This window comes from Clostridium tunisiense TJ (assembly GCF_000300195.1).
Lineage (GTDB): Bacteria > Bacillota > Clostridia > Clostridiales > Clostridiaceae > Clostridium_J > Clostridium_J tunisiense.
Window position 1 is genome coordinate 230,687 of record NZ_AMQH01000002.1, and the last position, 115,343, is coordinate 346,029.

Sequence of the window (115,343 nt, forward strand, 5' to 3'; positions counted from 1 at the left end):
AAACATATCTAAACTCATTGCTAAATTCATTTTTTCACCAACCTTATTAATCAAACTATAACTTGCTAAAGATAACTACAATATTCCTACGAGACTATTGTTGATACCCCTTCTACACTACTTTAGTGACTTTTGAGAAGGATAATTCCCCCATATTCCTAAGGTGAGACTCAAATCTCCCTCTAAAGCCGCTCTACAAACTGAACTTATTCTTTTTTAAAACAACTTTGTGTTTGTTATTTAATAAAGAAGAACAAGTAACACTTGTTCTTCTAGTATGATTTATTTCACTCCGTCAACCACATCTAAAAATGTAAACTTACCATTTTTAACCTGCTTAATAACAGCATTTTTAATTGCATTTCTATTCTCATCGAAATTAACAACCCCAGCTGCCCCTTGAAAATCCTTTAAGTTAGCTAAGGTATCTCTTAACTTAACAGAATCAGCGCTTCCATTTTTCTCTAGGGCTTTAATAAGTACTAAATATGCATCATATCCAAGAGCTGTAACTGCTGCTGGCTCTTTGTTGTACTCTTTCTTGTATTCTGTTAAAAACTTTTCGGATTCTTTAGTAATAGGTTTTTCAGTTGCAAAGAAAGTAGCGAATACTGCACCTTCCACTGCTTTATCACCTATTTCTATAAATTGTGGTGTTTCCCAAGTATCTCCTCCAATAATTGGACAAGTTATACCTAGTTGTCTTGCTTGTTTAATCACTAATGCTGATTCTGTAAAATTTCCTGGTGCAAAAATTGCATCTGGATTTTTAGACTTCACGTTTGTCAACTGAGCTGTAAAGTCTTGGTCTCCTGTATTATAATTAGCAACTTCAATTATTGATTTATCATCGCCTGTTAACTTTTTAAAGGAATCAGTAAAAAACTTAGCAAGTCCTATAGAGTAATCACTTCCCACCTCTTGAACTATTGCAACTTTTTTCGCTTTTAACTTATTATAGGCATAATTTGCCATAACTGTTCCTTGGTATGGATCTATAAAACAAACTCTAAAGTAATATTCATTTCCTTGAGTAACTAAAGGATTTGTACATGAGGTTCCCACAGTTGGAACTTTAGCTTTTTTTACTATATCTCCTGCTGCCATGGATAAAGAACTTCCCCAGCTACCAACTATAGCTGTAACTTTTTCTTTCTCAACTAGTTTTGCAGCAGCATTGGCTGCTTCAACTTTATCAGATTTGTTATCAACCACTACCAACTCTACTTTCTTACCTAAAACTTCGGGATAAAGCTTGTTAGCTAATTTTATTCCTTCTAATTCTAGGGCTCCCCCTCCAGCATTGGCTCCAGTTAATGGCTCAAAAACACCAATTCTTATAACATTATCCTTAGAATCAGAACCTGATTTTTCACTACCAGTATTTTTTCCACATCCAGCAAACACAGACGTCATTAAAAACAATGAACTAAGTAAAATCGCAATTTTCTTTTTCATGATTCCCTCCTTCAATTACTAAAAAAATATTACTAACTTGCTAACTTTACCTAAGTAGTTAGTATACTTATATTTATTTTGAAGAAGTATAAATTATTCTATTTTTCGCATGAATTAATAATAATTTATGAACAACTTATCAATAAGGTATTTACCCTTCAGTTGATTTATTCTACTTAACCCTAGGATTTGTAAACCATTTATTAACAAACCCCATTTTTCCCTCTTCATTTCTTGACTTTTTCTAATAGTATTTTCTTTTTTTCCTCATACTCATCCTTTGTCAATATATGATCTCTCATTAATTCCTCTAATATAGAAACTTTTCTAGTAAATTCTTCCTCATCGTGCTTTATTTCTGTACTTTCTGCTATGGCTTCAGAGAAGTTTTCATTTACATTTTTACTTTTTATGAAAGTTAACTGTTTTTGGGGTATTTGGTTAACCAGTACTTCATAAGCTTCTTTTGTGAAAAATCCACAGTAAGGACTGTTATCTATAACTAGTTCTAATATGGTTGTCAGTCCATCCACTTTAATATGTTGTGGTAAGGTGCTTTTATTAAAGGTTAAAGTATTATCCTCCAGCCCAGTTCCTTCAGCCTTCATATTAGAAGCTATTAAATCCTCTTTCTCTAAATCTTCCTTTTTACAAAAACAAGTAATTTGTTCTAGCTCAAAGTTAAAACACCCTATACCTTGATGGTGTTTATCTGCTAAATAAAACTTGTCTTCAGCAATCCAGAAATAAAAATCTATTATCCCAACCTTTTCAAATATATAAATTAGCATATTATTATCTACACTATCTAAGTTTTTAGTGAACCTAAAATCATTGATTTTATTTTTAATTTTATCTATGGCTTCTTCTGTTTCCTCTGAATTTTTTCTCTCCAAGTTCTCTACATAATCCTTATATTTTCCTTCATCAAATTGAGTATAAGCACTTTTAATTATGTGTGCATATCTTCTTTCTATCTCTTTATCAATTTCTGGTATGCCCTTTAAGTATTTTACTTTCATTGCTGTGGGTGGAATATGACAATGGTGTTTATAGTCCTTTTCCATATTCCTTTCCCTCATCTTTATAATATTTATCACAATTACAGCACTAACAAATACAAAAAAAATACATATTAATAAATATTCCAAAGCTTACTCCTCCTAACTAATAATTTATACTTAAGTATATTAATGCTATATTTATTTAATTCTAAGTAATCTTTAGTTTATTTTAAATTACTATATTCTTTGTTTTGTATTGTGATAGCTTTGTTATAGAATCTTTAACCATAGATAAAATTTCTTAACTTTAGTTAAAACAAAAAATTAAAAGAAGAGCAGATAAAATCTGCTCTTCTTTAATTTAAAACTATTATATTCCCTTTGCTCTTAACTTTTCAAGCATATCAGCTGTCATTTTAGCTAAATCATACTCAGCTTTAAAGCCCCACTCTTCTTTTGCAGCAGTTGGATCTATTGAATCTGGCCAAGTATTTGCAATTCCTTGTCTTACTGGATCTGGGTTGTAGCTAATTTCAAACTCTGGAATATGCTTTTTAATTTCAGCAGCAATTTGCTCTGGCTCAAAGCTCATAGCAGTGATGTTGAATGCATTTCTATGTTTTAATTTGCTTGGATCAGCTTCCATTAAGTCAATAATTGCTTGGATAGCATCTGGCATATACATCATATCCATGTATGTTCCTTTATCAATGTAAGAAGTATATTTACCATTCTTTAATGCTTCGTAGTAAATATCTACTGCATAGTCAGTAGTTCCACCTCCTGGAGGTGCTACATAAGATATAAGTCCTGGGAATCTTACGCCTCTTGTGTCTACACCAAATTTAGTGTAGTAGTAATCACATAATAATTCTCCAGAAACCTTTGTTACTCCATACATAGTTTTTGGTCTTTGAATTGTATCTTGTGGAGTATTGTTTTTTGGAGTATCTGGTCCAAAAGCACCTATTGAACTTGGAGTAAAGAACTTACAGTTTAACTCTCTTGCTGCTTCTAAAGCATTAACAAGTCCTCCCATGTTAATATCCCAAGCAAGTTGTGGTTTTGCTTCTGCAACAGCAGATAAAAGTGCTGCAAGGTGAATTATTGTATCTACATTGTGCTTTCTAGCTACTTCTAAGAAAGCTTTTGCATCAGTAACATCAAGTATTTCAAATACTCCACCCTCAACGATTGGGTTACCTTCTGGTTTTCTAATATCAGAAGCTACAACGTTATCAACACCGTAAACTTCTCTTAATTTAGTAACTAACTCTGTACCGATTTGTCCTAAACAACCTGTAACTAATATTTTTTTCATATTATTATCCTCCGTTAAAAACTATTAATAATAAGAGTTTTTGTGATTTTTAACTATATACTTTTATATTTAGATTAAATAAGTCTTTTTATATTATCTTAAACTTATTTTATTATTCCCATTTCTTGACCAACTTTTTTGTAAATAGCAATAGCATCATCTAACATTTCTTTAGTGTGAGCTGCTGATGGCATATTTCTAACTCTTGCTGTTCCCATTGGTACTGTTGGGAATACTATAGCTTTCGCATAAACTCCCTCTTCATATAATCTCTTACTGAATTCTTGAGCTTTTGCAGCCTCTCCAATAATACAAGGAGTTATTGGAGTTTCGCTATCTCCTATATCAAAGCCTAATTCCTTTAAGCCCTTCTTTAAGTAGTTTCCATTTTCCCAAAGTTTATCATGAAGCTCAGTGCTTTCAGTTAATATATTTATAGCTTCGATACAAGCTCCTGCTGCTCCTGGAGTTAAAGATGTTGAGAATAGGAATGGTCTACCTCTAACTTTTAACCAGTCAATTAAATCTTGTGTACCAGCTACGTATCCACCAACTACACCAATAGCTTTAGATAATGTTCCAATTTGGAAATCTATTTTGTCTGATAATCCGAAGTGATGAACTGTTCCAGCACCTTTTCCAAGTACACCTGAACCGTGGGCATCATCAACATAGGTGATTAAGTCAAACTCTTCAGCAATCTCTACTATTTCTGGAAGCTTCGCAATGTCTCCATCCATAGAGAAAACCCCATCAGTGATTACCATTACTTTTTCATATAAACCTGACTCCTTAGCTTCTTTAGCCTTAGCTCTTAAATCTTCCATATCTGAATGCTCAACTCTTATGATTTTAGCACCTGATAATCTACATCCATCTATTATTGAAGCATGGTTTAGTGCATCTGAAAGTATTGCATCTTTTTTGCCCATAACAGCTGAAATTGCAGCCATGTTACAGTTAAAACCTGATTGGAAAGCTATAGCAGCTTCTGTATGTTTAAATGCAGCTAACTTTTTCTCTAATTCAATGTGGATGTCTAAAGTTCCATTGATTGTTCTAACAGCACCTGCTCCTGCACCATATTTTTCAGTAGCTTTTACAGAAGCTTCTACCATTCTTGGATGGTTTGCTAATCCTAAATAGTTATTAGAAGAAAGGTTTATAAGAGTTTTTCCTCCAATATTAATTTTAGGACCGTTTGCACCTGTAATTACATTAATTTCATTATAAAGCCCTTTACTTTTAAGGTCTTCTAGATTTACTTTAAGGTATTTTTCTAATGATTTACTTCCCATTGTTAGTACCTCCAAAATTTTTAATAATTTATATGTTTATTTTTAAAATAATTTAAAATTTAAGAAAACTTATTGTGTAATTCTTTACACAATAGTAAATATTCTGCACATTTTGTAAAAATCCTCTTTAATATTGAAAAAATATTTTCTTTTTAAGAATACTATGAGAATTCACCCTATGTTAAGCCTTCTTAATTTTTTCTTTGAAATAAATACACTATTATCTTTATTTATTTCCTTTTTACTAATATTTTATTATACCTATATTGAATATAATTTGAAAGAAGATTTTGTATTTTAACAACATTATTAATGTAAATTTTACAAATCAAAAATTTCCTTACCTTTAAAAGCTTTAGTTTTTAAATAACTTTTCCAAAACAAGAATAAAAACCTGTTTGCCTACTTTATTTCATTACGTAATGCTTACTTATCTCAATTATATATGATGCTATTTTATCTTCTTCTTTCTATAGCCAAGTTTATAAAAGAACAAATGAGTGTTTCCACACGCCCTCTTAAATGCTAGCGGCTACTTACACCTTCTTACATACATTCTGAAACCCTGCAATTACAAGACATTTCAGGCACTTTTTTTAGGCAAAAAAAGTTGAAATTCCTATAAAATAAAAAAGGCCCACTTATAGTATATCTTTGTTAACTATAAGTAAGCCTTTTGAAGTAATTTTAATACTAAGCTATATTTTTACATTTCAATAAATTCGGAGTAAACTCCCCTGTACTTCTCGGGTAGCATTTTTGCTATGCCACACATAATTTCTGTCATAGCTCTATCACTATATTGGTTTTTGTCTTCATCCTCTAATTTCTTAGGCACTGTCATAGGTTCTCCAAAATTTATAGTTATGTCTGCGTAGTTAAAGTTTTCTTCTGCCATATCTTCATCATTAATTGGGAGAAATTTTTCTGTACCACACATTCCTATAGGCACTATAGTTGCCTTTGACATCTTAGCAATAAGTAAAAGTCCTTTTTTTCCTTCAATCATTGCCCCAGTTCTACTTCTAGTGCCTTCTGGAAACATCATAATGTTCTTTCCAGCCTTGAGCACCTCTATTATCTTAGAAATTGCTTCCTTGTCTGCACTGTTAGGTTTTATTTGAATAGTTTTAACAAACTTAAAACCATTTCTAGTAAACTCATTGGCAGTAAGCTTTACTCCTGCTATAAACACAGGGTCCTTCTCTTTCAATACTTCATTTAATATAATTCCATCAGAGTTGCTTAAATGATTGCAAATAAATATAATTGGACCTTCTAGATCTCTTACTTTTTCATATCCATTTATTTTTATATTTGCATATTTTTTAATACTGCTTTTTACATATCTATGTATTAGTTTACTTGATATATTGTCTGGTAATTTGCTCATTAGCTTTAGTAATAGTACTTTATCCATAAAAAATCCCCTCTCCAATAATTAACTAACATTTATCTGCTTTAACGACTTACTTATTATTTAAAAAGTTTATCATAATACTCCTTGATATAGGGAGAATTTATATTTTTTTCAATATGATCCTTATCTTCTTTATGCTTATTATAGTAACTTATAAGTGCATTTCTAATTAATATATTTTTTCCTCTCCATCCGCAGGAGTGTTTCCCATACTTTTCCTTGAAATCAGTATTGTTTAAAAAAATTAAATCTCTAACCTCTGCCTTCTTCATATAATCCCTAGGAGCAAACTCCTCTATGGTTGAGTTTAAAGCCTCACTATTATATGGGCATACCATTTGACATGTATCACAGCCAAAAATCCTCCCCTTTAATTTATCAAACCACTGCTCTTCTATGTGCTTTTTTTGGGTGATATAGGATAGGCATAAATTACAATTCCCACCGTGTTCCTTTTCTGTGATAGCTTTGGTTGGACAGGCTCTTATGCACAGGTTGCACTGTCCACACTTATTTTCTAGTGGTTTATCCTCTTCTAACTCTAAACTAGTTATTATCTCAGCTAAAAAAACATAAGACCCATAATCTACAGTAATTAAATTGTTATTTTTACCTATGAAGCCAACTCCACTCAAGTAAGCAATATATCTTTCCGGTAGTGGGTTGCTATCTACAAAACCTATAGCTTTCCCATCTAAACCTTCAATAAACTTGCAAATTTTATCTAGATAACTTCTAACTACTTTGTGATAATCAAGTCCATAAGTATACTTTGAAAAGCCACCTTCAGTGTTATTATCTAAATCATACTTATAAGGGAAGGCTATAGAAATAATAGTTTTCCCTTCCTCCATTAAAAGAAATGGATTGATTCTTTTTTCTATTTCCTGCTCCTCAAATTCATTTATAACACCACTATGTTCCCTTTGAAGAAAACTAGATTCTAACTCCTGAAATACTCTGCACCTAGTAAAGCCTACTGTTGTTAGCCCTAATTCTCTACAATACTGAATTATTTGCTTCTTATTATCCATGATTTTCATCATTATTATCCCTTATATACCTTGCTGCGGACTTACCAGCAACTTTCCCCTGTTGAATTACATTTTCTATTACATCATATCCTTTTATCACTGTTCCACAAGCAAAGAATCCTTCTAAAGAAGTTTCCATTTCCTCATTAATCACTAATTCGCTATTTTCATCATGAACTTTCATTCCTACCTTAATTCCTAATATAACTTCAGGATAAAGATTTATTGATAAAACTAAGGTGTCACAGGTTATGTATTGCTCAGTACCCTCTAAAAAATTTCTATGCTTATCAACTTCTACAACCTTTACACCCTCAACTCGTCCTTCTCCAAATACTTCTACCACTCTATGCTTAAATAATACGGGAATATCAAAGTCTATTAAGTATTGTTTGGATTCCTCTCTTACAGCATGAACCCTTGAACTACTTTCTATTATGCCCTTAACCTTTGCACCTTCTAGCACTAAGCTTCTAGCTGCTAAAATTGCTGTATCCCCAGATCCTAATATTAAATATTCTCTTCCTGGCATAACACCTTTTTTATTTATATACTTTAACACAGCTACAGCTGTTGTTATTCCTGCACTTCTATGACCTAAAATATTTTTATACCCCATAGGTTTTTCTCGACATCCAGTTGCCAGTATAATAGATTTTACTTTAACTTCAAGGACTCCATCATAGCTATTCACTGCTACAAGAGTTTTATTTTTATTTAGATTTAATACCGTAGTGTCATTCTTCATTACAATGTTTAAGTCTAATACCATATCTATTAATCTTTGTATTAACTCGCTAGTAGTTAAGTTTTCTCTCATATTATCTAAATAAAAACCACTGTGTATGCAGTTGCTTAAAGCACCACCTGGTTCAGACTCTCTATCTAAAATTAAGATTTTTTCAACTCCATTTTTTTTGGCTTCAATAGCAGCAATAAGTCCGCTAGGACCTGCTCCAATTATCACTAAGTCATAGTGCTCCATATACTCCTCCATAACTTAAATATTGATTTAAGTTCTAATATTTATAACACTTATAGGCTCATAAGGTGTACCTTTGTTTCCTTCACCTTCAAAGCTCCTTAAGTGAATCAACATAGGTTTATATAGAAGTTAAATCTTAACTTCCCTTTCCTATATATCAAATTCCTATATTATATAATAATACCATATTGAATGGATTATTCAATTTTATATTTACAGGATTTTTTAACTTTTACACTCATCTGTTTATTTAATAAAAAAACTACAATAAAGCTGAATACCACAACTATAGCCATGAGAATATTTGCTACTTTGTTGTTTCCTCCTTCTACCGCAAAATAAATAGCAATTGGTATGGTTTGAGTTTTTCCAGGAATATTTCCAGCTACCATCAAAGTAGCTCCAAACTCCCCTAAAGCTCTAGTAAAAGTTAATATAGTTCCACTAACAATACCCTGTAAGGAAAGAGGCAATATTATTCTAAAAAAAATTACTCTATCACTGGCTCCTAAGTTTTTAGCGCTATCTATATAACTTTTATCAACTTTCAAAAAAGCTGCCTTCACATTCTGATACATTAGAGGCAAGGCTACAATAACTGCCCCTATAGCCGCAGCTTCCCAAGTAAAAATTAGTGTTGTTCCAAATATATTATCAATAATTTTACCTATAAACCCTCTCTTGCCTAAAATAAGTAGTAACCCATAGCCTACTACAGTTGGAGGAAGGCTCATAGGCATTAAAATTATAGTCTCACAGATTGACTTTCCTTTAAAATTCTTAAAACTAAATATTCTAGCTAAAATAACACCCAATATTAAAACAATAAAGGTTGAAGTTAAAGCTACCTTTAAAGAAATTATTATTGGACTTAGTATCATAACTTCCCCCTTCTTTCTTCCACTGAAAATTACTAGCTTTCCTTTTGCTTTACAATGACAAGAGTAAACCTTATAAACTGTATAAGTTATTCCCTTGGTACTTTAAATCCATACTTTTCAAATATTTCTATAGCCTCACTGGACTTTAGAAATTCCATAAAACTTTTCCCTAATTCCTTATTATTTGAACTTTCAATAATTCCTGCTGGATAGGTAATTTTGCCACAAGTCTCTTCTTTAAATACAGTAACAATAGAGGATTTCCTTAGATTTAAAGCATCTGATTTATATACTATCCCTCCAACTACTTCCCCACTTTCAACATAACTTAATACCTGTTTAACATCTTTTGCATAAACTATATTTCCTTTAAAATCATCTAAAATATTGTAATAATTTAATGCTTTTTCCCCATACTGACCTACAGGTACAGAATTTACTTCTCCTAAACTTATCTTTCCATCAATATTCTTAATGCTTTCTATTGAATTTATATTAGCTTTATATTCATTATTTACTATAAAAACTAGTTGATTTTCTAAAAGCTCTACTTTGCTATTTTCCTGAATTCTTTCCTTATCCTCAAGAGCCTTAAACTGCTGTTCTCCTGCAGATATAAATATGTCTACCGGAGCTCCTTGTTCTATTTGCTTTTGCAAAGTTCCAGAACCTCCAAAATTAAAAGTTATATTAGCTCTATTTTCTTTTTCAAAAATTAACTTTAACTCTTCCATAGGCTCCTTTAAGCTTGCAGCAGCTGATATGGTGAGATTTTGTGTTGCTTGTCCATTCACTACCCTTGCACTACATCCAAATAAAAAAGCTGAAATAATTACAAATCCTATAGTCCAAATTATCTTTTTCATAACCCCTCCTACAACTTATAAATTTAGTAATATTATACATTATTTTCCATAAAATTCAAAGCTAATCTCCATACTTTTGTAATCGAAGATATTAAATGGTAATTGTGGAAATAAAATTTTCAATAAAAATTTCTTTCGAAGATAATACTATAATCACAATAAAATTAAAGAGGTGATTTCAATGAGAATAAAAGATGGAGTAATTCCTACAGTTGTTGGAACAGTCGTTACTGCCGGTGCTGCTGCTCTAAGAGCAAAAGATATGAGATCTATGAAAATGAATAAAAATACCCTTGTACCTATGGCTGAAACTGCCCTACTTGGTTTTGGATTAGCTCATGTTGTATTAGGTGCTATAGACTTAATGCAAAACGACTAATTTAATATGTAATCTTCAATAAACTTAATAGGCTATGGATAATTATATTCATAGCCTATTAAAAGCTTCTCTTAACTTATATAAGGGAGCAACGCATATACTAATAATTTTTTTAAACACTAATAAAGAATAAGCCTGTAAGCATTTGTGCTTACAGGCTTATTCTTTTTTTAACTTATTTTATTAACTTTTTACTTTACACTTTGGAAGCTCCTCTCCATCTAATACCTTACTTAATTTTCTTAAGAAGTATCCTGATAATATAGGGATTGCTCCTATTAACAGTAAGTATCCTCTTATGACAAAAGCTCCTTTAAATAGAGAAAGAACTAAAAGCAATATTATGGAGCTAATAATTCTACCTCCATTTAATACTATATCCTTATTAATCATGTATTCTATTCTTAAATCTTCTTCGTGAATTTTATTTATCACATTAAAACTTGATGAAGACAACTGTATTAGGAAAAACGGTAAAAGGAAAGAATCCACTACCATAAATATAAGTAGGGTTGCATAACTCACCTTATATACTATTGTAGTCACAGCTAAAAAGGATCCTATAGTTCCAACATATATAGCTAATCGTCTTCTAGGTGGTTTTATAATCTTTTGAACTAACACATAAGCTCCTGAAGATGCTAATGCTCCAATAAAGGTTAATTTTCCTAGGGATAATTCACTACCTGTGGTTTCTATTATTAAAATATTTACTAAGAACCCAATTATCACATCTCTAAACCCCCATAGGGTAGTAGACTTTCTAATAATACTCCAATCACTGCAATTTTTCGAAAAAATTTTTTTAAAGTTTACTTTACTTCCGTAATTGTTGCACTTTAGGAACAAGCTGATAATTAGCAAAACTATAAAAATTGATAGAGTAATTGTAAAAACTATACTATAGCCCTTATTTCCAATAAATCTAGTTATTATATATCCAGAAGTAATTGGTGCAATAGCCGCTGCTACACCTGCACAGCTGCCATTAAACCCATTAAAGGTATCTCTATTGGTAACACAAGTAAAGTCAAAGCTTAAAGTATTGAAGGCTAACCAATAAAAGCCAACTGCAAAGCCATATACCATTCCTAGTATATAAATGTATATTCCACCTCTGTTTCCTAAAATTAATATTAAACTATAAAAAATAGCATATAAAATCAATCCTAATCTTAGAGACCATATACCATTTTTCTTTTTTGCAATTATTCCACCAACCATAAAAGTAATAGGAGTGGTGATGTAATGTATCATATTATAAATTACTATTACAATAAAACTATTGGTTTGCTTCCAGAAAAATATGTTTACAAAAATTCCCGATAATCCTGCTGCAAAGGTAAATAATGCACTCATGAAAAGTAATATTTTAGCTTCCTTACACATAAAGTCCTCCTTATAAGCATTTAATACCTAGTTATTATGTGCTAACTTCCTTAAGGTATATTAGTAGTAATTTTTAACATTATATCTCTATCCATTTAATTCTTGGTATGAAAATTTAATTAATGTTCATTCTAAATTAGAAGGGAGTTGTTAATATGGGTAATAAACATGCGGTAACTAGAAAACAAATGGCCAGCTTAGGACTTAAGAAAACTCCTCAAGGAGATTATGACTATATTGACCCCTCTGAAAAAAACAAATCAAAATATAAAAGCATAAAAAAGGAGCCTCAAGCTTAGCCTTGGCTCCTTTTACATTTAAAGCATACTTATTTGAAACAATAAGCTTACTAAATAAGGGTCGATTTAATAATAAAAATGATCTTACATATTTGCATTTAAATTTTTATTTGTATTCTTGTTTTTAGCATTTTTTTCTTTTGCCTCTGGATTAAGCTCGTAATCAATTGCTTCTAGATTGTCATCCCATAGGTATTTTTTAGTTTCACTAACTATAACACCACTTAATGCAATTAGAGAAATAAGGTTTGGAATTGCCATTAGTCCATTTGCTAAATCTGACATATTCCATATTAAATCTAAACTAAATACACTTCCTACAAATACCATTCCTACATACAATACTCTATATGGAGCTATAGCTTTCTTGCCAAATAAATACTCTACTGCCTTTTCAGCATAATATGACCATCCAAGTATAGTTGAGAACACGAAGGTTAAAAGTCCAATTGTTAATACTATTGGTCCCACAACAGGTATCATTGCAAAGGCAGCCTTTGTAAGTTCTCCCCCTGCAAGGCCTTGATTCCAAACTCCTGTATTAACAAGTACAAGACCAGTCATTGCACAAACCACCACTGTATCCCAGAAGGTCCCAGTAGCAGACACTAAGGCTTGCTTTACAGGGTTTCTACTTTGAGCTGCTGCTGCAACAATTGGTGCACTACCAAGACCTGATTCGTTAGAGAACAAGCCTCTTGCAATACCATATCTCATAGCTGCCATAATACCAGCACCAGCAAGTCCACCACCTACAGCCTTAGCTGAAAATGCACTCTTAACTATTAAAGCTAAACTAGCTGGTATAGAACTAAAAGTTAATCCTAATATGATTAAACATCCAGCTACATAAAATAATGCCATAAATGGTACAAGAATATCACAAACTCTTGCTATACTCTTAATACCTCCGATTACAACTACAGCAGTAAGAATAGCCATTACTATCCCTGATATCCAAGTTGGTATGCTGAAAGTGCTAGCTAACATTGTAGATATGGAGTTAGCTTGTACAGCTGAACCAATCCCTAAAGCAGCTAAACTTGTAAAGGTTGCAAATAAAATACCTAACCATTTCTTACCCATGGCTCTTTCCATAACATACATAGGTCCGCCAGCCATGGTTCCATCCTCTGTCTTAACTCTATATTTAACTGATAAAAGTGCTTCCGCATACTTTGTAGAAATACCAAATACCCCTGTAAGCCAAGTCCAAAGCACCGCACCTGGCCCACCTAAAGATATTGCTGTTGCAACACCTACTATATTACCTGTTCCTATGGTGGCTGCAAGAGCTGTACAAAGAGCACTAAACTGACTTACATCACCCTCAGCAAAGTCATCCTTTGTTATAGAAAGCTTTATAGCCTTTCCTATATATCTTTGAATGAATCTTAGCCTAAAGGTTAAAAATAAATGCGTTCCAAATAAAAGAATAATTAATGGATAACCCCAAATAAATGATGCAGCTTTACTAATAGATTCAGCAAACATAATTACTTCCCCCTTATTATTAATTGTAAACATATTATATCAAATTTTTAAACATATTTAACAATTGTGAAAATTCTCTCAATATTATTTTTCGCCATATTTCGACACCGATTAATTGATTCTACTTTTCCCTTTCAATTCATGTTTTTTCCCATAATTCAGCATAAAATTATTTCAATTTATGGCTCTACTAAAGAATTTATTAAATTATTTGAGTGATTACTAAACTAATTAAACTAGTTTGTAATTTTCCTCAATAATCTTATTCTTTTTAGTAAATAAATCTATGAGAATTAAAAATATTGCCCCTTATATTTATGAATATTTTGTTAAAAAATACACAACTTCTTTTTAATTATTTTCTCTTTTCTTTATAATATTCTTAATATTTTGTTAACGTTTTTAAATATGTATGTTTGTGTTATAATCCCCCAAAATTCCATAAAATTTCTTAACTAAGACCTATGTTATTCAGTCCTTAAACTTTTAATGGCCTTAAAGTAGTTTCGTATAACCTAAAACTAAACCTTCATTACTTATAAAAAAATGAAAAGGTGCTCCCTCTAGAAGCACCCATATCTTTAGATTCAATTTTAATTAAGTTCCTTATCTATTTCCTCAAGGTTATCATCCCATAAATATTTTTTAGTTTCATTAACTATAACTCCACTTAATGCAAGTAAGCATATAAGGTTTGGAATTGCCATCAATCCATTTGCTAAGTCTGATAGATTCCATACCAAGTCTAAACTAAATACACTCCCTACAAATACCATAATTACATACACAACTCTATATGGGATTATAGCTTTTTTACCGAATAAATACTCTATAGCCTTTTCAGCATAATAGGACCATCCAAGTATAGTAGAAAATACAAAGGTTAAAAGTCCTACTGTTAATACTATTGGTCCTACCACTGGTATTATTGCAAAAGCTGCTTTTGTTAGCTCTCCACCATTTAACCCTTGATTCCAAACTCCTGTATTTACAAGTACAAGACCAGTCATGGCACAAACTACTACTGTATCCCAGAAAGTTCCTGTGGAAGATACAAGGGCTTGCTTAACTGGATTTCTTGTTTGTGCTGCTGCTGCAACTATTGGAGCACTACCAAGTCCTGATTCATTTGAAAACAAACCTCTTGCAATACCATATCTCATAGCCATCATAATTCCAGCACCAGCAGCTCCACCACCTACAGCCTTAGCTGAGAAAGCACTCTTGAAGATTAATGCTATGCTTGAAGGTATGGAACTAAAGGTTAATCCTAATATAATTAAGCAACCTAAAACATAAAATAAAGCCATAAATGGTACAAGAATATCACATACTCTTGCTATACTTTTAATTCCACCTATTACAACTACTGCAGTAAGAATTGCTATCACAGCTCCTGATACCCAAGTTGGAATGCTAAAAGTGCTTTGTAGCATAGTGGAAATAGAATTTGCCTGAACTGCACAGCCTATTCCGAAAGCTGCTATACTTGTAAAGGTTGCAAATAAAACAGCTAGCCACTTTTTACCCATAGCTTTTTCCATTACATACATTGGTCCTCCTGCCATGGTACCATCTTCAGTTTTAACTCTATATTTTACTGATAATAGCGCTTCTGAATACTTTGTTGCAATTCCAAAAACCCCTGTAAGCCAAGTCCAAAGCACTGCTCCTGGTCCCCCTAGGGATACTGCTGTAGCAACTCCTACAATATTACCTGTTCCTATAGTTGCTGCAAGTGCTGTACAAAGAGCACTAAATTGACTTACATCTCCCTCAGCAAAGTCGTCCTTCGTCACAGAAAGCTTAATTGCTTTCCCAATGTATTTTTGCATAAATCTTAGTCTAAAAGTTAAGAATAAATGAGTCCCAAATAAAAGAATAATTAAGGGATACCCCCAAAGAAATGTAGCGGCTTTGCTTACGAATTCGGCAAACATTATATAAAATCCCCCTAAAAATTAATTGTTGTTACATAATATTCATAATTGTTAATTGTTATGCTTAATTTCAAGATTATTTGCAAGTTTCTAACTTTCTTCTTTCATTTAAATTGGATTTTATACCCTTAATTAAATTTAAAAATTACTATTGTAGTGTTATGTAACTTATGTTAATATGTATTTAAACCTTTAATCAGATTCAGAGAGACTGTAAGGAGAAAAATATAGTGAATTATTACCCTTAGTGGGTGCTATATTAGACTTCTTACCTTGGTAAGAAGTCTTTTTTATTTCTTTAAGTCTTATGATTTAATAGGTTACTTTTAATTTAGTCCTGCGAGGCTAAAAAGGGAGCTAGCGCTCCCCCAAATAATATTTTTAAGGGGGATTTAAAATGGAAAATAGTTTATCAACAAAAAATGAATTAATAGAGGAAAACTCAGTTATTGACGTTCAAGACAAGGTGCCTCTAAAGAAAGCAATACCACTAAGTTTACAACACTTGTTTGCAATGTTCGGTGCCTCTGTACTTGTACCAATTCTATTTAATATAGACCCTGCAACGGTATTATTCTTTAATGGTATTGGAACCTTACTTTATGCAGTAATCACAAAAGGAAAGATACCTGCATTCCTTGGTTCAAGCTTTGCGTTTATAGCACCGGTACTATTACTTCAACAGCAAGGCTATAGCTTCCAACACATACAAGGTGGTTTCGTAGTTTCAGGTTTAGTTTTTTCCGCTGTAGCTATAACTGTAGGTTTTACAGGCATAGGTTGGATAAAGAAACTTTTCCCACCAGCAGCTATGGGAGCCATTGTTACAATAATAGGTCTTGAGCTTGCACCAGTTGCAGCAGATATGGCTGGCTTTCCAGTAGGACTTTCAAACTCACCTGAGCTTAATATGACTTGGGTAATAGTTTCAATGATAACACTTGGAACATTAGTTTTAGGTTCAGTAGTTTTCAAAGGATTTCTTAAGATAATACCAATTTTAATAGCAGTTGTAGTTGGATATGTCTCAGCTTACTTCATGGGATTAATAGACTTCACTTCAGTAAAAGAAGCAAGTCTAATAGCAGCTCCAACCATGGCTTTTGCAAAATTTGACCTAACTGCAATATTAACCATCTTCCCAGCAACTTTCGTAGTTATTGCAGAGCATATAGGACATCTTGCAGTTACTAGTAGCGTAGTTGGAAAAGATTTAACCTCAGATCCTGGTCTTCATAGATCCTTACTTGGGGATGGATTATCCACCATGATTTCAGGATTACTAGGTTCAGTACCAACCACTACTTATGGTGAAAATGTTGGTGTTATGGCCATAACAAAGGTTTATAGTGTATATGTAATTTGTGGTGCAGGACTACTATCAATAGTTCTAGGTTTCTCAGGAACTTTAGCTTCACTAATTAGAACTATCCCAACCCCTGTAATAGGTGGAATATCTCTTCTACTCTTCGGAACAATCGCAACTTCAGGTCTTAGAACCTTTATAGAGGAAAAAGTGGACTACTCTAAATCAAGAAATCTTATGTTAACCTCTGTAATTCTTATCATAGGCCTAAGTGGAATAAAGCTTCACTTTGGAGTAATTGAAGTTGGTGGAATGGGGCTTGCAACTTTAGTAGCAATAGCTTTAAACTCAGCCTTCATGATATTTGATAAGTTAAACCTAATGAATGAAAAATAGTCTAACAAAACAATAATTCTGTGGATAATTACACCATTAAATATATTAAAAAATAGGTTAGAAAGTTTAAGTAACTTTCTAACCTATTTTTATTTTATTCTATGTCTATTTAAAACCTAATCTTGTAATTTCTTACTAACTCTTATTATTAGGTTCCTATTTCTAATATCTCTTCAAACACTACTCTATCTTTATTATTAATCTTCCAATCTAAATGAAAATGACCAAAATACCATTTATTATAACTAGTTTTGCTTTTTACCTCAGATAAAAAAGTATTTAATTTATCTTCACTAGGAGTAAACCCTAAAGCATCTCCAATGGCATATAAATTATCCACATCCGTAGTATGAGTCAATATGTAATCCACAATATAATCACATTTTTCTAAGTTCTTTAGTCCATTGTTCATTTCTTCTGTGGATGGAATCTCTTCCTTCCACCAACTAACCTTATCTACCCGTCTGTCCTTATCAATGGACTTGCCACCACCAAAGGTAAAATATTTCTTATTATTTATGGTAAAGACCTCACCTCTCATAAGATGAAGCACTTTATCTTTAATTTTATGTACTTTACCTCCATTCCATTGTTCCGTAGGTAAAGCATTTAGCATATCAAAGTTCTCATGATTCCCATCTATTATCAAAGTAGTAAAAGGCTTTTTGTTCAGTTTATTTAAGGCCTTAGCTTCTTTCAAACCTCCATCCCATAAAAGACCAAAATCTCCTAAAATAATTAAATAATCATCTTCATCTAAGTGATTTATCTTTAAAATTCTTTCTATACCTAAAAGCCCATGAATATCTCCCGTAATATAAACCTTGCTATTACCATCCCCTGCTCTATTAAAAACCTGAGTAGAAAAAGCTGATCTGTTATTTAAACTCACAAAGTAAATAAGAACTGGTATGATAATAAATAACACTTTTTTCTTTAGACTCAATGTGAACTCCTCCACCAATATATTTTTATAACTGGTGTTAGTTTACCCCACGAGGCCCATAATATTCCTAAACAACCCTCAATTACCTTAACCTTGCCAGTAAGAGGATTTTTAAAATTTCTCTTGTCAAAACAAATGTTTTATGATAATATATATTTTGTCGGTAAGACAAAACTAAATATAGGGGTATAGCTCAATTGGTAGAGTAGCGGTCTCCAAAACCGTTGGTTACGGGTTCAAGTCCTGTTGCCCCTGCCAAAGTTGATTATTCAACGCATAAGAAGGTTTTAGCATGAATTGCTAAAACTTTTTTATTTTAGTTAACACAATAAACCGTTGGTCATCATTTTGACTAACGGTGTTTTATTTTCAGCCAAACCGTAACCCTTAACGAATTAACAGTTATTTTTATTCTACACTGTTTTATTATTTAAATCAATTCATATCCACATAACTAATATTTTTATTGACATTGTTAACACTATGAAATAATAACTACAAAAAGATAATGACAAGTAGCCGACCAAAACTAACTTGTCATTCCCTATGATATTCTTTATATCTTAAATACTTCAAATTATAACTTCAATCTTCAATGCTATGAACTCTTTCTTATAAGTAATTTCACTTGATACCTAATTTGCATTTCTTACCATTATAGTAAACATCTTGAGCATCCTCATGCATTTTTTATGATTAGATATTATCAAAGCCTTACGAACATTTTTATATTAATAAAGATACATATTAAAAGTTGTATATTTATCATAATCTACACCTTTTAATATCACAGTAAATTATGTGTATATCGTAGTTAATAATTATCTTCAATCGAATTAATGAAACTTTCACCAATGCTTGTACTTATTATTTCAGCTTATAATTTTTAAAGGCTGAATACTGTAGCGTTTTTACTTCTTTATTCTGTCATTAATATTAGTTTCCTTTTCGAATTAAATCTAGTATAGTATCCCCATTAATTCTAAAGCTATATCTAGCTTGTAACTCAACAGTTAGTTGATTGTTATACTTTGTTACTAACCCACCAGCTACTAAATAAGTTCTTTTTTTGCTAATTATTAAATTTTCAACATAGTTTTTTAACTTATATAGGTAATTAAATTCTTGTTCATTTAGGTTTTTATATACCTGTCCTATCAATATCTCTATATTGCTATATCTTTCATCTTGAAATGTCATATGAACTTGTCCATATTTGTCTAAACTTATTGTTGAAATTTCACCATATACACCTATCTGTGCCCCAATATCACTTTCTGATACTGAGTACCTTCTACTCATTCTCCCTCTATTACCAACACCTTCTGCATCTGAACCAGAAACTATCCTTCCTCCTCTAATAACTTTCTTTTCATCATCTGAACCTACAATCTCTTTTTTCTTTCTAGGTCCGTTAATTTTTCTCTTTTTTTTCTCAATTGGTGTATTTAAGTCCTTATGTAGATTTCTAACATAATCATTTATTTGACCTTCAGTATAAATGCCATTAATTGATGTTCCAGTTGGTCTACCTCCACTTGAGTTTTCATTTTTGTATATACAATTATCTATGTGTTCTTCATTAGTTGCTCTAAAAAAAATTGTCTTTCCTCCATCATTTGGATTATGTACCATATACAATGGTGCTGCACACCCATCACCAGGACAAAAAAGTTTTCCAACCAATTTTTTTGCTTGGCTTTCTCTCATATCCTCAATGTTTATAATGCTAGTGCCTGAATCATCAACTAATTTTGCTTGTGTATACTTCATTAGCATCCCACCCTTTTTTTCAAAATATTCTTTTATTTTTACTTTACCACATTGCTTCCTAATTATCAAATATATGTTAATCATAGTTAATTATATTAATTATATTTGGTATATTTTAACACATTTTAAATATAAAAAAACAACTAATTAACTTAAAATATTTAATAAAAAACACACTTTATCAAAAGTGTGTCAATTAGATATTCTCAATTTAATCGTTATAACCTAATGCAAATAAATCTTCAATAGAACAAGCTAAACTGACTTCATTATTATAAAAATCTAATGAATTATTTACTTTAATATCATCACTTAAAGTTACTTCAACAATCCTAAGAAGAAATTCAACTTCTCTGTCTCTTTATACTTTAAGCCTATCATAATAATTTCTAACAAACTCAGTTAATTTTATAATATCATTTAAGTTGTAATTTCCTAAATCAGATTTCTTTTTTAAATAAATTAAGAAATTATCTCTTCCCGAAGCAATCTCTATATTACTAGTAAAATACTCACTATTTTTTTCACTCCATAACGTAGGTTCTTTTAACTCTGAATTTTGCAATACATAAGTAACGCTATCTAGCGCTCCTTGAATTAGTGTCAAATTTAAATTATTTACATTAGACCTAATTTCCTCAAATGGTACTGTAAGAGCCATTAAGCTATATTTTTTACTTCTAAAATTCATTAGAATTTTTAGAAAAACTCATATGTTCATCCCTAAATTATTCATATTCACTATAGATGTTGTTAAATCATTCTAAATTAGATTTCATACAACTTCTCTTCAAGTTCCATTTGATTAATACTACCGATAGTGTATTCCCTTAAAAAATTTATATTTGCATTTATTTTATAAATTAGAGCAATTCTATCATTACATATCAATTCCATATGAAACTTATTATCAAGAACATATGCTTTAATTTTTTCAGATTTTTTATTTAGAAATCTAAATTTACTCGTTTCATTCTTGATAAACTTTGCATGTAATCTATGGTTACCATCTATGATTAGAAAGTCCCTATACTCTTGTGGTAAATCAATCCTATTTTTCAAATCATTATAGGGCTCAAACTTGATAATACAAATAGGTTCGTTATTTTTCTCTGCAGTAGACAAATAGTCCTTTTTAATATTTCTTAAAACGTTTCCTGTCATTACTCTGTGTAAATCACTTATATAAAACTCTTCTATCTGTATATTATATTTTTTAACTATGTCGCTAATTTTTTCAACATTCCATAATATTCTATAAAATGCTGTAAAAATAAAATTTTCTGGGTCATCATAAATTTTATATGTGTAAACAAAATCATATAAGAACTTGTTAATATCTAAAACTAATTCACCTTTTATACTATTACAAATATCCATATATCTTCCAAGTATTTCAGATAACTTGTAGTATCTATTTTTTATTTTTCCGCCACTTAACTTCACAAAACTATAGAAACCTTCAGGTCTTAATAAGTTATTCATAAATTGAATATCGTTACTATCAATTTTTTTGCTTCCCATTTTCTATCCCCCCCATATATAATTATGCTAGTGATATCTAAAAATACATTGTTTATTACAACAATTAAAATGTTAGTAACTTGTTTTTTGTTAAACATTACCCGAGTATATGTACCCCATCTCAGTAACTTTACTAAATCCTTGCTCTTGTTTTCAATTATCCCCCCTCTTTCATTATTAAAATAAAAAAGAGCCTTACATTTAAGACTCTTACTCTGTTTCATATCTTTCTATATACTTGTAAAGTGTCGTTCTACTTTTTAACCCTAGTAACTTTGTAAATTGTGTTGCATTAATTTTTTCTTCTTTCCATTGTTTAAATAGCTTCTCAAAGTCCTTTGGTAATTCTGCTTTGGGTCTCCCTCTATACTTTCCTTGTTCTTTGGCTATAGCAATTCCTTCTGCCTGCCTTATTCTTATCTTATTTCTTTCTTCTTCTGCAATAGCTGATAGTACCTCAACTAGTATATTATTAATCATATCAAACACCCATTGATTATCTTTAGGCAAATCCATTAATGTGGTAGGAATATTAAGTATCTTAATTCTAATCTTATTATTTTTAAAATACTCTAATTCCTCCTTAATCATATCTTTGTTCCTGCCTAATCTATCAAGTTCTTTTATTATTAATGTGTCTCCTTCTCTTAATATGCTCTTTAATTTTTGATAACTTTCTCTTTCAAAGTTTTTTCCACTCTGCTTATCAATATATATATTTTCTTGTTTTAACTCCTTACAATAATCCATTAAGGCTTTTATTTGTCTACTCTCATTCTGCTCTTTTGTACTTACTCTTACATATCCAAAAACCATTATAAACACCTCATTAAGTTTACTATGGTTTTATTATAAGTGTTCATTTTGGATGTGTAAAATAACATGAACACTTTTCTCCCGTATTTATCCTGTTTTTACTGCTGTTTTATCGTAATCTCTTCTTTTTGGCAATGCACTCAATAGGGTGTACCCTAAATGTACATAATTATTCTTCTTTTACTCTTTATATAATACCTTTTAAGGATAATATTATATTATGGTTAAATAAAATAACAATAGATGTCGTAGCATGTAACAGATTATGCGAAGTAACCAACATTTCAATGCTATAAATACAACTTTTACTGTGCTTTCTACTTATTTATAAATTTTTAACTTATAAACTATGGAGTATGTTATTTAAGTTGAGTATTAATATTAGTATACTTATCCTTAAATTCTTTTATTGCATTTGCACAGTTATCAAAGTGGCTTAAGTTTGATATAATAAACTCTGACTCAAGTTTATTTTTATTATTTTTTCCTAATTCAATTATATTGCTTATATCATACTTTATATCTTTCAGTGATTTTATCATCAAATTATGATGTTCTTTGATTTGTGATGGCACTCTGAAGCTGTCCATTTGTTTGTACACTTCATCAAGCTTAGCACTATCTTCCTCAAATGTTTCTACTAATTTTAATTCGCTTACTGTTTGTGTTTTGCCACCCATCTTTGATGCCACAAGAAATAAACTTAACCTAGCACCAGTTTGCTCAATTTGTTTATTTGCATTGTCATAAATAGATTTTATCTCATTATTACTAATTTCCTTTTTATTTTGATTTTCAATTATAGGTTTTATTTTAGGATATACTACAAAAACTGAAATTGGTACTAAAATAAAAACCAAAATAATTGGAATAAATATTTTATATAATCCTTTACCTCTATTAATCCTATTTTTCGTCTCATTATCTTTTTTCAAAGTTTGTCCACATTTTGGACAAAAGTTATCATTCTCGATTAATTGTGTACCACAATTTTTACAGAACATACCCATATACTCCCTTCATACAAATATTATCTTATAAAATTCTCATGATTTTTTTAACTTCCAGCACCTAGTTTGCTTACTTTATAATTTATACTTTTATAATATTCAAAAATCCTAATTATAATTTTCTAGTCTATCAATCATCATGCCCTTTTTTTGCTTCAACACCATGCTTTGAATATTTTACATCTATAATATATTATTTCATAAATTCATTTAAGATTTAATAGTTTCTTTAACTCTAATACATTATTATCAAATGAGTCCTTCTCTTTTCCATCTCTATATCCAGCAAATTCAAGTCCGTATGCGTACATTACCTCAGTCATCTTATCTAATATTTCACGCTCTTCTGTTGTAGCTTTATTTTTATATTTTTTAACAAATTCTACAAATTTATCCATGTCATCTTGACTTACTTTTTGAAGATTATTTTTTTTGTGTTCTACAAAAAAGTTAGACCATTGGATTGAACCATTATATACTTCCTTGCTTACATTATTAGGTGGTCTATGCATTACGTAATTATACGTAAAACATCCTAATGGAATGACAACAACTAAAATTATTAGTGAAACTATTATCTTTTTAGAAAATATAAATTTATTTGAATGAGTTAAAGTTTTTTTCTCCCCTAAGTTTGCACCACATCTGTTGCAGAATAAAGAGTCATCTTGTATTTCGTATCCACATTGTTTACAGAACATTTTCTCCCTCACTACTCCACCTTTACTTATTTTCCTTTTATTAATCTAGTACCCATGTAGGTTGTAATTGACAAAGTGCTGATTCCAATTGCTCTTGAAAACATAGCAAACCCTTTAAATACCTTCCCCATGTCTTGATAATACGCTTCTGCAACACTTGTTCCAGATTGAGAACGCAAGGTAATCATGTCACTTGCTGATGTAGTGATATCACTTGCTGACATAAAAAATAAACCACATGCTATAATTCCTAATACAATAACTAAAACACCAACGATTATACTCGTATTATTATTTTTTCTAATAAAGTTAGAATTTGCATTGCTAACTAATGTATTTCCACAATTTCTGCAATACAAACTATCTACGGTTACCTCTGACTTGCACTTGTCACATATCATTTTTAATCCTCCCACAAAATTAGAATATACTTCCATATTTATTTTACATTACTATTACCTTAAGGACAATATATTACTTTTAGTTTATTATTACTTACTTCTTAAATTGCTATATTTTAACTGGGTGATTGTATTGAATTTAAATAAAAAAATGTTAGGAAAACGAATTAAGAACGCTAGAGAAATAAAAAAACTTACACAAGAAAAGTTGGCTGAAATAATTGGAGTTTCAACTGTGTATATAAGCCATTTAGAAATTGGCTCTAAAACACCAAGTTTAGAAACATTAATAAAAATAAGCAATGTACTTGAAGTCTCCATAGACTACCTTTTAGCAAATAATTTAAATACTTCTGTTGATTATCTAAAAGGAGATTTAGCAAAAATCTTAAATTCTTGTTCTGCTAAAGATATCAGCCTTATTCTAGCTGTAGCAAAAGCAATTATAGAGCATAATAAAGATAATTAAAAGGTGGTATTACTCTCTAAGTTAATCCACCTTTGCTTAAATAATTTTCAAATCATATTAAGATACTAATTGAAAATCATTTCCAATCTCTTCATTATTAGCTTTAGTATTATTTTGCTTGTTCTGAAATTCAATAATATTCTCTACTTCTCTATCCTGTAACTTGCTAAATATCTCTTCTTTTAGAATAATATATCCGTATCCATTACTTGTAATAGATAGCTTTTGCTTTAATTGTTTATTGAGCCTTATCTTAATCAAATCATATGTCTCTAAGATTTCTTGCAATGTTTTTTTTAAATTAATGAAATTGCTTGATTTAGCCCCCTCCATAAAACTTAATAATTCTTTCTCAGTAACATATGCCTTATGCTCTAACAAACTCATAATAATATTAGCTAATTGAGTTGAAAATTTAGATGCTTTTTTTGATATTCGTTGACCTTTTAACTGTGGAAACACTCTATCTGCACGACCCTTTCCAAAAGTTCTATATATCAACTCCCATGACCACCCTGTCATTGTCATGTTACATTCTTTAAACTGCGTTGCATAATACTCAGCATAATCCAATATCTCTTTGCTATATTGTGGTATTTCATAATATGAAATGTGATTTTTATACCCTTCTGCAAGCTCTTTTGATTTTTTAAGCATTTCTTCCGGAATATCACTATCATTTAATTTATATATCAAACCTAAAAAAGCAAAAAGATTTATTCTATCACCAATCCGTCTATGATGGTTTCTTCCTAATTGATTTGCTATATTACGTATACTTGTAAAAAACATAGAATCCCCAGTATAACTATACTCTATAGCAATTTCATTGAACTTAATTAAAATTGGCAGATAATTTTTTATTCTTTTAAATAAATTTGGATACTCCTTTTCCATTAATCCACTTTGTAAATAGTCTATATTGTTTTGAAGTTCTTTTGCACAGTCATTTTTACAGTCTTCATTTTTAATAAAATCTATTCCATAAACTTCGCAAATAAATTTAATGGCTTCACTAAAATTACAGCCTTGTAAACTCATAACTACATCAATTATACTACCATTATCAAAATTGCAATTTGTACTGTGACATTTGTATAACCAGTGTCCATTCTCTTCATTTGTGTATATCGATGCCGAAGGTTTATGGTCTTCATGGAATATACAATTACAGTTTACACCTCCATAACCCAAAAATTCTATTAAATCAATTTGCTTTATGAGATTATACAACTCTTCTCTACTCTTAACTATGATATTTGAGGATTTTATGTCTACAATATTCAATAGTATAAAAGACTCTTTTTCTTTCTCAACTACCTTTTCTATATTCTTGAATATTGTGGACACTTTTCTCTCACTTTCATCGCTAAAAAGTATATTTCTTAATCCAATAATATCTTTATTCTTTATAACCTCTATATTATCTCCATTATGAATAACTGCCTTAGTAGTGCTTTTTGAGAACCTTAGAGCATTTTCACTAATACAACTCTCCTCTTTACATTCCGGTAGTACACCAAGAATATCACTAATATCATATTTGATATTATTCTCTTCAATGATGCTACATATATATTTATTTTGCTTATCCTTTAGCCAATATAAATTTGGAACTCTCATTGTATGCTCTAACGTTTTAACAGCTTTATCACTTTCAAAATAATTTATTAGCCTTAATTGAGTAATTAAGAAATCTTTTAGCGATGCACCCTCTTGTACTAGCCAGTAAACGTGGTATCCATTTCTTGTATCTACTACAAAAGATGGCTTATACATAAATTTTTTTATCTTCTCCATCATAGCTATCTTTAACTCTCGTACTTTTGATAATTCAAAATACTTGCCATTTTTGTCCTTGCCACAATCCAAATCAATATAGACCGCTGTTACTTTGCTAATCTCACACCCCTTTGTTCCACCTTGATTTACAACAAAATGAATGTCATTCCCCTTTTCGTTGAAAGTTCGTAATGTTTCTTCCATTTCTTCATAAGTGCCATTCAAGTTCTTGGGGTACCCCCCCAAGACTCTAAAGTTAATCTTTTCAGTACCATGTATTCTTTCAAAAAATATTCTATTTTCCATTTATATTTCTCCTTCAATTTGAAAAATTCCATAATCACCTTTGGCATACTTTTAAATTCTCCCACCTCTTTTCCATTTGCATTTTAAAGGCAATATGTATATCCTTGCTGAATCATTGTAGGAACTCTTTTTTGCTTGTGTTATTAAAGGAGTTTTTATATAAACTTATGTACTTATCTATGCTCTTCTATAAAAAATAAAAAAAGACATAGTGAAATAAACCCAACAATCAACATTCTATTGATTGTTATGATTTAAAAACACTACGCCTTGAAACTTCAATAACGAGAAAAAGTTAATATTAAATTGTTTATATATCATTATAACAAATTTGTCGTTTTTTGTCAAGTTCATGTTATAGAGATAAAGAAGTAGTCATATTCCTACATTCCCATATATCTTTCTACTTTTAATAGAACTTAAATTTTATAAGCAAACTAAAATACTTAAATATTTGGTTTGTTGTACAACAACTGCATATACTAGATTATATATATTCAAGTTACATTCAGTTTTATCATTATGATTAAAAAAGCAAAACAAGAAATTTAAATTTGAGCAATACTTTTGTAAACTTTTATTCTATTTTATACATTTTTCTTAACAAACATGCTTATATCCCTTATAATTAATTTTGAAGTTCGTAAAAAAGGTATAAGGGTATATGTTGCAAGATATAAAGTTCGTTACCCTTTGACGATTATGACAAACATTCATAATTTAGGGGGTATTAAGTATGATATGTACAAACTGTAATAAAGAAATAACTAATGAATCTAAATTTTGCCCTGAGTGTGGTAACCCATTTATTATTGAATCGACTAATAACTCAGAAGTAACTGCACTACATATAGCCGAAAACACACATATTAAGCAAAAACAAAATAAAAGAAAAAAAATAATTATATCAATTATATTACTAGTAACCATCGTAGGAAGTATACTAGGTGGATTTGCTTATAAAAAACAGGCAGCCCATAAAAAATATGAATATAATTTTAATGTTACAGTATTAAAGGTGTTAGGTGAAACCATTGAAATTGAAACAATGTGTTCTAAAATTTCTTCATTTTGGCATGATGTTATATTTGGTAATATGTTTGTTTTTAAAGAGAATGGAGAACTAGGTGATTTCAATGATTCTATAAAACAACTACAAAAGGCATGGAAAGATAATGGAACACTAAGTAAAAGAGAACAAGCAAAAGCTGAAATAGAAACTCAAATGAAGTCATTGCAAAATCCACCTAAAGATTATGAATCTGCATATGCATTATTAGTAGAACTATATAGCATATATGGGCAGATATACTCTCAAGGGACAAGTCCCACTGGTAGTTTGACATCATATAATGCCGATGTCGATAAATTGTTTTCTGACTTTAATAAGATTTATGACAAAATGACAATTTTAAAGCCAGAATTAAAAAAAATTAAATAAAAATTTAAAGAGTACCTAGGTACTCTTTTTTTATTCTGGATTAAGAATTAGATATTATCCTTTATTCCAATTGTTGTGCTACAAATTAAAATCATAAAAACACACCTATAAAAGGCTGTGTTTTTCATCATCTCATTTAATCATGATAACCTATTGCTAATCAATCTTCTATATCATAAGCAAACTTATCTCCATTATTGTAAAAATTAACTTCATCATTTATTTCAATATCTTCAATAATTTAAAGTTGCATATTTATCATAATCTATACTTTTAAGCAAAAATATAGCACTTCTTGAGTATACTAATTCATTTAATATTAAATCTTCCCTTTAATTCCTCCATAGCATTAATAACCTTAGTAATATCACTTACACCATTTTTATCTGGTTCAATCATATAGTGAGGAGGATTTGTATGAGTTTCTATACGCCCCTTATATTCCATTAATACATAAATAACAGGCTTAAAGTTTCCATCTCTACCCCAGCTTACGTTCCCACATCTTACAACATACTTCGTTCTGGAACTATGCATTGACTGAACTTTGATTTCATCATAAAAATCACCATAAACAATACCTTCACTCATTTTAAAACCACCTTTCAACACTGTATATTTTAATTATATTACTTGATTTTTCTTTTCTCAAACTTGATACATCCTAGATTCTCCTATAGTGTTATATAAGTGATTATAGAGTTATCACTTTCTTACTCTCTGTAATGCAACATTTCAAAATATAAAATCACATATTATATTTTATCTTCCAAACCTTATAACCATTATTTAAATAAAGTAACTCAACTAATTTTAATAAGTAGTATATCATTCTATTTATTCTTAAATAACTTTTGAACTCTAGTTGTTCTCTTAATAAACTTATTTACCGGAGTAGCCAAAGCATGTTGTTGTTTGACATCACCTTCCATTAACTTTACATATCTCTTTGTCATAGTTAAGTCTGTATGCCCCAAAACTGTTTGAAGTGCAAAAGCATTTCCTCCATTCCTTAAAAACAAAATAGAGAATGTATGTCTTAACATATATGGAGTAACTTTATACCCTATAGATTCACTATATATTTCTAATCTTTTCTGCCACCTATTCAAATTCATTTTATTTCCTTCTACCGTAAAGAATAAATAATCATCCCAATCATCAGGTTTTACTGAAATAAGCCTCCTTAATATTTCAGCAGTTTGGTGAGATATTGGAAGTATTCTTTCCACCCTTGTTTTGGCTGTTTCCCTTCTGATTTTTACTGTAAAATGCATGAAGTCAATATCATCAGTTACTAATTCAAAGGCTTCTGATGGTCTAATTCCCGTATCAAGAGTAAGTACTATTATTGCATAGTCTCTTAAGCCCGCATAAGTATTCAAAGTGGGTAGGTCTATTAATTTCTTTATTACATCTTCTTCAACATGCCTAACTTTACCAACATCCTTTTTCTTCTTAAGCCCTAATTCTTTTAATGGATTTTTATCTAAATAATCACCATTTACACACCATTCAAAGAAGCAATGCAAGTTTGCATAAGGTCTATTAAATGTTGCAGGGGCTTTATTAGATTTTCCCTTAAAATACTCTAGTACTGCAAATGAAAGTTGTTGCTTTTCAATTTTAGAACTCCCATAAATATTTTTAAATTCATTGAAGGTAACTTCATAATCCTTAATTGTTCTTGTTGCTGTTCCTTGTGCCTTCTTGAAACTTATAAAGAAATCCATTAAAGCACCTAAATCATTTTTTAAATCTTTTACAATTGACTTCTTAACTTTTGCCATTTTTACACCCCTAAATTAATATTACTGTTAATGGGGTTAGACCGTTGGCTGTAAATTTGTTCAAAGCCCTTAACACTAGTCATATCAAGGCTTTCATCTCAATTGGTAGAGTAGCGGTCTCCAAAACCGTTGGTTACGGGTTCAAGTCCTGTTGCCCCTGCCAAAACAAAAGGTAATCTCAAAAGAGATTACCTTTTTTACTTTCTATCTATAATTTTTTAATATAATCCGCAGATACATATCCTAAGCCTAATGAGCTTACGCTTAATGGCACATCTATGCTCCACCAATTATTTAAAAGCCAAAGTAATTTAACTTTGTTATTATATTTTAATTTCCCTATAATAGGATAATTGGTTCCTCTACCACTTCTTATATTTAGCACATTGGCAGTAACTACTCCATAAGTAGCTTTACTAGTACCAGCTAAACTTGTTTGTGATGAACCATCAGCTGTTTTCTCTATAAAGTCTGCAGAAACAAAGCCTACCCCTGAGGAACTTACACTTAATGGTACATCTATGCTCCACCAATTATTCAAAAGCCAAAGTAATTTAACTTTATCATTTAATTTTAATTGACCTATAATAGGATAGTTAGTTCCTCTGCCACTTCTTATATTTAGCACATCAGCAGTAACTATACCATATCCTCCATTACTGCTTACATTATCAGTACCTTCATCGTCACCTGTGCCATTTGTATCTTTGTTCACTGCTATGCCTAAGTGTTCTAAAATTCCATAAGCAATAGCTCTACCCATTTTTTGTTGTTCTTCTACAGTATCAAACAACACTCTATCTCCATTATCAATGAACCCACATTCAACAATTATGGCATCCATGCTTGTTTCCCTAATAACTGCATAATAATCCCTACCATCTGAACCAGTTCTACTATAGGTTGGGATAGGACGTAAATTTTGCCCTGTTTCTCTATTTATAGCATTCACAATGGCTTTTGCTAAGGCTTCTCCTTTTCCTCTACGAATGGAGTGTATTACCTCTACACCATCTCCCCCTCCAGAGTTATGGTGAATTGCTACAAAATAATCTGCTCCCCAGGAGTTTGCCATGTTAGCCCTTTCACTTAAGCCTACATATCTATCATCCATTCTAGAAGCTCCAACTTCTATTCCATGCTGTTCTAATACTCTTTTGCATTCTAATCCTGTGGTCAAGTTCATATTCTTTTCAACCAAACCATCAGAAACTGCTCCTGAGTCGCTACCACCATGTCCAAAATCTAGAAATATCTTCATAATCATCCCTCCCTTAATTATAAATATGCAGCTTCCTACATCTTTGACATTAATTATGCAAAAAAAGTGGACAATAAATTATAAAGCCCTAGTACACTACTAGAGCTTTAACAACATTACTACTTCTCAGCTATAGCTTCAGCAACACTATTTGCTGCCAACATAGCACTTTGAAGTGCCCCTTGAATCCACGCATGCTTCTGCGATATATGCTCTCCTGCAAAATAAACTCTATTATTCATTTCAGGCAATGTCACTGCATAAGAGAACAAGGTTCTGTCTTGTGGCTTTCCAAAGCACGCACCGGACCATATATATTGGGCATTAGACCAAAACATAGTAACCCAGGATAGTAATCTTTCTCTAATATAACCATCCTCAAGACCATGCACTTCCTCAACTTGGCTTGCAATATCCCTTATACGAAGATTATTAGCTTCATTTCCTATGATTTCAGCATCTTGCCCCCAATTGTAAGATGCAAGAAGTGCCCCTGGAGAGTTCGGTGAAGCACCTGGTCTTAGGGTCCAAGTACCACTCTTTCCTTCTACAGGTATTACATGGTCTGAAGGGTATATTATATTTATTATAGGAAGATCTGTTCCTGAGCTTCCTCCTACAATTCGCTCTGCTGCTTCCCCCATCTCCCAAAATCTATCCTTTAAAAAAAGAAAAGTTTTTTGGGATGACTCATAGTTCAGCTCATTAATTGCCTGCATTTTTTTTAAACTAAATACAGGTTTAATTTCTACTCTTCTTAAACTTGTGAAAGGTATAGCACAAACTACATAATCAAATTCCTCTAAAGTAATAGCCTTATCTTTGGTAGCTCTGCACTTAAGTGTAACTTTATTCTTATTATTATCTTGATAAATTCCATCTACTGCTGTACTCACTCTTATCTTAACCTGTCCAAGCTCTTCCTCATCTATGCCTTTAAATACCTGTAAATTTTTATTGATAAGGGCATTATAGAAGCTTGTAATAATCCTTTCAGCTCCACCTTCTAAATAATAGGTCTGTGAAAAATCTGCACTGTACACTTTATCCATCATTTCTGCTAAACTTAAATTGAAAAATTCAACATCAAGTGTAGATAAATAACCTATCATGAATATAGCATTTTCACTTAGCTGAACACTTTCATATCCTGCCTTATAGTTCATTCTATCCATCTGCCTAATTTCTTCAGAGTAATTCTCTTTTACTTGTATTAACTCTTTTCTTATTTCTGGTGATAAACCCAAGATATATTTATTATATAATCGTCCTGACAACTCTCTCCAAGGAGCTTTTGCCTCTTCTGGTGGCAAGTTAAATTGTGGGTATATGTTCTCCATTACACTAATTCCTGAAGGTTCTTTTGTAGCTCTTTCTCCTCTTATATAATAGAGACCATTAATGTTTGATGTTGCAAAAGGTCTAGTGTTTAAGTTAAACAAATTGATATAATGCCAACTAGTTTCATGGGATACTGGTATCCTTTCTGCTCCTAAATCTACATTGTATCCTTTATTAATTGGGTAGGTGTATATTCTTCCTCCAATTCTTTCATTTGCTTCAAATACAGTTATGTCACATCCAATCTTCTTTAATTCAAAAGCAGCAGCAAGACCTGCAGCACCAGCACCTATTACAGCTACCTTAACTCCTTTGCCACAAGGTCCACTACATATCTCTCTTATGTCCTTAGGAGGGCTTAAAATACTAATAATATTTTCAAAATCCTCTGGTCTTCGTCCAGCAGTAAGTACAAATCTTAGTTGTTCATATCTATCTTCATTGGTGGGATTATCCACTTGAAATGGAATCTGTTGTCTACTCATATTTTCCACGAATAAACTCCTTACATACTTATTATCATATTCAATATATGCAGCTTCCAATAATTATGGTATTTAAATTTAGCTAACAATAATTAAAATTACTACTTTTTACATCTGTCCCTATAGATATACCTTCTCAGAAAGCACTTTTTAAAACTTACTCTTCATGGATTTTATAACCTTTGACCCTCATCTCTGAAGTTTCTTACTTAAAATTATATAAAAAATAAAAGAGGATGTATAAAAACATCCTCTTAAACTGTTAAGCTTTTATTATTTCTTCTTCCAACTCTTTCATTAATGCATCTACAGTAACAATTTTGTCTACCTTATGAGCGTTTTCTCCACAAAATAGAAGAGCTTCATCTATATTTCCGTTTACTGCATTGATTAATGCTTTAGTTATGCAATAAGGTGTTGTCTTAGGATTACAATGGGATATGCATTTATAACATTTTGTTACCTTTACTCCCCCATCCTCCACTTGATTCATGAATGGATTTTTAATAGCACGTCCTGGCATTCCTACTGGACTTTGCACAATAATAATATCCTCAAGTTTTGAATTTATATAAGCATTTTTATAGTTTATATGGGCATCACATTCCTCTGTAGCTACAAATCTTGTAGCCATTTGAACACCGGCAGCTCCAAGTTTTAAATATTTTGCAATGTCATAACCATCAAAAACTCCACCCGCTACAACTACAGGTATTGATTTTTCATACTTTTCTTCATAAGTTTTAACTTCATTGATTATGTCAGTAATTACTTTATCATAATCTAGGTTCTCATCCTGTAATTCCTCTTTTTTAAAACCAAGATGTCCTCCTGCCTTTGGACCCTCAATAACTACTAAATCTGCAGTAGCTTTGTCATGTCTATCCCACATTTTTAAAATAACCTTGGCTGCCTTTAAGGACGATACTATAGGAGCTAGTTTCACCTTAGAATCCTTTGCTACCTTAGGAAGAGCTGAAGGAAGTCCTGCCCCTGATATTATTAGGTCAGCTCCAGCCTCTATTGCAGCTCTAACGTATTCCTCATAATGTTCCATAGCTACCATAATATTTACTCCAATTATACCTTGGAAAGCCTTTTCCTTAGCTAATCTTATATGTTCTTTTAAAGCTCTCAGGTTGGCCTCAAAAGGGTTTATTTCAAAATCCTTCTCTTTAAATCCTATTTGAGCAGCGGAAATAACACCTATTCCTCCTGCATTTGTTACTGCTGCTGCTAAATTAGAAAGAGAAACTCCAATTCCCATTCCTCCTTGTATAATTGGTAATCTAGCTACTAAATTTCCTATCTTTAATGGTTTTATATTCATTAAATCTTCATCTCCTCTATAAGAAGTTAATTCAATCAATTTTATTTGATAATCAAATATTTTGATTATCAAAGTAATAATTACTATTATATATCATATCCAATTAAAATTCAATAAATTCCAAACTAACTTAATAGGGTCACTGAAAAAACGTAATTATTCTATTTAAAAATTATAAATAAAGCTATACACCAATAATAAAATTCATTAGTGTATAGCTCTTAGTGTAAACCAACCTTAGCACTAATTTTAGCCTAGATTGCCATCTTATTTTTTAAGTTAAATCTATTAAGTTTAAACCTAAAACCAAATAAACAAATAGATTATTAGTATATATAGGTAGAAGAATTCTCACATATAGATATGTTAAGAGACTTTTCTTTCATTAACTTTTTATAAGAACATAAAAATTCATTAAGCTCGTTATCTGCTAAATTAATATGTGTGTAGCTTTTTAAAATCACATTCTCCTCTTCCATAATTATTTCTACGTTATTATTTGAATTCTTAATATAATAAATTGTCACTGTTTTAGAACTAATTCTTCCTTTATACTTTTCTTGAAAACTTAGAGTTTTTCTCATTTCCTCATAGTCTTTTCCCAATGAACCAAACTGGCTAGTATCAATTCCGAAAGATTTCATTTGTTCATCAATATTATTCATATCGAATCCATATCTCTCCATAACCTTCTTTTGAATATTTAAAAACTTCTCTTGAGATATGTTGTTTTCCTCCATGTAAGCTTGTATTTTTCTGCTAAATTCTAGCATATTAATTTTTCCTTCTCCCATGGAATAATATAGTGAGTATATATAATCCTCAAATTTATCGATATCCTTGTCATTGACTCTATTTTTAAGCTCATTGAAATCTATTATATCGCTAATTTTAATCATCTCCTTAAATAAAAACTATGTTTTAAGGCATCTAAAAATAAATAACAAGTCAAAGATGTGAAGTATAACACAAAATAGACGAGCATACTAACTTATTTATTTTTTGAAGATGCTTAATATATTATTAGTAACGTAATGCCGAATATTCTTTTGCAGAAAAATTTTAAGAAATCAACTACAAATTCAGAAAAAGATACCCCTGTGTTTAAGGGATATCTTTTTTTATTTATAGGAATGGAAATTCCTAACTACTCGATATTTAATAAATTACAATTAAAAGCACATTAAGATTCATACTATTTAAAGTTTTCTCCTAAAACAAAGCTCTTGAAAGGTAATTTTCTATAAAACTACTGAACTTTAAAGCCAGCATTTTTAACTTTTGTTAGGATTTCATCAAAATTATCAGTTTTTAATCTTACAACTATTTCTTTAACATCTGTTACACTTTTTGGATCAACTACAACAAAGCTTATAATATCACCTTTGTTTTCAGTAATTATTTTAGAAAGCTTAGATAGCTGTCCTGGGATATCATAAGCAATAACTGCTAATCTTTTTCCCTTATTTAATCCAAATAGTTCAGTAAATTGATGGAATATAGCATGGTGAGTAATTATTCCTTTAAACTCTCCATTATTATCAACTACAGCTATGAAAGATACACTCTTTGTTTCTAAGAAATGAGCAGCTTCTTCCATTTGCTCTAATGGATTAATTGTTGGCACATCTGTTCTCATAACATTTTCAACTAAAAAATCTGAAAGTAAACACTGTCTTTCAATACATTTTTCATAATAGTAAGTGTATATTTTTTCTTTTGATATTGCACCGTAAAATTTATTACCATCCGCTACTGGAATGGATAAAAAATTATTCTTTTCCATAACATCAAGAGCTTCGCCTATGGTAATTTTTGGAGTTACAGTAGTTAATTTCTCTTTTGGCAACATTAAGTTACTTACAAACATAATCAATTCCTCCTTATTAAGGCTATCAGTAATAATTATATTACTGATAATATATATTATTCGCTATTTTCAAATACAAGTAAAAACTATGATGATTATCTTTAATTATACTTGAAATTACATAAATTTGTCTATATATTTAAATATTAAATAATAAGTAAAGTTTATACTTTATTTACAACTCCCCTAAAACTTATAATATTTTATTAAGGTTTAACATAAAAGTTATAATCTTCATTAAAACTATGATATAATTATTAATAAATTATACTATAAATTCTTTTTTCATTATGGGGGTTACCTATGAATATCAGTCTTAATAAAGTAGTTAATGCTCTATCTATATCCTTAGATTTAGCTGAGACTACCTCCTTACAAAACTTAAATGTTATAGAAGATATCTCTGGGGTGAATTATTCTAAGCATAAGTATTCACATCACTCTAAGCGCACCGCCTTCATAGCACTAGAGATTGGTAAAAAACTTAATATTAGTGAGGAAAGTTATCATAATTTATATATTGCATCCATGCTTCATGATATAGGTGCTCAAAGTATGCTTGATGAAGTCCATACCTCTGTAGAGTATATTAAAAAACATTGTGTTGAAGGTGCCTACATGATACAGAAAATTCCTGCACTAATTCAAATATATGATATAATCCTTTATCACCACGAAAATTATGATGGTAGTGGTTGTATGAAGCTAAAAAATTATCTTATTCCCTTTGAGGCGCAAATTATCAGACTTGCTGATTTGTTAGAGGTTATGTTTGATGAAAATATCCCAATTTACAAACAAAAGGATTCTCTTATAGATTGGATAAAACTTCACAGTGGTAGACTTTTTTGTCCAACTATTGTTGATTGCTTTTTAAATCTTGCTAGCAGTGAAACCTTTTGGCTTAACCTTTACAATGTGCCCCATATGGGTTTCATATTGGACTATATTGCACCTAAGAAAGAAAAATATGTTACCTTAAAGGAATTTGAATACATAGCTGAAATTTTTGCTACTATCATAGATAGTAAGAGTGGCTTTACAGCTATGCATTCTAGAGGTATAGCTGATTTAGCTTTTGAAGTTTCAAAATATGTTGGTTATGATGAAAATAAATGCTTAAAAATGAAAATAGCAGGACTTCTTCACGATATCGGAAAGTTAGCAATCCCAGCAACTATTCTAGATAAAAAAGATAAGCTAACAGAGGATGAATTTTCTTTAATAAAATCTCATACTTATTATACAAAGCTTATTTTAGATAGAATCGAACTTATTCCTGATATTAGTGAATGGGCTGCCAATCATCATGAGAAATTAAATGGAGCTGGATATCCTAGAAGACTTTCTGCTGAACATATAAGTGAAGAAAGTAAAATCATTGGGGTTTGCGACATATACCAAGCGCTTACTGAGGATAGACCTTATAGAAAAGGAATGTACATGTACGAAGCTTTTCAAATTCTCGATGACATGGTAAGAAGCGAATTTATATGTGGTAATGCTGTAAAATCTCTAAAGAGTACACTAATTTCTAAAGTAGAAGAAAATTTATCTACGTGATTTTACTAGCAAATAAATTTATGGCAATATTATGTATTAGGAGTTGATATATAATATTGCCTTTTCATTTATGATTTTTTCAGCTAAAATAATATTGAGGTGAAAAACATGGAGTTTTTAGTTAATACAGTAGAAGAAACAGAAAACCTGGGTATTCAGCTTGGAAGCCTTGCTAATGCAGGTGATATAATTTGCTTAATTGGAGACCTTGGAACTGGTAAAACTCATCTTACCAAGGGAATTGCTAAGGGTCTATCTATTGATGAGCATATTACAAGCCCTACCTTCAACATTGTAAATGAATATGATGGAAGATTAAAACTTTATCATTTTGATGTATATAGAGTAAATGATCCTGATGAAATAGCTGCTATAGGTTTTGATGAATATATTTTTGGTGGCGGAGTAAGTGTAATTGAATGGGCCAATTACATTGAAGAGATAATTCCAAAGGAGAGCTTAACTCTTACTTTAGAAAAAGTTCCTCAGCTAGGTTCTACCTGTAGAAGAGTAACTATAACTTATAGTGATTCCAGATATGACTATATAAAGGAGTTAACATTATGAAGATATTGTGTTTAGATTCGGCTACTGAAAGCGCAACTGCTGCAATTATTGACGAAGATAAGCTTCTTGGAGAAATAACTTTTAATTATAAGAAACAACACTCTACAATAATGATGCCTATGATAGATGCCCTTTTAACTTCAACAGATTTATCTATTGAAGATATAGATGGTTTTGTTGTTTCAAAGGGTCCTGGTTCCTTTACTGGACTTAGAATAGGAATGGCTACCATAAAAGGCTTAGCACAACCTACTGGAAAACCCTTTGTAACCATTTCTACTTTAGATGCTCTTGCAAATAATTTGTTTTTTTCTACGGGAGTTATTTGTCCTATAATGGACGCCTTAAGGGGAAATGTTTATACAAATTTTTACAGAGTATGTAATGGCTCCTTGGAGACTCTTGGAGAATCTGAAATTTTATCAATTGAAGAACTAATTAATAAATTGAAAAACTATAATGAACCTATACACTTTATAGGGGATGGTACCTACAAATTTAAAGAGACTCTTGCTGAAAATTTAAGCAATGTATACTTTGCACCAACTCATTTAAATGTAGTTAAAGCATCCTCTTTAGGTGAAATTGGATTAAGGCGCTTAAAAAACGGTGAAAAAGAAGACGTATTTACCTCTGCACCAATTTACCTTCGACCTTCTCAAGCAGAAAGAGAATATGAAGAAAAGCTGAGGAATAATAATGGTTGATTTATCTATTGTCCCAATGAACGAAAGTAATATAATAGAAGTTCAGCATATCAGCAAACTAAGCTTTCCAATTGCCTGGAGTTTAGATTCTTTAAAGAAGGAATTAGATAATAAATATGCTAACTATATAGTCTTAAACCTTGGAGATAAAGTAGTTGGCTTTGGTGGCATGTGGATTATCTTTGATGAAGCACATATAACTAACATTGCAGTTCACCCTGACTATCGTGGCCATGGCTTAGGAGATATTTTAGTGGAAAACCTCTTAATTATAGCTAGGCAAAAAAAATTGATTGGTATTACTTTAGAAGTTAGAAAGTCAAATATAGCCGCAATAAGCCTTTACGAAAAACATGGCTTTATTACTGAGGGAATAAGAAAACAGTACTATGAAGATAACAAAGAAGACGCTTACGTAATGTGGAATAGAAAAATTTAAAGACTATGAAAGTTCATTTCATAGTCTTTTATTAAGCTTACTTATAATTTTTGCATTACTTCCTTCTTTAATTCTTACTCACACATAAACTAAGAACAAATTTTAAAAACCTGTAACTTTAGCTTGCTCTTATATATTACTAGCTTTTTCTTTAAGCTTTTGCTGCTCTAAAGCAAGACTTTCCTTATGAATTAGTGGAGAAACTTTCTTATAAGATGCGAAGGTTATAACAGATACAGCCGCTCCCTTAAGAATGTTAAAAGGTGTAATTCCAATAACAATTAAAGATGCTAAACTACTAATGCTCTTATTAGCAGCAGCTGCTGCCCCAATAACATTATTTAAGCCTCCAAATAATTTTGCATATATTGGTATTAAAATAAAATAGTTAAATAATCCTGCAACTAAAGTCATAGCAATTGTTCCAGAAATTAATCCTATAATTGCCTTCTTTCTACTTTTATCTTTATGATAAACCCATGAAGCTACATATACAAAAACTCCACCTACTAAGAAGTTAGCAAATTCACCTACTCCTCCTGTACTTGATCCATGCAATATTATATTCAATACATTTTTTATAAATTCAATTATTATTCCTGCTACTGGTCCTAATGCAAATCCCCCTATTAATGCTGGTAAATCACTAAAGTCAAGCTTTAAAAACGGTGGAAATCCTGGTATAGGAAACTCAAACAGCATTAATATGAATGCTATTGCACCTAAAAGTGAAATTTTAATTAGTGAATTTAAATTTGTCTTCTTTTTCATATTTTCCCTCCTAAAATTGTACTGCGAACCTCAAGAGGTATCTTTGTGTAATAAAATAAAAACACCCTGACCAACATGATCAGGGCGTAACAATTCATATTACACATACTACCTTCTTTCATCCAGACTTTACTGTCGGCTTCGGAATCTAACCGAATCTGCCTTACGGCTCGCGGGCTTTACCGCCGGTGGGGACTCTCACCCCGCCCTGAAGTGCATTATTTAATTATTTCTTACAAGAATAATTATAATACAATCTAAGTACTATAGCAATACGTTATAGATTATTTTTCTAAACTTCTACTGCCAATTTATTGTATTGCTTATTCTAAAACTTTGCTGTTTATAAATTAAGTATTAAAAGAATAATTCTCTTAATAAATTATCTGATTAAAGTTTTTTTCTTTTATATAAATTTACAGAATAAAGCTGAAGGTGGCTTAAACACTATATTTTCTTATCTTCTTTTCTTTGTTTAAAGATTTCTTTATTTAGAGATTTCTTTTAAAGAACATACCTTATTATCTTTATTTCTTCATAGATAAGGATATACGGTTTCTTTTTTCATCTACTTCTAACACCCTAACTTCTACTATATCCCCAACCTTCACCACATCTAAAGGATGCTTTACAAATCTATCGCTAAGCTGGCTTTTATGCACAAGGCCATCTTGATGGACTCCGATATCCACAAAAGCTCCAAAATCTGATACATTTCTTACAGTACCCATAAGCATCATTCCTGGCTTAAGTTGAGATAATTCCATAACACCGGTTTTGAAAATTGGCTTTGGAAGTTCTTCTCTTGGGTCACGTCCTGGCTTTTTAATTTCTTTAATTATGTCTAAAAGTGTAGGAACCCCTATTTCTAAATCCTTTGATAGCTTTTCAATGCCAATAGCTTCTACCTTATTGTCAATATCTGAAAGTCTGTTTTTTCTCAAATCTTCATCTGAATAACCTAACATGTTAATTAGCTTTTTAGCGGCTTCATAGCTTTCTGGATGAACAGAAGTGTTATCCAAGGACTCTTTACTCTCCATAACTCTTAAAAACCCTGCACATTGCTCAAAAGCCTTTGCTCCAAGCCTTTTAACCTTTAAAAGTTCTTTTCTAGATTTAAACTTTCCTACTTCTTCTCTATAAGCTACAATATTTTGTGCAATGGTACTGTTAATTCCTGAAATATAGGATAGTAGCGATGGTGTGGCTACGTTTAAATCTACACCTACATTATTAACGCAATCTTCTACAACTCCCTTTAAAGATTCGTCTAGCTTTTTAGGGGTTACATCATGCTGGTACTGACCTACTCCAATTGATTTTGGATCTATTTTAACCAGCTCTGCTAGTGGATCTTGAAGTCTTCTTCCTATGGAAATTGCTCCTCTAACGGTTACATCTAAGTTAGGATATTCCTTTGTAGCAAGTTCTGATGCAGAATAAACTGAAGCTCCAGCCTCGGATACCACTACATAATAAATATCTTTTCCTGTAGCCTTCTTAACCTCACTTATAACTCTTGCTAAAATTTCTTCTGATTCTCTGCTAGCTGTACCGTTTCCTAGAGAAATTACATCTACCTTGTATTTAATAGCCATATTTTTAAGTATTTCTATAGACTCGTTAATCTTTTGCTCACTAGCCGCAGTTGCATATACAGTTACATTATCTATAAACTTTCCTGTGTCATCTAAAATAGCTATCTTACATCCTGTTCTAAACCCTGGGTCATATCCCATAACCACCTTACCTTTAATTGGAGGGCTCATAAGAAGAGCCTTTAAATTGGCTTTAAAAATATTTATAGCTCCTTCTTCTCCTATATCTGTAAGTTGACTGCGAATTTCTCTTTCAATAGATGGATATATAAGTCTTTTTAAAGAATCTTCTACGCTAATTTCTATATATTTGTCCGTAATCTCATTTCCCTTTAAGGCTCTATTTTTTAAGTAGGTAATAATCTTATCCATATCTGCTGTAATTTTTACGGATAATACCTTTTCATCTTCACCCCTATTTATTGCAAGAATTCTGTGGGGTGGGATAAATCTTACTGCTTCTTTATACTCATAATACATTTCATAAGGAGTTGGTCCCTCACTGGTTCCTTTTGTTTCAACAAAACCATTTCTTTGTACATTTTCCCTAATCCACTTTCTATACTCTGCTTCATCGCTTATTCTTTCACTAATTATATCCATAGCACCTTGTAGAGCTTCCTCAACAGTTGAAACTCCTTTTTCTTCACTTATGAAATTAGCTGCATATTCTTCTATATTTCCTTTAAACTTTCCACCTAAGATTTCTTCAGCAATAGGTGAAAGTCCTTTCTCTACTGCTATAGTTGCTCTAGTTCTTTTTTTAGGCTTAAAGGGTCTATATATATCTTCAATTTCTGTTAAGGTTTCAGCCTTTTCCACTGAAGTTCTGATTTCCTCACTAAGGTTTCCTTGTTCCTCGATTATTCTTATTACATCTTCTTTTCTTTCCTGAAGATTTCTCAAATACACAAGTCTTTCTGAAAAGTTCCTTAAAACTATATCATCAAGACCTCCTGTTCTTTCTTTTCTATAACGTGCAATAAAGGGAACTGTATTACCTTCGTCTAACATAGCTATTACATTTAAAATTTGATCCTTTGATAAATTAAACTCCCTAGCTAACTTTTGTTCTATAATGTTCATAAAATCCTCCTCTAAGCTATAAGTATATTAAGCTATTAAAATTAACTAACATTATCATACCTCATGTTAAGTAATCATATTATTACTAAGAGGCATCTTTATTAAAACAGTCTTCATATTAATATTTTAATGAGGATACCTAAATAATTTTTTATAGGTGATGGCATGAAAAAATTTATTACATCTTATTTTTTAACTCTTTGCCTCATTGTATCTTCCTTAAGTTTCCAAAGTTATTGTAACACAAAAGAGTTTAATATTTCAAAGGTAAAAGAAAATATTGAATACTTATCTTCTGATACCTTTAAAGGAAGATTAACAGGAACAATAGAAAATCACAGAGTTGCTGCGTTAATAAAAGAGGAATTTGTTAAAAATGGATTAGCTCCTTTTGAAGGTAGCTATTATCAATCCTTTAAAGTTAAATATCCTAAGAAACTAAATGAACAGCCCACTATAGCTATAATGGATAAAGATAATAAGCTAATTAAAACTTTAGAGTATGGAGTTAATTACAAGGAAGACTTATTAAACTTTAGGAACACTGAAGTATCCTTTACTAAAGAAGATTTAGTAACCTCAGGTAGTGGTGATGTTCTCTATGTAAAGAACGATAAAGGAAGTATAATATTTTACACTACCAATGAAAATGATTTATCTTTTAGAAGTTCCTTTGTAGAAAGCTCAAAACAAGATTTATATATCATAGTAACAAAAGAAACTATAGGTGAGCTATCTAAATATCTTGAAGCTGGGAATTCTGTCTATACTTATATACCCTTTAAAGTAGATGATACCAGTGTAAACAATGTGGTGGGAGTTCTTAAAGGAAAAGACTCTTCAAAGCCACCTTTAGTCTTTAGTTGCCACTTTGACCACTTAGGTATGGACTTAAGCAATACTATTTATAGAGGGGCCTTAGATAACGCTTCTGGTACAGCCTTTGTTATGGAGTTAGTTAAGTATATAAAAGCTCTTGGAACTCCTGATAGAGATATTATTTTTGCAGCTTTCAATGCAGAAGAATTTGGCCTTTTAGGTTCTACAGCCTTTGTAGAGCAATATGCCCCAAAACTAAAAGGAAGTAAAGTTTATAACTTTGATATGATTGGAAGTTATGATGGAATTCCTCTATGTATTATGGGTGGTAAAAATGACACCAATGAAACTCCTTTTATAAAGGAATTAACTAAAAACTTTGAAGAAGAAAAGATTTATTTTAACTATTTATTTGAGGATGCCAGCGATCATACTGCTTTTAGGTCAAAAGGTATTGATGCAGTAACCCTTTGTGATAATGATATGAATAGGATTCATACTCCAAAGGATAGAATTGAGTATATAAGTAGTGATGCTATAAAAAGGGCTTTTAGTGTGGTAAATAAAGAAGTTACAAAAAATGGCTTTAGTAATAACCTTATCTATATTTATGATAAAGAATTATTAGGTATATCTTTAATTACTTCTCTTTTCTTTATATTTGTTTATAAAAAAATAGAGTAAGCTTGCAACCTAGCTTACTCTATTTTTAATGTTAATGAACAAGTTCATTTTCAAACTACTATAATGCTAATTTTGATTTTCTTTCAAATATCCGTTGATAAACATATCAATATCTCCATCCATTACGGCATTGATATTGCCTGTTTCAACTCCAGTTCTATGGTCCTTAACCAAGTTATAAGGATGAAATACATAGGAACGAATTTGGCTTCCCCAACCATTGTCCTTCTGCTCTCCGCTTATATCCTCTATTCTATCCTTATGTTCTCTTTCCTTTATATCTATAAGTTTTGATTTCAGCATCTTCATAGCATATTCTTTATTAGTATGCTGACTTCTTTGACTTTGGCATTGAACCACTACCCCTGTTGGAATATGGGTAATTCTTATAGCAGACTCAGTTTTGTTAACATGCTGCCCACCAGCACCTCCGGACCTATAAGTATCAATCCTTAAGTCTTCACTTTTTATATCAATATCTTGATTTTCTGTAAGCTCTGGTAAAACTTCACAGCCTGCAAAGGAAGTTTGTCTTTTCCCATTAGAGTTATAAGGGGAAATTCTTACAAGTCTATGGACACCTTTTTCTGACTTTAAGTACCCATAGGCAAATTCTCCTGATACTTTTATGGTGACACCTTTTATTCCCGCTTCATCTGCTGGAACATAATCTAAAACCTCTACCTTAAAATCGTGATTTTCACACCATCTACTGTACATTCTATAAAGCATTTCCGTCCAATCCTGAGCGTCATTTCCTCCAACCCCAGTATGAAGGGCTAGAATTGCATTATTTCTATCATATTCTCCTGAAAGTAAGGTTTCAATTTTCAGTTTATCAATTATTTCTATTAATTCTTTTATTTCATTTTTTATTTCCTTAGAAGAAGAGTAATCCTCTTCCTCTAAGCTTAACTCAATTAATATCTCTACATCTTCAACTCTAGTTTTTAGTTCATTGTATTTATCTAACTTATCCTTAATAGCTTTTGCCTTTTGAGTTACTTCTTGTGCCTTTTCAAGGTTATCCCAAAAATTTGACTCTTGCATCTTAAGTTCTAATTCAGATACTTTTTTTTCTAATGCTGGGATGTCAAAGAGACACCTTTAATTCATCTATACTTTCCTTCAAGCTATTAACTTCATTCAAATGTTCTTCCAGTTGTAATAACACTATTTATTCTCCTCTTCCACAGCAATTTTTATATTTATATCCTGATCCACATGGACATGGATCATTTCTATTTGGCTTTTCTTTCTTTTTAACTGGTTCTTTCTTTATACTGCTATCTTCATTAGTAGAAGTTATTTTAGCAACTCTTTCTCTCTCAGGTGCCTTTTCCATTTTTACATGGAATAAATACTTCACAGTTTCTTGTTTAATGTTATAAATCATTTCATTAAACATGTCACTACCTTCCATTTGATAAGCTTGTGCAGGGTCTTGTTGTTTATATGCTCTTAAGCCTATACCTTGCTTTAAGTGATCCATGTTATCAATATGATCCATCCATTTAGAGTCAACTACCTTTAACAAGATAACTCTTTCTATTTCTCTCATTTGTTCTTCGCCAAAGTCAGCTTCCTTTTCACTATAAAGCTCATTAGCTACCTTAAGTAGGGCTTCTTTTATTTCCTCATCAGATAGCTTTTCTAAAGCCTCAACAGTAAAGGTCTCCTTAGGAAGGAAGATTTCTTCACAGTACTGAATTAATTTATGAAGTTCATCCTTGAAGGTATCTTCCACTCCACTAATATGTGAACCTACAGCATCATCTATAACATCTTTAATCATATCTTGTATTTGATCTTTTATGTTTGCACCTTGAAGAACTGTTTGTCTTTGTTTATATATGATTTCTCTTTGCATATTCATAACATCATCATATTTAACTACATTTTTTCTAATATCAAAGTTGTTTCCTTCAACCTTCTTCTGAGCACTTTCAATAGCTCCAGTAACCATCTTGCTCTCAATTGCATCATCCTCGGTTAATCCAATCTTCTCTACTACAGATGAAAGTCTTTCAGAGCCGAAAATTCTCATTAAGTCATCCTCAAGAGAAATATAGAATCTAGACATTCCTGGGTCTCCTTGACGACCTGAACGTCCTCTTAACTGATTATCTATACGTCTTGATTCGTGTCTCTCTGTACCAATAATTTTAAGTCCTCCAAGCCCAGTTACTCCTTCTCCAAGCTTAATATCAGTACCTCTACCTGCCATGTTTGTAGCAATAGTTACTGCACCCTTTTGCCCTGCAAGAGAAACAATTTCTGCCTCTTTCTCATGATACTTAGCATTTAATACTTGGTGTGGAATTCCCTTTTTCTTAAGCATTGCAGATAGTACCTCTGATTTTTCAATACTTACTGTTCCAACTAGCACCGGCTGACCATTTTTATAAGTTTCAGCAATATCTTCTACTATAGCTTTGTATTTTCCAGCTACAGTTTTATAAACTAAATCTGCAAGATCTAATCTCACAACAGGTTGATTTGTTGGTATTACAATAACATCTAGTCCATATATTTCTCTAAATTCACTTTCCTCTGTTAAGGCAGTACCTGTCATACCTGCTAATTTACTGTACATTCTAAAATAGTTTTGGAAGGTAATTGTTGCTAAAGTTTTAGATTCCTTCTCAACCTTAACTCCCTCTTTAGCTTCTATGGCTTGGTGAAGACCATCACTATATCTTCTACCTTCCATAAGCCTTCCAGTAAACTCATCAACAATAATTACTTCGCCTTCTTTAACTATATAATCCTTCTCATTCTTCATCATGTAGTTTGCTTTAAGACCTTGAACTACATGGTGTTGAACATCCATATTTTCTGGATCTGCATAGTTTTCAAGATGAAAATATTTTTCCGCTTTTGCAATACCTTCATCTGTTAAAATTACTGAGTTAGCTTTCTCATCTACTGTATAGTCCTCTTCACTTAAAGATTTTACAAAAAAGTCAGCAACTCTATAAAAATCTGTGGACTTTTCTCCCTCTCCAGAAATAATAAGTGGTGTTCTTGCTTCATCTATAAGAATAGAGTCAACCTCATCCACTATTACATAGTTTAACTCTCTTTGAACTTTTTCTTCTTTATATATAACCATGTTATCCCTTAGGTAATCAAATCCAAACTCATTGTTTGTTCCATAAGTTATATCTGAGTTATACATTTCCTGCTTTTCAACCTGTGTTTGACCATGGATTATAACTCCTACCTTAAGTCCAAGGAACTCATGAATCCTTCCCATTTCATCTCTATCTCTTTTTGCTAGGTAATCATTAACAGTAATTACATGAACGCCTTTTCCTGTTAATGCATTTAAATAGGATGGAAGTGTTGCAACTAAAGTTTTACCTTCCCCAGTTTTCATTTCAGATATTCTTCCTTGATGAAGAACTATACCTCCAATTAACTGTACATCATAGTGTCTAAGACCTAGTACTCTTTTTGAAGCTTCTCTTACCACAGCAAAAGCTTCTGGTAAAATCCCTTCTAGAGTTTCACCCTTACTTAGTCTATCCTTAAATTCCTGAGTTTTATTTCTTAACTCCTCATCAGTTAACTTCTCAGTATCTCCCTCTAAATCATTAATCTTTTTCACTAGAGGCATTATTCTTTTTATTTCCCTATCGCTGTAACTACCAAATACTTTTTCAAAAAGTTTCATATTATCATCCTCACTGTTCATCCTTAATAAGATAAATTAAACCTATATACATACCATAATTAAAAATCAGACACCTAAGTTAGCTAAATACTCTTCCTAGGATGTCTTAAGTATAATATAAAATAAATTTATTAATATTTTATTTAATTTAAAGTCATATTAAAGATTATAGCATTTATTTAATACGACTTCAACTTTGCCTATTATAATATTCTGAAAATAATTCCCAATATTTTTACACTTTACCATTTAAACTTTAATCTATGTACACAAAGGCCCTAAATAAATCAAATTAGACTATGCTTAAGTATTTATTTATGAGCCTATTGCTTACCCCTTCTTAACTTACTTAATTTAAAAGCTATATCATTTTGCTATAAACTCAACTAAAAGCATCATAAGTGAAGTTATATTATTTATATAAACCTTATATTGTTTTACAATAAATTTAAAAGGGATTATGAAATTTCTTTCATAATCCCATTAATTTTAAATTTAAAGCTTTTCTATAGCTAAATTATATAAATTAGAACTCTTGCTCAATTAATCCGTAGTCACCATCATTTCTTTTATATAAAACATTTACTTGATTAGTGTGTGAATTCTTGTATACATAAAAGTCATGTCCTAGGAGCTCCATTTGAAGTACCGCTTCCTCTTCTGACATAGGCTTCATAGCAAATCTCTTAGTTTTAACAATCTTTGGTTCTTCTTCAGCTGAGTCATCTTCATAGGAAGATATATTTTGGAATCTTAAAGAATCCTCATAATTTCTTCTTTGAAGTTTAGTTTTTTGTTTTCTAATTTGTCCTTCTAATTTATCTATAACTAAGTCTATAGCACTATACATATCACTATTCTTTTCTTCTGCTCTTAGCATTACATTATTGAAAGGAATTAAAACCTCTATTTTGTGAAAATTTCTTTCTACACTTAATGTTGCTGTAGCACTAACATTCTCTCCAAAATACTTTTCTAGCTTTGATAGCTTTTTCTCTACTATAGATTTTAGCGCATTTGTTAGTTCTATATTCTTTCCTACAGTTCTAATTTTCATAATTACAGCCCCTTTCAAAGTTAACAAGGACTTCTTAAACAATCCTCTTGTTAAGTATATGTTTTCTTTAATATTTTATTATTTTTCTCTGTAGATTATTTATATATTTGATGATTATATTTTAGTATTAATTCCATTTGTTTTCAAATGAAATTTGTGCCAATTTTCTAAAATTAATAGTCATTATTCATTAATACCTATTTCTTTCTCCTTTATAATCCTTATAGCTTGCAACTATACTATATGAAATTTTATCAAACTTATGCTATAATTTAAATACACGGGCTATTATAGAACCTTTTAGTAGGTAATATATCAACTGCTTAAATTCCTAAAATGAAATTTCAGTAAAATTTATATAAGTTATATTTCTTTTTAATTTTATTGAAATAAAAAAAACACCTTGATTTCTCAAAGTGTCTTCTAGTCGGTTGACCTGGTCTTTGACCCCACACTCGCCTGCTGGAGCTTTTGCTACCCAGATTTAACTTCTCACTACTAACCCTCTCGCCCGAAGGCGGCAGGACTTACTTCTAAGCCGCACCATGCTCGTTAAAACTTTGTTTAACTTACGTGGATCGTTTCGCCTGCGACTGGCATCGACTTTCAACCACAAACCCGACTCACTTTTTATATTATACTCTACTTTTAGCAACAGTCAATACATAAACTTCTTTTGCTCCAAATTTCTTTAACACACTGGCACAATAAAAGGCTGTAGCACCAGTAGTTACCACATCATCAATGAGTAATATGTTTTTGTTCTTTATATATTCTAGATTTATACAGGTAAAACTATCTTTAATGTTATTCCACCTTTCGGCAGTACTTAACCCTATTTGGTCCTTTGTAGTCTTTACTTTTTTAAGCAAGGCCTTACAAGGTATATTGATTTCACTACTAACCTGGTTACAAATAACCTCACATTGATTAAAGCCTCTAGTATTTATAGCTTCTTTACTACTGGGAACAAAAGTTATTTCATCAATGTCTTCTTCTAGTTTATTTTTAATAAACTCGGTAACATACTCCCCCATTATTTTAGCAGCATAAAAATTTCTTTCATATTTTAGTGCTAAAATTAGTTTTTTAATTGAATAAGAATAAAATCCTAAGGAATAACATTTAAATTCTTCTTTTCCATCCTTTAGATAATAGTCTGAGTAATTAATTTTTACTAGTTGCCTGCAGTTTGTGCACAGCAAACTTTCACTACTAGTTGAATTGCATAATATACAATTTTCCATTCCACAAAAAATTATATCTATGATACAATTTAAAACATACTTTAAAGCCTTAAAAATCCTGCTTCCCATGCCTTTTTATTTAACTCCCTTAAAATTTCTTTGGCATTATCCATATCTTCACTCAATTCATTTGATAAAAAAATTACTTCTCCCCTGTCTAAAGATTTGCTTCTACTAGCTCTGCTAGATAAATAAACTAATCTTTTATAGTCAAATATTTTATGTTCTGCAAAAAAAACCATTACATTAATTCCTGTTAAATCCACATCACCATTTTCAAAACTATTTGTAATCATAATTCCCTTAGCTTTAGCCAAAAACTTCAACATACTCCTATTGTGCTTTTCATCTGATTTATAGTTGAAGATATTTCTAGTTAGCTTATTTCTAAACCTAATTAAATAATTATATATATTTTCTACCTTTTCATTATCAGGAACATAAATTACTACCTTTTTATCTGAAAGTATAGACCAATTTAAATAATCATAAACCACCTGTGGTAAGTCATCATTAACATTCACTCTAGTATTTATGATTCTAGGTTCCACTAAAGGTTTGCCATTATTATTTGGACATTGGAATAATGTAACTTCATTATAAAAAACAGGTTCAATAGAGTAGGCGATCATAGTACCATATCCCTTACAACAGCTCTCTAACAATTTTCTTATAGATTCCTTACCATGCACGGGCATAGAGTTAATATCATCATAAATTACAAGGTCAAACTTTTCCTCTAAATATAGCGCTTGATTATGGTTAATAATATTTAATCCCTGCTTTAGTATCTGTTGTAACTTGTATCCTAAGTAATTGCATTTAATTCCTTGACTTTTAAGAATACTTGCCAAAAAAACATGATCTTCACTCTCATTTGTAATATAAAGTACTGTCTTGTTTTGCGACAAAGCATAAAAAATAATCTTTTTAAAAACTTCTGGTGTATTATAAAAAAATGAAACTACATTGATACTGCTAACTTTTGATTTAAAATGACTTATCAGCTTCTCATCTATATTTTCTTTAGTAGTAATTTCTTTACTCTCTTTCGCAATCAACATAAATTCTCCCCTTGATTAAACCTCAAATATTTGTTTTATTCTCCACTTAAGTCCCGAATATCTCTCAAAACTTCTATCATTATCTTTCATAAACTGAATGGCCTTAGAGCTTCCTACTAGAACCACTAGCTGTTTAGCTCTAGTAATACCGGTATAAAGTAAGTTTCTGTTCATAAGCAAAGGTGGTCCCATAAACATAGGCATAATAATCACAGGAAATTCACTCCCCTGACTCTTATGTATTGTAATAGCATAGGATAGTGTAAGTTCTTCCAAATAGATATCATCATATTCTACGATTTTATCATCCTCAAAGTTCACAATTACCTTGTCATCTTCTTCATTTATATCAATAATATATCCTATGTCTCCATTAAAGATTCCCATACCTTCTTCTTCGCAATGGGTTGTATGCTTGCTCCACTTAATATTATAATTATTTTTAGTTTGCATAACTTTATCTCCAACTCTAAAAATAATATCTCTATATTCTTTTTCAGGTTTGCCCTTCAATTTAGGATTTAGTATACCTTGAAGTTCTTTATTTAAATTGTCAACTCCTACAATGCCTTTTTTCATTGGAGATAAAATTTGAATGTGCTCCATCTTGTTCCATTTGTTATTAAACTTAGGTAGTCTATTATTTATGAGAGAAATAATTTCTTTTAAAATAATTTCCCCTTCAGCTGATTCTATAAAATAAAAATCACCGTTTTTTTTGTTCAACATAGGCATTTTACCTTCATTTATAAGATGGGCATTTACTACAATCATACTTTCTCTTCCCTGCCTAAATATCTCATTTAGTCTTACAACTTTTACTGCATTACTTTCTATGATGTCCTTTAACACATTTCCTGGCCCAACAGATGGAAGCTGATCAACATCCCCAACAATTATCAACCTAGTACCTAAAGTGATAGCACTTAAAAGATTATTCATAAGATTTATATCAATCATTGAAGCCTCATCTATAATAAGCACATCACATTCTAGTGGGGATTCTTCACTTTTATAAAGCTGAACTGCTTCTTCTTCTCCTGCCCCTAGCTCCAGTAGCCTGTGTATAGTTTTAGCTTCTCTTCCAGTGGCTTCACTCATTCTTTTAGCTGCACGTCCTGTAGGAGCAGCCATATAAACTTTTTTTAACGCCCTTTCAAATATATCTACAATACAATTTATAATGGTAGTTTTACCTGTACCAGGACCTCCAGTAATAACTTCTACTCCATTATTCACAGCACCCTTAATAGCTTCCTTTTGAGATTCTGCTAAAGTTATATTATTTTTTTCTTCAAAGGTTTTAATTTCTTCATCCACGTTAATATCTACTTCCTCGTAGTGAGACGCAGCCAGGGTTATTATTTGCTTTGTAACACCTAACTCAGCATATAAATAAGGTATAGTAAAAACACCTTTTGTTTCTTCTACATCCTCTACTTTTAGTTTTCCTTCTACTACAGCTTCGTAAATACAATTATTTAAAGCTTCTTCCTCTACCTCTAGAATTTCTTTTCCTTTTAAAATCAGCTTATCCATAGGCATAAAGGTATTTCCTATAGAACAAAACTCATTAATTATATAGTTAATTCCACTTTTAATTCTAAATGGCGAATCCTTATCTATTCCTAAGTGCCTAGCAATCTTATCTGCAGCTTTAAATCCTATACCTGCAACTGTTTCCGTTAATATATAAGGATTGTCCTTTACTATACTTATGGAATTACCACCAAATCGTTTATATATCTTCATAGCTCCATTTGGAGATATTCCAAAGCCTTGGAAAAACATTATAATTCCCCGAACTTCTCTTTGACTAGAATAGGACTTCACTATAAGTTCAACTTTTTTAGTTCCAATACCCTTAATTTCATTTAATCTTTCTATATTATTATCTAAAACTTCTAAAGTATTTTCCCCAAAAAAGTCTACGATTTTCTTTGCTGTAATAGGCCCAATTCCAGTTATAATTCCACTTCCCAAATATTTCTCTATTCCTGATTTTGTAGTTGGGAGAATTTCTTCTATTACATCCACCTTTAGCTGCTGTCCAAATTTAGCATGAGTAACCCACTCCCCTGAAATGCTATATTCATTTCCTTCAACTACATAAGGTATGGTTCCCACTATAGTATAACTATTCGCACCTGAACTTACTTTAGCTATGGTATATCCGTTATCATCGTTTTTAAAAACTATATTACTAATTACACCTTGAATTGTTGGCATAATATCTCTCCTAAAATTTTATATATAAAGTGCATTAAAAACTTACTATGTCACAAGATTTCTATTCTTAACACGCTTTTATATAAGTTCCCTTATAATATTTTCACACTTTCCAAAGGTTTTACTTATATACATTTCATTATAACATAAGGAGCTTACTACAGCATTATATTAATATTATGCCCTAATGTTGCTTAAAACTTATATCAGACTGCTAACTATATATAGTATATTTTGAACAATAATACTCTGTTACAAACTACTTTCCATAATAATCACTCCCTATTTTACATAACGCCTCATAATTACAACTTTATAATATAATAGCTCCATTTATCTTCTGTATAAAATAAAAAAACCTAAAGCTTATGTTATACCTCTCAAATTAGATATAACTAGCTTTAGGTTGTTTATTTTTAAACTGTATTGTAGCCTATAAATATTTTTTTATTTCTTCTACTTTGTTTAACTTCTCCCATGGTAAATCAAGGTCAAGTCTTCCAAAGTGTCCATAAGCAGCAGTTTGCTTATAGATTGGTCTTCTTAAATCTAAGTTTCTGATTATAGCAGATGGTCTTAAATCAAATACTTTCTCAATTAATTCAACAATTTTGTCATCTGCAATTTTACCTGTTCCAAAAGTCTCAACTTCAATTGATACTGGTTTTGCAACTCCTATAGCATAAGCTAATTCAATTTCTAGTTTGTCAGCTACACCAGCAGCAACTAAGTTTTTAGCAACCCATCTTGAAGCATAAGCAGCAGATCTATCAACTTTAGTTGGATCTTTTCCTGAGAATGCACCACCACCGTGTCTTCCATATCCACCATAAGTATCTACAATAATTTTTCTTCCAGTTAATCCTGAGTCCCCTTGTGGTCCTCCAATAACGAATCTTCCTGTTGGATTTATGTAGTATTTAGTGTTTTCATCTAGTAATTCAGCTGGAACTATTGCTTTTACTACATGTTCCATTAAATCCTTTTCTATTTGATCACGTTCAACTTCTGGTCCATGTTGAGTTGAAATAACTATTGTGTCAATTCTTACAGGTTTATTATCTTCATATTCTACAGTAACTTGAGTTTTTCCATCTGGTCTTAAGTATGTTAAAGTACCATTTTTTCTAACTTCAGTTAATCTTCTAGATAATTTGTGAGCCATAGCTATTGGTAATGGCATATACTCTTCAGTTTCATTTGTAGCGAAACCAAACATCATACCTTGGTCTCCTGCTCCTATAGCTTCATCCTTATCAATTTCACCTTTTTTTGATTCTAAAGCTTCATTAACTCCCATTGCTATATCACTTGACTGTTCATCTATAGATGTTAAAACAGAACAAGTATCAGCATCAAAACCATATTTAGCTCTTGTATATCCAATCTCTGCTATGGTTTGTCTTACAACCTTTGGAACGTCAACATAACAGTTTGTAGTAATCTCTCCCATTACTAAAACCATACCTGTTGTTACTGCTGTTTCGCAAGCAACTCTTGCTGTTGGGTCTTGCTCTAATATTGCATCTAATACTCCATCGGAAATTTGATCACAAATCTTATCTGGATGTCCTTCTGTAACTGATTCTGATGTAAATAATCTTCTCATTTTCTATCTCCTCTCTCTTCTGCCAGGTCATCTGTAAAATAGTAGTTATTTTCTTTTAGATGCCTCTTAAGCCTTAAATATAATAAGGAAAATTCCTTATATTTCTAATTACAAAGAATAAAAAACCTCTTCTAAGATAAGAAGAGGTTGATATTTCCACTCTCTCTTATCTTGCAGACTTTACTGCAGGAATTGGCACCATTGTGCTTGCACTGGTTGCCGGGTTTCATCGGGCCCTGTCCCTCCACCTCTCTGGATAAGAGTTATTATTAAGTTTTTTATTTTCAAAGCTATACTAACATATTAATTTTCCTATGTCAATATGTTCGCTATTAAATACCTTGAGGCTTATTCACTCCAAGGATACTTAATCCTAAAATTACAACATATAGGTTCTTTATACAGACCCATTTGTCTCAAAGCTCTTAAGTAATTTTAAAACAAATAAATTTAAAATTCATAGACAATAAAAAAACACCTAATAAGTAGGTGTTTTGGTGGAGGAGGACGGATTCGAACCATCGAAACGAAACGTAACAGATTTACAGTCTGCCCCCTTTGGCCACTCGGGAACTCCTCCATATTTGGAGCTGGCAATAGGAATCGAACCTACAACCTGCTGATTACAAGTCAGCTGCTCTACCGTTGAGCCATGCCAGCATATTTATTAAGTTTAAGTGTAAATGGTGGTCGCAACAGGGATCGAACCTGTGACCCTCTGCTTGTAAGGCAGATGCTCTCCCAGCTGAGCTATGCGACCTAATGTGGTGGAGGAGGACGGATTCGAACCATCGAAACGAAACGTAACAGATTTACAGTCTGCCCCCTTTGGCCACTCGGGAACTCCTCCACATTTGGAGCTGGCAATAGGAATCGAACCTACAACCTGCTGATTACAAGTCAGCTGCTCTACCGTTGAGCCATGCCAGCATATTTATTAAGTTCAAGTGTAAATGGTGGTCGCAACAGGGATCGAACCTGTGACCCTCTGCTTGTAAGGCAGATGCTCTCCCAGCTGAGCTATGCGACCTAATGTGGTGGAGGAGGACGGATTCGAACCATCGAAACGAAACGTAACAGATTTACAGTCTGCCCCCTTTGGCCACTCGGGAACTCCTCCACATTTGGAGCTGGCAATAGGAATCGAACCTACAACCTGCTGATTACAAGTCAGCTGCTCTACCGTTGAGCCATGCCAGCATATTTATTAAGTTCAAGTGTAAATGGTGGTCGCAACAGGGATCGAACCTGTGACCCTCTGCTTGTAAGGCAGATGCTCTCCCAGCTGAGCTATGCGACCTAATGTGGTGGAGGAGGACGGATTCGAACCATCGAAACGAAACGTAACAGATTTACAGTCTGCCCCCTTTGGCCACTCGGGAACTCCTCCACATTTGGAGCTGGCAATAGGAATCGAACCTACAACCTGCTGATTACAAGTCAGCTGCTCTACCGTTGAGCCATGCCAGCACATCACAATCATCAAAATTGGCCTCAACTTTGACAAGGATTAGTATACAATTTAATTAAACTTTTTTCAACCTCAAATTTAGCTGTTTTAGTTGTTTATTGCCGCTTACCTTATATTCTTTATGGAATGCTCACGATTACACCTTATTACATTTTTCAAAGTCTTTTGAATGGAACACCTCATGGTCTGTTAGCTATAAGGGCTTTGATAGCAGTATAACCTTTATGAAAATCAAATATTCCTTAAAATTAATAAACCCATTGCAAATAATTAAAAAATAATCTAATAAAATAATTTTACCCCTATTCTTAAAAAGGTATGGGTGGTTGTAATCAACCTATAGTAAATATATTAGTTAATTTAACTTAATGTTTATCTAATCATCTTTATTTTCTACTGTTCCCATATCTATATACTTTGAAAATATTTCTTTTACTTCACTTACCTGTTTAGCAGTTAATCTCTCTTCAAGGATTGCCATAGCCTGCCTTACTCCTATTTTTTGATTTTTATAGGATAAATATTCTTGAAATCTATTAAGATCTTCCTCTTTAAGTTTCCTAGATACTGAAAGAATTTTAGCCTTTTCTTCTAAGGAAAGATAAGAACTTATCTCCTCTACTGGTACTTTTATAACTTGATTCTTTTTTCTTTGTTCAATGTTATAGGCATCAAATTCACCTGTAATTTTATCACTATTTTCCAGTTCAGATAACTCTTCCATTGTATTCCTCATAATACTTACGCTTTTATCTTTTTTATAACTATCGCTATCTGACTCATCATCATTTCCTTGAATTAAATCCCTTGAATTATAGCTAGAAACAAGTTCTTCCTCATTTCTGCCCTTTGAGTTATTTACTGCACTTTCTGTACTTTCATCCCATACATTTTTTTTATCCTTCTCTAAGGATTCCTTTTGCTCTTTCTTAACTATGGTAATATTATGGTTGATATCCTTGTTAGGAACATTATGTTCAATCATAATATAGATACAAATTATACTGTAAACAATTATAATTGTAGAATAAAAAGTTTTTTTCAAACTACCACTTCCTATTATATATAATTTATTACCTACTACCTCTTAATTATGTTCTTAATAGATTTTTTTATTCCTAACATATTCAAATCTATGGGGAAATTGGTATAGCCTTAGTTTTATTTTTAATTATTAGTATAAACTTTATTTAATTTATTACCTTACTTTGTATAAAATCACTCTAATTTTAAGGTTTTCTATAAGCTTATTCATTAATTATTTAACATGTTCACACTACTTAATTTTTTATATTTTCTCTATTAATCTGTATAACAGTGTTTTTAAAATAATAATTGCATATATATCCTCATATAAATAAATAGGGGGTGTGTGTTCAGTGAGTAAGATTAAAACGCATTATAAGGAACCTTTGGGATATTATAACTTAGCTCATTTTATTAAGGATCATTTAGATGATAATACCATTATAGTGTGTATAGGCACTGATAGATGTATTGGAGATTGCTTAGGCCCGTTAGTAGGAACTTATCTAAAAGAAAGATTTTTCCCTCTTCCTGTTTACGGTACTATTTCTGAGCCTATACATGCTTTAAATCTTGAAGCAAGATTAGCTGAGATTAAATCCTCTCATCCTAACTGTAAAATTATAGGTATAGATGCTTGTTTAGGCCCCTTTTCAAGCATTGGGGAAATTCAAGTTAGAAATTATCCAATTAATCCCGGAAAAGGAGTTGGTAAGATCCTTCCTCCTGTGGGTGATATATCAATAATTGGAATAGTTGATTCCAGTGATGATGATGAACCCTTTACCTCTAGGAACATAAGATTAAACTTAATTGTACAATTGTCAAAAATCATAACTCACAGTTTAATGCACGCCTATTACTTAAGCTTCTACTGCAAAGATCAATTTAATTTGGACGAAGTGAAATAACTTGTGTGTAAAACGTGAAGGAGATAAACTTGCCCTATACTAAAGAAAAAGCAATATAGCCCATGGCTATATTGCTTTTTTTTAGTCTATTATGGATACATGTTGACTACTAAATGAATCGTCTAATTTATCAATGTAATCTAAAACTTTTCCAGTTCCTAGTGCTACACATGAAACTGAATCTTCTGCTACATAAACGGGCACTTTTGTAATATCTTGAATTAGCTTGTCTAACCCATCTAATAAAGCACCACCGCCAGTCATAATAATTCCTTTATCAGCAATATCAGATGCTAATTCTGGTGGGGTTTTTTCTAAAACAGAATGAGTACATTCAGCAATGGCATAAACTGCTTCCTTTAACGCTTCTCTCATTTCACTTGAATTTACCAGTATATTCTTGGGAAGTCCTGTAATAAGGTCTCTTCCTCTTATTTCCATACTCACTTCTTCTTCCTTAGGGTATGCACAGCCAATATTAATTTTTAAGTCTTCCGCTGTTCTCTCACCTATCATAAGCTTATGTTTCTTTCTAATGTAACGAATAATTGCCTCGTCAAACTTATCTCCCGCAACTTTAATTGATTCTCTAACAACCATTCCGCCTAGGGAAATAACCGCAATATCAGTAGTTCCTCCACCAATATCAATTACCATGTTTCCGCTAGCTTTCGTTATATCTAATCCTGCACCTATAGCTGCTGCTAGAGGCTCTTCTATTAATTGAACCTTCTTTGCACCTGCATTTCTAGCTGCATCTTCTACAGCTCTTCTTTCCACTTCTGTTGCTTCACAAGGAACGCAAACCACAACCCTTGGTGCTGACATTTTTCTTTTTCCGCATGCTTTTTTTATAAAATGCTCAAGCATCTTTTCTGTAACATCATAATCTGAAATTACACCATTTCTTAGTGGACGAATTGCAACAATATTACCAGGTGTTCTCCCAATCATTTTTCTAGCTTCTTCACCCACTGCTAACACCTTATTAGCATTTTTGTCAATAGCTACAACTGACGGTTCCTTTAAAATTACACCTTTACCCTTAATGTACACTAGCACTGTAGCAGTACCTAGATCTATACCCATATCTGTACCCATTCCAAAAAAAAACATCTTAAATTTCACTCCTGCTCTTCTGTATATTTGTATTATAATAATCTAAATTTCGCTAAAATTTGTCTTAATTACTATTATAATACTAAATATTTTATCCTTCAATCGTTTTATATTTCATTTTTGTGGCTTTTCCACCTCTAATGTGTCTCTCTGCTTTATTTAAATTTAAGATAGTTTTTGCTTCTTCAGCTACTTGAGGATTTATTTTAGGTAATCTCTCAGTCATATCCTTGTGTATTGTACTTTTACTAACTCCAAAAACTGATGCTGTTTTTCTTATAGTAGCTTGTGATTCAATAATGTATCTAGCGACCTCCAGTACTCTATCTTCGATGTAATCTTTCAAAGTGTTACCTCCTTAACCCTTCTATATTTATAAATATGCTGAAAACTAATGTTAAATTACTTTCTTATTAGTCATTTTCCGATTATATCGGAAAATGACTAAAATAAATTTTTAAAACTATGTTATTTACTTTTTGTAGTTAACATATGAAGCTGGATCTACATTTTTTCCATCCTTAAGAACTTCGAAGTGAAGGTATGTACCATACTCTTCATAAGCTAAGTTAGTAGTATTTCCAACTTTACCAATTTCTTGAGAAGCTTTTACTTTATCACCTTTTTTTACTGCTAGCTTTTCGTCTAAATTAGCATATCTAGTAACTAACCCATTTTGATGGTCAATTTCTACAAATACACCTTCAGTAGTACGATCTACATTTTTTACAACTCCGTCTGAAGCTGCTACAACAGATGCACCCTTTTCAGCTTTAATATCCATTGCTGGGTGAGTCTTGTGATCATTTGTAGTTTTAAACTTAACTGGATCCTCTGAATAGGCTCTACCTAAAGAACCTTTAACTGGACTAACAAAGTTTTTGTTTCCTGTGTTAGAAACAGCTTGACTTTTGTTCTGAACTTGTACATTTGGTACTGGTTTTATATCTTCCTTCACTTGAAGAGCACCTTGAGGATCTTTTGGCTCAACTACTGTACCCTTTTGTTCCTGTGTTGTAGTTGGATTTATTGCTGTATCTTTATTTCCTCCAGCTGTAATAGCTGCTACTGTTGCTACAGCACATAAACATACAAAGAGTATTACGTAAAAGCCCTCCTTCTTAATAAACTGTTTAAACTTATTAAATTTATTGTTCATAAAAACACCTCCACCTGTATTCTGGACTCATATTTGGAAAATAATACATGCAAAAGAAAATTTTTTATATTTTTTTATAACAAAAGCACCTGAAGAAGTTTTTTCCTTCTCCAGGTGCTCTTATTATGTTTGTATCAATACTTATTAATTTATTTATTTATAGTCTCAATATTAACACCACTATAGTAATGACAAAGTATATCCTTATACGCTTTACCTGCTTTCGCCATTACATTGGCTCCCCATTGACTCATACCAACTCCATGACCACTACCTACACATCTAATTACTATATCTTTATCTAAAAACTCCATTTGAAAGTTTGCAGACTTTAAATTAAATAGCACTCTAAAAGTTTTTCCTGGTATAGTTATGTTTCCAAGTTTGATTTCCTTTACACTTCCACCTTCAGTTCTACTCATTATTTTAACCTGACTTTTAACTTTGCTTGCACTTACTCCTGCATCCTTATACTGGTTGTTTATGGTAGATGTAAACTTAGAAATAGGTATGGTCACACTACTTTTATAACTAGGAGATACATCTTCACCTGGGCTATCTACACTTCTTAAATAAGGTAATGCACTAACAAATACCTCTTCTACATTTTCTGTCTTACCACCACTAGTAGAAAAATAGTATGCACCTTTTGCAAGTTCATTATTATAGGTAAGCACCATTCCCTTGGTTTCATTTACTGCCTCTTCAATTTTAGCCCAATTTTTTTCCCCATTTACACCCCAAGCCTTTAACCTTGCTTCCTTATTCATATACACTTGACAATGTACTGTATCACAGAGGTCTGCTCCCTTAGCATTTGCACAAGCTCCACCCAAAGCTTTCGTATGGGCTACAGTATAAGTCCTTGCCGCAATAGCTTGAGCTTTTAACGCTTCAATTTCAAAGGTCACAGGCATTTCACTACTTATAACCCCTTTAATATATTCTTCTAAAGGCAAATTAACAACTCGTCCTTCCTTGGTTAAATATACCTTTACATCACTTATCACCAGATTAAACTCTTTCTTTGTTTCACCTTGTTCCTTTGACACTATTTCTCCCTCATTGCTATTTTGTACATTTTCTTCTATATTAGCAATATTCCCATTTTCAGGGCTTGTTTCATTTCTTCCCAAAATTAAATAAACAGATATAAATAAGAAGCCAACAGCTAATCCAAAATACATAAATATATTCAATAATGGCTTTGCAGATTTATATAGGTTTCTTCCATAGTTTATTCTTTTATTAGTTTTATAGTAGCTCATTATTTTTCCTTCCTTTCGTTATGGATATTAAATTGTATTACAAATATGGTCCTAATATTACTAAAAACATATATTTTATGAAATTTCATGGATAAAAAAATAAGGTCATAATTATCTATCAGGATAATTACGACCTTATTTTCACCTTATTCTACTCTTACAACATCTGCTCCCAAAGCCTTTAATTTTTTCTCAATGGAAACATACCCTCTATCTATGTGATATACATCATTAATAACAGTTTCTCCTTTAGCACATAAACCAGCTAAAATTAAGGAAGCTCCTGCCCTTAAATCTGTTGCCTTTACTTCAGCTCCTGTAAAATCATGAACACCTTCAATTATAGCACTTCTTCCATCAATTTTGATATTTCCACCCATTCTTGTAAGTTCTCCAACCTGCATAAATCTATTTTCAAAGATAGTTTCAGTTATTATGCTTGTACCTTGAACCTTAGCTAATAAACTCATCATCTGGGATTGCATATCTGTAGGGAATCCTGGATAAGGCATGGTTATAATATCAATAGGCTTTAACTCCACCTCGCCATTAATAACCATAGTGTCATTATTTATGTCTATCTTTACACCCATTTCTCTAAGCTTTGCAATAACTGGTTTCAAATACCTCTCATTTATACCCTTCAAAGTAATTGTACTGTTAGTTATTGCTGCTGCTATCATAAAAGTTCCTGCTTCTATTCTATCAAATATAGGCTGATATTCTATTCCTGTAAGTTTTTCCACCCCAATTATAGTAATGGTATCACTACCTTCACCCTCAATATTAGCTCCTAGTTTTTTTAAGAACATAGCTAAATCAATAATTTCAGGTTCCTTAGCAGCATTTTCAATAACCGTAGTGCCTTTAGCTAAAGTAGCAGCCATCATTATATTTTCAGTAGCGCCTACTGATGGAAAATCTAAATATACATTAGCCCCTATTAAATTGTCTGCAACAGCTTCAACATAGCCATGACCAACCTTTATTTTAGCTCCCAAAGCAGCTAACCCTTTAAGATGTAAATCTATTGGCCTAGACCCAATATTACATCCTCCTGGAAGAGAAATTTTGAATCTACCAAATCTAGCTAGCATTGCACCCATTACTAAAAATGAGGCTCTCATTTTTCTTACTAATTCATCACTTACATTTACGTCACTTAAATTGCTTGTGTCAATTTCAACTATATTATTAGCTTTATCTATATTAACTTTTGCAAGAAGTGTTTTTAAAACATCACATAATACAAATACATCTTCTAGCATGGGGGAGTTTTTGATAGTACACTTTCCTCCACTTAAAATTGTTGCTGCAAGTATTGGTAGTACAGAGTTTTTTGCTGAACTTATGTTCACTTCTCCACTTAGCTTTTTACCACCCTTTATAATAAATTTACCCATTTTCATCCTCCAATTATCATGCTATCTTTAATAATCTAAAGTTATTTCTGGTGTGCCCATTACTAAATAGCATCCTGAGGAATACTTAACCACCGCACAATGAAAATCTACATCCATGGTTCCAACTTTTTTAGAATCATATAAATTAGTATTGCAAATAATACTATACCCATTATACAACTTAGCTTTATTAATATTCTTAGCTTTACTTTGCTCAAGTTCATTCATTACAAAATTATTAACTTCATCTAAGTTGTTGTTTAAGATTTTACCTTTTATACATTGTGAGTAAGTTATCCTGCTATTTACATGGGATAAAATCTCTGAAAGTTTACTTCTTAGTTCCTTTGTTCTATTTTCTTTTTCCTTTTTTATTACTGTAATCACAACTATATTTTTGTCTTTATAAGGTGTTGAGGTTATGCTTCCTTTATAAATTTCATTAGAAAATATAATGTTGCTAAATTCATCCTCATCATTCACAGTATATTCCATTTCCCCTAAAGTGGTACTTGCTTTCCTTATTATTTCCTTACAAGCATTCATCCCTTGAGAATCCGAATTAAAGGTGGCTGTAACTGAGTATTCACTCACTTCTATATTGCTATTAGATAAGAGTTTTTCAAACATATCAACTTGACCTTGTACATAAATAAAACTGCTATTAATCACCAATATAATTAGTGTTAGGATTAATACTATAACTGCTTTAAATTTAAAATTCATATTAACTCCCCCTTATAACTTAAAGTATTAACAATCTTCCAAATCTTATTCCATATATTTACATTTATATGTTATAGGAATAAAATCGCCTCTCCAAACTGTAATGGAGAGGATTTAAGGGAATTAATATTACTATTCTTAATATCAATATATAAAATTACTTGAAAAATGTTACTTTCTATTATATCCCGTTGAATATTCTAGTATATACTCCTCTAAATCAGCGGTCTTGTTTAAAATGTGATCAGGTTCATAAATTAGATTCCATACCCTAGATTCACCTGCATTAAGTTCTCCAAATTCATCCTTTGAAAGCTCAAATGTAGCTGTGGCTATAACTTCACCATTCTTTTTTATATCTACCTTCGCATCTATATTATACACAGTATAGTTATATCCATTTCTAATAAATACAGATAAAACCAAGGCTCCATCTTGCCTAAATTTTGCAGAAAAACCATTGAAACTAATATTATCTTTTTCTGGATTTCCTAATTTGTCTAAGTATCCTTGCAACTGGTTCCTAGTTTCCTCGGAAACTTCATCTTGATTAACTTTAGGTCCAAAGCTAAAGTGTTGAGGCTTCAAGTCTTCATCCTTACTTTTAACATTACCAGCTACTTCACCCTTATTAGTATCTTTAAACTTATTTTCTTTCACTTGCCCCTTTCCACACCCTGTAATAAGAAAACATATTATCAATATTACTCCAATTATTTTTTTCATATTAAATCTCCTAGCATAGATATATATTTACAGTATATTCATGACTTCTACTTTACTGTAGAAAAGTAATTCTCTAGTCCTCATTACTAGCTAATTCCTTTAACAAAATTAAGCTTTATTAAGCTAAGAATTCTTTACCCAAGTTAAAATTCCTGCTAACGCTCTAAGCTAAATGCATTTTTTAGTATTTACTAAGATTTAAATTCATCATTTTATCTATTTTATACATATACCTCATTATTTATTACTATACGTAGGTATAATAATAAATAATTGTCCCTATGAAAAAAGCAGATACTTGAGTATCTGCTTTTTCATAGGTGTTTATATTTGTTGAGCAAGCTTTAATCTAGCTAAAGCTCTTAAAAGTGCTAGTTGTACCCTAGTTGAATCTAAATTTTTATCTTTTTCTTTCATCCTAGACTCTGCACGTTCCTTAGCCTTTTCTGCTCTTTCCTTGTCTATTTCTTCTGGCCATTCTGCTGAGTTACAAAGCAAAACTGCCTTATTATTATTTACCTTAAACACACCATCGGATGTAAATGCAGTATGTTGTTTTCCACTTACATCTTGAAAAGTTGTCACTGTAGGTACTAAAGTAGCTATCATAGGTGCATGATTTGGAAGAATTCCAAAATGCCCTTCACTTCCTTCAGAATTTAAGGATACTACTTCTCCTATGAATAACTCTCTATCTGGCGTAATTATTGTAAGATGAAATTTGTTTTCCATAGTTTTTCACTTCCATTCCAATAATTATGAGCCATAGGCATCTATTCACCCATTGTTTTTGCTCTTTCAATTACATCATCAATAGTGCCTGCAAATAAAAAGGCTGCTTCTGGCACTTCATCATGCTTGCCCTCAAGAATCTCTCTAAATCCTCTTATAGTTTCCTTTATAGGTACATATTTGCCTTTATATCCTGTGAATTGTTCTCCTACAGTAAATGGTTGAGATAAAAATCTTTGTACTCTTCTTGCTCTACCAACTACAAGTTTATCCTCTTCTGAAAGTTCATCCACTCCTAATATTGCAATAATATCTTGAAGTTCTTTATACCTTTCAAGGATATGTTTAACTTTAGCCGCTACCTCATAATGCTCTTCTCCAACAATTCTAGGATCTAGAACTCTTGATGAAGATTCTAGTGGGTCTACTGCTGGATATATACCAAGTTCAACAATAGATCTTGATAAAACAGTTGTAGCATCTAAGTGGGTAAAAGTAGTAGCTGGTGCTGGGTCAGTTAAGTCATCCGCTGGCACGTATACAGCTTGAACTGAAGTAATTGAACCATTTTTAGTAGAGGTAATTCTCTCTTGTAAAGCTCCCATTTCAGTAGCAAGGGTTGGCTGATAACCAACAGCACTTGGTATTCTTCCAAGTAGTGCTGACACTTCTGAACCAGCCTGAGTAAATCTAAATATGTTATCTATGAATAAGAGCACGTCCTGGCCTTTATCTCTAAAATGCTCCGCCATAGTAAGACCTGTTAAAGCTACTCTCATTCTAGCTCCTGGTGGTTCATTCATTTGTCCAAAGACTAAAGCTGTCTTTTCAATAACACCTGACTCCATCATTTCATTATAAAGGTCATTACCCTCTCTTGTTCTTTCTCCAACTCCTGTAAATACAGAAAGTCCCCCATGTTCACGGGCAATATTATTAATTAACTCTTGGATTAGTACAGTTTTTCCAACCCCTGCACCACCAAACAATCCTATCTTTCCACCACGTTGATATGGTGCAATCAAATCTATAACCTTTATTCCAGTTTCGAACATCTCTGGTTCTACTGACTGTTCTTCAAAGGTTGGAGCTGGTCTATGAATTGTATAGTACTCTTCTGCCTCAAGGGGTTCTTTCTCATCCATTGTATGACCTAAAACGTTAAAGAGTCTTCCTAGAACTTGTTGTCCTACTGGTACTTGTACTGGCTTCCCTGTATCAACTGCCTTAACTCCTCTTTTTAATCCCTCTGTGCTTTCCATAGCTATTGTCCTAACTATATCATCACCTATATGTTGTTCAACTTCTGCAATTATAACTTTGCCATCCATTTTAATTTCTATAGCATTGTAAATATTAGGAAGTGAATCTGTATCAAACTTTATATCTATTACTGGTCCTATTATTTGAACTACTTTTCCTATATGTTGTGACATTTTAACCCTCCAAATTATTTAGTGCCTTTTATGCCACTATTTTTGTGCTTGAGCACCGCCCACTATTTCTGATATTTCTTGCGTAATAGCACTTTGTCTAATTCTGTTATACTTTAAATTCAGCTTACCAATTAGCTCATCGGCATTTTTAGTGGCACCTTCCATAGCTTCCATTCTGTAGCTTTGTTCTGATACCTTTGCATTAACCATTGCATTTAATACTAACGAATTTAAATAAGGTGCTATTAACTTATCTAGAAACTCTTCTTTATCTCCTTCAATATCAAAATTACTTTCATAACTCTCACTTGAGGACTCTGAAATTAAAGGTAATAACTTCACTGACACCGGACCCTTTCTAAGTTGGTTTACAAACTTAGTATAAACTAAGTGTACTTCCCCAACTTCGCCATTTGTGAACATATTTAGCCCATGTCTGCAAATTATGCTGGACTCCTTAACTGTTGGCACATCTGGGATTTCAATATATTCAGCCACAGTGTCGTATCTGTACTTTCTCAGTAGTGTTCTTCCTCTTTGTCCAATCATCATAACAATATAGTTTTCCTTATCAGTTCCAATTATCTCATTGGTCTTAGATAAAATACTACTATTATAAGAACCACAAAGCCCCATATCTGAAGTTACTACGATAATTAGTTTTTTACTGCTATTATTCCCTTTTATAAGTATATTTTCACTTGATAATGAAGGAATTACTTCATCCACAATTTCCTTATATGCATTGAAGTAGTTATTGTTTTCATTTAACCTTGCTCTAGCTTTCTTTAGTTTAGACGTGGCAACCAGACCCATGGCCTTTGTAATTTTCTTAGTATTTTGCACTGATTTAATTCTTCTTTTAATATTAACTAATCCTGTTGCTGCCATGTTTCCCACCTCCTGCAAAACCTAGTAGATTAACTAAGTTCTGCTAAAAATATCTTTTTGTATTCATCAATAGCCTCATTTAAATTTGCCTTTATCTCATCATCCAAAGCTTTTCTTTCATTGATAAGCTTTGTAATTTCTCTATAATGAGTATCTATATACTCTAAGAAACTCTTCTCAAAGCTTTTGATTTTATTAACAGGTATATCCATTAAGAAATTATTAACCCCTGCATAAAGGATTGCAATTTGTTTCTCTACGTCCATAGGAACATATTGATCTTGCTTTAATATCTCTATTAATCTTTTTCCTTTTTCAAGTCTCTTAACAGTTTCCTTATCTAAGTCAGATCCGAACTGTGAAAAGTTTGCAAGTTCTCTATATTGAGCTAATTCTAATCTTAAAGTTGCTGCAACTTGTTTCATTGCTTTTATTTGAGCACTTCCTCCAACCCTTGAAACTGATATTCCCGCATTAACTGCTGGTCTTTGTCCTGAATAGAAAAGCTCAGCCTCTAAGAATATCTGTCCATCTGTAATTGAGATTACATTTGTCGGTATATAAGCTGTAACATCTCCTGCCAAAGTCTCTATAATTGGAAGGGCAGTAATGGATCCTCCTCCAAGTTTTTCTGAAAGCTTAGCAGCTCTTTCAAGTAGTCTTGAGTGTAGATAGAATACATCTCCAGGGTACGCTTCTCTTCCTGGTGGTCTTTTAAGAAGTAACGACATGGCTCTATAAGCTACTGCATGTTTTGATAAATCATCATAAATTATCAAAACATCTTTTCCCTGATGCATGAAGTACTCTCCCATACTACAACCAGCAAAAGGTGCTAAATATTGTAATGGTGCAGACTGAGAAGCAGTGGCTGCAACTACTATTGTATAGTCCATAGCACCCATTTCTCCTAGTGTATTAACAATATGAGCAACTGTAGACTGCTTTTGGCCTATAGCCACATATATACAAACTACATCCTTACCCTTTTGATTTAATATAGCATCAATAGCCAGCGCTGTTTTACCAGTTTGTCTATCTCCTATAATAAGCTCCCTTTGTCCTTTTCCTATAGGTATCATAGAGTCAATAGCTTTAATACCTGTTTGTAAAGGTTCCTTAACCGATTGTCTTTCAATAACACCTGGTGCTTCCACCTCTACAGGTCTGTATTTCTCTGTAATTATAGGACCCTTGCCATCTACTGGCTGACCAAGAGAATCTACAACTCTACCAATAAGCTCTTCACCTACTGGAACTTCTACAACTCTACCAGTTCTCTTAACAATATCCCCTTCTCTTATACCTTCCTCTGATCCTAGTAACACACAACCAACATTGTCTTGTTCTAAGTTTAGAGCAATACCATAAACTTCATTTGGGAATTCCAAAAGTTCTCCTTCTAGACAATCATCTAGTCCATAAACCCTTGCTATTCCATCCCCAATTTGAATAATGGTTCCTGAATCAATTGTATTTATATGGCTCTCATATCTTTCAAGCTCTTTTTTTATAATAGATGTTATTTCACCTGGTTTAATGTGCATAATTTCACCTCTACTCCTATAACTTGCTCACAAATTTATTAGGACATTGTTCTTCTTATGGTTGTTAGTTTTCCCTTAACTGTACCATCAGTAATATCATCACCAATTCTTACATAAACTCCACCTATGAGACTTTTATCTATCTTTTCAGTAATTACAATTCTTCTTCTATAAAAATCTTCCAAGCAGTTTTTTAAGTTATTTTTTTGTTCTTCAGTTAAAGGAATCACTGTTTTTATTTCCGCGTTTAATATCTTATTAAAGTTATCTGGTCCTTTAAATCCTTCATGGAATTTTCCTAAATCCTCACCAGTAGTTAGTTCCTCTAAAAAATCCCCTTCAATTACATCATTACCAATTATAACTTTAACACCACTTATAATTGAAGCATCAAAAACCTGCTTTATAACTATGTCTCTGCTATAAAATTTCCCAAGATTTAATCTTAGTGTTTCTATTTTTTCCTGAGAAAGAGGACTAGAAGTTATAACCTCTGCTACCAATTCTTTATTTAATTCATTAAAGTTATATCTGGATCTTTGATTATTTTCCACTAAATCCTTCATATCTTTTAACTTATTTTTTACTGAACCGTCTATAACATCACTACCTACCATGACAATTATTCCACCTATGATAGATTTATCTATTTCTTCTTCAAGAATAATTTCTTTTCTATAGGTTTTTTCTAATTTTTCCTGTAGAGTTTCTTTTTGAAGCGATGTTAGGGGTACTACAGTTTTAACCTTAGCCAATACTCTATTAGTACGTTCTAAATGAATTAATTTAAATTGATTATATTTTTCTTTTAGATAAAGTATCCTCTCTTTTTCAATAAGCAAAAGAAGGAAATTCAATATTTCTTGAGAAATCTTTCCTTCATAAATCTCTTTGAAAATTCTTTTCTTAGCTGATTTGCTTATTTGAGGATGCTTTGTAATCTTAATAAGGCCTTCATTGTTTGTTATTTCTTCAACTATAGTTTCCAATTCTTCTAGGACCTGTTCTATGTTGCCTTTTTCACTACAAGCATCATAAAGAGCAAGTGCGTATCTTCTATCTAAAAACTCATACATGGTTTAACTACCTACCTTAGTAATAAAATCATCGATTAATCGTTTATGTTCCTCTTCATCAATTTCCTTTTCCAATGCCTTTTCAGCAAACTTCATAGATAAGTTGATTATTTGTGATTTTATTTCTTTTTCTGCTTTTTGTTTTTCTCTTTCTGCTTCTACTACAGCTCTTTCGTGGATAAGTGTAGCTTCCTTTGTAGCATCTTCTATAGTTTCTGAATAAACTTTGTCTGCCTTAGTTTTATAAGCTTCAACAAGCTTTACTCCATCTTCTTTATATCTTCTTATATTTTCTTCATGTTCCTTTTTAAGTTGCTCAGCCCTTGCCTCTTCATTTCTAGCCTTTTGGAACGCTTCTTCAACTTCCACTTTTCTGTCATTAATTACTCCAAGGGTTTTTTTGAACACAAATTTCTTAAGTATAAAATAGAATATAAAAAAGTTAATGGTTGATGCAATTATTATACTTCCATGTATATCCATTATATAAAATCCTGGCTTAAAGCGCTTTAAGGCTATCCAATAAGCCAGGATTTACACCTACCCTTCTTAAAAAAATTTGATACAGGCTAATAATTATTTATTAGCCTTTTACTCCCATAAGTATTAGTAATAAACCTAATAGGAAACCATAAATTGCTGTTGCTTCTGATAATGCTCCCCCGATAATTAGTGCAGTCATTATTTTACTGCTAGCATCAGGTTGTTTTGCAATGCTTTCTACAGCCTTAGCTGTAGCATTTCCTGTTCCAATACCTCCACCTATTACTGCAAGAGCTGCTATTCCTGCTCCAATTGCTGACATTCCTGCTATAAAAGCTGCTGATTCCATAATAAAAATCCTCCTTAAATTTCATCAAATATATTACTAAATGTTTTTCTTTGTACCTAAACATTTTCATGCTAGTTCATCCTTTTTAAAGCAACTAACTATCTCAATAAGTCTCGTGAGAACTCAAATAATCCTCACCTGAAAATCCTACGTTCTCCCAGAAACTAATTAATTACTTAACAATTTTAATGCTCTGAAATTATTTTGATATTTATCATTGTTAACATAACAAATATCACCATTTGAATAGTTCCATCGAACACATCAAAGTAAAAGTGGAATGGTACTGGAATTCCTAGTGTAGTAATGAAACTAATGCCATGAAGTGCTTCATAAAGGAGTTCCATGATAATAGTTGCTGCAAAAATATTACCAAATAACCTCAGACTAAGTGATATTGGTAGCATAATTCTCTCCATTATGTTTATTGGAAGCAAAATCGCCACCGGCGAAGCATATCCTTTGAAATATCCCAAAAGCCCAAGCTTTTTAATAGTGTATCCTTGAATTATTAAAAATGTAGTAAAAGATAATCCTAAAGTTACACTAAAATCTGAGGTCGGTGGTTTAATTCCAAAGAGCCCTACCATATTTAATATAAAAAGATAAATTCCTAGTGAACCAATATAGGGAACAAAACTTCTCTTTCCTTCTCCCATATTTTCATCTACGGTTTTAGTTAAAAACTCAACAAGTATTTCCACTATACTTTGAACTTTTCCCGGAACCCTCTTTATATTTTGGCTATAAATTAAAGATAATATTAAAGCTATTAATATTACTACCCATTGAATTATAAGACTATCAGTTATATAAAAAGGAAAACCAAATAAATTCAAGACATATCTTGGCAATACTTCTTCCATATAATCACTTCCTTTCACTAGATTTTAGATTTAACCCATAGAGTACCATTGATATTAATTGTGAAGTATATCCTATTATGTATATTATGAAGTTTAAATCACTTTTAGTAATAATTATAATTCCTGTTATACTCACAAGTAAGGTTCTGAATAAGGTGCCAAATAAAATAAACATTCTTTTTCCTGGATTACATTTTGTTAATAGATAACTCGTTACTAAAGAATTAATACTTAAATTAACATAGGCGAAAAAAATTCCTAAGAAAAAAAACATTGCTGAAATTCCATAAAAAATATAACCCACGGTAATAAATATTAAGCATAATCCCAAGTCGTAAGTAGCTATTTTCTTTAAAAGCACTTTATTTAATTCATTCACCATTGTTCTCCTCTATTTTAAAACTAATTAAGATTATATAATTATAAATAGTTTATTAAAACCCCATTAAACCTTTAAATTTCCCTGTTTTGTTTAATATTATTCATTTACATGAAATTAGTGTGGATTTAATCTGAATCTCAGCATTTATCATCACTTCTCATTATTCTTAGATAATCTTCTTAAGAATTATTCAATTTTTTATTTACCACAATTAGTTTTATAATTTATTTAAGTTTTTATGAATAATACAACTGAATATTATTCATAAAAACTTGTTTATCACTGTATATATCTCGTATAAAGACTCATGGAATATATTTTTATTCCATTTTGTGAATATTTTATTAATTTACAATGCAAACTATTGTGTTAATTGCAATTTTTATTTATTTTACTTTCATTATTCCCTCTATTTAATAACGTTTACAGGAAATATTCACACTTATACACTATTATGTAGATATTTTTACTATATTGTCTTTATAATATTCTGCATATTTCACACTATTTCTTCAATTATGCGACCTAATAAAATAAAAAAAACTAACAAGTAACTTCATTAGTTATACTTGTTAGTTTGTATTTTACTAATTACTCCTTATTTCCCTTTTTAAACATATTACATTTCCAAGCAATTAAAAATATAATTAATGCCACTAGTGCAAATAAAAAGTATGCCTTTTTACTACTTAACTGCATAGCTATTACTGCTAGTGCCCCTAAACAAGCTCCAATTAAGTACATAATCAAAACTGCTTGTCTTTGTGTAAGCCCCAAACTCAGCAATCTATGGTGAAGATGACCTTTATCACCTTCCATAATTGGTTTCCTATTTATCACCCTTCTAATCATAGCAAACAATGTATCATATATAGGTAATCCTAGTGCTAATAAAGGCACAGCAATAACTAAGGAAGTAGCTGACTTTATAGAGCCATCAATAGATATTGCAGCCAGAAGAAACCCTAGTAGTTGGGATCCTGTATCACCCATAAAAATACTAGCTGGATTAAAGTTATATGGCAAGAATCCAAGTATAGCCCCACTTATGATAGTTGTGAGAAGTATAGTATTATGTCTTCCATTAATTATTGCTACAACCAACATAGTGATAGATGCTATAAACGCTATTCCAGCTGCAAGCCCATCTAACCCATCAATTAAATTAAAGGCATTTGTAATTCCAATAACCCAAAGAATAGTAATGGGAATGCTAAAATAAAATAAATTTATATATGGGTAAATATTATGAAAAGGATTAGTTACCAGTCTTATGGTTATTCCAGATAAAATTAAGCATATGGATGCTAGTATTTGAATTAGAAGTTTGTATTTGGGTGCTAAACACTTTATATCATCGATAATTCCCCCAATTACTATTATAGTACATCCAATTATTAATCCATAATTAAAGCTATGAAACTTGTTAACATTCAGCAATGCTACTATTACAAAACTAATGTATATGCTCAAGCCACCCATCCTAGGAATTGGAGTGCTATGCACCCTTCTATCATCTTTCGGTACATCTATAGCATTAACCTTATAAGCTAGCTTGATTACTATGGGCGTAATACAAAACGAAATAACTAGCGCAATTGAAAATATGATTATTTTACTCATAAAAACCATCCTAATAATTTATTTGTTCTTAGTATCCTCCATCTCCTGACAAGGACTCATCATTTATTACCCAGTAGTCAACGCTTACAACTCTGTAGTCTTTATCTGTATCCCGAATTATTACTTCAGAAATTCCTGAATTAATAATCAATCTTTTACACAACGAACAAGATGAAGCATTTTCAACCAAATTGCCTGTAGCCACTTCTTTTCCCACCAAGTATAAAGTAGCACCAATCATGTCTTGCCTTCTTGCAGATATAATTGCATTTTGTTCAGCATGAACTGATCTGCAAAGCTCATATCTTGTGCCTCTTGGTACCTTTAATTCCTCACGTTTACAATATCCCAAGTCAGTACAATTAACTCGTCCTCTTGGAGCCCCTGAATATCCAGTAGATATAATTTCATCATTCTTTACTATTATAGCCGCGAAGTTTCTTCTTATACAAGTTCCTCTTTCAAGGATAGTTTCGCATATATCTAAATAATAATTATGTTTGTCTATTCTATCTATCAATATCTACACCTCATTGTTTTATATTTAAATATATTTTATACTATAAGCAACAAATTTAAAAGAGAATTTTAGTATTGACTTAATCAACAATTATAATTATATACTAAATTCCATAAAGTTGCTCTACTATTTCTAAACCTATGCTAAAATACTCATAACAATAATTAAATAAAAAGGTGATTATTATGAATAAATTTATTCAACCCCTAAGAAAATGTATACTTTTTAAAGACCTCTCAGATGATGAAATAGATGGTTTACTAAGTAAAATTAAATTTACCCTCTATGAAAAATGCATGAACTGCATAAACTGCAAAACTTGTATTTTAGCATTAGAGGGCGAAGACTGCACCTCAATAGGTATAGTCCTACAAGGAAACGTGGAAATTCAAAAGCATTATCCCAACGGCAAAATTGTTTCCTTGAGTAGCTTAAATGAAGGAAAGATTTTTGGTGAGGCTATAGTATTTTCATCTCACCATAAATATCCTGCAACTATAGTCACTATGAGAAATTCAAAAATCATGCACATTTCTAGAGAAGATATCATATATATGTGTAGTGTGAATTCTCAAGTGTTAAAAAACTTCATGGAGCTTTTATCTTCAAAAATACTAAACTTAAATAAGAAAGTTACTGAACTTTCTCTAGAAACTCTAAGGCAGAAAATAATCTTTTACTTACTGCAATTATATAAAGAACAAAAGACTTTAAAACTAATGCTACCTATCTCTAAAAAGAGTCTAGCAGAATATTTAGGTGTACAAAGACCTTCTCTATCAAGAGAATTAATCAATATGAAAAATGAAGGTCTTATAAATGTAGAAAAAGATTTAGTTGAAATACTAGATATAGAAACCTTACAAGATTACATCAATATTTATTAAACAAGGTAATATTACTACCGCCAACTGCCTTACCCCTGGCTTACAAGTTTACATTAGCATTTGTTAAACTACTAATGTATCTAATACTTTTATATGTACTAATGATTCTAACTTTAGAACAATACAGGCTTTCAAGACAAAAACTAACCTTATTGATTTTTAAAATTCTTAAGCCAATAATGTGTTGTCGAAATTTAAATTAAATTTTCGAATAAAAATAATAATTTTCTATTGATAATTATTATCCGATAGTATATAATAAATTCATAAGGTTGGACGAAAACAAATTACCAACACAGTAAAAATTAACTAAACTAATATATTTAAAGGTTTTGAGGAGGAATATTTATTATGAAAAAATTTGTATGTACAATTTGCGGTTATATTCACGAAGGAGATGCAGCTCCAGAGTTTTGCCCAGTATGTAAGGCACCTGCTTCTAAATTTGTAGAAAAAAATGAAGATTCACTATCATGGGCAGATGAACATAGAATAGGCGTTGCAAAAGACGTTGATCAAGAAGTTATAGAAGGATTAAGAGCTAACTTCGTTGGAGAGTGCACAGAAGTAGGAATGTACTTAGCTATGAGCCGTCAAGCAGACAGAGAAGGATTCCCTGAAGTTGCTGAAGCTTATAAAAGAATAGCTTTTGAAGAAGCAGAACATGCAGCTAAATTTGCTGAATTATTAGGTGAAGTTGTTGTAGCTGATACAAAAACAAACTTAAAAATGAGAGTTGATGCTGAGCATGGTGCTTGCCAAGGTAAGAAAGACCTAGCTACACTTGCTAAAAAATTAAACTTAGATGCAATTCATGATACAGTTCATGAAATGTGTAAAGATGAAGCTAGACACGGTGCAGCATTTAACGGATTATTACAAAGATACTTTGGAAACAAATAGTATTTAATTACGTAACCCTATCCCCTAAGATAAAAAAACTACCTCTATAATTTAAACATTAGAATAAAAAATGTGTAGAGATTATTCTCTACACATTTTTTATTCGCTAAAAACTATAATTTTATAGTTTCTCACTTAAATCATTTTATTTAGTTCCAAATAATCTATCTCCTGCATCTCCAAGACCAGGAACTATATACCCATGTTCATTTAAACATTCATCAATAGCAGCTACATATATGTCTACATCAGGATGAGCATCCATTACAGCTTTGATTCCTATTGGTGCTGCAACTAAGCACATTAATCTTATATTCTTAGCTCCTCTTTTCTTTAAAGCACGAATAGCGTCAACAGCTGATCCGCCTGTAGCAAGCATAGGATCTGTTACTATAACATCTCTTTCCTCTATATCTTGTGGTAGTTTGCAAAAGTATTCTACTGGCATTAACGTTTCTTCATTTCTATAAAGACCTATATGCCCTACTTTAGCAGCTGGTATTAATTTAAGCATACCATCTACCATTCCAAGTCCAGCTCTTAGAATTGGAACAATTGCAAGTTTCTTTCCTGCTAATACCTTACACTTAGTTTTACAAATTGGAGTTTCTATTTCAACTTCTTCAACTTGAATATCTCTTGTTACCTCATAAGCCATAAGCATAGCAACTTCTTCAACAAGCTCTCTAAAATCCTTTGAACCTGTATTCTTATCTCTAATAAAAGCTAATTTGTGTAATATAAGTGGATGTGCAATTTGTGTAACTTTACTCATTTTTTCTTCCCCCTAAAATTTTATTTGTTATATTTTTTCTCAATTTCACTAATTTTATCTACTCTTCTTGTATGACGATCTCCTTCAAATTTAGCATTTAAAAAGGCATCAACAATATCAAGGGCAAGTCCTGGCCCAACAATTCTTTCTCCAAGAGCTAGAATATTGGCATCATTATGCTCTCTTGTAGCATGAGCACTAAAAGTATCACTGCAAAGTGCAGCTCTAATTCCCGGAACCTTATTAGCTGCAATGCTAATTCCAATCCCTGTTCCACATACTAATATTCCAAAATCGTAGTTTTTAGCCACAACTTCTTCTGCAACCTTTTCTCCGAAATCTGGATAATCACAAGATTCCTCACTATATGCTCCAAAATCCTTAAATTGTATTCCCTTCTTTTCAAGGTGTTTTATTATTTCTTTTTTAAGTCTTAATCCACCATGATCGCTTCCTAATGCAATTTTCATATTCAGTACCTCCTTAAAATTAGGCATCTGAAAACAAATAACAAGTCAAAGATGTGAAGTATATTTTGAGTTAGACAAGGAAACAGGTTCCTTAGATAGTCGAGCTATCTAAGGGTTCTGCTGACGAAGTATAACACAAAATAGACGAGCATACTGACTTATTTATTTTTTGAAGATGCCTTATAGTATATGCAAAAAAAAAGATATCAGTATAAATACTAGTATCTCTTTTTTAATATCTCAATTAGAGATAAGATGTCCTGGGTAAGCATCTCAAAAGTTTGAGAATAAACATCTACATTGCCGCCAAAAGGGTCAACTATATCCCCGCTGTTGCCGACAAATCCTCTAAGACTATGAACTTTTCCATTAATTTCCGGAAAATTTTTAATAATTATATCTTTCATATAAGCTGTCATAGTTAAGACTAAATCAGCTTCAGTTAACATCTCTTTAGTTAACTGAACCGCTTGTCTATTCGAAAGATCTACACCATAATTATCCCTCAGAATTTTTACCGTATGCTTTGATGCCAGAGAAAATGGGACTATTGATAGCCCTGCTGAAGTTGCCTGCAAACTATCCACATTACAAAGTTTATTAAATATTGCTTCTGCCATATTACTTCTACATGTGTTTCCTGTACAAACAAATAATATCTTCATTACTTTTCTCCTTTCCTAAGTAAGCATTATAAAAGACTGAGCTTAGCTAAATTATTTATATAGATGTTTACTATGACTAAGCTTCTATAATATCAAAGCCTGCGCTCTTTTTCAGCCTATTCATTATAGCTGTTCCAAAATCCTGCTCATTAAAGCCTTCACAAAGAATTACATCAATGTTCATAGTATCAAAACTTCTAAGAACCTTAAATAAGTTTTTACCTATTTGTGAAAGATTTGCTCTGCTCCCTAAAGAAATTACTACATCATTATTATATCTTTCCTTAGTTTCATCTGTAGCTATAACTCCGACCTTCTTGCCATGTTCTATATAATTTAACACTATTTCATTGATTTTTGCAATAGTTTTTTCTATATCTCCATTTATTATTTTCACTGGAGCCTTTGGCGCATAATGTCTATACTTCATTCCTGGTGCCTTTGGCTTAAAGTCTTCCTGTGGTTTGGTTAAAACCGATGGATCAATATAAACATTTTCATCTAATTCCCTAAGCATTTCAACAGTAATTGCCCCAGGCCTTAATATGCAAATAGGATTCACTGTACAATCAACAATAGTTGATTCCAGTCCAACTTCACTATTTTCTCCACCTAAGATATAATCAACCTTACCGTTTAAATCCTCAATGCAGCTCTCCACATCAGTCGGGCTAGGTCTTCCCGATATATTGGCCGATGGAGCCGCTATGGGCGCTCCTGCAGCTCGTATTAACTCTATTGCAATATCATTAGCTGGCATTCTTATTCCCACAGTAGAAAGCTTTGCACTAGTCATCATTGGAACCAGCTCACTTTTCTCAAGAATAAGAGTTATAGGTCCTGGCCAATACCTCTTAATTATTTCCTTTGCAACAGTAGGTACTGTTTTAACATAAGGACTTATATTAAAATCACCTACGTGAATAATTAGGGGATTATCTTGAGGTCTTCCCTTTGCAACAAAGATTTTTTTAACAGCTTCTTCATCTAGGGCATTAGCTCCTAAGCCATAAACCGTTTCTGTAGGAAAAACCACAACCCCACCTTTTTTAATCACTTGGGCTGCTTCTTCTATAATATTCTTGTCTAGTTTTTGTTCATTTAAAATCGCAACTTTTGTTTCCATACTTAACACCTCAATATTATGTTCACTGTTTGAACCTTATAGGCTTTAGGATAACCCTACTCTATTAATCTTAAAAACTTCAGGAAACCAAGGTGATTTAACTAATAAGCGCGTTAACTTTGGTTCCCTATAAAATTTAATTAATTACTTCACTTATAAGTAATTATCTGCATTGTTCTTGTCTTATATAACATTTATCATAATAAATCCAAAAATAATACCTGCTAATATAGTAACTGCATTTCTATAATCACTGCAAAGTTCATTACTTTCAGGTATCATTTGTCCAAATACTACATATAGCATTACGCCACTAGCAAAAGCTATACAATAACCTAAAAAGGCATGAGATATAGCACCAATTAATATTCCTATCCAAGCTCCAATAGCTGTAGGAAGAGCTACTAAAAAGGCATACCATAGAATCCTAAATCCTCCAACTCCTGATGCAATAAGAGGAGCTGCAATTGCTATTCCTTCTGGCATATCGTGGATTGAAATTAACAAGCTCATTTTTATTCCTAAATTAGCTTCCTTTACAAATCCAAATCCCATAATAATTCCTTCTGGAAAGTTGTGTAACATAAGTCCTAGAGCCATTAAAAAAGCAACTTTTTTATGACTATTATTGGCCCACTTTTTGTCCTTACTCAAATAATCTGTAAATCCTATTACTATTATTCCAATTAATATAGCAATAAAAGTAGCTAAAAAATTCGTCTTCTCGATTGCCTCAGGTATAAGTTCTAAAAAAATTATAGAAATCATAATACCAGAAGCAACACCTAAAATGCTTCCAAGAAGCTTTCTAGTGGGTTTCTTAATGGTTACTCCTATAAGGGCACCAAGCAATGTACCAATCAATGATACTATAGCTGAAAAAAGCCCTATAGTTAAAATAGTATTATTCATATTATTCCCCCCATAAATATAAAATTGCCCGTCTTAACTCCAAGATAAATTTTAATATATTATCTAAAAAGCCTTAAGAAAACTAAGTCACTTGTTTATATTCTCTACCCTCTAACTTTAGTTCCCTATACTAACAATTTATTTTCATATCTATGGGTTTATTCTAATTTCTAGTTTCTTTAATTCTCTCTACCGCACTTTCGGTAAAAACTGCAGTAGCACAGTACTTATACAAGAAATTTAACAGAAGATATTTCTTCATTCCACCCTTTCTTACAAAGAAGAAGTAATAGGGTCCCTCCTCTGGCATTTTAACCTTGTTATATACTTTTTCTACTTCAGGGTATTTATCTAAAACCTTAAAATCTAAATGCCCCAATCTTTTATTTCTAAACCTGGATTTTGTTACAATCATTAAATCAAAGTTCTTCTCATTATTTAGAATGTGAACTATAGCTACCTTTTCCGTGGAAATATGGTACCTAATTTTTCTCGCACTAGTAATTATAGTTAGCTTAGTACCACTAACTTTATAAACTAAATATTCTTCATTATGCCTAATTAACATTGAAAAGATGATTAACCCTTCAATAAGAATTAAGTAGAATATAAAAAACATATTAAAGTTTCCGCTTACCTGCAACACAATGGGCAAAAGTACAAAAATAAAGCCCATTGACAGCATAAACCTTTTATAAGATTTTTTTTGCTTTCGTAGGACTTTATCTATATCCATAAAACACCTTCCAAATTATATTAGTAAATTTTATCCTGTCGCTTTTGCTATAAGGATTCAGAGTTAAAGCTTAATTTATATATAACTCCTACCTTGATCCCTTAAGGCTTTTTGTGAAGCACAAAGTACATTTTCACCTTAAAAGCCTATAGCTATTCAATTGTCTAATTATATATATCGTACTGAAACTTAACTAATGAACCTTTTATAGTTCATTATTATTTCCCATAGCCTTCATTTTCTCAGCTTGATCTGTAGTAATTAAGGCATTTAACATTTCATCAATATCTCCATCTAAGAAAGCATCTAACTTGTATATAGTAACTCCTATTCTATGGTCTGTTACTCTTCCTTGAGGATAGTTATAAGTTCTTATTCTCTCACTTCTATCTCCTGTACCAACTTGACTCTTTCTATCTTCTGCAATGCCCGCAAGTCTTTCAGCTTCCGCTGCTTCAAAAAGTCTTGCCTTTAAAATTTTCATAGCCTTTTCTTTGTTCTTAAGCTGTGATTTCTCATCCTGACAAGAAACTACTAAACCCGTTGGTAAGTGAGTTAATCTAACAGCTGAGTCAGTAGTGTTAACGCATTGTCCACCGTTTCCTGAAGCTCTAAATACATCAGTTCTTATATCATTTGCGTTAATTTCAAGTTCCACATCATCTACCTCTGGAAGCACTGCAACAGTAGCAGTGGATGTATGAATTCTTCCACTAGATTCAGTATCTGGAACTCTTTGAACTCTATGAACTCCACTTTCATACTTTAGTTTACTGTAAGCTCTATCTCCTTTAACCATGAATACAACTTCTTTGAATCCACCGATGTCTGTTTCATTTGCGCTCATAACTTCAACTCTCCACCTATTACGCTCAGCATATCTAGTGTACATTCTAAATAGGTTTGCAGCAAACAGAGCAGCTTCGTCTCCACCTGCGCCTCCTCTTATTTCTATGAACACGTTCTTATCATCATTAGGATCTTTAGGAAGTAAAAGTATTCTTAGTTCTTCCTTGCAAGTTTCACAGGTTTCAGTTAAAGCTTTAATTTCTTCTTGAATCATCTCTCTCATATCTCTATCTGATTCTTCATTTAACATTTCCTTATTTGCTTGAAGGTCTGTCTCTGCTGCCTTATACTCTCTATACTTCATTACTATAACTTCAAGGTCCGCATGCTCCTTACATAATTTTTGCCACTCTTTTTGGTTAGCCATTACTGTAGGATCACTTATCTTATTGGACAATTCATCATATTTATTCTCTAAAAAATGTAATCTATCTAACATAACTTATCACTCCGTACTTAAATTTATATAAAGTTGCCATTATACTTTTTCACATCATATCATTATACCACAAAAATTTGCTTTTTCAATTTTAATAATTAATTTTTTTATGGTAAATTCCCTACAACTACCCTGTAATTTCCTGATAAATCTTTTAAGGAGTAAACATTGATAAATCCCTCACTTCTTAAAATCTCTTCAACCTCTTGATTTTGATCATGTCCAATTTCAAAAGCTAAATATCCACCAGCTTCTAGTACCTGTATACTTTGAGAGGTAATAGTTCTATAGAAATCTAGCCCATCCTCTCCTCCCCAAAGGGCAATATAAGGTTCAAAGTCCCTTACATCTTTCATTAGAGTAGGGATTACTGAGGTTCTAATATAAGGTGGATTTGAAACAATCATGTTAAAGGCAGCTTTTTCATCAATAGCTCTACTAAGCAAATCACTCTTATAAACTTTAGCTATATCACCAACCATTAACTTATTTATATTGTTAGCTGTAACTTCTAAGGCTACTTCACTAATATCATATAAATAAACTTCCAAAGCTTTAGTATAGTGAGCTATAGAAATTCCAATGGCTCCACTGCCACAACATAAATCACAAACTTTGGTAAACCTATTTTTATTAATAATACTTATTGCTTCCTCAACTAAAACTTCCGTATCTGGTCTAGGAATTAAAACTCCTTCTTTAACTATAAATTCAAGGCCCATAAACTCACTTACACCTAGAATATATTTAATGGGCATTTTACTCTTTCTAAGTTTTAGAAGGTTTAAATATTCCTCTACCTTTTCTGATTCAATATCTAAATCTCTATTCATCATTATAAACAATTTTTCAACATTTAAAACTTTACATAGTAATAATTGAGCATCTATCATATAGCTTTCAATATTTTCTTCTTTAAGTAGCTCATATCCTTTAGTTAATAACTCACTTATTTTCATCTGCTTTTTCCTCTTTTCCTTTACCTACATTTAAGAAAAATAAATTTACAATACTTATACTCATTGAAGAAAACAAAGTTTTCCTTCTCAAAACTCACTGCTATAAAGTTGCCCCTTTATTATTTTCCCTCTCAGACTCCCACGTCTCATGCTCTAAAGCCTCATTACTCCCTTGATAAAGAGTCACATCTTCTAGCCCCTCTGCTGCTTTTAATGATGCTATAGCTACTTCAAGCATTGATAAATCTGGTTCCTTTGTAGTTATCCCTTGTAGCTTTAGCCCTGGTGCTGCAATAAATCTAGCTAAAGAATTATTACTTTTTCCTAACCATCTGATAACTTCATAAGTAACTCCAGAAACTATAGGCAAAAGTGAAATTCTCCATAATATTCTTTGCCCAACAGATTGCCAACCTGTAAAGGAAAATATAACAATACTAATAACCATAACTAAAAACAAAAAGTTTGTTCCACACCTTGGATGAAATCTACTAAATTTCTTAGCATTTTCAGGAGTTAATTCCTGTCCAGCCTCATAGCAAAAAATCGTCTTATGTTCTGCTCCATGATACTGATAAACTCTTTTTATATCTTCCATTTTACCTACTAGATAAATGTACAATAAAAATACCGCAACTCTTATTATTCCTTCAATTACGTTCAATATGAAAGGATTTTTCGTCACATTATTTTTGATAAAACTAGTAAGCACTGTAGGTAGTATAAAGAACAATAGCATAGCTAATGCAAGAGATACTACCAAGGAAATTCCCATTATAATATCATTACTTTTTTCTTTAAAAGTATTTTTAAACCAACTATCAAATTTTGATGATTCTTCCTCTTCTTCTTCAAAGAAGGATGCGGAAAATTCCAAACTCCTCATTCCAATAATCAAGGACTCAATTAAAGAAACAAAACCTCTTATTATTGGCAAAGAAAAAATTTTATTCTTTTTTGAAAAACTTTCATAGTTTTGTTTTTTTATTTCTATGGTTCCGTTGGATAACCTTACTGCTGTGGCTAACCCCTTTGTTCCTCTCATCATTACCCCTTCAATAACCGCTTGCCCTCCAACTGAAGTTTTTTTACCCATGTTATCACCTGCCTATTCTCTTATATAAATTATTATGAATTCTATTTGTATCTTCTTAAGTTAGCTAATGCTACTAGCATAAAGCTTCTTATTAAAAAAGTTCTTAAGTGCTTTATTACCCTAAAGCCACTTCTAGCTCCCCTTTGCTATTTCCTTTTTCATACTGCTCTTTAAATGAAAAGAAACATTTTGGGCATAAAGCTTCATATTCTACATTATCTTTTTTATCTATGGCAATTTGCTCTCCTTCAAAAACAAATTTACCATTTATTAGCCTTCCATTTAATAAAGCTTTTTTACCACATTTACAAATTGTTTTAAGCTCTTCTAAACTGTGAGCTAATAAAAGCAATCTTGCACTACCTTCAAACCCATTCATTTGAAAATCTGTTCTAAGTCCATAGCATATCGTGGGAATATCTAACTTCACAGCAATTTGAAATAACTCATCAATTTGATGACTCTTAAAAAACTGTACTTCATCTCCTAATATGCAGTGCACAGTTCCATGTTCTTTTATATATTCATGTACCTCTTTAAACACATCAGCCTCACCATCTAAAAGCAAGTCAACTTCCCTTGTAACTCCCAGCCTTGAAACTACTTTATTTCCACCCTTAGTATCTGTCTTAGGTTTTATAATTAAAACTTTCATTCCTCTTTCTTCATAGTTATGCGCCACTTGCAAAAGATTAGTTGACTTTCCACAGTTCATTGCACCATATCTAAAATATAATTTACTCATGTTAATCCTCCATAGTGTCAAGATATAATATATATCTATTTTATAAGAAATCTTTAGGTTTATCAAACTAATATTATTAAAGTTCAATTTTATTTTAGCTATAGATTTTTTAAAAATCAGTAAGGTTTATATTGACCTGTTTAATACCTTATGCTATAATTTAGAAGTTGACAATACGGGTATATATGTAATTTCGAAAGAGGTGAAAGATATGCAAGAAGGATTACATCCAAATTATAGCCATGAGACAGTAGTTAAATGTGCATGTGGAAATACTTTTACAACTGGTTCCGTTAAAGGAGAATTAAAAGTTGATATTTGTTCAAAATGTCATCCATTCTTCACTGGCAAGCAAAAAATGGTTGATGCTGGCGGAAGAGTTGATAAGTTCATGAAGAAATTCAACATTACAAACGAGTAATAGTATATACTTTATGAGGAGAAGGAAACTTCTCCTTTTTTGTGTTTAAAATAATTTATATGAAGCAAAATATTAATTGAAAAATGCCATAAATGTTTTAGCTAAACAAACCAACCTCTGTTGAAAGCCCTGTTATTATTGAATTTTACTAATGCAGCAACATATAAAAATAAGTTAATCCATTCATTAGTTATCCCAAAAGGCTTCTAATTCCAAGGTAGGTAATATATGGTTTAGTTTCCTCTAATTTAATAGATTAATTAATAGTTATTAGCACACAATAATAACACTTAATCGATATCAACTAAACAAGTGTTACTAACACTGTGATATCAGTTAATTAATTTAATAAACTTTAGGTTTATATTAAAAGGGAGGAATTTAACATGGCAAACAACAATAATAACAGAGCATTAGTACCAGAAGCTAAAGAAGGTTTAAACAGATTCAAAATGGAAGCTGCTAAAGAAGTAGGAGTTAACTTAAAAGAAGGTTACAATGGCGACTTAACTTCAAGAGAAGCAGGATCAGTAGGCGGACAAATGGTTAAAAGAATGGTAGAATCTTACGAGAGAAACCTATAATTATAACCAAAAATCAATAAGAAAGAGTTACAGGAGAAATTCTCCTGTAACTCTTTCTTTATATTATGCTAAAGGTTTAAAGGTTTTTAACCTCAATGCATTTAATAATACTGACACTGAGCTAAAACTCATAGCAAGAGCCGCAATCATTGGATTTAAAAGTGGTCCTCCAAAGGCATATAATATTCCCATAGCCACTGGTATTCCTAAAGTATTATATCCAAAAGCCCAAAATAGATTTTGTTTAATGTTTGAAATTGTTTTTTTACTTAATTGAATAGCTGTTGGTACATCCATTAAATCACTTCTCATTAATACTATATCTGCCGACTCCATAGCAACATCCGTACCAGATCCAATAGCAATTCCAATATCTGCTTGAGCAAGAGCTGGAGCATCATTAATTCCATCTCCAACCATAGCTACCTTCTTACCCTGACCTTGAAGTTTTTTAACTTCATTTGCCTTATCCTGTGGTAACACTTCAGAGATTGCTACATCTATTCCTACTTGTTTTGCAATAGCATCAGCTGTTCTCTTATTATCTCCCGTAAGCATAGCAACTTCAATGCCCATGGAATGTAGTTTTTCAATAGCCTTTTTACTACTTTCCTTCACCGTATCTGCCACTGCAACAATTCCTTTAAGCTCCTTGTCAATAGCTACGTACATTGGTGTTTTACCCTCTGTAGCTAATCTGTTCGACTCTTCTTCTAAAACTTCAATAGAAATCTCACTTTCCACCATTAACTTTTTATTACCAAGTAAAATCTTCTTGCCATCAATGGTAACTTCGATCCCTTTACCAGCGATAGCTTTAAAATCAGTAGTTTTCTTAAAGTCCATGCCACTCTCTTCTGCATGTTTAACTATAGCTTCACCAAGAGGGTGCTCTGAACCCTTCTCTGCACTAGCAGTAATCTGAAGCAATTCTTCCTTTGATATATTATTTACAATTATATCTGTTACTTTTGGTTTTCCTTCAGTTATAGTGCCAGTTTTATCAAATACAACAGTTTTAATTTTATGAGCAGTTTCCAAGGCTTCTCCACTCTTAATTAAAACTCCATACTCTGCTCCCTTTCCTGTTCCTACCATTATAGCTGTAGGAGTTGCAAGACCAAGAGCACAAGGACAAGCAATTACTAATACAGAAATAAAGATTGTTAATACAAACACTGCAGTTTCTCCAACAATTAACCAAGCCAAGGCCGAAAGAATAGCAATAGTAATAACTGTAGGTACAAAGTATCCTGAAATTATATCTGCTAGCTTTGCAATTGGAGCCTTTGATCCTTGAGCATCTTCTACTAATTTTATTATTTGTGCAAGAGCAGTATCCTTGCCAACCTTAGTAGCTTTATACCTTATAGAACCATTTTTGTTAATGCTAGCTCCAATAACCTTTGATCCAACAGTCTTTTCAACAGGTATACTTTCCCCTGTAAGCATAGATTCATCAATAGAAGTACTTCCCTCTACTACCTCACCATCTACAGGCAACTTCTCACCAGGCTTTACAAGAATTACATCTCCAACTTCTACATCATCTATAGAAATAACAGTTTCTTTTCCTTCTTTAATTATAGTAGCAGTCTTTGGTGCAAGGCCCATAAGCTTTTTTATAGCCTCAGAGGTTTTACCCTTAGTTACTGACTCTAAATATTTACCTAGAGTAATTAAAGTTAAAATAGTAGCTCCTGACTCAAAGTATAACTCATAAGCATAATCAACATTGCCATTTAAAATTTGATATATAGCAAATAATCCAAATAAAAAGGCAGCCCAAGTTCCGATAGAAATTAAAGAATCCATATTAGGGCTTCTCATTATTAAGGATTTGAATCCCACTATAAAAAACTTCCATCCCGCTATCATTACAGGTATAACTAAAATTAATTGAGAAATTGCAAAATTAATAGGATTTCTCATTGGATCAAAAAACTCTGGTAACATATACCCTAACATATGTGCCATAGATATATAAAGAAGAGGTAGTGTAAACACTGCAGAAATTAAAAATCTATTCCATAAGTTTTTAATTTCCCTTTCCTTATTCTCCTTATCTTTATCTACTGATGTCTCTTCCTCACTAGCCTTATATCCAGCCTTTACAATAGCAGCTTTAATATCTGAAACTCTAAGTTTCGAAGGTTCATAAGCTACAGTTAGCTTCTCTGTTGCAAGATTTACATTCCCTTCAACTACTCCATCTAACTTTCTTACAGCTGATTCCACAGCCTTTGCACAAGAGGCTCAAGTCATCCCCCCAACTTTAATGGTTGCTGTAGTAGTTTCTACCACTGCCTTATACCCCGCCTTACCTATAGCTGAAGCAATTACCTCTAAATTTGTTTTATCTTCCTCAAAGGTTACTGTAAGCTTTTCTGTTGCTAGATTTACACTTGCTTCATTAACCCCTTCTACTTTTTTAGAGGCACGCTCTACAGCTTTTGCACAGGCTGCACAAGTCATGCCCTGTATTTTCAACACTTTAGTTGTCAAATTAAACTCTCCTTTCAATGAACAACTACCGCTTCAAACCTTTAGTTTAATGGGTAACCTTTCGCTGTCCATTACTTAATTTTTAAACATTACTACCTATTGTTAAATACCTTAACTTCTATTATATATAAAATCTTTTATCCTTATAACTTAAACTCTTTTGTTAAAGTGTTACTATCCTTATTATATTTCCATCCCTCTTTGGAAATTTTACCAACATCAAGCCCCGCCTGGATTAAAGGTTCTGCTTTTATTGTAAAAATAATATCTGAAGGATTTTGTCCTAGCTCTTCTGTCCAATGAACCTTATAGCCATCTCCTAAATTCAACACATAATTTTTTGCAGCTGAATCATAACTCACTGGGACCTGATCAAATTTTAATAATCTTTTAAAGGCATCCTCTGCGCCGTTAGAATTTTGTTTTTTATCACTTAAATCATAGGGTCTCACTAATAAATTAGGAGTTTCCATGCCACCTTCACTAGCTGCTGGTTTAAATACAAGCTCTTTAGCATCAATTTTATTCACATCTACTCCTGCTTTTGTGAAAGTGTCTGCCGGAATAACCATAGCAAAGTCTATTTCATTTGCTGCAGTATCTTTGGTCCATTCAAACTTTTCTCCAGAAGAAAGCTTAAGTCCCCAATGAGATAGTTCCGCATGAAAGCCTACATCTTTTTTATTTTCTTTAATTATGTTTACATAGGCTTCTGATGCTTTAGCCTTAGTTTCATCTACACTACCTTTGTTACCACAACCAGTTATAGTAACACCAATTCCTAAAATAATCGTACTTATTATAAGTGCTTTGTTTTTTAACATATCAATATCCTCCCTTTATTTCCCTACCCCCTTGGGGGGTATCTTTAAAAATAGATTATCATTTATTTGTGAATTTTTTATGGAAGAAGCAATGTAATAAAAATATTTTTCTCCTTACTTATATAAGTTGCAGTATTATTGCTAAATTATTCATTACCTTAAAGAATTTTTTATAACGAAGAATTGAAATATAAAATTATACCTTCTTAAAGTTTCCTATTTCATTTTGCATACATAAAATCTACACAAGTCTTCTATATAATTTATTTAAATAAAGATAAATTTATTTGGACTTATAGGAATCCAAATTTAAGACTTAGCTTATACACGGAACCCACTGGGGTTCCTCTAAGACCTTTTGAGGATGAATAAGCTAATTTTTGACTAAGGAGCCCTATAGTGCCATAAAAATAACTGATTAGTTATTTTTACTTCATTAATTTAAGGGGGGAGAATTTTGTCAATAAAAACTATAAATATTAAGGTAGGAAATATGGTCTGTACTTCCTGCGAAGCCTTAATCACAGATGGAATCAAAGAATTATCAGGAGTTTTAGAAGTTAAAGCCAGCTACAGGAAGTCTTCTGTATTTGTTAAGTTTGATGATTCAATGTGTTCTTATGCTAAAATATGTTCTGCCATTGAAAAGGCTGGTTATTCTATTGAAACTGAATTAACAAAAGATATTAAATCAAAAGATAAATCTTCAGAATACCTATCAATCATCGGGGTTATTTTAATTGCTTTTATAATCATAAGGCTTAGTCAAAACTCAGGAGCTTTTGATATGAGTTCTAAATTAGGTGAAAACACAACTTACTTCATGTTATTTGTTGTAGGGCTACTCACCTCACTCCATTGCGTAGGAATGTGTGGAGGTATAATGATGTCTCAAAGCATAACCACCATTGCTAAGAGTAAAGCTGCCGCTCTGAAACCTTCTTTATTATATAACTTAGGTAGAGTTGTTTCCTACACTATTTTAGGTGGTATAGTTGGAGCTTTAGGCTCTGTATTTTCTCTAACTCTAACTACTCAAGCCTCTATTGCAATAATAGCTGGTATCTTTATGGTTATTATGGGCTTTAATATGGCTGGTTTTTCTACCTTCAGGGGGCTTACACTTAAACTACCTTGGTCAAGGTGCAATAATAAAAAGAATAGTTCTACTCCTTTTGTAGTAGGCTTACTTAACGGTTTCATGCCCTGTGGTCCCCTTCAAACCATGCAACTTTATGCTCTAGCAACTGGAAGTGCTGTTAAAGGTGCACTATCTATGTTTATATTTGCTGTAGGAACTGTTCCTCTAATGCTTGGTTTTGGATTAATGGCCAACTTAATGAATGGAAATAACACAAAAAAATTAATGAAGCTTAGCGGAATAATAGTAGTTGTGCTTGGAATTATTATGTCTAATCGTGGGCTTACACTTTTAGGAATAAACCTTTCACCTATGGCTCTTCTAAGTTCAAAAACTACTTCAGCTAATGTGCAAATTACAGAGGAAAATAAGGCTAAGTTATCTAACGGAGTTCAAGAAATCCGAATAACTGCTGATGCTAGAGGCTACAATCCTAGTGTAGTATTTGTTCAAAAGGGAGTTCCAACAAAACTTATAGTTGAAGGAAAAACCATAACCTCTTGTAACAATGAAATTGTAATTCCATCCATGAATAAAAGACAAAAACTATCTAAAGGAGAAACTGTTATTGAGTTTACTCCAGGTAATGAAGATATAAATTATAGCTGTTGGATGGGGATGTTAAGAGGTTTAATAAAAGTTGTTGATAATTTAGACAATATAAGTCAGTCTGATATATCTGAGGCTCAAAACTCCGCACCCGCTTCTGGTGCTGGTGGTTGCTGTGGTGGTGTTGGCGATGCAGCAGCAGTTGAAGAGCCTACTATTTACGGTGAAAAAATTTCTCAAGTCCCAACAGAAAGGCTTATTAAAAAAGCTAACATCACAGGAAACACTCAAAACTTAACTATTACAGGTTCTGGAATAGATTTTGAACCACTAATAGTAGTTTTAAACAAAGGCATTAACGCAAAGCTCAATTTTGATTTAAGCAAAATGTCTGCTCCTGATGGTGAATATATTATTTTAGATATTAGCTATAATAAAGTGGATTCCTTCACAATAACTAACTCTAAAGGACAATTTGAAAAACTATATGAAAACCCTGGAACCTACTTAGTTTTAAATAAGGATCAAACTGTACTTTCTTTCGAAATAGTTGATGATATAAATACTGTGGACTTAGATAAACTTAGAAGTGAATATATCTACTAACCTTATATTTATTTATCAAAGACTTTCAGGATGAAAATTCATCTTATTCCTCTTCAAGGGTCTTAAGGGAAACAAGGTAAGAGGAATGTATAAACTAAATCTTGATTTTGTTTCCCTCTATAACTATGAAAAAACACTGTGAGCGAAAATCATCACAGTGTTTTTTATTTCAATTATAGATTTTATATATTGACTTAAAGATGAACCCTTATTTGTTTTTTCACAAAAGCTTAAAGGAACTAAAGTAGTTCCTTATGCAAGTTAAAAACAACTTTAGTTCCCTATAAAATTTAATTACTTTATTTAAGTAGTTCCGGGCTCTTACTTAGAATCTCAAAGAACTCCTTATTAGTTCTAGTTTTTGACAGTACATTTAATAACTTTTCTGTTACTGCAGCGGTATTACCTTCATTATACATAAGTTTTCTTATGTTATAAGTAACCTCTAACTCTGTCTTGTTAAGTAACAAATCTTCTCTACGAGTTCCAGATTTATAGATATCTATAGCTGGGAATATTCTTCTTTCTTGAAGAATTCTATCAAGATGTACCTCCATATTACCAGTACCTTTAAACTCCTCAAATATCATATCATCCATTCTACTTCCTGTTTCTACTAATGCAGTAGCAAGAATTGTTAAACTTCCACCCTCTTCTACGTTTCTAGCTGCCCCAAAAAACTTTTTAGGCATAAGTAAGGCACCAGTATCCAATCCTCCTGATAAAGTTCTTCCAGTTCTAGTAATGGTTAAGTTATAAGCCCTTGCAAGTCTTGTTATACTATCTAGTAATATAACTACATCTTGGCCTTGCTCTACACATCTTTTAGCTCTTTCTAAAACCATGTAGGCAACTTTAGCATGATGTTCTGGCTCTTCATCAAAAGTAGAATAAATAACATCTCCATCTATGGACCTTTGCATATCAGTAACTTCTTCTGGTCTTTCATCGATTAAAAGCACAATTAACTTAACCTCTGGATTATTCTTAGTTATGCTTTGTGCAATTTTCTTTAAAATACTAGTTTTACCTGCTTTAGGTGGTGCTACAATAACACCTCTTTGTCCCTTTCCAATAGGAGAAATAATATCCATAAGCCTTGAAGATAAGTCTTCAGGACTAGTTTCAAGCTTTATCTTATCCTCTGGATATATAGGAGTTAATTTTTCAAAGGGTACTCTTCTTATGGCCTTCTCAGGATTTTCTCCATTAACCTTTTCCACATATAAAAGAGCTTTATACTTCTCTCCCTCTTTAGGAATTCTAACCTTACCTTGAACCTCATCCCCAACCTTCAAATTAAATCTTCTAATTTGGGATAAAGAAACATAAATATCATCATCACCACTTAAATAATTATTGCTTCTTAAAAGTCCAAAATTGTTATTATCACTAATTTCTAGAACTCCTTTTCCAGAGTTTGACTCATTAATTAGTACCTTTAACTTTTCTCTTCTCTCCTCAAAGCTTTCTTCTTTTTCTTCTGGATTACCAGCGTCATCAAATTCTTCTTCTTGATTAACTATATCATCATTTTTCTGATTATCACTAGAACCATTACTAAAATTCTCTTCTTTATAATCCTTGTCCTTATTCTCCTCCTCAACTTCTTTAGAGCTGATTTTAGGACTAATTTTCTCTCTTAAAATTACCCCAGACTTTTCAATAGCTGCTGGAGAAATTCTTCTTATTTCTTCAATAAGCTCTGCTTTCTTAAACTTAGCAATATTTTTTATACCAAGATTCTTAGCAATCTCTTTTAGTTCACTAAGATTCATACTATCTAACTCTTTATTAGTCAAGTATATTACACCTCCGAATATCTCAAACACCACATAAAACTAATTATTTACTTATAGACTTTTGGGAATTTATTTAAAATTGTATTTACAATTGGGAACTATTTAAAATGTGCATAAATAAATTATTACCATAATTTATTATATTAACCACTAATAATTATTTAAAATGAAGAATTCACAAAAGAAAGTTAAAAAAACTAGAAGAAATTCTTAATTATTTTATATATACAAATATACACCAAATGAAAATAAAAAACTAGTAAGTTTTAATATTATTGTACTATCTTTCAATAATATATGGAATGCAATAAAGAGATTATATTAACCATAATCCTACTTTTGCATTCTCTTTCAAATAAGTTGTCTTTAATTTATTGAGTAATATAGAAATACTGTTGCAACTTATCTAGTAAAGCTTATCTAGCTAGAAGCTTCTATAGTCAATGATTAATTTATTCATCTTTGACTATAGAAGCCTTAAGGAAACCAATGTAATTTCTATGTGCAAGTTTAGTCTTGAGTTTATTTCCCTATATATGCATCTACTTAGGTAAGCTAATAGTAAACTCAGACCCTTCATTTATTATGCTTTTTACTTCAACGTTTCCATGATGTGCTTCAACTATAGATTTAGTTATGGCAAGCCCAATTCCAGAGCCTCCAGTAGCTCTAGTTCTTGACTCATCAACCCTATAAAATCTTTCAAAAATAAAGGGCAAATGTTCTTTATCAATTCCTATCCCTGTATCTTTTATTTTTATAATTATCTTATCTTTTTCTTCACCAATACTTACATAAATATGCCCTCCTTGAAGAGTGTATTTTTCTCCGTTAGATAGAATATTAATTACAGCTTGGCTAAGCTTATCCCTATCTCCTTGAAGAAAAACATCTTTACTTTCATAATGAAGAGTTATATCTTTATCGAGAAATTTCTTTTCAAAATTGCTCAATATATTAGAAATTAAATTCCCTATATTAATATTACTTTTGTTAAGAACCACTTGTTCTTCATCGGTTTTAGCTAGGTTTTCTAGATCTCCTACTAGCCTGTATAATCTAGACACTTCTTCATTACAGCTTTGTAATCTTTCTTCCGTGGGTTCCCAAATACCATCTATCATACCTTCTAAATTTCCCTGCAGAGTAGTAAGTGGGGTTCTTAACTCGTGAGATATATCCTTTGTAAGAACCTTGCGAAGGTGTTCTTGCTTTCTTAAGGAGGAGGATAAATTATTTACCGCTTCCACAAGAGTATTCATTTCTGCAATGTTAGAATCATTACTTATCATATTGTAGTTTCCCTTTGAAATCATTGAGGTAGAAGTAACTACCTTAGAAATCATATTGCTCAACTTTGTAGAAATAAGCAGCCCAATAGCTATAGATAATATTAAGGCAAAAACAGCTACAAAAACCATGGCATTTCTCAAGCTATTTAAATATACTAAGTCATTATCCCTATAGTAAAAGGGCCCATAGTAACTTATATTCACTATGCCCTGCTTCTCATTATTTATAATAAGTTCAAAAGTTTTTGTGACATATTTTATGGGTGCATTAGAGTTTTTTCTAGTATTATTACTTACATTTTGCAATATATTTTGGCACATACCATGGTTAAACTCCATGGCGTCCCATACTACCTCATTATTATTGTCTACAACTTCAAGTATAAGCCCATTGTTCATAGCATCTATTCCTATATTCTCCATAGCATACAAGTTCCAACCATCACTCTTATATTGTTTCTCTATAGATTGAACAATACCTTTAGTCTTATCCTCTATATTCTTTTGAATTAACTTCTTATAATTACTTTCTAATAAATTCATGGAGAGTACTCCAACTAAAATAATGCTTATTAAAGATACTATTACATTGGAGATTATTAATTTGCTTCTTAGCCTCATAACTATACTTCACCACCAAATTTATATCCAAATCCATGGACAGTCAAAATGTATATAGGCTTTCTAGTGTTATCTTCTACTTTTTGCCTTAAATTTTTAATATGAGAATCAATAGTTCTATCAAAGCCTTCAAAATCATCTCCTAGCACATAGCTAATTAAATCCTCTCTACTAAATACTCTTTTAGGATTCTTAGCAAGAAGTGTCAACAACTTAAACTCTGTGGCAGTCAAACTTATTTGGTTGTCACCCTTTCTTACTTCTAAGTTGTTTAAATCTATAAAGAGTTCATTATTATAAGACAAAATATTCTCAGTTGAAAACTTGCTTTCATACCTTCTTATAAGTGCATTTACTCTGGCTACCAGTTGCTTAGGACTAAAGGGCTTAGTAACATAATCATCACTGCCAATACTTAACCCATTAATAATACTTCCTTCATCCACTTTGGCAGTGAGCATGATGATTGGGATATCTGATTTTTTTCTAATAAGTTTACAAATCTCTTCTCCAGTGATATCTGGCAGCATTAAATCTAGTATTGCTAAAGAAAACTCTTCCTCTGAAAAAACCTTCATTGCTTCCTTACCATTAGTAGCAGTAATAACCTCATAGCCTTCACGCTGTAAATAAGCCTTAACTATTTCTAAAATTTTAACTTCATCTTCTACAGCTAAAATTTTTATCTTCCTCATAAATCATCACTTCTTCCTTTCCTAAATTAATAAATGGAATCATAACTTATCACATTGCTTAATAATTGACAGTATAACTTAAATAACCCTAATATTATCATAAGTTTATGGATATTATATGTAAACTACTAGTTCTATGAAAATCTAATTATCTAGTTATGTAATAAAATAAATTATCAAAACAAAAAACCTAAGGTTAAAGAATAGGAAAGATAATTCTCTCTTCTTTAACCTTAGGTTTTTAAGCTTTATTTATTCTTATTTTCTAAAGAAGCTTTTACAAATTCACTAAATAGTGGATGAGGATTATTAGGTCTAGATTTTAATTCTGGGTGAAATTGTGTTGCTACAAACCAAGGATGTTCTTTAAGTTCAACTATTTCAACTAATTTCTTGTCTGGGCTAGTTCCACTTAAAACTAAGCCTGCCTTTGTTAACTGATCTCTATACTCATTATTAAACTCGTATCTATGTCTATGCCTTTCATAAATCACTTCTTCACCGTAAGCTTCAAAAGCCTTAGTTCCTTTATCTAATCTACAAGCATATAACCCAAGCCTCATGGTGCCTCCCTTTTCATCAACCTCCTTTTGATCTGGCATTAAATCAATTACTGGATGAGTAGTGTCTGGTATAAGTTCTGCACTATTAGCATCTTCATAATTTAAAACATTTCTAGCATACTCAATCACTGCGCACTGCATGCCAAGGCATATACCAAGGAAAGGAATATTTCTTTCTCTGGAATATCTCACCGCTTCAATCTTTCCTTCTACACCTCTATCGCCAAATCCACCTGGTACTAATATTCCATCTACCTCTCCTAGAAGCTGCTCTACATTTTCTCTGGTTACTTCCTCTGCATTAATCCATTTAATTTGAACATTAGAATTACAGCCAAGCCCCCCATGACTTAGGGCCTCAACAACTGATATGTACGCATCATGGAGTTCTACATACTTACCAACCAGAGCAATAGTAACATTATTTTTCAGGTTTTTAAGCTTCTCCACCATTTCTATCCATGAGGAATTATCTATAGAGCTACAATTTAAGCTTAGCTTTTCGCAAACCAAAGCATCCAAACCTTCTTCATGTAACATCAATGGAACTTCATAAAGGTTTTCTGCATCTAAATTTTGAATTACTGCTCTTCCATCTATATTACAAAACAACCCAATTTTATTTCTTAAGTCCATTGGAATTTCTTTTTCACTTCTACAAACAATGATGTCAGGTTGAATACCTATGCTTCTTAATTCCTTAACCGAATGTTGAGTAGGCTTAGTTTTTAACTCTCCTGCCTTACCGAGGAAAGGAACCAAAGTTACATGAATAAAGCAAACATTTTCCCTACCTACTTCATATTTTATTTGTCTTATAGCTTCTAAAAATGGAAGAGATTCAATATCTCCTACAGTTCCCCCAATTTCTGTGATAACCACATCTACGTGTTTTTCCTTAGCTACCCTATACACTCTATCTTTAAGTTCATTTGTTATATGTGGAATTACCTGAACAGTACCCCCTAAGTAATCTCCTCTTCTCTCCTTAGAGATTACTGACCAATATACTTTACCTGTGGTTACATTACTGTTTTTACTCAAATTTTCATCCACAAACCTTTCATAGTGACCAAGATCTAAATCTGTTTCTGCTCCATCATCAGTGACAAAAACCTCTCCATGTTGATAAGGACTCATAGTACCTGGATCTATATTTAGGTAGGGATCAAACTTTTGAATTGAAACCTTTAATCCTCTATTCTTAAGTAACCTCCCTAAAGATGCTGCTGTAATACCTTTTCCTAAAGACGAAACAACCCCACCAGTGACAAATACATATTTAGTACTCAAAACAAACTCCTCCTTAATACTTTAAATTTTTTTATAAAACCTATTGACTTACTTCTATTTACCTACTATAATAGAAATTACCCTATAAAGTAAAATGGTATATTTATATTTAAAAACAAGTACTATAGTATCATATATTTTATTTTTATGCTACTATTTTTTGTTTTTATTTTTTTGTATTTTAAAGGAGCTACAAATATTGCAGCTCCTTTTCTATGAATTTTAACTTGAGTATTGAACAACTTCATTTTATTTTAAGGTTCTAAGAGACTCTTTCTTTTATTTCTTCTCAAAAACTCTACACAACCATCCTTCTAAAACATAATTAAATTTTTATGTATAAGTTGCAATATTATTTCTACATTACTCCATAAATTACAAGTAACTTATATGAAAGCGAATGTAAAAATAGGTTTATTGGTAGTGTAGCTTCTTTATAGCACTCTATATATTATACTTTTTCATTTTATACTGAAGAGTTTGTCTTGGTATATCTAAAAACTTTGCAGCCTTTGAAATATTATAATCAGCTAATATAACAGCTTCTTTAATATACTTTCTTTCATAGTATTCTAACTTATCTTTTAAGGACCAGTCTGCAAATGCTTTAACTTTTTCTCGCAAATATAAATCCTTCAGTTCTATAACCCCTTGGTTTCTTATATTAAAGGCACCCTCTATGATGTGCTCTAACTCTCTAATGTTTCCCTCATAATCATGTTTCACCAACCCCTTTAAGGCCTCTGGTGAAATCCCTGTAATAGCCTTGTTAAATCTCTCATTAAATTTATCAACAAAGCAATTAACCAATAAGGGGATATCTTCCTTTCTATCATTAAGATTAGGAAGGTTAATTCTTATTACGTTGAGCCTATAATACAAATCCTTTCGTAGCTTACCTTGTTCCACAAGTTCCTCTGGGTTCTCATTTAAAGATGCAATAATTCTCACATCTACCTTTTTACTAGTAGTGTCTCCCACCCTTCTAACTTCCCCATCCTGGAGCACCCTAAGCAGCTTGCCTTGAAAGTTAATAGGCATTGAATTAAGTTCATCCAAATATAGGGTACCTCGGTGAGCCAGTTCAAATAAGCCTACTTGGGATTCAGCACCAGTAAAACTCCCCTTTGATGTTCCAAAAAATATACTCTCCAAAAGATTTTCTGGAATAGCTGCGCAATTTTGCGGAATGAAATTCCTATTCTTTCTCACAGATGCCTCATGTATAGCTTGAACTATAAGTTCCTTCCCTGTTCCCGTGTCCCCATATATAAGCACTGATGAGCCAGTGTTTGAAGCCTTCTCCCCTAATTCCTTAACCTTTCTTATACTTTCACTTTCCCCAACAATATCCTTAAAGGTATACATAAAATTCCCCCAAAATTTAAAAATATTGACCTTTCTAAACTTCTAAACCTAGAATAAAATTGCCTAATAATTTGCCCCTATACTTTTAAAATATAGGGGCTTGTTATAAAGTTAAAAATTAGTAATATATCTCCCAAAACTACTTCCAAAGCAGCTCCACAAGATGAACTTGTTCACTATTTAACTTCTATATTTGCTATAAGTTTTGTGTTAATACTATGTTGTCCATCAATAAAAATATCATATTCAAGGTCTACATTTCCTCCCAGGTCATCAACTTGAATTTTTATATTTCTTGTTTTAACCTGTAATGCTAATCCACCCTGAGGTGTACTGTATAGAATTGAGGTACTATGCCCTCTTTTAAACTCCATCACAGTATTAATTTCCCCTTCACGGATTAAATAAAAAAAATCTTTACCAATCTTAAAAGTAGTGGTTGTATTACCCATTCCTGAAAGTTCCGTTTCCTTATAAATTGCAACGAAAACATCTTCTTCTTTATAATAATCACCTAAACTTACTACTTCAATTTTTTCATCTTCTTCACTATTTTGAATACTTACCACTTTTATAATTGCATTGTTTTTCATATATTCTCCTTTAATCTACTGGTCATAAATTATGTTATTAACTACAGTATAATTTTATCATAACTTTTAATATTATATAAGTTACAACCTGTGCTTTATATAATAAAATTTATACAGCCAACCAGAAAATTAAACTCAACTTCCCGTTTGGCTGTATAAATTACTTATTATTTCTTTCAATAGCTAGTTCAATTAATTCATCGATTAAAGTTGGATAAGCAAGTCCTGTAGCTTCCCACATCTTAGGATACATACTAATACTTGTAAACCCTGGAATTGTATTAACTTCATTTAAGTAAACCTCTTCTGTTTCCTTATCAACTAAGAAATCTACTCTTGCCATTCCTGAACAATCTAATTTCTTATAAATTTTAACTGCTAAATCTCTTATTATATTTAGCTTTTCTTCCGATAAAGCTGCAGGAATCAAAAGTTTAGAAGCCGCATTCTGATATTTTGCTTCGTAGTCATAAAATTCCTTAGCAGGAATGATTTCTCCTGGAATTGATGCTTTAGGATCATCATTTCCTAATACTGAAACTTCTATTTCTCTAGCATTTAGTCCCTCTTCTACTAAGACCTTCCTGTCATGCTCTAATGCTAATTCTAATCCTTTAGCAAGTTCCTCTTCATTATGAGCCTTAGTAATTCCCACAGAAGAACCACTATTAGCTGGCTTAACAAAGCATGGATAGCCAAGGTTTTCTTCTATTTTCTTAAGGAAGAAATTTTTATCCCTTCCATAATCAAAGGAAGTCACTACCACGTAGCTTGCTTGCTTAATGTTCCCATGTTCTAATAAGTATTTAGTATATATCTTATCCATACACACTGCAGAACTCATCACAGACGGACCTACACATGGTATATTCATAAGCTTACATAACCCTTGAATTGTGCCATCCTCTCCATACATACCATGAAGTACTGGAAATACTACCTCCACCTTTTTATCTACAAGTATCTCTAAACCATTAGGAATTTTATTAGCGCAATCGTCCTCCCACTTACCATCAGCAATGTTTTTATATTCTCCCTTATAAAGAAACCACTTACCCTGCTTTGTGATTCCTATAGGATAAATATTATATTTCTCATGATTTATATGGCTTAAAACGGATGTAGCTGACACTCTAGAAACCTCATGCTCTGTAGATTGTCCTCCAAATAATATAGCTACACTTTTTTTCATAGTTATCTCTCCTAACAATAATTTATATTAACAAGTTATTCAACATACCGTGTCAAGGTGAAACAAAGTAGTTTTACTACAAAATTATTCTATGCCTATATTCGCATTTCTTCAACCTGAAAAGTAAACTTTTTAACATTTATTTTAAAGTTTTAATTTTACGAAAATTAAAGTCAGCAAAAACTATTATTTGCTGACTTTAATTGAGATAAAGATAAGGGAAAGGAGATTATCTTTGGGGGGAGGTTCCCTTACCTTTATCTATAATCATAATCACAAAGAATATTTCTCTGAGATTTGATTAACAATTTATATACAATATTAAAGATTATTTCGAATTACTCAACTAAACTTTTTAATATTTCCCCTATTTTAAACTTGATTATTACGTTGTTATCCTCTGTATTATCTACCATTTTTTCCTTTTCTAAACCTAATATATCCTTAGAATTTGATTTTTCTGTATTATTTTTTGCTGTATTACTACTATTTTTTGCTGCAGTAGTATTTGATTTTTTGCTAGTAGACTTATTGCTTTCTTTTGAAGCCGCCTTAGCTTTGCTATTTTCCTTTGAAGTTTTGCTATTCTCTACAGTTTTATTATCTTTGTTTTTTTTATTTTCTTCACTTGCCTTATTGTTAACCATGTTGTACTCTTCATCACTTAATACTTCTTTCATTTCTTTTTCTGTTTCCTCATAAGCTACTGCTCCCTTTGTCACATCTACAAAACATATTGGTGGAAACATAACACACCACCAGTTCTTCCCTTCTCCACTTCCTATAAGTATTCTATAAGCTTCATATTCTCCTTGAGGAAGAGTAATGTTTCCATAGGTCTTAACTGGAAAATACTCTCTTGAAAGAGTTGAATCCACTTCATAACTATAACCATTTTCTTCAATAACAGCTTTTGCAATTTTTAATATGTTTCCATTTTCTTTTTTTAGAATTTCCCTTGAGTTGTCAATATCCTTACTTTCTTTTAATAATGGTTGTATATATTTTAAAACCTCATCTCTAACTTTTAACTTTAGAGCTTGATCCTTTTCTTCATCACTATTTGCAATTACATGAAATCTAATTAATTTTTCTGAGATTTCCTCTACTGTTAAATTTGCTTCTTCTTTAACTTTTAAAGTTTGCGCACTTGCCGTTCCTATTGTTTTAACACTAGAACCTACCGTTCTAGAACTATAAAAACCTGTTAAGAATGTTAGTATAACTAACACCATTACTCCCATTGATAATAATTTTTTCATAATCTTTCTCCCCCTTAATTCCTTGTTAACCTCTGTTATATTCTAATTATTACCAAGGGGACAAGTTCTATACACATAATATAAAATAATTTTTATATTTTTCCGTTGCCTATCCTTATAGTCTTTTAAGTTAATCCTTAGATATTTCTAAGTGGCAATTTAGTTTGCCTATGGCCTTTACCAACTATTATTATAAAAATTTGCTCACTTCAGCCTTACAAACAGATAGAGGCCTACTAGAAAGTTCTATTGAAGTTCCAGGAAATCTTCCTTAAAAGAATTTTAATAGTGACTTTCTAATTAACCTCTACATAATTTAATCAGTTAATCCTACTGTTCTTATATGATTATCTACAGTAACCTTTATCTCTGCATTTTGATAAACTTCTGGCCATCTATTTTGAAGCTTACTCCAAATTCTAGGATGATACTTTCTTAGGTTTTCTTTTACATTTAACAAATCTACCTGAAGCTTATTTCTAGTAATATCCGCAATAGCCACTAGTTCCTTTTCCATTGAGTCTGCAAAATACTGTTCAATTTCTCTTATGACATCTGTATTAAGCAAATTGGCATCTGTATAATAACCCTTAATTGTTCCCTCTGTAAAAATCTTATAATTCAGCACCAACTTATCATCCACTAGCTCCATGTCCACCTTAGTAGATACATCTCTAATATAATAATCTATAGGGTGACCTTCTTTATAAACTACTTTTTTACAAGAACCTATGTCACCTCTTAGCAGTTGCACATCTGTAATTTCCTTATCATTCAAATACCCTACAATTTGAAAATCCTTAATTAAAGTTATTCCTGATAATACTAACTTCTTATTCCCCTCTTCAAGTTTAAATAAAGGTAGCATATTCACATCGTTTTGAGTGGACATATCTATATATTTATTTAAAGTAACGGGATACACAGATCCATTTCTGCTATTGTTTCCCATTAGACCTGTAATATAGTTTTCTATATTTTCTTCCATTAGAGGTTTGAACTTTACATAATCCTCTGCCTTTCCTTCAACTATAGCCATAACTGTAGTTCTATTTAAACTTGGTTCTCTTTCTATGTAATCCATCACTTCTTTGGCAACCTCTGGATACCTAAATAACTCATCGCTTAAAAACAAAACTTTACTATGACTAAACTGAAGATTTCTGCTACTTTGTGCAATAGCTTTAAAGTAAGTATCCGTCATTGAGTATCCATCTACAGTGATAGCAAGCTCTTCCGCAGTACCCTTTTCCTGTTCCATATTTCTTATATCAGGAAATCCATAGGTTACATTAAGAATGTCCATAGATTTATCCGCAAAGGCATCTGTAGGTTTTAATTCCTTAAGAGCCTCTCTTTCTTTAATATCTTTCCCAATATCTACGGCTATAGTAGCTACAAAAGCCTTTCTATCTATCTCCACATTATCCCAACAACCAGTAAGCAACATACTAATAATTAGTGCTGGAAGAACCTTTTTAATTTTCATTTTTAACCCCGCTCCCCTTCCTATTCTTAATATAGCTTACTAAAAAAGTGATGCCTATAACTACAAACAGTGTTCCAATGAACCCCATTCTAATGAATCCCATCTTTAAATTTCTTACATCTACCACGCTCTCAGGCAATAAAGCCGCTACATAAATTACTGGCAAAAATATCACGGAAGCAATTTTAATATCTTCAATATTAAATACGTGTTTTACTATATAAGATGAAAAATAATAGGTATTGGCAAAGGCCGTAAAATAGAAAATAACCCAAATTGCCATAATTAAGCTATCCCATCTTTCTAAAAATCCAGTTCTTGATGTAATAGACTGAATCATAGTAATGGTTGGGAAAATTGTATTTCTAGTTTGATCCACAGATAAAGTGGCTGCCACTAATATAAAGGTAATTCCATAAAAGGCCCCAATAAAGTAACTACTTCGCCTTAAAATCTTGCCTATTCTCTCCTTTTTCTTAACATAAGGTATTAAAATAAATGCCATAGAAAAGCCATTTAGCAAAAACAATAGTTCAAAGCTTCCCTTTAAGTAGTTAGGAGGTGTTGTTGAAAATACTGGTAATAAATTGGTAAAATCTGCAATGGGCAGTGTTAAAAGAAAAGCCAGTATAGCTGGAATAAATATCATCCAGAAAGCTAATTCATTAAAGTTTACTACATTGGCTAAGCCACCTCTACTCAAGAACATACCTAGAAAAATCATAGTTATGAGAACAACTTCAGTAGGTGTATTAACTAGTAGGAACATAGTTATTACCTCAGAAAATACTCTTAACGATATACCCAAAGCAAGTATCATCATAACTGAATAGACTATAGATATAATTCTCCCTAAAACTCCTCCATATATATTTTTTAGTATTATTACAATATCGTCATAGGTGTTTACTCTCATGATGTAATACATCATATACATAATTATAAATATAGCCGCCGCTGTGATTATGGCCACTACCCAACCATCAGCACCAACATACTTTGCTACTAAGGAAGGGCTATAAAACACCCCTATACCAATCATGGATACTACTAAACTTGCAAACAAACCAAAGTCTTGTATAAAATTTTTATCTTTCACTTTTTATTCCTCCAATTAGGCATTTGAAAATAAATAATAAGTCAAAGATGTAAAGGATATTTTGCGTTCACAAGCAAGCTTGTGTTCACAAGCAAGCTTGTGCTGACGAGGAAACAGGTTCCTTTGATAGCTTAGCTATCTAAGGGTTCTGTTGACGCAGTATAACACAAAATAGACAAGCATACTGACTTATTTATTTTTTGAAGATGCCTCAGACAGTTATTTTTGTCTCACCTTATCATTAGGTTCTAAAAATTCCGGTCTTTCCTTAAAGTCCTTTAGAGGCATTCTCACATATAAATCCTTCAAGTCCTTCATAATAGTATTTACTGCTGGTGCAAGATACGGTATACCAAAGCTCTCTATTCTTGTTAAATGAATTAACAAGAAGATAAGACCTAGCATAATACCATAAAGACCCAAAAATGAAGAAAGAAGAATAAGCATTACTCTAAAATAAGAAAAAGCAGTAGTCACAGTGTAGTTTGGAATTAAAAATGTAGTTATAGCTGTGAGCCCAAGAACTATAACCATAATAGGACTTACAAGTCCTGCACTAACTGCTGATTGACCAATAATAAGACCTCCCACAATACCTATAGTTGAACCTACAGGTTTTGGTAGTTTTATAATTGCTTCTATTAAGAAGGCTAAAGCTGCTTCCATAAGCAAAGCTTCAACATAGGCTGCAAAAGGTACCCCTTCTCTTGAGGCTGCTATAGCATAAGCAAGCTTTGTAGGAATAAGTCCTGTATGAAAAGAGGTCATAGCTACATAAGCTGCTGGTAAAATTAAAGATAGTACTATGGCAAACAATCTTATTATCCTCACCACAGAACCACTTAACCATCTATTGTAATAATCATCTGGTGATTGGAAGAAATTCGCAAGTACTGCTGGAACAATTAAGGCAAAGGGAGAGTTATCAACAAAAATTGCAATTCTTCCTTCATACAAAGCTGCCGCTACCACATCAGGTCTTTCAGTACTTTGAATTTGTGGAAATGGAGTCATTTTATCATCTTCGATAAATTGCTCTATATATCCACTATCTAAAATTGCATCAATATTTACATCCTTTAATCTAGTTTTCAATTCATCAAGAATTTCCTTATTTACTATGTCATCGATATACATTATTGCCATATCGGTTTTAGAACGTACCCCCGCTTGACTTGGCTCAACCTTTAATCGAGTATCTCTAATTCTTCTTCTTACAAGGGCTGTATTAAATCTTATGGTTTCTGTGAACCCCTCTCTAGAACCTCTTATTACCGTTTCTCCCGAAGGCTCTCCAATACCCCTATTAGGCCAAGATCTGTTAGCAATAGTAAGAGCTGCCCCTAAATCATCGATAAAAACTAAGGATTCCCCTGCTAGCACTGCATTTATTCCATCTGCTAACTTTGTAACTTTTTTCATATCAGAAATTGCAATAATCTTATCCATCAACTGGTCTGGAGTTATGTTTTCTCCCCCATTATCCATTAATGGTTCCAATAAAAAATCGTTAAGTAGAGTTTTATCAGCCATTCCATCAATATAAACTAATCCACCTTTAAGATTACCTATATTAAATTCCCTAAATACAACATCTGCTGCATTTTTAAACAGTTCTCTGACATACATCATGTTTTGTTCTGTTTTTTGAGAAATGTTTTCACGAATTTGTTCTTGCAACTATCTCACTTCCCTTTCTTCACCAAAGTGTAAGGAACCAAAGCTAACACTCAACTTATACATAAGGCCCTATTGATTCCCTTAAAACTTTCTAGAGGTTATAACCTAAAATTCACCTTCAGCCTCTATAATCTATGTAAATTCATAAATATTATCTTTAGATAAACATAAATCTAACAATGTAGAGCGCTATTGCAAGAGCTGCTACACCAATACCAAAATACCTTGCCTGTTTATAGGCAGTTTGCTTATTTTCAGTTTTGAACTTTTTAGCATCAAAATAGGCTACTAATATGCCTGTAGCAACAGAGAGTATAAGCAGATACAAATCAAAACGTTCAATAATAGTTCTAATCATAAGCCTCATCACATCTTCCTTTATTAAAAATTTCCTATTTAGTTTTAACTAATATGATTTTTATATACATAAAAATAAAAACCCCTACTAGTCGCTCTAGTAGAGGTGAAATTTTATACAACACAATTTAATCAAAAACTTCCTCTGAGAAAAATTCCTCAGAGGAAGTTAAACAATTAAGGAACTCCTTTTGTCTAATGACCTTAGGAGAACACTTCACTAATTTTAAACTGTAGTTGTAACAAACACTTCTTTATATTTTTCCTTTAACTTTTCATAACAGCTTTCTGCTGTAGCTCTATGTTCAAAGAAACCAAATACCGTTGGTCCACTTCCAGTCATCATGGCTCCTAAAGAACCTTCTTCTAGCATAAAGTCCTTAATCTCCTGTATTTCCTTATGATTTTTAATAGTAACCTGTTCCAGCAAGTTCATCATATTTTTAGCCACATAACTAACATCCTCTTTTTCCATAGCCTTAATTAACTCTTCAGTATTTGGATGATCCTTAACTTCCTTTATATCAAAAGACTTATATACGCCTACAGTGGACACCCCAAAATTAGGTTTTACCACTAGCAATACTTTTCCCCAGAAAGAGCTAAGAGGTGTAATTACTTCCCCAATTCCTTCACAAAGAGCCGTGCCGCCAATAATGCAGTAAGGCACATCCGCACCAATTTTCACTCCTAATTTCATTAACTCTTCATCACTAACCTGAGGGTTATATAAATCTCTCATGGCTCTTAAAGCTGCTGCTGCATCGGTGCTTCCCCCTGCCATACCAGCTTCCATTGGAATGTTTTTATCAATGTGAACCTTCACTCCACCTTGAACCCCATATGTATTTTTAAATAGTTCTATAGCCTTATATACTAAATTTCTGTTATCCGTGGGTATGCCTTCTTTATTGCAAGCAATATGTATCCCTTCACCACAAGGTTCAAAGGTAAGCTCATCATAAATATCTACAGTTTGCATAATCATTCTAAGCAGATGATATCCATCTTTTCTTTTTCCAACCACGTCTAAAGATATATTTATTTTACCGTATGCTTTTAATTTCATTGTATTCACCAACCTATACGTTTTCTTCCACATAGATAAACTACATCTTAATTTTAAATAAAGTTAATCTCTTACTTCTTTAGAGTAATAAACTCTTTGAATTTGGAAGTGGTTTATCTATATTATTTAAACTTAGTATAGTATATAGTTTGCAACATATGCAAACTAATTTATACTTGTAAACAATAAAGAAAGCATAATCCTCTGCTGTACCTATATCTAAACGAAATGCAGACTGTTAGTGATATGGGGTTCTATGATAGAAATTTAACTCTGGTTCCTATAGCATTAGACAAATATTAAATACAGTAAGTCACCCTATACTTATTCATTTATTTAATTAAAATGGAAGCTTATAAAATAAACAGAAAAAATTAATAGAGGGCCTGCCCTAAAGGCTAAACCCCCTTAATATAAATAAAGTAAAAACATTATGTCTTATTAATTACTATCTATAAATAGTAATATTTCTCAGCACTTTTAAAGGTAGTTAAAGTTTTGTTTTAGGTAAGGAACTGAGTTATAACATAATTGGAAAATCCTTATACTACAGCTCTTCCTGGAATAATTAACTTTTGAGTTGGCTTAATATCTGCATTTTCAGCCATATCATTTATAGCCATTATCTCTTCCTTAGTAGTAAAGTATTTCTTAGCTATTTGCCATAAAGTATCTCCTGGCTGAACTACATAAATGATGATACTTGCTTTTTTCTTAGGAACTTCATTTTCTGAAGCCTGTAAGTCCACTAGGAACTTTTTCTTAGCATTATAGCAAACCTTGCATTGAGCTCTAACAATAGCTCTAATAGAAATATTTCCAACCTCAACACTAGCTTCTAACATTTCTAAGTAAACCTTTGATATTGCATCCATATTATCCATAGCACCACTTATTTCTATTTGAGAAGTAAATGGTATTTCATCAGAGATAGACGCCACATAGGCTGCTTCATCCTCTGTAGAATACAACACATCAACTTTTAAAACTCCTTCAATAGTTACCTTATCATCACAAATCTTCTTATCAATAATTGTCACTATTCCATTAGCCATTATAACCTTATTTGGTTTAGGCATATCCTCTCCAACTTCAATATCACCCTTAACAAGACTTTCGTGTTGTCCTTGTCCTTGGATAACATTTATATGATATTCCTCTGCATTCATATCCAAGATATTAGTTGGTGAGTAAGCATCTTCAATCATTTCTACTTCTTCTTTATACATAACATGAGTGCAGGTCTTTACTAAGAATTCTATATCAATTATTCTATTTTCACCCATATCATCTTCCCTTACATCATGTTCAAAGGAAGCTACCATAAAATCTGTATAATGCTCCATATTTGGTTTTAAGAAATCCACATTAAGTTCCTTGTTTAGTGGAACATTTGCACAAACTGAAACTAAATCCTTGCAGCCTTTAACCTTATATAATATAGTCACATTAGCTACTGCCTCTACACGTATTCCACCATCAAATAATCTAATATCCTTCTTACCTATGTTAACATTATAATTAACCACTTTACCTACTTCAGGTTTATCCATGTCTACTTTTATTTCAGCCTTCCCAATTATTTCTCCATTAATTGGATCCATAACCTTGTCTATGGTCATTGGATTTTTCAAAAACTGAAGGTCATTACCATTTTCTACATCCTTAACTATTTCAAAGGAGTTCATCTTATAAGAATCACACTTAATGCTCATGATTCCTTGAATAGCTATTTTTCTTTCATTTATAATTATGCATTTTACATCTTCCATGCATAAATCTATTTCACAAAGCATGTCATTAGTAGCACCATTAACATCAAGACTGCTTGCGAATTTAGAATTATAAGTAACAGGATGAGCTTCAATAACCTCATCTTCTTTAGCCATGTAAAGAACTGTATATTGAATTTGTCCCTCTACATTGACCTTTCCATTTGAAACCTCTTTATTTGTTACCATAGGCTTAGCATCTAGTGTTAACACTTCATTCACATCTGGAAGTGTATCTGGTATTACGTATTCTTCTTTTACCACCATGTCTGTTGAATTTTGACCTAATAATTGCTCGTACTCTATATTGTCCTTGATTAAATCCAAGCGCATAACAATATCCCTCCTAAAATACCTACTAATAATTTATATAGACAACCATAAAAAAATATAACTAATGTCGAAAAAAAATATAGTACAAATTTCGCTATAAATTGTTGACATATGTCGAAAATTATTTTACAATTAAGATGGTTATTGACCATATAACCTCTCATAAATTCTCAATACCCTTTTATACCATAGCTGAAAGATGGATTTTCCATCTTTCTTTTTTTTATGGAAATATTTTTACCCCTTATAAGCTCCAGCCCTATATACATTAGCTTTGTACATTTAATTATATTAAGGCTGCTTCTAAAATAGAACTGATGATAAAAAAATATAAAAAAAGAAAAGGTGAAGTATTTTAGTACTTCACCTTTTTATGAATAAAACTGTATAGATTGCTTAATATTAAATACTAAACAAATATAAATCCTAGATGTCATCATTAAAATTATGTTTTACTAAACTGCAAACACTAACTGAACAGTCTTTGTTAGCACATCGCTATAACTGTATGTAACAGTCCTTTGAGTTGCATTTTCTAGTCTAATTACAAATATACTGTCATAAGTTTTCTCTAAAACGCCGTCATTAACTATAATCTTTCTTCTGCCGCCGTTAGCCTTTAATGTTACCTTTTCGCCAACATGACTCTCAATGTCGTTTTTAATTGAAGTCAATACATTTTTTCTCTCCATGGTAGCACCTTCTTTCTCTTTATATTATAAGGGTAAAACTCATTTATGTCAAGTAAACCTACAATTGTACAATATGAACATTATATTTGTCAATGTTAAAATTCTGTTAAATTTCTTGAATTATTGCATAACTTGGGTTTTTTGTCGAATATGTAAATATTAAATGTTAAAAGTTTCAACTGAATTAGATACCTAGAAGGAAACCAACTCTTGTAAGATTTCATCTTTATAAAGATATTTTCATATGTTAAACAAAACAACTTACTACTTAAAAAGTATTCTTTATTTTTTCACTTTTTCATTTCAAAATCCGAGATTAGTATGTGCTTAAATACATTTATATATTCTACTTCCATATAAATTTATAAATTTTTAACAACTTATTTAAGAAAATTTTATCTGTACAGTTTTTTTATAAAGAACTTATAGAATTGCTAAAATTAAATTGGCTTTTATACATGAGAAGTTCCTATAGAAAAAACTACTCTATAGGAACTCTTTATAGTCATAATCTTCTTGGGGTTATCCTTGAGACTTCTTTAAAATTCTCTAAAGTTAATTGCTCTATAAAATATTAATAAAAGTAAATATATTCATACTTAAAAGTATAAATATACATTATATCTAGACCCTCTTTAATTTTATATCTCACCAACAAACCAATAGAGCTAATAGAACTGATAATTTACTATTAAATTTAAAGGTTATTATCTTATATACTGAGATTTAGGATAACCTTCTCTGTACTTACCCCTTGTTTGAAGGCCTCCAACACCCTTTATTCCTGTAATGGTATTTTGTATAGCATCTTGTAAATCCACAATTTCATTAATATTGGTATAAGCAATTTTTTCACAAATCATTACAGGGTCCAGACAATGAATAAGAACTCTGCTAGGGGAACTAGCAAAATTAGCACCTGCATCCAAAAGCGCCTCATAATTTGATTGGCAAGCGCCTGCAAAAATAACTAGTTCATCATAGTCAGACTTATAGGCTCTTAAAATAGATACACATTCCACGAAATATCTAGAATTCCTGTAATTACTTAAATCCATATAATCGGGAGCATCCTTTGTCATTCCATCATGCCCAGTAATAACTACTATATCAGGATTTACTTCCTTAACTAGGTCTAGAATTTCTAAAGGTTGATCCTTTTCTGCTATAACTTTTCCTACAGCTTCAATAGAAAGTTGCTTGTAGGTTTTTAGACACACTTCCAAGTATCCTGGATCTCCATCTATGTGAAGGACTTTTCCTGGTCTTCCAAAAAACATTTCTTTGTTTGGCATGGGTATAGGGTTATTAGTTTTACTCTTTCGCCCCTTTACATAATAAGTATCCTCTAGAACCTTAGCAGGCTCCCCTCTATATTGATTCCCAGATCTACTTAAGAGGATTTTCTTAATAGAAGCATTTACCTTCTTGTTAAACACCCTATCCATTTCCCCTAATTCATCTTCACTTACTAGCTCTAAATCTTCTTCTAGGCAATCTGCTTCAATTCTAATATTTAATCCTTGAAGGATAAACTTTTCTACCCCATACTCTTCTCTTATATCAATGACTTTAAAAACAATGTCCCCATCATAAGATCTTCTTACTACTCTATCTCCAATTTTCATAACATCATCTCCATTAAAGACTTGTATTACATACTATGTACTTTAATTAATAATGGTGAGATTAATTAGTATTTTTTTATTTGTAGTTATATATTTAAACAATTTATTAACATTGATATATTTTTAACAAAACCTATTGCATTTTTTATCCAAGATTATATAATGTAATTAGTTAAATAAATAACAAACTTCAAGGGGGTATATCCTATGTCAAAACCAACTAATACTATTCCAAATTCCAAAAGCAATGATTCAAACATAGATTCTACAAGTGTATCATCTTCTGTTCAGAAATTAAAAGAAGACCTAACAGTTAATGCTGAGAACACTGTAGAGACGAACATTGATAAACTTGTATCAAACGCAAGGCAAGCTTATATAGATTTCTTGGCTTATGATCAAGATGAAATAGATTTAATAGTTAAAAAAATGACAATCTCAGCTTTAGCTAAGCATAGAGAACTTGCTAAAATGGCAGTAGAAGAAACAGGCATGGGAGTCTATGAGGATAAAATTACTAAGAATATTTTTGCTTCTGAGTATGTTTACAACAGTATAAAAAAACTAAAGACTGTGGGAATTATAAGTGAGAATGATGAAGAAGATTATATGGAAGTAGCAGAGCCAATCGGAGTAGTTGCAGGAGTCACACCAACTACAAATCCAACTTCTACTACAATTTTTAAATCACTAATTGCTATTAAAACAAAAAATCCAATAATCTTTAGTTTCCATCCAAGAGCTCAAAAATGCAGTGTAGAGACCGCAAGAATTGTTAGAGATGCAGCAATAAAAGCAGGGGCTCCAGAAAATTGTATTCAATGGATTGAAACCCCATCTATAGAAGCATCTCAAAAACTAATGTTCCATCCTGGAGTAGATATAATTTTAGCTACTGGTGGCCCTGGAATGGTTAAATCAGCTTATTCTACCGGAAAACCAGCACTAGGTGTTGGAGCTGGAAACGTGCCTTGCTACATTGAAAAAACTGCCAACTTAAAAAGAGCCGTAAACGATCTTGTACTTTCAAAGTCCTTTGATAATGGAACAATTTGTGCCTCTGAACAAGCAGTTATTATAGATAGAGAAGTGTCTGAACAGGTTATAGGCCTTCTTAAAGAACGTAGATGTCACTTTTTAAATAAAGAAGAAATGAAAAAACTTCAAAGGGTTGCTATAGATGAAAAAAGACAATCTATGAATGCAGATATAGTTGGTCAAAGTGCTGAGAAAATAGCTAAAATGGCCGGCATAGAAGTTCCAGATGGAACAAAAATTTTGATTTGTGAGCTTGAAGGTATTGGAGAAAAGTATCCTTTATCAAGAGAAAAGTTAAGTCCTATTCTTTCAATGTTTATCGCTGATACTACAGAGGAAGGAATTCATCGTGCTGAAGAAATGATTGACTTCGGCGGCCTTGGACACTCTGCTGTACTACACTCCACTGACAATAAGGTTATAGAAGAGTTCTCAAGAAGAGTTAAGGTTGGAAGAATAATTATTAACTCCCCTTCTTCTCAAGGAGCTATAGGAGATATTTATAATGCAAATTTACCATCTTTAACTTTAGGTTGTGGAACTATGGGCCGAAACTCAACTACTCAAAACGTAAGCGCACAGAACTTAATTAATATTAAAAGAGTAGCAAAAAGGAGAGTAAACATGCAATGGTTTAGAGTACCAGAGAGAATCTACTTTGAACCTGGCTCATTACAATACCTAGAAAAATTGCCAGGGAAAAAAGCTTTTATAGTTACAGATAAGTTTATGGATAAACTTGGTTATGTATCAAGAGTTAT

The 115,343-nt window shown here is 31.8% G+C and carries 101 protein-coding genes, 12 tRNA genes, 2 pseudogenes and 2 riboswitches (2 of these 117 running past the window's edge); of the genes and pseudogenes, 18 read left to right on the forward strand and 97 right to left on the reverse strand.

Annotated features, from left to right (window positions below; translation table 11 throughout):
- The 10 genes from C661_RS0101085 to modA all read right to left on the reverse strand — a co-directional run.
- Window positions 1-18, reverse strand: the 5' end (the start) of a protein-coding gene (locus C661_RS0101085) for a branched-chain amino acid ABC transporter permease (protein ID WP_192812641.1). 876 nt of this gene lie to the left of the window's left edge; only the first 18 of its 894 coding nucleotides appear in the window; it begins with the start codon at window positions 16-18; the stop codon falls past the left edge of the window.
- Window positions 19-282: 264 nt separating this feature from the next.
- Complete coding sequence (locus C661_RS0101090; protein WP_017413450.1) at window positions 283-1,458, reverse strand: ABC transporter substrate-binding protein; 1,176 nt, start codon at window positions 1,456-1,458, stop codon at window positions 283-285.
- A gap of 227 nt (window positions 1,459-1,685) precedes the next feature.
- A complete protein-coding gene (locus C661_RS0101095) occupies window positions 1,686-2,609 on the reverse strand; it encodes a hypothetical protein (RefSeq protein WP_017413451.1) in 924 nt (307 codons plus the stop codon).
- Window positions 2,610-2,832: 223 nt separating this feature from the next.
- A complete protein-coding gene (locus C661_RS0101100) occupies window positions 2,833-3,783 on the reverse strand; it encodes an L-threonine 3-dehydrogenase (RefSeq protein WP_017413452.1) in 951 nt (316 codons plus the stop codon).
- Between the two features lie 104 nt (window positions 3,784-3,887).
- On the reverse strand, window positions 3,888-5,081 hold the full coding sequence (locus C661_RS0101105) for a glycine C-acetyltransferase (protein WP_017413453.1): 1,194 nt from the start codon (window positions 5,079-5,081) through the stop codon (window positions 3,888-3,890).
- 706 nt (window positions 5,082-5,787) lie between these two features.
- Entirely contained in the window at window positions 5,788-6,501 is a 714-nt protein-coding gene (locus C661_RS0101110; RefSeq protein WP_017413454.1) for a lysophospholipid acyltransferase family protein, read from the reverse strand.
- Window positions 6,502-6,557: 56 nt separating this feature from the next.
- On the reverse strand, window positions 6,558-7,535 hold the full coding sequence (queG, locus tag C661_RS0101115; protein WP_026050889.1) for a tRNA epoxyqueuosine(34) reductase QueG: 978 nt from the start codon (window positions 7,533-7,535) through the stop codon (window positions 6,558-6,560).
- The gene (locus C661_RS21020; RefSeq protein WP_017413456.1) at window positions 7,528-8,520 is read right to left on the reverse strand and encodes an NAD(P)/FAD-dependent oxidoreductase; all 993 of its coding nucleotides are present in this window, start codon (window positions 8,518-8,520) and stop codon (window positions 7,528-7,530) included. Before C661_RS21020 ends, queG begins: the two co-directional genes overlap by 8 nt.
- A 197-nt stretch (window positions 8,521-8,717) precedes the next feature.
- A complete protein-coding gene (gene modB / locus C661_RS0101125) occupies window positions 8,718-9,401 on the reverse strand; it encodes a molybdate ABC transporter permease subunit (RefSeq protein WP_017413457.1) in 684 nt (227 codons plus the stop codon).
- Between the two features lie 86 nt (window positions 9,402-9,487).
- Window positions 9,488-10,267: a molybdate ABC transporter substrate-binding protein gene (gene modA / locus C661_RS0101130; protein ID WP_017413458.1), complete on the reverse strand. Its 780-nt coding sequence runs from the start codon at window positions 10,265-10,267 to the stop codon at window positions 9,488-9,490.
- A 181-nt stretch (window positions 10,268-10,448) separates the two neighbouring features.
- Here modA and C661_RS0101135 point away from each other — a divergent pair, with 181 nt between their 5' ends.
- On the forward strand, window positions 10,449-10,646 hold the full coding sequence (locus C661_RS0101135) for a hypothetical protein (protein WP_017413459.1): 198 nt from the start codon (window positions 10,449-10,451) through the stop codon (window positions 10,644-10,646).
- A 183-nt stretch (window positions 10,647-10,829) separates the two neighbouring features.
- Here C661_RS0101135 and C661_RS0101140 read toward each other — a convergent pair whose 3' ends face one another.
- Entirely contained in the window at window positions 10,830-12,035 is a 1,206-nt protein-coding gene (locus C661_RS0101140) for an MFS transporter (RefSeq protein ID WP_017413460.1), read from the reverse strand.
- A gap of 155 nt (window positions 12,036-12,190) precedes the next feature.
- Here C661_RS0101140 and C661_RS23860 point away from each other — a divergent pair, with 155 nt between their 5' ends.
- Window positions 12,191-12,334 carry a hypothetical protein gene (locus tag C661_RS23860; RefSeq protein ID WP_017413461.1) on the forward strand — a complete coding sequence of 48 codons (144 nt, stop codon included), beginning with the start codon at window positions 12,191-12,193 and terminating at the stop codon, window positions 12,332-12,334.
- Between the two features lie 84 nt (window positions 12,335-12,418).
- Here the strand turns inward: C661_RS23860 and C661_RS0101150 are convergent, their stop codons facing one another.
- Entirely contained in the window at window positions 12,419-13,828 is a 1,410-nt protein-coding gene (locus C661_RS0101150; RefSeq protein ID WP_017413462.1) for an alanine/glycine:cation symporter family protein, read from the reverse strand.
- A 593-nt stretch (window positions 13,829-14,421) separates the two neighbouring features.
- Entirely contained in the window at window positions 14,422-15,768 is a 1,347-nt protein-coding gene (locus tag C661_RS0101155) for an alanine/glycine:cation symporter family protein (RefSeq protein WP_017413463.1), read from the reverse strand.
- A gap of 397 nt (window positions 15,769-16,165) precedes the next feature.
- Here C661_RS0101155 and uraA point away from each other — a divergent pair, with 397 nt between their 5' ends.
- Complete coding sequence (gene uraA, locus C661_RS0101160; protein ID WP_017413464.1) at window positions 16,166-17,470, forward strand: uracil permease; 1,305 nt, start codon at window positions 16,166-16,168, stop codon at window positions 17,468-17,470.
- Window positions 17,471-17,618: 148 nt separating this feature from the next.
- On the opposite strand, the gene C661_RS0101165 is transcribed toward uraA, so the two are convergent.
- Window positions 17,619-18,416: a metallophosphoesterase gene (locus tag C661_RS0101165; RefSeq protein WP_017413465.1), complete on the reverse strand. Its 798-nt coding sequence runs from the start codon at window positions 18,414-18,416 to the stop codon at window positions 17,619-17,621.
- 182 nt (window positions 18,417-18,598) lie between these two features.
- Between C661_RS0101165 and C661_RS0101170 the strand changes: the two genes are divergently transcribed.
- Window positions 18,599-18,674 (forward strand) — tRNA-Trp (locus C661_RS0101170).
- Between the two features lie 678 nt (window positions 18,675-19,352).
- Here C661_RS0101170 and C661_RS0101175 read toward each other — a convergent pair.
- The 7 genes from C661_RS0101175 to C661_RS0101210 form a co-directional block, all read right to left on the reverse strand.
- Window positions 19,353-20,189 (reverse strand): hypothetical protein, encoded by an 837-nt coding sequence (locus tag C661_RS0101175; protein WP_017413466.1) that lies wholly within the window; start codon window positions 20,187-20,189, stop codon window positions 19,353-19,355.
- A gap of 361 nt (window positions 20,190-20,550) precedes the next feature.
- On the reverse strand, window positions 20,551-20,880 hold the full coding sequence (locus C661_RS0101180; RefSeq protein ID WP_017413467.1) for a hypothetical protein: 330 nt from the start codon (window positions 20,878-20,880) through the stop codon (window positions 20,551-20,553).
- Window positions 20,881-20,957: 77 nt separating this feature from the next.
- Complete coding sequence (locus C661_RS0101185) at window positions 20,958-21,713, reverse strand: hypothetical protein (protein WP_017413468.1); 756 nt, start codon at window positions 21,711-21,713, stop codon at window positions 20,958-20,960.
- 210 nt (window positions 21,714-21,923) lie between these two features.
- Window positions 21,924-22,529: a recombinase family protein gene (locus C661_RS0101195; protein ID WP_017413470.1), complete on the reverse strand. Its 606-nt coding sequence runs from the start codon at window positions 22,527-22,529 to the stop codon at window positions 21,924-21,926.
- A 359-nt stretch (window positions 22,530-22,888) separates the two neighbouring features.
- Window positions 22,889-23,533 (reverse strand): zinc ribbon domain-containing protein, encoded by a 645-nt coding sequence (locus C661_RS0101200; protein ID WP_017413471.1) that lies wholly within the window; start codon window positions 23,531-23,533, stop codon window positions 22,889-22,891.
- A gap of 212 nt (window positions 23,534-23,745) precedes the next feature.
- The gene (locus C661_RS0101205) at window positions 23,746-24,240 is read right to left on the reverse strand and encodes a zinc-ribbon domain-containing protein (protein WP_157785666.1); all 495 of its coding nucleotides are present in this window, start codon (window positions 24,238-24,240) and stop codon (window positions 23,746-23,748) included.
- A gap of 26 nt (window positions 24,241-24,266) precedes the next feature.
- Complete coding sequence (locus C661_RS0101210) at window positions 24,267-24,641, reverse strand: hypothetical protein (protein WP_017413473.1); 375 nt, start codon at window positions 24,639-24,641, stop codon at window positions 24,267-24,269.
- 151 nt (window positions 24,642-24,792) lie between these two features.
- Between C661_RS0101210 and C661_RS0101215 the strand changes: the two genes are divergently transcribed.
- Window positions 24,793-25,110, forward strand: coding sequence for a helix-turn-helix domain-containing protein (locus C661_RS0101215; protein ID WP_050551806.1), 318 nt, complete (start codon window positions 24,793-24,795; stop codon window positions 25,108-25,110).
- A gap of 57 nt (window positions 25,111-25,167) precedes the next feature.
- On the opposite strand, the gene C661_RS0101220 is transcribed toward C661_RS0101215, so the two are convergent.
- Window positions 25,168-27,198, reverse strand: a complete 2,031-nt coding sequence (locus C661_RS0101220; protein ID WP_017413475.1) for a CHC2 zinc finger domain-containing protein — start codon at window positions 27,196-27,198, stop codon at window positions 25,168-25,170.
- Window positions 27,199-27,934: 736 nt separating this feature from the next.
- Here C661_RS0101220 and C661_RS0101225 point away from each other — a divergent pair.
- On the forward strand, window positions 27,935-28,639 hold the full coding sequence (locus C661_RS0101225; RefSeq protein WP_017413476.1) for a zinc-ribbon domain-containing protein: 705 nt from the start codon (window positions 27,935-27,937) through the stop codon (window positions 28,637-28,639).
- Between the two features lie 309 nt (window positions 28,640-28,948).
- Here the strand turns inward: C661_RS0101225 and C661_RS0101230 are convergent, their stop codons facing one another.
- From C661_RS0101230 to C661_RS0101260, 7 genes are all read right to left on the reverse strand, one after another.
- A complete protein-coding gene (locus tag C661_RS0101230) occupies window positions 28,949-29,230 on the reverse strand; it encodes a hypothetical protein (RefSeq protein WP_017413477.1) in 282 nt (93 codons plus the stop codon).
- A 242-nt stretch (window positions 29,231-29,472) separates the two neighbouring features.
- Complete coding sequence (locus C661_RS0101235; protein ID WP_017413478.1) at window positions 29,473-30,429, reverse strand: tyrosine-type recombinase/integrase; 957 nt, start codon at window positions 30,427-30,429, stop codon at window positions 29,473-29,475.
- Window positions 30,430-30,637: 208 nt separating this feature from the next.
- Window positions 30,638-31,690, reverse strand: a complete 1,053-nt coding sequence (locus tag C661_RS22555) for an N-acetylmuramoyl-L-alanine amidase (RefSeq protein WP_017413479.1) — start codon at window positions 31,688-31,690, stop codon at window positions 30,638-30,640.
- A gap of 119 nt (window positions 31,691-31,809) precedes the next feature.
- Window positions 31,810-33,516, reverse strand: coding sequence for a flavin monoamine oxidase family protein (locus tag C661_RS0101245; protein WP_041876899.1), 1,707 nt, complete (start codon window positions 33,514-33,516; stop codon window positions 31,810-31,812).
- A 262-nt stretch (window positions 33,517-33,778) separates the two neighbouring features.
- A complete protein-coding gene (locus C661_RS0101250; RefSeq protein ID WP_017413481.1) occupies window positions 33,779-34,846 on the reverse strand; it encodes an NAD(P)H-dependent flavin oxidoreductase in 1,068 nt (355 codons plus the stop codon).
- 326 nt (window positions 34,847-35,172) lie between these two features.
- A complete protein-coding gene (locus C661_RS0101255) occupies window positions 35,173-35,736 on the reverse strand; it encodes a DUF3867 domain-containing protein (protein WP_026050893.1) in 564 nt (187 codons plus the stop codon).
- A 359-nt stretch (window positions 35,737-36,095) separates the two neighbouring features.
- The gene (locus tag C661_RS0101260; protein WP_017413483.1) at window positions 36,096-36,716 is read right to left on the reverse strand and encodes a CBS domain-containing protein; all 621 of its coding nucleotides are present in this window, start codon (window positions 36,714-36,716) and stop codon (window positions 36,096-36,098) included.
- Window positions 36,717-37,019: 303 nt separating this feature from the next.
- On the opposite strand from C661_RS0101260, the gene C661_RS0101265 reads away from it, so the two are divergent.
- The 4 genes from C661_RS0101265 (at window position 37,020) to rimI (ending at window position 39,992) form a co-directional block, all read left to right on the forward strand.
- A complete protein-coding gene (locus tag C661_RS0101265) occupies window positions 37,020-38,279 on the forward strand; it encodes an HD-GYP domain-containing protein (protein WP_017413484.1) in 1,260 nt (419 codons plus the stop codon).
- 108 nt (window positions 38,280-38,387) lie between these two features.
- Window positions 38,388-38,846: a tRNA (adenosine(37)-N6)-threonylcarbamoyltransferase complex ATPase subunit type 1 TsaE gene (gene tsaE / locus C661_RS0101270; RefSeq protein ID WP_017413485.1), complete on the forward strand. Its 459-nt coding sequence runs from the start codon at window positions 38,388-38,390 to the stop codon at window positions 38,844-38,846.
- Window positions 38,843-39,553 (forward strand): tRNA (adenosine(37)-N6)-threonylcarbamoyltransferase complex dimerization subunit type 1 TsaB, encoded by a 711-nt coding sequence (gene tsaB / locus C661_RS0101275; RefSeq protein ID WP_017413486.1) that lies wholly within the window; start codon window positions 38,843-38,845, stop codon window positions 39,551-39,553. Before tsaE ends, tsaB begins: the two co-directional genes overlap by 4 nt.
- Window positions 39,546-39,992, forward strand: a complete 447-nt coding sequence (rimI, locus tag C661_RS0101280) for a ribosomal protein S18-alanine N-acetyltransferase (protein WP_017413487.1) — start codon at window positions 39,546-39,548, stop codon at window positions 39,990-39,992. Before tsaB ends, rimI begins: the two co-directional genes overlap by 8 nt.
- A 129-nt stretch (window positions 39,993-40,121) precedes the next feature.
- Here rimI and C661_RS0101285 read toward each other — a convergent pair whose 3' ends face one another.
- Together C661_RS0101285 and C661_RS0101290 are read right to left on the reverse strand one after the other, a co-directional pair.
- A complete protein-coding gene (locus C661_RS0101285; protein ID WP_017413488.1) occupies window positions 40,122-40,763 on the reverse strand; it encodes an ECF transporter S component in 642 nt (213 codons plus the stop codon).
- Between the two features lie 107 nt (window positions 40,764-40,870).
- Window positions 40,871-40,983, reverse strand: a riboswitch (FMN riboswitch).
- A gap of 307 nt (window positions 40,984-41,290) precedes the next feature.
- On the reverse strand, window positions 41,291-43,450 hold the full coding sequence (locus C661_RS0101290; RefSeq protein ID WP_017413489.1) for a Tex family protein: 2,160 nt from the start codon (window positions 43,448-43,450) through the stop codon (window positions 41,291-41,293).
- 165 nt (window positions 43,451-43,615) lie between these two features.
- Between C661_RS0101290 and C661_RS0101295 the strand changes: the two genes are divergently transcribed.
- Window positions 43,616-44,953, forward strand: a complete 1,338-nt coding sequence (locus tag C661_RS0101295; protein WP_017413490.1) for a M28 family metallopeptidase — start codon at window positions 43,616-43,618, stop codon at window positions 44,951-44,953.
- 66 nt (window positions 44,954-45,019) lie between these two features.
- On the opposite strand, the gene prfB is transcribed toward C661_RS0101295, so the two are convergent.
- From prfB to C661_RS0101395, 19 genes are all read right to left on the reverse strand, one after another.
- Window positions 45,020-46,127 (reverse strand): peptide chain release factor 2 gene (gene prfB, locus C661_RS0101300; protein WP_100218766.1). Its coding sequence is split into 2 segments (ribosomal slippage): window positions 45,020-46,048 and window positions 46,050-46,127, totalling 1,107 coding nucleotides; the frame shifts between segments, so codons are not numbered across the junction.
- Window positions 46,128-46,130: 3 nt separating this feature from the next.
- Entirely contained in the window at window positions 46,131-48,632 is a 2,502-nt protein-coding gene (secA, locus tag C661_RS0101310) for a preprotein translocase subunit SecA (RefSeq protein ID WP_017413492.1), read from the reverse strand.
- Between the two features lie 526 nt (window positions 48,633-49,158).
- Window positions 49,159-49,689 (reverse strand): ribosome hibernation-promoting factor, HPF/YfiA family, encoded by a 531-nt coding sequence (hpf, locus tag C661_RS0101315; protein WP_017413493.1) that lies wholly within the window; start codon window positions 49,687-49,689, stop codon window positions 49,159-49,161.
- Window positions 49,690-50,324: 635 nt separating this feature from the next.
- Window positions 50,325-51,005 carry a ComF family protein gene (locus tag C661_RS0101320; RefSeq protein WP_017413494.1) on the reverse strand — a complete coding sequence of 227 codons (681 nt, stop codon included), beginning with the start codon at window positions 51,003-51,005 and terminating at the stop codon, window positions 50,325-50,327.
- Complete coding sequence (locus C661_RS0101325) at window positions 50,978-52,000, reverse strand: hypothetical protein (RefSeq protein ID WP_017413495.1); 1,023 nt, start codon at window positions 51,998-52,000, stop codon at window positions 50,978-50,980. The genes C661_RS0101320 and C661_RS0101325 overlap by 28 nt, the downstream gene beginning before the upstream one ends.
- A 15-nt stretch (window positions 52,001-52,015) precedes the next feature.
- The gene (gene recD2, locus C661_RS0101330; RefSeq protein WP_017413496.1) at window positions 52,016-54,229 is read right to left on the reverse strand and encodes an SF1B family DNA helicase RecD2; all 2,214 of its coding nucleotides are present in this window, start codon (window positions 54,227-54,229) and stop codon (window positions 52,016-52,018) included.
- A 433-nt stretch (window positions 54,230-54,662) separates the two neighbouring features.
- Window positions 54,663-55,838 carry a methionine adenosyltransferase gene (gene metK / locus C661_RS0101335; protein ID WP_017413497.1) on the reverse strand — a complete coding sequence of 392 codons (1,176 nt, stop codon included), beginning with the start codon at window positions 55,836-55,838 and terminating at the stop codon, window positions 54,663-54,665.
- Window positions 55,839-56,001: 163 nt separating this feature from the next.
- Window positions 56,002-56,101: riboswitch (SAM riboswitch) on the reverse strand.
- Between the two features lie 232 nt (window positions 56,102-56,333).
- Window positions 56,334-56,418: transfer RNA gene (locus C661_RS0101340), tRNA-Tyr, on the reverse strand.
- A gap of 5 nt (window positions 56,419-56,423) precedes the next feature.
- Window positions 56,424-56,498 (reverse strand) — tRNA-Thr (locus C661_RS0101345).
- 24 nt (window positions 56,499-56,522) lie between these two features.
- Window positions 56,523-56,598, reverse strand: a tRNA-Val gene (locus C661_RS0101350).
- A gap of 5 nt (window positions 56,599-56,603) precedes the next feature.
- A tRNA-Tyr gene (locus tag C661_RS0101355) sits at window positions 56,604-56,688 on the reverse strand.
- Between the two features lie 5 nt (window positions 56,689-56,693).
- Window positions 56,694-56,768, reverse strand: a tRNA-Thr gene (locus C661_RS0101360).
- A gap of 24 nt (window positions 56,769-56,792) precedes the next feature.
- Window positions 56,793-56,868 (reverse strand) — tRNA-Val (locus C661_RS0101365).
- A gap of 5 nt (window positions 56,869-56,873) precedes the next feature.
- Window positions 56,874-56,958 (reverse strand) — tRNA-Tyr (locus C661_RS0101370).
- Window positions 56,959-56,963: 5 nt separating this feature from the next.
- Window positions 56,964-57,038 (reverse strand) — tRNA-Thr (locus tag C661_RS0101375).
- A 24-nt stretch (window positions 57,039-57,062) separates the two neighbouring features.
- Window positions 57,063-57,138 (reverse strand) — tRNA-Val (locus tag C661_RS0101380).
- 5 nt (window positions 57,139-57,143) lie between these two features.
- Window positions 57,144-57,228: transfer RNA gene (locus C661_RS0101385), tRNA-Tyr, on the reverse strand.
- A 5-nt stretch (window positions 57,229-57,233) separates the two neighbouring features.
- Window positions 57,234-57,308, reverse strand: a tRNA-Thr gene (locus C661_RS0101390).
- 377 nt (window positions 57,309-57,685) lie between these two features.
- Window positions 57,686-58,354, reverse strand: coding sequence for a hypothetical protein (locus tag C661_RS0101395; RefSeq protein ID WP_017413498.1), 669 nt, complete (start codon window positions 58,352-58,354; stop codon window positions 57,686-57,688).
- A 334-nt stretch (window positions 58,355-58,688) separates the two neighbouring features.
- Between C661_RS0101395 and yyaC the strand changes: the two genes are divergently transcribed.
- Window positions 58,689-59,246 (forward strand): spore protease YyaC, encoded by a 558-nt coding sequence (gene yyaC, locus C661_RS0101400; protein WP_017413499.1) that lies wholly within the window; start codon window positions 58,689-58,691, stop codon window positions 59,244-59,246.
- Window positions 59,247-59,327: 81 nt separating this feature from the next.
- On the opposite strand, the gene C661_RS0101405 is transcribed toward yyaC, so the two are convergent.
- The 19 genes and pseudogenes from C661_RS0101405 to C661_RS0101490 form a co-directional block, all read right to left on the reverse strand.
- Window positions 59,328-60,362 carry a rod shape-determining protein gene (locus C661_RS0101405; protein ID WP_017413500.1) on the reverse strand — a complete coding sequence of 345 codons (1,035 nt, stop codon included), beginning with the start codon at window positions 60,360-60,362 and terminating at the stop codon, window positions 59,328-59,330.
- 94 nt (window positions 60,363-60,456) lie between these two features.
- Window positions 60,457-60,711: a sporulation transcriptional regulator SpoIIID gene (gene spoIIID / locus C661_RS0101410; protein ID WP_017413501.1), complete on the reverse strand. Its 255-nt coding sequence runs from the start codon at window positions 60,709-60,711 to the stop codon at window positions 60,457-60,459.
- Between the two features lie 126 nt (window positions 60,712-60,837).
- Entirely contained in the window at window positions 60,838-61,524 is a 687-nt protein-coding gene (locus tag C661_RS0101415) for a M23 family metallopeptidase (protein WP_017413502.1), read from the reverse strand.
- Between the two features lie 149 nt (window positions 61,525-61,673).
- Window positions 61,674-62,792 (reverse strand): stage II sporulation protein D, encoded by a 1,119-nt coding sequence (gene spoIID / locus C661_RS0101420; protein ID WP_017413503.1) that lies wholly within the window; start codon window positions 62,790-62,792, stop codon window positions 61,674-61,676.
- A 146-nt stretch (window positions 62,793-62,938) separates the two neighbouring features.
- The gene (gene murA / locus C661_RS0101425; RefSeq protein WP_017413504.1) at window positions 62,939-64,195 is read right to left on the reverse strand and encodes a UDP-N-acetylglucosamine 1-carboxyvinyltransferase; all 1,257 of its coding nucleotides are present in this window, start codon (window positions 64,193-64,195) and stop codon (window positions 62,939-62,941) included.
- Window positions 64,196-64,222: 27 nt separating this feature from the next.
- Window positions 64,223-64,921 carry a YwmB family TATA-box binding protein gene (locus C661_RS0101430; RefSeq protein WP_017413505.1) on the reverse strand — a complete coding sequence of 233 codons (699 nt, stop codon included), beginning with the start codon at window positions 64,919-64,921 and terminating at the stop codon, window positions 64,223-64,225.
- Between the two features lie 171 nt (window positions 64,922-65,092).
- A complete protein-coding gene (locus C661_RS0101435; RefSeq protein WP_017413506.1) occupies window positions 65,093-65,647 on the reverse strand; it encodes an SLAP domain-containing protein in 555 nt (184 codons plus the stop codon).
- Between the two features lie 324 nt (window positions 65,648-65,971).
- Entirely contained in the window at window positions 65,972-66,379 is a 408-nt protein-coding gene (locus C661_RS0101440) for a F0F1 ATP synthase subunit epsilon (RefSeq protein ID WP_017413507.1), read from the reverse strand.
- Between the two features lie 41 nt (window positions 66,380-66,420).
- On the reverse strand, window positions 66,421-67,815 hold the full coding sequence (atpD, locus tag C661_RS0101445; RefSeq protein WP_017413508.1) for a F0F1 ATP synthase subunit beta: 1,395 nt from the start codon (window positions 67,813-67,815) through the stop codon (window positions 66,421-66,423).
- 36 nt (window positions 67,816-67,851) lie between these two features.
- Window positions 67,852-68,706 carry an ATP synthase F1 subunit gamma gene (gene atpG, locus C661_RS0101450; RefSeq protein ID WP_017413509.1) on the reverse strand — a complete coding sequence of 285 codons (855 nt, stop codon included), beginning with the start codon at window positions 68,704-68,706 and terminating at the stop codon, window positions 67,852-67,854.
- 29 nt (window positions 68,707-68,735) lie between these two features.
- Window positions 68,736-70,253 (reverse strand): F0F1 ATP synthase subunit alpha, encoded by a 1,518-nt coding sequence (atpA, locus tag C661_RS0101455; protein ID WP_017413510.1) that lies wholly within the window; start codon window positions 70,251-70,253, stop codon window positions 68,736-68,738.
- A gap of 38 nt (window positions 70,254-70,291) precedes the next feature.
- A complete protein-coding gene (locus C661_RS24160; RefSeq protein ID WP_242825963.1) occupies window positions 70,292-70,819 on the reverse strand; it encodes a F0F1 ATP synthase subunit delta in 528 nt (175 codons plus the stop codon).
- Window positions 70,805-71,329 (reverse strand): annotated as a pseudogene (locus C661_RS24165) (F0F1 ATP synthase subunit delta); the annotation flags it as partial. The pseudogene C661_RS24165 and the gene C661_RS24160, both read right to left, overlap by 15 nt.
- Before the next feature lie 3 nt (window positions 71,330-71,332).
- Entirely contained in the window at window positions 71,333-71,812 is a 480-nt protein-coding gene (locus C661_RS0101465) for a F0F1 ATP synthase subunit B (RefSeq protein WP_017413512.1), read from the reverse strand.
- 100 nt (window positions 71,813-71,912) lie between these two features.
- Window positions 71,913-72,161, reverse strand: a complete 249-nt coding sequence (atpE, locus tag C661_RS0101470; RefSeq protein ID WP_017413513.1) for an ATP synthase F0 subunit C — start codon at window positions 72,159-72,161, stop codon at window positions 71,913-71,915.
- A 185-nt stretch (window positions 72,162-72,346) separates the two neighbouring features.
- Window positions 72,347-73,027, reverse strand: a complete 681-nt coding sequence (locus C661_RS0101475; RefSeq protein WP_017413514.1) for a F0F1 ATP synthase subunit A — start codon at window positions 73,025-73,027, stop codon at window positions 72,347-72,349.
- Between the two features lie 4 nt (window positions 73,028-73,031).
- Entirely contained in the window at window positions 73,032-73,409 is a 378-nt protein-coding gene (locus C661_RS0101480; RefSeq protein ID WP_157785667.1) for a hypothetical protein, read from the reverse strand.
- Between the two features lie 591 nt (window positions 73,410-74,000).
- The gene (locus tag C661_RS0101485) at window positions 74,001-75,032 is read right to left on the reverse strand and encodes a glycosyltransferase family 4 protein (RefSeq protein WP_017413516.1); all 1,032 of its coding nucleotides are present in this window, start codon (window positions 75,030-75,032) and stop codon (window positions 74,001-74,003) included.
- A 28-nt stretch (window positions 75,033-75,060) separates the two neighbouring features.
- Complete coding sequence (locus C661_RS0101490) at window positions 75,061-75,549, reverse strand: deoxycytidylate deaminase (protein WP_026050895.1); 489 nt, start codon at window positions 75,547-75,549, stop codon at window positions 75,061-75,063.
- A 188-nt stretch (window positions 75,550-75,737) separates the two neighbouring features.
- On the opposite strand from C661_RS0101490, the gene C661_RS0101495 reads away from it, so the two are divergent.
- Complete coding sequence (locus C661_RS0101495) at window positions 75,738-76,439, forward strand: Crp/Fnr family transcriptional regulator (RefSeq protein WP_017413518.1); 702 nt, start codon at window positions 75,738-75,740, stop codon at window positions 76,437-76,439.
- 351 nt (window positions 76,440-76,790) lie between these two features.
- Window positions 76,791-77,342 (forward strand): NADH peroxidase, encoded by a 552-nt coding sequence (locus tag C661_RS0101500; protein ID WP_017413519.1) that lies wholly within the window; start codon window positions 76,791-76,793, stop codon window positions 77,340-77,342.
- A gap of 145 nt (window positions 77,343-77,487) precedes the next feature.
- On the opposite strand, the gene upp is transcribed toward C661_RS0101500, so the two are convergent.
- The 10 genes from upp to C661_RS0101555 all read right to left on the reverse strand — a co-directional run bounded on the left by upp (window position 77,488) and on the right by C661_RS0101555 (window position 86,114).
- Complete coding sequence (upp, locus tag C661_RS0101505) at window positions 77,488-78,117, reverse strand: uracil phosphoribosyltransferase (RefSeq protein ID WP_017413520.1); 630 nt, start codon at window positions 78,115-78,117, stop codon at window positions 77,488-77,490.
- A 20-nt stretch (window positions 78,118-78,137) separates the two neighbouring features.
- Window positions 78,138-78,587 (reverse strand): ribose 5-phosphate isomerase B, encoded by a 450-nt coding sequence (rpiB, locus tag C661_RS0101510; RefSeq protein WP_017413521.1) that lies wholly within the window; start codon window positions 78,585-78,587, stop codon window positions 78,138-78,140.
- A 218-nt stretch (window positions 78,588-78,805) separates the two neighbouring features.
- Window positions 78,806-79,252 carry a low molecular weight protein arginine phosphatase gene (locus C661_RS0101515; protein ID WP_017413522.1) on the reverse strand — a complete coding sequence of 149 codons (447 nt, stop codon included), beginning with the start codon at window positions 79,250-79,252 and terminating at the stop codon, window positions 78,806-78,808.
- Window positions 79,253-79,328: 76 nt separating this feature from the next.
- Window positions 79,329-80,378, reverse strand: a complete 1,050-nt coding sequence (locus C661_RS0101520; RefSeq protein ID WP_017413523.1) for an L-threonylcarbamoyladenylate synthase — start codon at window positions 80,376-80,378, stop codon at window positions 79,329-79,331.
- A gap of 183 nt (window positions 80,379-80,561) precedes the next feature.
- Window positions 80,562-81,290, reverse strand: a complete 729-nt coding sequence (locus C661_RS0101525) for a ZIP family metal transporter (protein ID WP_017413524.1) — start codon at window positions 81,288-81,290, stop codon at window positions 80,562-80,564.
- A 163-nt stretch (window positions 81,291-81,453) separates the two neighbouring features.
- Window positions 81,454-82,026: a hypothetical protein gene (locus tag C661_RS0101530; RefSeq protein WP_017413525.1), complete on the reverse strand. Its 573-nt coding sequence runs from the start codon at window positions 82,024-82,026 to the stop codon at window positions 81,454-81,456.
- Window positions 82,027-82,231: 205 nt separating this feature from the next.
- On the reverse strand, window positions 82,232-83,314 hold the full coding sequence (gene prfA, locus C661_RS0101535; protein WP_017413526.1) for a peptide chain release factor 1: 1,083 nt from the start codon (window positions 83,312-83,314) through the stop codon (window positions 82,232-82,234).
- 107 nt (window positions 83,315-83,421) lie between these two features.
- Window positions 83,422-84,273 carry a peptide chain release factor N(5)-glutamine methyltransferase gene (gene prmC / locus C661_RS0101540; RefSeq protein WP_017413527.1) on the reverse strand — a complete coding sequence of 284 codons (852 nt, stop codon included), beginning with the start codon at window positions 84,271-84,273 and terminating at the stop codon, window positions 83,422-83,424.
- A 100-nt stretch (window positions 84,274-84,373) separates the two neighbouring features.
- Complete coding sequence (locus tag C661_RS0101550) at window positions 84,374-85,369, reverse strand: DUF1385 domain-containing protein (RefSeq protein ID WP_017413529.1); 996 nt, start codon at window positions 85,367-85,369, stop codon at window positions 84,374-84,376.
- Window positions 85,370-85,484: 115 nt separating this feature from the next.
- Window positions 85,485-86,114, reverse strand: coding sequence for a thymidine kinase (locus C661_RS0101555; protein WP_017413530.1), 630 nt, complete (start codon window positions 86,112-86,114; stop codon window positions 85,485-85,487).
- A 211-nt stretch (window positions 86,115-86,325) separates the two neighbouring features.
- Here C661_RS0101555 and rpmE point away from each other — a divergent pair, with 211 nt between their 5' ends.
- Together rpmE and C661_RS0101565 are read left to right on the forward strand one after the other, a co-directional pair.
- A complete protein-coding gene (gene rpmE, locus C661_RS0101560) occupies window positions 86,326-86,535 on the forward strand; it encodes a 50S ribosomal protein L31 (protein ID WP_017413531.1) in 210 nt (69 codons plus the stop codon).
- 386 nt (window positions 86,536-86,921) lie between these two features.
- Window positions 86,922-87,119, forward strand: coding sequence for an alpha/beta-type small acid-soluble spore protein (locus tag C661_RS0101565; RefSeq protein WP_017413532.1), 198 nt, complete (start codon window positions 86,922-86,924; stop codon window positions 87,117-87,119).
- A 63-nt stretch (window positions 87,120-87,182) separates the two neighbouring features.
- On the opposite strand, the gene C661_RS21035 is transcribed toward C661_RS0101565, so the two are convergent.
- Window positions 87,183-89,624: a heavy metal translocating P-type ATPase gene (locus C661_RS21035; RefSeq protein WP_083861598.1), complete on the reverse strand. Its 2,442-nt coding sequence runs from the start codon at window positions 89,622-89,624 to the stop codon at window positions 87,183-87,185.
- Window positions 89,625-89,767: 143 nt separating this feature from the next.
- The gene (locus C661_RS21040) at window positions 89,768-90,448 is read right to left on the reverse strand and encodes a hypothetical protein (protein ID WP_017413535.1); all 681 of its coding nucleotides are present in this window, start codon (window positions 90,446-90,448) and stop codon (window positions 89,768-89,770) included.
- Between the two features lie 457 nt (window positions 90,449-90,905).
- Between C661_RS21040 and C661_RS0101580 the strand changes: the two genes are divergently transcribed.
- A complete protein-coding gene (locus C661_RS0101580; protein ID WP_017413536.1) occupies window positions 90,906-92,744 on the forward strand; it encodes an urease accessory protein UreH domain-containing protein in 1,839 nt (612 codons plus the stop codon).
- Window positions 92,745-93,043: 299 nt separating this feature from the next.
- Here C661_RS0101580 and rho read toward each other — a convergent pair whose 3' ends face one another.
- The 16 genes and pseudogenes from rho to yabG all read right to left on the reverse strand — a co-directional run bounded on the left by rho (window position 93,044) and on the right by yabG (window position 113,544).
- Window positions 93,044-94,522, reverse strand: coding sequence for a transcription termination factor Rho (gene rho, locus C661_RS0101585; RefSeq protein WP_439328867.1), 1,479 nt, complete (start codon window positions 94,520-94,522; stop codon window positions 93,044-93,046).
- Between the two features lie 566 nt (window positions 94,523-95,088).
- Window positions 95,089-96,381, reverse strand: coding sequence for a sensor histidine kinase (locus C661_RS0101590; RefSeq protein ID WP_192812637.1), 1,293 nt, complete (start codon window positions 96,379-96,381; stop codon window positions 95,089-95,091).
- 80 nt (window positions 96,382-96,461) lie between these two features.
- Window positions 96,462-97,154: a response regulator transcription factor gene (locus C661_RS0101595; protein ID WP_017413539.1), complete on the reverse strand. Its 693-nt coding sequence runs from the start codon at window positions 97,152-97,154 to the stop codon at window positions 96,462-96,464.
- Window positions 97,155-97,402: 248 nt separating this feature from the next.
- Entirely contained in the window at window positions 97,403-99,010 is a 1,608-nt protein-coding gene (pyrG, locus tag C661_RS0101600) for a CTP synthase (RefSeq protein ID WP_017413540.1), read from the reverse strand.
- Window positions 99,011-99,454: 444 nt separating this feature from the next.
- Complete coding sequence (locus C661_RS0101605; protein WP_017413541.1) at window positions 99,455-100,378, reverse strand: sigma-54 interaction domain-containing protein; 924 nt, start codon at window positions 100,376-100,378, stop codon at window positions 99,455-99,457.
- 176 nt (window positions 100,379-100,554) lie between these two features.
- A complete protein-coding gene (locus C661_RS0101610; RefSeq protein WP_017413542.1) occupies window positions 100,555-100,971 on the reverse strand; it encodes a YwiB family protein in 417 nt (138 codons plus the stop codon).
- A gap of 160 nt (window positions 100,972-101,131) precedes the next feature.
- A complete protein-coding gene (locus C661_RS0101615; protein ID WP_017413543.1) occupies window positions 101,132-102,163 on the reverse strand; it encodes a D-alanine--D-alanine ligase family protein in 1,032 nt (343 codons plus the stop codon).
- A gap of 587 nt (window positions 102,164-102,750) precedes the next feature.
- Window positions 102,751-103,425, reverse strand: a pseudogene (gene spoIIR, locus C661_RS21045) (stage II sporulation protein R); the annotation flags it as partial.
- A 316-nt stretch (window positions 103,426-103,741) separates the two neighbouring features.
- Window positions 103,742-104,914 (reverse strand): Ger(x)C family spore germination protein, encoded by a 1,173-nt coding sequence (locus C661_RS0101630; RefSeq protein WP_017413546.1) that lies wholly within the window; start codon window positions 104,912-104,914, stop codon window positions 103,742-103,744.
- Window positions 104,904-106,013: a GerAB/ArcD/ProY family transporter gene (locus C661_RS0101635; RefSeq protein ID WP_017413547.1), complete on the reverse strand. Its 1,110-nt coding sequence runs from the start codon at window positions 106,011-106,013 to the stop codon at window positions 104,904-104,906. The genes C661_RS0101630 and C661_RS0101635 overlap by 11 nt, the downstream gene beginning before the upstream one ends.
- A gap of 219 nt (window positions 106,014-106,232) precedes the next feature.
- Complete coding sequence (locus C661_RS0101640) at window positions 106,233-107,693, reverse strand: spore germination protein (RefSeq protein WP_017413548.1); 1,461 nt, start codon at window positions 107,691-107,693, stop codon at window positions 106,233-106,235.
- Between the two features lie 157 nt (window positions 107,694-107,850).
- Window positions 107,851-108,060 (reverse strand): CLC_0170 family protein, encoded by a 210-nt coding sequence (locus tag C661_RS0101645; protein ID WP_017413549.1) that lies wholly within the window; start codon window positions 108,058-108,060, stop codon window positions 107,851-107,853.
- Between the two features lie 216 nt (window positions 108,061-108,276).
- Window positions 108,277-109,119 carry a 4-(cytidine 5'-diphospho)-2-C-methyl-D-erythritol kinase gene (ispE, locus tag C661_RS0101650; protein ID WP_017413550.1) on the reverse strand — a complete coding sequence of 281 codons (843 nt, stop codon included), beginning with the start codon at window positions 109,117-109,119 and terminating at the stop codon, window positions 108,277-108,279.
- Window positions 109,120-109,661: 542 nt separating this feature from the next.
- Window positions 109,662-111,224 carry a DUF3794 and LysM peptidoglycan-binding domain-containing protein gene (locus tag C661_RS0101655; RefSeq protein WP_017413551.1) on the reverse strand — a complete coding sequence of 521 codons (1,563 nt, stop codon included), beginning with the start codon at window positions 111,222-111,224 and terminating at the stop codon, window positions 109,662-109,664.
- A gap of 455 nt (window positions 111,225-111,679) precedes the next feature.
- The gene (locus tag C661_RS0101660) at window positions 111,680-111,916 is read right to left on the reverse strand and encodes a Veg family protein (RefSeq protein WP_017413552.1); all 237 of its coding nucleotides are present in this window, start codon (window positions 111,914-111,916) and stop codon (window positions 111,680-111,682) included.
- 707 nt (window positions 111,917-112,623) lie between these two features.
- On the reverse strand, window positions 112,624-113,544 hold the full coding sequence (gene yabG / locus C661_RS0101665; RefSeq protein WP_017413553.1) for a sporulation peptidase YabG: 921 nt from the start codon (window positions 113,542-113,544) through the stop codon (window positions 112,624-112,626).
- 207 nt (window positions 113,545-113,751) lie between these two features.
- Here yabG and adhE point away from each other — a divergent pair, with 207 nt between their 5' ends.
- Window positions 113,752-115,343: the 5' portion of a bifunctional acetaldehyde-CoA/alcohol dehydrogenase gene (gene adhE / locus C661_RS0101670; RefSeq protein WP_017413554.1), read on the forward strand. 1,078 nt of this gene lie beyond the right edge of the window; 1,592 of the gene's 2,670 nt are visible here — the first part of the coding sequence; the start codon lies at window positions 113,752-113,754; its stop codon lies beyond the right edge, outside the window.

Excerpts from the sequence above, each read along its gene's own strand:
- C661_RS0101090 (WP_017413450.1), bottom strand. The coding sequence starts at position 1,458 with ATGAAAAAGAAAATTGCGATTTTACTTAGTTCATTGTTTTTAATGACG.
- C661_RS0101100 (WP_017413452.1), bottom strand. The coding sequence starts at position 3,783 with ATGAAAAAAATATTAGTTACAGGTTGTTTAGGACAAATCGGTACAGAG.
- C661_RS0101105 (WP_017413453.1), bottom strand. The coding sequence starts at position 5,081 with ATGGGAAGTAAATCATTAGAAAAATACCTTAAAGTAAATCTAGAAGAC.
- C661_RS0101110 (WP_017413454.1), bottom strand. The coding sequence starts at position 6,501 with ATGGATAAAGTACTATTACTAAAGCTAATGAGCAAATTACCAGACAAT.
- queG (WP_026050889.1), bottom strand. The coding sequence starts at position 7,535 with ATGGATAATAAGAAGCAAATAATTCAGTATTGTAGAGAATTAGGGCTA.
- C661_RS21020 (WP_017413456.1), bottom strand. The coding sequence starts at position 8,520 with ATGGAGCACTATGACTTAGTGATAATTGGAGCAGGTCCTAGCGGACTT.
- modB (WP_017413457.1), bottom strand. The coding sequence starts at position 9,401 with ATGATACTAAGTCCAATAATAATTTCTTTAAAGGTAGCTTTAACTTCA.
- modA (WP_017413458.1), bottom strand. The coding sequence starts at position 10,267 with ATGAAAAAGATAATTTGGACTATAGGATTTGTAATTATTTCAGCTTTT.
- C661_RS0101135 (WP_017413459.1), top strand. The coding sequence starts at position 10,449 with ATGAGAATAAAAGATGGAGTAATTCCTACAGTTGTTGGAACAGTCGTT.
- C661_RS0101140 (WP_017413460.1), bottom strand. The coding sequence starts at position 12,035 with ATGTGTAAGGAAGCTAAAATATTACTTTTCATGAGTGCATTATTTACC.
- C661_RS23860 (WP_017413461.1), top strand. The coding sequence starts at position 12,191 with ATGGGTAATAAACATGCGGTAACTAGAAAACAAATGGCCAGCTTAGGA.
- C661_RS0101150 (WP_017413462.1), bottom strand. The coding sequence starts at position 13,828 with ATGTTTGCTGAATCTATTAGTAAAGCTGCATCATTTATTTGGGGTTAT.
- C661_RS0101155 (WP_017413463.1), bottom strand. The coding sequence starts at position 15,768 with ATGTTTGCCGAATTCGTAAGCAAAGCCGCTACATTTCTTTGGGGGTAT.
- uraA (WP_017413464.1), top strand. The coding sequence starts at position 16,166 with ATGGAAAATAGTTTATCAACAAAAAATGAATTAATAGAGGAAAACTCA.
- C661_RS0101175 (WP_017413466.1), bottom strand. The coding sequence starts at position 20,189 with ATGAAGTATACACAAGCAAAATTAGTTGATGATTCAGGCACTAGCATT.
- C661_RS0101180 (WP_017413467.1), bottom strand. The coding sequence starts at position 20,880 with ATGAATTTTAGAAGTAAAAAATATAGCTTAATGGCTCTTACAGTACCA.
- C661_RS0101185 (WP_017413468.1), bottom strand. The coding sequence starts at position 21,713 with ATGGGAAGCAAAAAAATTGATAGTAACGATATTCAATTTATGAATAAC.
- C661_RS0101195 (WP_017413470.1), bottom strand. The coding sequence starts at position 22,529 with ATGGTTTTTGGATATGTAAGAGTAAGTACAAAAGAGCAGAATGAGAGT.
- C661_RS0101200 (WP_017413471.1), bottom strand. The coding sequence starts at position 23,533 with ATGTTCTGTAAAAATTGTGGTACACAATTAATCGAGAATGATAACTTT.
- C661_RS0101205 (WP_157785666.1), bottom strand. The coding sequence starts at position 24,240 with ATGTTCTGTAAACAATGTGGATACGAAATACAAGATGACTCTTTATTC.
- C661_RS0101210 (WP_017413473.1), bottom strand. The coding sequence starts at position 24,641 with ATGATATGTGACAAGTGCAAGTCAGAGGTAACCGTAGATAGTTTGTAT.
- C661_RS0101215 (WP_050551806.1), top strand. The coding sequence starts at position 24,793 with ATGTTAGGAAAACGAATTAAGAACGCTAGAGAAATAAAAAAACTTACA.
- C661_RS0101220 (WP_017413475.1), bottom strand. The coding sequence starts at position 27,198 with ATGGAAAATAGAATATTTTTTGAAAGAATACATGGTACTGAAAAGATT.
- C661_RS0101225 (WP_017413476.1), top strand. The coding sequence starts at position 27,935 with ATGATATGTACAAACTGTAATAAAGAAATAACTAATGAATCTAAATTT.
- C661_RS0101230 (WP_017413477.1), bottom strand. The coding sequence starts at position 29,230 with ATGAGTGAAGGTATTGTTTATGGTGATTTTTATGATGAAATCAAAGTT.
- C661_RS0101235 (WP_017413478.1), bottom strand. The coding sequence starts at position 30,429 with ATGGCAAAAGTTAAGAAGTCAATTGTAAAAGATTTAAAAAATGATTTA.
- C661_RS22555 (WP_017413479.1), bottom strand. The coding sequence starts at position 31,690 with ATGAAGATATTTCTAGATTTTGGACATGGTGGTAGCGACTCAGGAGCA.
- C661_RS0101245 (WP_041876899.1), bottom strand. The coding sequence starts at position 33,516 with ATGAGTAGACAACAGATTCCATTTCAAGTGGATAATCCCACCAATGAA.
- C661_RS0101250 (WP_017413481.1), bottom strand. The coding sequence starts at position 34,846 with ATGAATATAAAACCATTAAAGATAGGAAATTTAGTAGCTAGATTACCA.
- C661_RS0101260 (WP_017413483.1), bottom strand. The coding sequence starts at position 36,716 with ATGTTTGTAAGTAACTTAATGTTGCCAAAAGAGAAATTAACTACTGTA.
- C661_RS0101265 (WP_017413484.1), top strand. The coding sequence starts at position 37,020 with ATGAATATCAGTCTTAATAAAGTAGTTAATGCTCTATCTATATCCTTA.
- tsaE (WP_017413485.1), top strand. The coding sequence starts at position 38,388 with ATGGAGTTTTTAGTTAATACAGTAGAAGAAACAGAAAACCTGGGTATT.
- tsaB (WP_017413486.1), top strand. The coding sequence starts at position 38,843 with ATGAAGATATTGTGTTTAGATTCGGCTACTGAAAGCGCAACTGCTGCA.
- rimI (WP_017413487.1), top strand. The coding sequence starts at position 39,546 with ATGGTTGATTTATCTATTGTCCCAATGAACGAAAGTAATATAATAGAA.
- C661_RS0101285 (WP_017413488.1), bottom strand. The coding sequence starts at position 40,763 with ATGAAAAAGAAGACAAATTTAAATTCACTAATTAAAATTTCACTTTTA.
- C661_RS0101290 (WP_017413489.1), bottom strand. The coding sequence starts at position 43,450 with ATGAACATTATAGAACAAAAGTTAGCTAGGGAGTTTAATTTATCAAAG.
- C661_RS0101295 (WP_017413490.1), top strand. The coding sequence starts at position 43,616 with ATGAAAAAATTTATTACATCTTATTTTTTAACTCTTTGCCTCATTGTA.
- secA (WP_017413492.1), bottom strand. The coding sequence starts at position 48,632 with ATGAAACTTTTTGAAAAAGTATTTGGTAGTTACAGCGATAGGGAAATA.
- hpf (WP_017413493.1), bottom strand. The coding sequence starts at position 49,689 with ATGAAAATTAGAACTGTAGGAAAGAATATAGAACTAACAAATGCGCTA.
- C661_RS0101320 (WP_017413494.1), bottom strand. The coding sequence starts at position 51,005 with ATGGGAAGCAGGATTTTTAAGGCTTTAAAGTATGTTTTAAATTGTATC.
- C661_RS0101325 (WP_017413495.1), bottom strand. The coding sequence starts at position 52,000 with ATGTTGATTGCGAAAGAGAGTAAAGAAATTACTACTAAAGAAAATATA.
- recD2 (WP_017413496.1), bottom strand. The coding sequence starts at position 54,229 with ATGCCAACAATTCAAGGTGTAATTAGTAATATAGTTTTTAAAAACGAT.
- metK (WP_017413497.1), bottom strand. The coding sequence starts at position 55,838 with ATGAGAAGATTATTTACATCAGAATCAGTTACAGAAGGACATCCAGAT.
- C661_RS0101405 (WP_017413500.1), bottom strand. The coding sequence starts at position 60,362 with ATGTTTTTTTTTGGAATGGGTACAGATATGGGTATAGATCTAGGTACT.
- C661_RS0101415 (WP_017413502.1), bottom strand. The coding sequence starts at position 61,524 with ATGAACAATAAATTTAATAAGTTTAAACAGTTTATTAAGAAGGAGGGC.
- spoIID (WP_017413503.1), bottom strand. The coding sequence starts at position 62,792 with ATGAGCTACTATAAAACTAATAAAAGAATAAACTATGGAAGAAACCTA.
- murA (WP_017413504.1), bottom strand. The coding sequence starts at position 64,195 with ATGGGTAAATTTATTATAAAGGGTGGTAAAAAGCTAAGTGGAGAAGTG.
- C661_RS0101430 (WP_017413505.1), bottom strand. The coding sequence starts at position 64,921 with ATGAATTTTAAATTTAAAGCAGTTATAGTATTAATCCTAACACTAATT.
- C661_RS0101435 (WP_017413506.1), bottom strand. The coding sequence starts at position 65,647 with ATGAAAAAAATAATTGGAGTAATATTGATAATATGTTTTCTTATTACA.
- C661_RS0101440 (WP_017413507.1), bottom strand. The coding sequence starts at position 66,379 with ATGGAAAACAAATTTCATCTTACAATAATTACGCCAGATAGAGAGTTA.
- atpD (WP_017413508.1), bottom strand. The coding sequence starts at position 67,815 with ATGTCACAACATATAGGAAAAGTAGTTCAAATAATAGGACCAGTAATA.
- atpG (WP_017413509.1), bottom strand. The coding sequence starts at position 68,706 with ATGGCAGCAACAGGATTAGTTAATATTAAAAGAAGAATTAAATCAGTG.
- atpA (WP_017413510.1), bottom strand. The coding sequence starts at position 70,253 with ATGCACATTAAACCAGGTGAAATAACATCTATTATAAAAAAAGAGCTT.
- C661_RS24160 (WP_242825963.1), bottom strand. The coding sequence starts at position 70,819 with ATGAAGGATTTAGTGGAAAATAATCAAAGATCCAGATATAACTTTAAT.
- C661_RS0101465 (WP_017413512.1), bottom strand. The coding sequence starts at position 71,812 with ATGGATATACATGGAAGTATAATAATTGCATCAACCATTAACTTTTTT.
- atpE (WP_017413513.1), bottom strand. The coding sequence starts at position 72,161 with ATGGAATCAGCAGCTTTTATAGCAGGAATGTCAGCAATTGGAGCAGGA.
- C661_RS0101475 (WP_017413514.1), bottom strand. The coding sequence starts at position 73,027 with ATGGAAGAAGTATTGCCAAGATATGTCTTGAATTTATTTGGTTTTCCT.
- C661_RS0101480 (WP_157785667.1), bottom strand. The coding sequence starts at position 73,409 with ATGGTGAATGAATTAAATAAAGTGCTTTTAAAGAAAATAGCTACTTAC.
- C661_RS0101485 (WP_017413516.1), bottom strand. The coding sequence starts at position 75,032 with ATGAGTAAAATAATCATATTTTCAATTGCGCTAGTTATTTCGTTTTGT.
- C661_RS0101495 (WP_017413518.1), top strand. The coding sequence starts at position 75,738 with ATGAATAAATTTATTCAACCCCTAAGAAAATGTATACTTTTTAAAGAC.
- C661_RS0101500 (WP_017413519.1), top strand. The coding sequence starts at position 76,791 with ATGAAAAAATTTGTATGTACAATTTGCGGTTATATTCACGAAGGAGAT.
- upp (WP_017413520.1), bottom strand. The coding sequence starts at position 78,117 with ATGAGTAAAGTTACACAAATTGCACATCCACTTATATTACACAAATTA.
- rpiB (WP_017413521.1), bottom strand. The coding sequence starts at position 78,587 with ATGAAAATTGCATTAGGAAGCGATCATGGTGGATTAAGACTTAAAAAA.
- C661_RS0101515 (WP_017413522.1), bottom strand. The coding sequence starts at position 79,252 with ATGAAGATATTATTTGTTTGTACAGGAAACACATGTAGAAGTAATATG.
- C661_RS0101520 (WP_017413523.1), bottom strand. The coding sequence starts at position 80,378 with ATGGAAACAAAAGTTGCGATTTTAAATGAACAAAAACTAGACAAGAAT.
- C661_RS0101525 (WP_017413524.1), bottom strand. The coding sequence starts at position 81,290 with ATGAATAATACTATTTTAACTATAGGGCTTTTTTCAGCTATAGTATCA.
- C661_RS0101530 (WP_017413525.1), bottom strand. The coding sequence starts at position 82,026 with ATGGATATAGATAAAGTCCTACGAAAGCAAAAAAAATCTTATAAAAGG.
- prfA (WP_017413526.1), bottom strand. The coding sequence starts at position 83,314 with ATGTTAGATAGATTACATTTTTTAGAGAATAAATATGATGAATTGTCC.
- prmC (WP_017413527.1), bottom strand. The coding sequence starts at position 84,273 with ATGAAAATAAGTGAGTTATTAACTAAAGGATATGAGCTACTTAAAGAA.
- C661_RS0101550 (WP_017413529.1), bottom strand. The coding sequence starts at position 85,369 with ATGGGTAAAAAAACTTCAGTTGGAGGGCAAGCGGTTATTGAAGGGGTA.
- C661_RS0101555 (WP_017413530.1), bottom strand. The coding sequence starts at position 86,114 with ATGAGTAAATTATATTTTAGATATGGTGCAATGAACTGTGGAAAGTCA.
- rpmE (WP_017413531.1), top strand. The coding sequence starts at position 86,326 with ATGCAAGAAGGATTACATCCAAATTATAGCCATGAGACAGTAGTTAAA.
- C661_RS0101565 (WP_017413532.1), top strand. The coding sequence starts at position 86,922 with ATGGCAAACAACAATAATAACAGAGCATTAGTACCAGAAGCTAAAGAA.
- C661_RS21040 (WP_017413535.1), bottom strand. The coding sequence starts at position 90,448 with ATGTTAAAAAACAAAGCACTTATAATAAGTACGATTATTTTAGGAATT.
- rho (WP_439328867.1), bottom strand. The coding sequence starts at position 94,522 with ATGAATCTTAGTGAACTAAAAGAGATTGCTAAGAATCTTGGTATAAAA.
- C661_RS0101590 (WP_192812637.1), bottom strand. The coding sequence starts at position 96,381 with ATGAATTTATTAGAAAGTAATTATAAGAAGTTAATTCAAAAGAATATA.
- C661_RS0101595 (WP_017413539.1), bottom strand. The coding sequence starts at position 97,154 with ATGAGGAAGATAAAAATTTTAGCTGTAGAAGATGAAGTTAAAATTTTA.
- C661_RS0101605 (WP_017413541.1), bottom strand. The coding sequence starts at position 100,378 with ATGTATACCTTTAAGGATATTGTTGGGGAAAGTGAAAGTATAAGAAAG.
- C661_RS0101610 (WP_017413542.1), bottom strand. The coding sequence starts at position 100,971 with ATGAAAAACAATGCAATTATAAAAGTGGTAAGTATTCAAAATAGTGAA.
- C661_RS0101615 (WP_017413543.1), bottom strand. The coding sequence starts at position 102,163 with ATGAAAAAAAGTGTAGCTATATTATTTGGAGGACAATCTACAGAGCAT.
- C661_RS0101630 (WP_017413546.1), bottom strand. The coding sequence starts at position 104,914 with ATGAAAATTAAAAAGGTTCTTCCAGCACTAATTATTAGTATGTTGCTT.
- C661_RS0101645 (WP_017413549.1), bottom strand. The coding sequence starts at position 108,060 with ATGAGGCTTATGATTAGAACTATTATTGAACGTTTTGATTTGTATCTG.
- ispE (WP_017413550.1), bottom strand. The coding sequence starts at position 109,119 with ATGAAATTAAAAGCATACGGTAAAATAAATATATCTTTAGACGTGGTT.
- C661_RS0101655 (WP_017413551.1), bottom strand. The coding sequence starts at position 111,224 with ATGCGCTTGGATTTAATCAAGGACAATATAGAGTACGAGCAATTATTA.
- C661_RS0101660 (WP_017413552.1), bottom strand. The coding sequence starts at position 111,916 with ATGGAGAGAAAAAATGTATTGACTTCAATTAAAAACGACATTGAGAGT.
- yabG (WP_017413553.1), bottom strand. The coding sequence starts at position 113,544 with ATGAAAATTGGAGATAGAGTAGTAAGAAGATCTTATGATGGGGACATT.